Here is a 115343-nt window from a genome sequence, read left to right on the forward strand (position 1 = left end):
GACTACAGAGCAGCTATCGGCAGGCATGGAGGAGACGGCGGCATCAACGGAGGAAATGACAGCGGCAATTCATGAAATCGAGAACAATGTTCGCGTGATCTCCAGCCGGGTCAAGGAGGGAGCGGGTGTGTCCGGGCAGATCATAGAACGGGCACTGGTGCTGCAGCATGATGCTACCCAGTCTACGGACAACGCTAAGCGAATCTACGAATCGGTACGTGTGGAAATGGAGCAGGCTATCGAGCAGTCAGGCGCGATCAATGAAATTAACACCTTGGCCGACACGATTCTCTCCATCACCAGCCAGACCAATCTGCTCGCACTTAATGCGGCGATTGAGGCGGCGCGGGCAGGAGAAACGGGTCGAGGTTTTGCGGTAGTGGCTGGTGAAATCCGCAAGCTGGCGGAGAGATCCTCCGAGACGGCGGCAGGTATTCAGGACGTCGTCAAGAATGTCTACTCTTCCGTTGAGCAAATGAAGGAACAGTCCGAGGCGCTGCTTGGCTTTATTGATCACAATGTTCTGAGTGACTTCGAACGTCTGACGGAGGTCAGCCAGCAGTATAACAGCGACGCTTCGACAATCAACGAGCTGATGAACCAGTTTGAAGAGGCGGCGGACCATCTGAACGAGACGATATCCGGTATTGCCACTGCAGTGAATGAGGTAGCGGCCACGATCAACGAAGGAGCCGTCGGTGTGCAAGATATAGCTGTGAAAACGGCGGATATTGTGGAGAAGACCTTCCATGAAGCCACGATGGCCGACGAAAATACCCAAAGCGCCAAAGAGCTGCAAACCTTGGTAGAAAAATTCAAAATCTAAGCCGCTTAATGCAATCTTTAGGCTGCGTTCATCTGGTTTTAAGCTTGGGGGTATATATTAATCCCATAACCCCCCTTTAATATATTCTTTGGCCCCGCCGGTTGTTGGCGGGGTTCTTTTTTTACCTATTTACAATTAGGTGAGTGAATCGTTATATATCTAATAGGAATAAAATACGCCCCGCTCCATATATGGCAAGCGGGGCGTAAGTGTTCTATTCTGTAGTGTACTGACTTACTTCAAAGGTAAGAATCTTATCAAATATCACGTATTCAGTACGCTTACTGAATGGCCCTTTGTTGTTCTCATGTTTGTTAATCGCAAATTTTGAAGGACCTGTTCCTGAATCTTTAGCATCATACCAGTTCAAAAATTCATTTATTTCATTCATACTAAGATCATACTCTTTTTGTGTACCATTTGTCAGGGTGATTGTAAGTATAGCGTTACCGTCATTTGATTCACCTTGAGATGTTAGAGCAATCTCGTTTGAGTTTCTAATTGATCCATTAACATCGGTGGCAGTCACTATATAGTAATAATTTTGATTTGGTTTAATACTTTTGTCTGAAAAATAAGTACTTTTAGTAACATTTATGGTCTCGTAAGGCCCACCTGATTTCAAGGAACGTTTCAATTCATAGCTCATTCCATTATCGAGATTCGACCAATTTAATATATTTTTTGAATCTTGAGCCACTCCACTTAGTAAAAACTCTTTATGTTGAGTATCAAATTTTAATACTTGATTAAGTCCTGTTGCTCCATTGAGATTCCCACCGCCGATTAAGTATATATCTCCGTTATACAATATTGATTTTGCAGAATTTCTGGGCTCTAACAATTTGGGGCCTAATTCCCAAGTTTCTAATGTCGGATCATAAACTTGGACTTCTGAAATTGTTTGTGGAGTAGTGTTCGGATCAGATCCTCCAAAAATAAAAATTTTATTATTAAATGTACTTATACCAAATGCTGATCTACGAAAAGGCATATCTTGCTTGCTGCTCCAAGAATCTGAAATAGGATTATATTTCAAAATGGAGGTATTCCAACCGTTATACGTTCCGCCCATAATATAAATTTCCCCATTCATAACTACACCTCCACCACTTTGTCGAGGCGATGGTATACTAGCTTTTGTTTTCCAAGTATTTGATATAGGGTCATATTCTTCAACTATTGTACTATGTATACCCGACCCTGATATGCCACCTATTAAATAGATTTTATTGTTTACCTCAAAAGCTTGCATATCTAATCTTGGATTTGGCATCCATGTCTTTATAGTCCACTTATCTGTAATGGGGTCGTAAACTTCGATTTGATCCACATAAGTAGTAGAGTTAGTAGTCGATGCTCCTCCAAACACATAGAGCTTACCATCAAATACTACAACACTTGGCTTATACCTTGCGTAGTTCATGCTTGAGACACTTTTCCAAGAATTTGTTAACGGCGAGTATTGTTCTACAGTTTTTAAAATGACATTGCTGTTATATCCATGACCGCCGATAACATATATTTTATCATCAAGAGAAGCAACTGCATGGGCTGCACGAGGAGTTGGTATGGGAGATTTATCAACCCATGTTCCTGATGTGGATGCGAAGATTTCACTTGGATGAGCAGTAATAAGTAATATGAGGAGACAAAATAAAGTAAATATTTTTTTCTTCAAAAAGTAACACTCCCTAGTTTTATTTTAGAATCTTAACTTACAAAACTTAACAAGGAATGTCTAAACATATATCCCTATATCTGCAATTAAGTGAGCGAATACAATTATTTTCTTTTTATAGAAATTGCGTGTGAGTTGAGATCAAATCCAGCTGGAGTAACCTGTCGTGGAGGTTTGAGGGGTTATTTTAGTTTTTTTGCCCATACTGATAGCAAAGACTTCAGTTGCTGGAGGTATGGACATCAATGTTTGAAATTATGCAGGTGGCTGACAAGAAGGGCAGCCGTAACAGTATTACAGCCACAATCTATCGGGAGACTGCGGGCCTGCGGATTGTCCCGGAGGCGCCAAGCGGAAAGAGTGGCCATTTGCGGCAGATGCAGGAGAGCTTTCTGCAGCAAATGATCAAGGATGAATGCTATAGCCTGGCGGCTATGAAGAAGCGGCTGCAGCAGCTACAGTTGGCTCCGCTGACGGAGGATGATCTACGGCTGCAATTTGCGGCTGTGGAGATGAAGCTGCCGGCAGGAAGAATAGCGAACCGGCAGAAGCGCCGGGAATTGCTCCAGCTCGTTTTTCAAATGCTGTGCCGGGAGACGGCCGGCCACTGGAAAGGGATCTATCCATTCGGCGATGCTACCAATCCTGCGATGATGGTTTTCCTCGTCATTAAGAAGCAGGGGCCGAAGCATGCCCGGAAATCGCAGTTGTTCGTAGAGGAGCTGCAGCGGAACATCGCAAGCTGCCTGAAGCTTGAGTGTGTAACGGGGACCGGCGGGGAAGTGAAGGGACTTAAGCGGCGGAAGAACGGTTTTGCCTCCTGCATGCTGTCCTGGAGCCGGAATGCCGTCTCCAAGGACAGGGATATGCCGGAGCTAAATCAGGCCTTCACCCCGGAGATGGAGCGGAACCTTACGCAGGCGATTGAAAATCTCGATGCGGTCGCCTTGAGCCAGCAGCTCGATGCCATGTTCAGCAGCCATGAAGAGGCGCCGCTATCACATTTTACCTTGCTGGGGTTGCGGCTGCTGCTCCTGCTCCACTCCATTGCCAGAAAGTTCGAGCCCCGCGGCTCCGCCTTGCAGAAATATTTGTGGAACTGCCAGAAGACCATCGCCGGTGAACAGTCCTGTGAAGGGATACGGAGGCAGATTGAAGAGCTTGCGCAGCTTGTTATGGAGGAAGTGAAGAAGGTCCGCTGCTCCAGCGGTCCGCAGATGGCCGAGGCAGTCAGAAAATATGTGGAGGAGAACTTTTACTATGAGTTGACGATTTCTTCCCTGGCGGAAAAATTTCATCTGCAGGAGAGCGAACTGCCGGGCCTCTTCAAGCAGCATGTAGGTGTTGCCTTCAGCAATTATGTCACCAAACTGCGGATGGCCAATGCCGAGCAATTGCTGCAAGAGAACGAACTGAGACTTGCCGATATCTCCATGCTTGCCGGTTATTCCAGCACCAGCTATTTCAGCGCCTCCTTCAAGAAATACAGCGGTACATGCCCCAAGGACTACCGGAAGCGGTATTGGGAGCGGCATGCTCAGGAGTAGGAAGCGGCACCGTTATTGGCCCTCTCTTGGACAAGAGATTTTGTTCTCCTACCCATTGATGCTACAATAGAAGAAACTTATTCCATGTAAAGGTTAGATAAGGAAAGGAGGGTTTGCGATGATAAGATTAAAGATCTGCTCTATGCAAAGTCTATGGATGATGAACAACGGCGGTTGTTTGTATAGAGCTGGAAGCATGGTACCGCTCTAATCACTCGTTGGAGAATCGCTGTTTAGCCTGTAGACTTTGCTACCTTAAAAAGTTCATTTATTTTAAGGAGCGGAGCTATGAAGAAATATATCAATGCAGATATTGTCCTGCCGGAAGAATTGCTTAAGGAAGTACAGAAATATATTCATGGCGGAATGCTCTATGTTCCCAAGCCGGAAGGCTTGCGGACCAAGTGGGGCGAGAACTCGGGCGGCAGAAAATATCTGACTGTCCGGAATAATGAAATTCGCCAGCAATATTCCATAGGTATCCCGATTCAGCAGTTGGCAGAGCAATTTTGCCTGTCCTGCGACAGCATCAAAAAAATCGTGTATGGTAAAAAATAGACGAAAAGCCACAGCGGAGCCTGCTCCAACGTGGCTTTTGCTGATTGATTTCACCCAAAAAAGAAAGCGCATACTTTTTTCTTGTCAAACGGCTGACTTCATGTTATTCTGACTTTGGGATTGTTACTGAAAAGGCAAAACCCAGGACATGTACTTGACATGTTTTGGGTTTTGCCTTTTTTTAATCCCAACTCTGGTGTCCTGTCCCGCGATAGATATTACGAAACGGAGTGGTTGATGAGTAAAACCGGCCCATATTGGAAACGCTTAATTCATGTGCGAAGCAATGACGAAAATTCTATCAGCAATGTTGTGATCCGTCTGAAATTTTTTCGTCCAGCGTCTTAATCCTAGTTATAACTTATTACGGGATGAAGGAGGGCAGTTGGATGATCATCAAGAAAATCTTTAACAATAACGCGATTGTCGCCAAAGATTCGCAGAAGCAAGAGCTTGTTATTATGGGCTGCGGCATTGGATTCAAAAAAAGCATTGGCGATGAGGTCGAGGAGGGCTTGATTGAGAAGGTTTTTATTCTCAAACAAAAAGAGGCTTCGGAAAAATTCAAGCTGTTATTGGAAGATGTTCCCTCAGAGTACGTGTCGTTATGCTATGACATCATCGAGTACGGGAAAAACATGCTGGACACTCCTTTGAGTGAGTATATATATGTTACCCTAACGGACCACATCAACAACACACTGAAAATGTACGATGAGGGGATTCGCAATCCCAATCCGTTAATTTGGGAGATCAAGAAGCTGTATCCCAAAGAATTCAAAATTGGACTTAAGGCATTGGAATTTATTAATGACAGCGTAAATAAACAACTGACAGAAGATGAAGCAGGCAATATAGCCCTTCATTTGATCAATGCCCAGGTTAGCAGCCCGTATCATAAAATATCAGATATCGCAGGGCAGACCGAGAAAATTCAGGACATCCTGAACATTATTAAATACACCTATAATATAACGCTTGACGAACAATCCGTCAGCTTTGAACGATTTATTACCCATTTGAGATTTTTCTTCCAAAGGATTCATCAGAAGAAGAAGATGGAGCTGGATGATGATTTTTTACTAAAGCAAGTCAAAGCAAAATACAAAAAAGCCTATAACTGCATGCTGAAGATAGAGAAGTATTTAAACACCGAATTATCGGACGAGGAAAAGCTGTATTTAACCATTCATGTCCATCGGGTAACGGAAAAACAAATTGAATAAAAATTTTGGATTGTTACTGGTAAAGCAGGCGAGACCAAAATAGATAAGTACTCTTTTTGTAGTGCTATCTATTGGGTCCCGCCTTTTTTATAAGCAAAATTAAATAAAGGAGCGATCAGCATGAAATACGAAAAGCTCGCACAAGACATTATCAGCAATGTCGGTGGCAAGGAAAATGTAAACAGTCTGACGCATTGCATTACCCGCCTGCGTTTTAAATTAAACGATGAGAGCAAAGCCAACACGGAAATTCTGAAGAATATGGATGGGGTTGTGACGGTCGTACAGAGCGGCGGACAATATCAAGTCGTAATAGGCAACCATGTCCCTGAGGTATATGCGGAAGTCGCGGCTGTAGGCGGATTCCAGACGGCATCTGCAGAACCATCCGATGAAAAAGTGGGTCTTTTCAATAAATTCATTGATATCATTTCCGGTGTGTTCACCCCGACGCTTGGCGTATTGAGTGCAACAGGGATGATCAAAGGGTTCACCGCACTGTTCATCTCTCTGGGTGTACTGACCAATACTTCGGGCACTTATCAAATTCTAAATGCGATCGGGGACTGCTTGTTTTACTTCTTCCCGATATTCCTTGGATACACGTCAGCCAAAAAGTTCAATGCCAACATCTTTATAGGTATGGCTATCGGGGCAACGCTGGTCTATCCTACGTTCTCTGGATTAACAGCTGCAGGGAAGCCGTTATACACCTTATTTAGCGGGACTGTTATCGAATCGCCGGTATATTTAACCTTCCTTGGTATCCCGGTAATCCTGATGACTTATTCGTCAAGCGTTATTCCGATTATTCTGTCCACCTATGTAGGCAGCAAGATCGAAGGTTTCTTTAAAAAGATTATTCCAAGCGTAGTCAGAACCTTCCTGGTTCCCTTCTGCACCCTGCTGGTGATCGTCCCGCTTGCTCTGATCTTTATCGGACCTGTTGCAACATGGGCAGGACAGCTTCTTGGCGCAGGCACTTTGTCTATCTATAATTTGAGCCCTGTTATTGCCGGGGTGCTGCTCGGCGCGTTCTGGCAGGTATTCGTTATCTTCGGCTTGCACTGGGGTTTTGTGCCGATTGCCATCAACAACCTGACCGTGCTTAAATTCGATCCGATTCTGGCCGGCGTATTCGGTGCTTCTTTTGCCCAGACAGGTGTCGTATTGGCGATTATGCTGCGGACCAAAAACATTAAATTGAAATCGCTTTCTATTCCGGCCGTGATTTCGGGTATCTTCGGAGTTACAGAGCCTGCCATCTACGGGATTACTCTGCCGCGTAAAAAACCGTTCATCCTGAGCTGTATAGCAGCCGCAGTCGGTGGCGGGATTATTGGAATCATGGGCACCAAAGGTTATATCCTGGGCGGTCTGGGTATCTTCGGAATCCCGAGCTATATCAGCCCAGAGGGAATGGACAGAGGCTTTTATGGTGCGATTATCGGGATTACGGTCAGCTTCGTGCTTGGCTTCCTGCTCATGTTCTTCGGCGGATTCAAGGATGATGAAGTCAAGGAAGACAACACAAAAGGCCAAGGGCAAAGCGGCGAAACCATGGTGAAGCAGGAAACCGTAAGCAGTCCGTTAAAAGGTGAAGTAATCGCGTTGTCTGACGTCAAGGATGAAGCATTCTCAACCGGCGCACTTGGCAAAGGGATTGCGATTGAACCTGCAGAAGGCAAGGTGTTTGCTCCGGTAGACGGGGTGTTAACCTCATTGTTCTCGTCCGGCCATGCCATAGGCATTACAAGCGACCACGGTGTGGACATCCTTATTCATGTGGGCAAGGACACGGTTAAATTGAAAGGCAAATATTTTACCCCTAAAGTCAAACAAGGCGATGCGGTGAAAAAAGGCGATTTGTTAATGGAATTTGATATGGAAGCTATTAAAGCGGCGGGCTACATTTTAACCACTCCAGTAATCGTTTCCAATTCGAATAATTACCTGGATGTAATTGAAACCGGGAAGAAAAACATCGGGTATAAGGAAGATTTATTAACGGTAATGATCTAGTTCACATATACGAGGAGGAATATTAATGAATGACGTAACCAAATTTCCAGAAGGATTTTTATGGGGAGGTGCAACGGCTGCTAATCAATTTGAGGGCGGCTATAATGAAGGCGGCAAAGGCCTCAGCACTGCGGATGTGATTACAGCTGGAACGCATACAACCCGCAGAAGAATTACACCGGTGCTGGAAGAGGGGGCAAACTACCCGAGCCACGAGGCCATCGACTTTTATCACCACTATAAAGAGGATATCGCGCTGTTCGCAGAAATGGGCTTCAAGGTCTTCCGGATGTCCCTGGCCTGGTCCAGAATCTTCCCGAACGGGGACGATGCACAGCCGAATGAGGAAGGCCTGAAGTTCTATGACAACGTGTTTGCCGAGCTGAAAAAGCATAATATCGAGCCCTTAGTGACCATTTCCCATTACGAGGCCCCTTTCAATCTGGCGAAAAAATATAATGGCTGGTCGAACCGCAAGGTAGTGGATTTCTACGTTAACTATTGCGGGGTTATTTTCAACCGGTATAAGGATGTGGTCAAATATTGGCTGACCTTTAACGAAATTAACATTCTCACCATGCCGTTTGGATCATTTATGGCGGGAGCGATCATGCCGGAGGGCAACGCGGAGTTTGGCAATGCGGCAGGGGATGATGAACAGTTGAGATATCAGGCCCTGCACCACCAGTTCCTGGCAAGTGCAAAAGCAGTTAAGCTGGGTCATGAGATTAATCCGGATTTTAAAATAGGCTGCATGATCGCTTATATGTGTTCCTACCCGCTGACCTGCAATCCTGAAGACATTCTGCTCGCGCAGCAAAAAGACAACTTATCGAATTACCTCTGCTCCGATGTTCAGGTGAGAGGTGCATATCCCGGATTCGCCAAACGGTATTTTAAAGAAAAGGGTATTGAACTGGTCATGGAAGACGGTGATGAAGAGACTCTGCGGGAGGGCTGTGTAGATTTCTACACCTTCAGCTACTATTCATCCACTTGCGTAAGTGCTGACCCGAATCAGGAGCAAATTGGCGGGAATTTATCCATGGGCTTGAAGAATCCCTATCTGAAAGCAAGCGCCTGGGAATGGCAGATTGATCCGAAGGGCCTGAGATGGTCCTTGAACAACATTTACAACCGGTATCAGATTCCATTAATGGTTGTGGAAAATGGCCTTGGCGCCGTGGATACCGTAGAGGAAGACGGCTCCATTAACGACGATTACCGGATCGATTACCTCAGACAGCATATTGAAGAAATGAAGGAAGCCATCGCAGATGGAGTAGACCTGGTGGGTTATACCCCGTGGGGATGTATCGACCTCGTAAGCGCCGGAACCGGCGAAATGAAGAAACGTTACGGTTTCATCTACGTGGACAAAGACAACGAAGGCAAAGGAACCCTGGCCAGATCGCGCAAGAAGAGCTTTTCGTGGTATCAGGGGGTTATTGGAAGTAACGGTGAGGTGTTGGAGTAGTACGGAGTTTATCTTGATGGGATAAATCTACAATGGATACGAGAAGAAAGCCCTTGGATTAGATTCCAGGGGCTTCTTTCTGTGTATAGCAGGTATAGCGATGCGGTAAAAGGAATTAAATTACATGAGAGAACTGCTTAGAATTAAATATATGAGGAGGAATCATGGAGAAGATATCCGTACTTGATCTGGAAGATGTATCAGTTACTTGCAAACCGACGATGTTAAATTTCGAATCAGGAAAAGATAGTTTGAAGCATTTCTCCTATCACTTTAAACTGGGTAAAACCTATGCTCTAGTAAACAATGCTGGAGAGGGAGGCTGGGCCTTATCATACCTGCTGTCAGGCAAAGCAAATAGGTATCAGGGGATAATCTCGATTGATGGCAACAAAATAGAAAATGGGCAGTTGGGCTCATACGGATGGTATGTTGGAGAAGGTATTCAAGCTAAAGCTCCATTCTTTAAAAAGAGTTTGACGGTTCGACAACAATTAGAAATGGGGACTTCAGAAAAACATACCATTGATACTCTTGTAGAGTATCTTGACCTTGCCCCCTCGCGCCTAGATAGAGACATAAGCCATATTAGTAATGAACGCTGGAATGCATCGGTAGCTATTGGACTTGCCCATGACAAACAGGTGTTTTGCTTCCCGTGGCTTAATGAGATGTGGAAGAATGCAATCATAGCAAGATTGGAGCATTGTTCAACTGTAGTGAAGCAGAACAATTGTATTTTGCTTATTCCAGTACAGAACATAACTAACATCGAGAATTTCATTGATGATATTGTGTATTTGAATGAAAAGTAACTAATTTACAGTTCCTGGTATAGGCAACCATCCACACTCTTCTGGAATGGTTGCCTTTTTTAAAACAGTTCAAATGAACAGCAGATTTACCCGGCAATCCGCCGGGCCGCCTCTTCCACCGTAACCAGCTCTTCACTTTGCTGCGTCATATCCTTAAGCCGAAGCTTGCCATCAGCGGCTTCGCTCTTTCCGATCAGAAGAACATAACGGATGCCCTTCGCAGAAGCTGAAGCCAGCGTTTTCTTGAGCTTGCGCTTCCCGGTGTCTACGGCGGTGCGGATGCCTGCGGCACGAAGTGCGGCGGCTGCAGTTAGGGCCTGCGGCAGATATTCCCCAATGGGAATGACCAGCACGCCCGAAGCCTCCTCCCGGACAGAGCGCTCACCGAGCAAAGCCATGATCGACTCCATGCCGAAGGAAATGCCCACCGTAGGATATTCAATATCATCTCGCCCTACCAGCTTTCCGATAATGGCGTCATATCTTCCACCGCCGCCCAGACTGGAGGTATATACTCCTGAAGCGTCAAAGATTTCATAGACCGTTCCCGTGTAGAACGACAGGCCGCGTGACAAATAAGGATCGAAGACGCAGGTTCCGGCGAGCCTAATCTCTGTGATCAACTTCTGCAAAGCTAGAACTTCCAGAGCGCCGGGCTGTCCGGTCAGTCCATATTTGTCTGCCAGCTCTTCAAACGACGGAGTATCCATATCCAGCAGTTCCTTAAGCGTACCTATGGCAGCCGAGGTCAGTCCTTTCTCGTTAAGCTCGGCCAGCACCCCGGTGCTGCCGATTTTGGCGAGCTTGTCGAGGCTTAGCATCACGGACAGGTGCTCCTCCGGCGGCACGCCTGCCGCTTCCAGAATTTCGCCTAAGAAGCGCCGGTTGTTCCATTTCAGAACAATAGGAATCTCTAATCTGCGGAAGGCCTCTGCCGCGAGCATCATCAGCTCCGCTTCTCCTTGCGGGCCGGAAATGCCGACCATATCGGCGTCGCATTGCAGGAATTCGCGCAGCCGGCCTTTTTTGACCGGACCATCCCGGAACACCTTGCCTATCTCGTAGCGCTTATAGGGGAATTCAATGCCTGGATTGAGAGCAATCACCTTGGCAAAAGGAATCGTGAGATCGTAGCGCAGCCCAAGCTGGCGTCCGCGTTGATCAGTCAACTGGTACATTTCACGGAGAATCTCGTCACCGCCGGCGTATTTGGAGGTCAGCAGCTCCAGTGCATTCAGCAGGGTCGTATCCATAGATTCAAAATCGTATACCTCGAACAGCTCTGTCAGCGTAGAGCGGACTTTCTGGCGGATGGCCTGCTCCCGGCCGAAATAATCATAGGTTCCTTTAACGTTTTGCATGTTCAGCAGCTCCTTTGAATTTGTGTCCAGCAAAATAAAAAACGCGCCGGACCTCTTGGTCCCGCGCGCTTCAGTATGCCGCAGGGAGGTCAAACGCGAAATGCGTTAGCCCTCCCTGAGAAATGTTCAGGAGTGCTAACGCTGCTTGTGATGATGAAGCTGATTCAGTATGATGGTAATGCTGTTCATGCGAATCATATCCCTTCAAGGCTGGATTACAGCACATTATAGACGATTGGGAGAAGTCATGCAAGCTATGGAGTAATATCACACAATAAGGAGAGTGTTTTCCATGAAATCTACCCCAATCATTGCCGAAGCCGAAAGCTTCGCCAAAGAGCAATTAGGCCAGGACAAAACCGGCCATGACTGGTTCCACACGGACCGTGTGCGCAATATGGCGGCGTTGATCGCGGAGATGGAGCAGGCGGATGTTTTTATCTGCACAATAGCTGCTCTGCTGCATGATGTTGCCGACGAGAAGCTGAATTCTTCCAAAGAAGCGGGACTGCTCAAAGTACATAACTGGCTGGCGGAGCATTTGAGTGACGAGGGACAAATCAAGCATATTATGCAGATTATCGAAACGATGTCCTTCAGCGGCGGCGGAGGAGCACCGATGTCAACGCTGGAAGGACAGGTGGTGCAGGATGCCGACCGGCTGGATGCGCTGGGGGCGATAGGCATAACGAGAACGATGGTTTTTTCGGGAGCAAAGGGCCGTCCGGTGTATGACCCGGAGATTGCGCCGCGTGATGAAACCCTGCAGAAGGAGTACCGCGATTATTCCAAAGGAACGGCGGTCAATCATTTTTATGAGAAGCTGCTGAAGCTGAAGGACTTAATGAATACGCCTTACGGACGCAAGCTCGCGGAGGAACGGCATGATTTCATGCTGAATTTCCTGGAGCAATTTTATAAGGAATGGAATCAGGGCAGCCACTAGCTGCTATAATAAGGAAATGCATAAAATGGAAGGAACAACTACATGAGCGAATTGCAATTCAGGGATTACGGGCTAAATGAAGAGATTATCCGGGCGCTGGACCTATTGAAGTATCTGGAGCCAACAGAGGTGCAGAGCAAAGTCATCCCGGTAGCGCTCAAAGGGCAGGATCTGATCGTCAAATCGCAGACCGGCAGCGGCAAAACCGCATCGTTCGGCATCCCGCTCTGCGAGCTGGTGGATTGGGCGGAGAACAAGCCGCAGGCTTTGGTGCTGACGCCGACACGCGAGCTGGCTGCACAGGTCAAAGAGGATATTACCAACATCGGACGGTTCAAGAGGATCAAGGCGGTCGCTGTGTTCGGCAAGCAGCCGTTCGCCCCGCAAAAAATTGAGCTCGCGCAAAAAACGCATGTCGTCGTAGGCACGCCGGGACGTGTGTTTGACCATATTGAGCGCGGCACGTTGCCGCTGAACCGGATCAAATACCTGGTGATTGATGAAGCGGATGAAATGCTGAGCATGGGGTTTATCGAGCAGATTGAGCAAATTATCCAGAAGCTGCCCCGGGAGCGGGTAACCATGCTGTTCTCTGCCACGCTGCCGGATGCCGTGAAGAATTTGTGCCGCAAATATATGACGGAACCGGCGGACATTGAGATCGAAGCCAGCGGTTTGACGACGGCGACGATTGAGCATGCCTTGATCGAAGTCAGACAAGCTGCCAAGTTTGGTGTGCTTCTCGACCTGCTGACGGTAGAGAATCCGGACAGCTGCATTATTTTTTGCCGGACGCAGGATCAGGTAGATGCACTTTTCCGGGGGATGGCCGATCTGGAGTATCCGGTGGACAAAATTCACGGCGGTATGATGCAGGACGAACGCTTTGAGGTCATGAATGCTTTTAAAAGAGGCCAGTTCCGCTATCTGATTGCTACCGACGTAGCCGCGCGCGGCATTGATATTGAGAAAATTACCCATGTGATCAACTACGATATTCCGATGGAAAAAGAGAGCTACGTGCACCGCACCGGACGTACCGCACGCGCAGGTAATAGCGGCAAAGCGATCACGTTCGCTACACCGCATGAACACAAATGGGTCCGGGACATTGAGAGCTACATCGGGTTCAGCCTTCCGGTGCTGCAGGCTCCTTCGGAGGAAGCTGTGGCTTACGCCAAGCCTGCTTTTGAGGAGAAGCTGGGCATGCGGCAGGTCCGCAAGAAGGGCAAAACCGAGGTCATGAATCAGGACATCATGAAGCTGTATTTTAACGGCGGGAAGAAAAAGAAACTTCGGGCTGTCGATTTCGTTGGCACGATTGCGAAGCTGGAAGGGATCACTGCCGAGGACATCGGGATTATCACGATTCAGGACAATGTGACTTACGTGGATATCCTGAACGGCAAGGGGGCGCTGGTGCTGCAGGCGATGAAGAGCACCACTGTGAAGGGCAAGCTGCTGAAGGTACACATCGCGAAGAAATAAAGCGGCAGGAATTGCAAAGGAAACTTCGGACTACCGGGAGGTGTGCAAAATGAAGGATGTGAGCAGCCGGGAATTTGCCGTTCCCTTTTTGCAGCGTTTGATTGAGGTGGATACCTGTAATCCGCCGGGCAATGAGCAACGTTTGTCAGTGCTTTTGCAGGATTTTTTGCGGGAGCTTGGCGTGGAGAGCAGCGTTACCGGAATTGAGCAGGGACGGAGCAATCTGGAGGCCGTATTTCAAGGGAACGGGAGCAGGAAGCTGATGTTCTGCGGCCATCTGGACACCGTTAGCCCCTGGACTGCCGCCGCTGGAAGCTATCCTCCGCATGGAGCAGTGATCGACAACGGCCGGATGTATGGGCGGGGAACCTCCGATATGAAAAGCGGCCTCGCCGCCATGCTGCTCGCCGCAGCTTCGCTGCACCAGGAAGGCATCCGGCTGGGCGGTGATCTGGTATTCCTGGCGACTGCGGGGGAAGAGGTCGATAGCTGCGGAGCACGGATGTATGCAGACCGGAGTGGTCGTCTTGATCTGGACGGAATTGTGATTGGGGAGCCGACAGGCAGCCGGGTGGCGGTGGGCCACAAAGGGGCTTTGTGGCTGCGGATAACGTTATTCGGGCGCAGCGCCCACGGCTCGATGCCGCAGCTTGGCCTGAATGCGGTGGAGGGGATGATGGAGGTAATTGCCCTGCTGCGCAGCCATGCTCTGGAATGGCAGACCCATGATGCCGTGCTTGGCACAAGCAGCCTGTCGGTGAACAAGATAGAAGGCGGAGTGCAGACCAATGTCATTCCGGACCGCTGCACCATTGATGTGGATATCCGTACAGTTCCGCCGCTGCAGCATGCCTCGCTCCTTGAGGAGATTGAAGCTAGGCTGCAGCAAATTCAGCAGTTGCACCCCGGCTACAGGTATGAGGTGGAGCAATTGCTGGACCGCAGTGTGGTCTACACAGACCCCAGCCGGGAGCTGATTGCCACAGCGCTGGAGGTTGCCGCTTCGCTGGGAGGAACGGAACAATCTGAAGAAGAGGGCCGGGCGGTGCAGGGCGTTCCTTATTACACGGACGGCTCTGTGCTGCATGACAATGGCAGATTGCCCGTTCTGATCTATGGACCCGGCGACCCCGCCTTGGCCCACCAGCCGGATGAATGGGTAGACATTGAAGCCTATCTGGCATCCATCAGCTTCTATCGGGAGCTGGCAATCCGATTTCTGGGGGCAGAGTGACTGGACACAGCAAAAAACCTTCCGCGATCCGCCTATGTTCATCAGGCGATCCAGCGGAAGGTTTTTTTTGCAACTTTACCTATGCATTGTATTGTGCTTGGTACAGGCGGCTGTAGGCGCCGCCGGTGTTCAGAAGCTCCTCGTGACGGCCCTCCTCGGAGATGCCTTCCTCGTTCACGACAATGATCCGGTCGGCATTCTTGATCGTCGTGAGGCGGTGGGCGATCACAAGGGTCGTCCGGCCTACGGACAGCTCCGCTAGTGACTGCTGAATGGCCGCTTCTGTCTCCGTGTCCAGCGCCGAAGTGGCTTCATCCAGAATCAGGATCGGCGGATTCTTGAGGAACATACGGGCGATGGCAAGCCGCTGCTTTTGCCCGCCGGACAGCTTCACGCCGCGTTCCCCGATCACGGTGTCCATCCCGGCCGGCAGGCTGTTGATCAGCTCCTCCAGATGCGCGCGTCTCGCCGCTTCCCAGATTTCAGGAAGCTCCGCATCCAGCTTGCCGTAGGCGATATTCTCGCGGATAGTCCCCGAGAAGAGGAACACATCCTGCTGCACAATCCCGATTTGTCTCCGCAGCGCATTCAGCTTCAGGTCGCGGATGTCGTTTCCATCAATGGAAATGGCGCCGCCGGTGACATCATAGAAGCGGGGCAGCAGGCTGCAGATCGTAGTTTTGCCTGCCCCAGAGGGTCCAACGAAGGCGATTGTTTCTCCGGCGTTCACCTTCAGGCTGATGTCCTGCAGCACCGGCCGGCCCGCCTCATAGCCGAAGCTGACATTGTCAAAGACAATATCGCCGCGAAGGGTGGTGACATCCAGTGCGCCGGGCTTGTCGGCAATATCGGGCTCGGCATCAATGACCTCCAGATAACGCTTGAAGCCGGCAATCCCCTTCGGATAACTCTCAATTACGGCGCTGATCTTGTCAATCGGCCGGAAAAAGACGTTGGACAGCAGAATGAATGCAACGAATTCTCCAATCGCAAGCTCTCCCTGAATGAAGAACCAGGCGCCGCAGATCATCACGACGATGGTAATCAGGCGGGTCATCATATAGCTGACCGACAAGCTTTTGGCCATCAGCTTATAAGCCATCAGCTTGGTTTGGCGGAACATTTGGTTATCGGCGGCAAACAGCTTTTTCTCATGCTCCTCATTGGCAAAAGATTGCACAACCCGGATTCCCCCGACATTATCCTCAATCCGGGCATTGAAGCTGCCTACGTTGCCGAACAGCCGGCCATAGGTGGCGGTCATGCTGCGTCCGAAATAGATAATGATCCAGGCCATAACCGGAACAATAATAAAGGTAATAATGGCAAGCTTCAGATTGATATCGGCCATCAGAACAAACGCCCCTGCCAAAGTCATGACGGCGATAAACACATCCTCCGGCCCGTGATGCGCCACTTCCCCGATATCATTCAGGTCATTGGTGATGCGTCCGATCAGATGACCGGTTTTGTTGTTGTCGAAGTAACGGAAGGACAGCTTCTGGATATGATCGAACATTTTTTTGCGCATATCGGTTTCAATATTGATCCCCAGCATATGTCCCCAATAGGTCACAATATATTGCATTGCTGTATTCAAAGCGTAAATCGCCATCAGCGCAATACAGGCAATCAGAATCAGCGGCCAGTCTTGTCCCGGCAGCAGATCATCAATGAACTTGTTGACGGCCACCGGAAAAGCCAGCTCGAGCAGCCCCGCACCCACAGCACAGGTGAAGTCGAGAATAAACAATTTTTTATATGGACGATAGTAGGAAAAAAAACGGCGCAGCATCTCTTGTTCACTCATTTCTGTAGAATTATGTATATCTAATTGAGATTAATTCTCAATAAACCCCATGTTAAAGACGGGGAAGGTATTTGTCAACGGAAAGAAGTTTTAAATTGTACATTCTTCGGGCAGATTTTTGCTGCTTTACCCAATCCCAATTACTCCGTCCAACATATCTTAACTGTATGCAAGTACAAAGGAGGAGTTAATCATGGGCGAAAATGTTGGAGCATACGGCGGCGCTTTTACTTCTACTGGCGCTATTCTGGTTCTGTTCATCCTGCTCGTTATCATTACTAAGTCTTTCTGGGTATAATTGCGGCTTTCATTTTTTGCAGCAGTACCGCCAGTCCTAGGGCTGGCGGTTTGTTGCTTGGATTCGAAATACTGTGCAATGCCGGGAGTAAGGAGATATAATTATTCAATGTGAATACATAGGTCACCAGGAGGAACATCATGAAAGTAAAGCAACAAGAAGCACTTATTCAAAAGCTGGACAAGTCCCGGCGGGACTCCGGGGCAAGCCGTATTCTGCTTGGTGTAGGCATTATTTGTATTGCTGCGGCGCTGCGGGCTCCATTCACTTCCGTTGGCCCTCTGCTGGGAATGATCCGCGATGATCTGGGATTATCGGGCACACTCTCGGGAGCAATAACGACGCTGCCGCTTCTGGCGTTTGCGCTGCTGTCGCCTTTTGCGCCACGGTTGGCCCGCCGATTTGGTACCGCGAACGTGCTTATGCTGGCTATGCTGGCATTGTCCCTGGGCATTCTGCTCCGTTCATCCTCGGGAGCGGCAATGCTGTTCCTGGGCACAGCAATGATTGGGCTGTCCATCGCTGTCTGCAATGTGCTGCTGCCGGGGCTGATCAAAGGCAGATTCCCCGAGCGCATCGGACTCATGACCGGGGTCTATACCGTCTCGATGAATTTATGTGCAGCCGCCGCCTCGGGGATCAGCGTTCCATTGGCGCAGCAGAGCGGATTCGGCTGGCGGGGCACACTTGCCATATGGTTTATCGTGGCTGCGCTGGCCACGCTGTTCTGGATTCCGCAGCTGCGGAATCTGGCCCAAGACAGCGCTGCGAGCAAAGGCCATTCATCAGGTAAAATATGGCGCTCCCGGCTGGCCTGGCAGGTGACGCTGTTCATGGGTCTGCAATCATTGCTCTACTATGTGCTGATTGCCTGGTTTTCGGTAATTCTGGTCGAGAGGGGCATGTCCTCCAGCCAGGCCGGCTGGATTCTTTCGCTTATGCAACTGGCCCAGTTGCCGTTTACCTTTTTTGTGCCGCTGTGGGCAGGCAAAATGAAGGACCAGCGCCGTCTGGTGCTGGTTACCTCCATACTCTTCATTATTGGGATTCTCGGAGTCTGGCTTGGCACAAGCTCCTGGATGGCGGTTTGGGCCATCTGCATCGGTATTGCCGGGGGCTTCGCTTTTGGCCTTGTGATGATGTTCTTCAGCCTGCGCACCCGAAATGCCCAGGAAGCGAGCGAGCTGTCGGGGATGGCCCAATCTATCGGGTACTTGCTGGCGGCGATGGGTCCCGCATTTTTCGGGCTTTTACATGATGTGACTCACAGTTGGAATATTCCGCTGGCTTTATTGGCGGTGGCGAGCATTTTGCTTTTCGTAGTTGGACTTGGCGCGGGTAACGACCGTTTTGTAGGTGATAAATGATAAGCTTCGGTGCAGTTGTGAAGGGGATTGTGCTTCGAATTCCGCTTACTCTCCAAGCCCGGTTAGTGCGGTAAAGATGCCGTACAGGCTGAACAGGATCAGGATGACCGATGAACAGAGGTTCAACGAGCGGATGAAGGAAGCAGGGAGTCTGCCTCTGATCCAGAAAATTATGGTGCTAAGCAGTAGCCACCAGCAGCCGGAGCCAAAGGCGATGCCCGCAGGCAGAAACCAGGAGCTGCCGATGGCAGTCCCCAGTGAAGCTGCGAGCGCAATGAAGCTCAGGATGGTAGACGGATTCGCCAAAGTCAGCAGGAAAGAAGAGGCCAGAGAATAGGAAACGCCGCCGCGCATAGTTTCTGCGTTCGAGCTGGAACTGGCGGGCAGCAGGGCTCTTATGCCCAGATAGCCGAGGAACAGGCTGCCAAGCAACCGGAGCGGCAGAGCATACATGGCGGTGAAATTATTCACGACCTTGAAGCTGGACACTGTCATCAAGGCATAAAACATGTCGGCAAGTGCAATCCCGAGGCCGGTGGCCAATCCGGCACGGAAGCCTTGCCGCAGGGTCCGGTTCATACAGAGCAGTGACATGGGGCCGACGGGAGCGGCTATGACGAAGCCGAAGCCAAAGCCGCTTAGCAGGGCTGACCAGACGATCATGGAGCATGCTCCACAGGCGGCAGCGGCACATTCGGAGTTTCCTTAACCGTCCCTAAAATAATGGTCGTGCGTGTCCGCACAATGCCGGGGAGACTCTTGAGCTGCTCGCTGATGATCCGGTCTAAATCGCGTGTTCCCCGGCAGCGCACCTTCAGCACGTAATCGTCATCCCCGGCGGTATGATGGCATTCCTGGATCTCCGGCAGCTTCTGCACCAGCTCCAGAAAAGCTTCCCGGTGCGCAGGCCGCTCCAGCGAGACGGCGATGAGTGCTCCCAGCCCGCTGCCTGCGGACTCAGCGTCGATCAGAGCTGTATAGCCTTTGATCAGGCCCTGCTCTTCGAGCTTGCGCACGCGGTCCGCCGTTGCCGGTGAGGAGAGACCCAGATGACCCGCCAGCTCGGCCCAGGTGATTCTCCCGTTCTCCATTAGTGCATTGAGAATCTTGTAATCAATGGCGTCCATTCTACCTCACCTTTCTTTATTAAGTGTTACTTATAAAATACTTCATTTATTTAATTGAATCAAGTATTTTTGTTTCATTAGTAAGGTTTAGTGGAACAGACGCCTTGTTAATTCCAGAGATTTCATACGGACAATACATTTTGAAAAAATCATTTGCAATTTGTAGCTAAAGAGAGTATAGTCTTATTTATAGTGATCAAATCGCTATGATACATAATATGCGGTCGTGGCGGAATTGGCAGACGTGCACGGTTCAGGTCCGTGTGGTAGCAATACCGTGGAGGTTCGAGTCCTCTCGACCGCATCATATCGTAAGCGAAGGGTTCTGGATCTGCTTTCACTGGCAGAGAAGGGCCCTTTTTTTATTCTGTTGTTAAACATTTCTTGGATACGTTGTTACGATTCGCTTGATTGGCTTATTTAATTATTTTTCGGTCTAATAGGTCTGTAGAATGCGCGAATGTCATTGGCCAGCAGCTCGGGTTCTTCCATGGCTGTAAAATGCCCGCCGGAAGGCATAGCGGTCCAACGAGTTACATTGAGATTGCGCACAGTCCAGGATTTAGGGGGCAGCACGATATCCGCGGGAAATATGGCCATGCCTGTCGGAACTTCTATTCGACCTAGTGGTGGCAAGGAATGCGAATTTTCGTAATATATACGTGTTGATGATCCTATGGTGTTGGTTACCCAGTAGATCATAATATGAGTCAACAGCTCATCCTCGCTGAATTTTTGCTGGAGGTCCCCCTTGCAATCACTCCATGCGCGAAATTTTTCAATGATCCAAGCGGCCAAACCTGCCGGCGAGTCGGAAAGTCCATAAGCCAGACTTTGAGGTTTGGTCGATTGAATGGACATATAGCCTCCCTCATGGGAAATCCACCCGGAAGCATTTTTCTTATATTGTCGTTCTTCTTCAGAAAATTCCAACTCATCATGTGAAGTCATGAGACTCCTTATTATGCCGACATCAGTTAGATGGATTCCAACTAAAAGTTCAGGATAGTTTGCCGCCAGGTATCTTGTAACGCCGGAGCCGACATCACCACCTGCAGCAGCAAATTTTTTGTAGCCCAATTCTTTTGTCATTAGCTTAGCCCACATCTGAGAGATACGAAAATTGTTGATGCCAGGCTGGAGAGGACTACTGGAAAATCCAAATCCGGGTAATGAAGGAACAATGACATCGAAAGAGTCCTCAGGATTACCTCCGTGACTGGCCGGGTCCGTAAGGAGTGGAATGATTTTTTGATAACGAAGGTAACTGTCGGGCCATCCATGAGTAAGAATAATGGGTAGAGGATCAGATCCTTTGCCGCGCTCGTGTACGAAGTGCACATCTATTCCATCAATATTACAGCGAAACTGGGAAAAGCGGTTCAGCTTGGACTCTTGTGCGCGCCAATCGTAATGATCTCTCCAATATGAAACGAGTGACTTTAAATAACTTAAATCTGTACCTCGCTCCCAATTCGAGCCTTCTAATTGATCGGGCCAACGGATGTGATGCAGTCTGTACTGTAGATCGTCAAGAATTTCATCGGAGACATGGATGTGAAAACGTTCAACAGTCATCATGATTTCCTCCTTTTTGTAGATTCACAACGTAATTATATCCTTTGAGCTTGTATGTTACACTGTCATATGTGAAGCAACCAACTACACTATTTGACAGGTGACCAATATGCCGCAAATTGACCGATACAAAAAACGTGACGTGTATATAGAGTTTAATGCGTTGGAGAATTTTACGGACTTTCCTTATCATGAACGGTATACGCTAATTTTGATTACGTCTGGAAGTATAAAAGGGATATTGAACGAACGTCCGGTAGCAATAAGCTCTCCTGGTGTTCTTTGCTTGGCTGAAGGCGATAAGGTGCAGATCCTTGAGAAGCTTAACGTGGCTGCACAATCCTTTTGTTTTCATCCCGAATTTCTTAACACGATAACGCTTGCCGAAACGGAGGAGCACCTTCCTATAGTTCCTAGAATACAAACGGGCCTTTCCCTTTTTCAAAGAGATTTGCATACGGGTGTGCCTCGTGTAACCGGGAAAGCATATCCGCTGTTGTTTGAATGGTTTTTTGTGCTCGGCACAGAAGTTCAGGCGCAAAGTGATGCACTCTGGGTGTGCAGAATAAAAAAATACCTCATTCAAATTATGGGGTTGCTTGAGGAACTGAGCCGAAACAGTGAACATTCACCTGTCGATGCGGTGTTAGATTATTTGCATACGAATTATTCGCGGAAGATTTTATTGGAGGATTTGACAAATTATGTTCATCTAAACCGTGTGACTTTGAATAAGATGTTTCAGGAAAGATGCGGGAATACTGCGATTGGTTACCTGCTTTCCTATCGCTTAAAGGTTGCGGGTGATCTTTTGACACATACAGATATGAACCTTAATGAAATAGCGCGCGCCACTGGATTTGAGTATGACACCTACTTCATCAAACAGTTTACAGTTAGAAAAGGGATATCACCGACGAGGTACCGAACTATCTCCCGTAAGTTGGCTACTGTCCAATAACAAAAAGCCTCCCATGCGAGGTAAAGTTAACAGAAAATTCAATTTTACTGAGGTGAAGCTCGATGATAAAAGGTTTGTTCGAAACCCACATCCATGTATCCGATTTAGAGAAATCGTCGGAATTTTACGGGAAGATATTGGGCATGCCGGTGGCCTATGAGGACGCAAGGCGCTGCCGGTTCTTTTGGATCGGTGAGCCGAGAAAAGCGATGCTTGGCCTGTGGGAGAAAGACCCGGATCAAATCGTCAGCCAGCATTTTGCATTTGAGACTACCGCAGCGGACATGGCCGGCATTGTTCCTTGGCTGAAAGAACGCGGCATCGCTGTACGCAACTTTTTAGATGATGGGTCAGAGGACCCTTTTGTATTCGGATGGATTCCCGCTGTTTCCATTTATTTTCGTGATCCTGATGGTCACTCGTTGGAGTTCATTTCCTTGTTACCCGATGAGCCGCAGCCGGAGCTTGGGGTAGTGGCTTGGGACGAATGGGAGCGAAGTCACGGAAGAAGCCTTTCTTTGAAAAAGTAACGTCCGCTTCCGCGTAAGTCACAAATTGACTGTATTTTTGGAAAAAGGCTCGCAGTTGCTTCGGCAATTGCGGGCCTTTTTTGCGTGAGTTGCAGACTCATAGAAGGCGGTGTCCACTGTGTCACATTTAAGCCCGCTACCTCGTTCTATGTACAAACCAACAGAAGGAGTGGCTAGTATGAAAACTTTGACATGTGCCGTCATCGGTGCCGGGTATGCGGGAATTCACGCTGTAAAAGAAATCCACAAGCTGTTCAAGGATCAGGCGGACAAGCATCCGTTGCGGCTTATTCTGATTGACAAAAATCCTTACCATCTGCGCAAGGTACTGATGTTCAGGCCAGCAGCCACGGACGAGGAAATCCGAATCCCGCTGACCCGGCTATTCCCGGACGGAGTGGAACTGATACAGGCGACTGTTACCAAAATCGAAGATGCAAAGAAGCAGCTGGTTTATCTGGATACTGCAGGAACGGAGCAGATGATGCCCTACGATATGCTCGTTGTAGCGGCGGGCAGCGTCATTCGGCAACCCGATCCGGAACAGGGCGGAATTGCGCTCGCATCGCTGGACAATGCGTTAAAGATTCGGAGTGCCTGGCTTGCCAATCTGAAGCAGGCTGCCACGGAAGACAACCCCAAAGAACGTGAACGGTTAATGAGCATCGCAATTGCAGGAGCAGGGATTAGCGGCATGGAAACCGCAGCAGAGCTGGCATATTATGCCCGCAAGGATGCGGAACTGCTGGGACTTGATCCACAAGCGGTGAAAATCGCTTTATACAATACACAACAGCGCCTTTTTCCAGATGGGCCTTCCAAGGTGGGAGTCAAATTGGAGCGTATCCTTCTCGGTGACGGAATTCAGGTTGTACATGAAAAACGTGTCATCAAGGAAAAGGATGGAGAAGTCTGGTTGTCGAACGGAGAGAAGCGGCCCGCTGGTCTGTGTATCTGGTCGCTCGGTCTGCAGCCCAATCCGATGTTACGCACACTCGGCCTGCCGGTCACACCGGAGGGCCACACGATTGTCGATGCAAGTTATCGGGTGAGGGATATGCACGGCGTGTACAGCATCGGGGATTGTGCAAGGATTGTCGATCCGAACAGCGGACGTGCCGATGGCATGACCTGTAAGGAAGCGATTCCTCAAGCGGCAAATCTTGCTAAAATTCTGCTGGCGGACCTTGAAGGACGTCCGGCGCAGGTGCATGAGAGCTTCATGACTCTGTTCTGTATCGGACTTGGGCCGGACAAAGGATTGACCTGGGTGAATAAATGGGGACTAGATATTGTCATTACAGGCAAGCTGGGCAGTAAAATAAAAAAGTATACCACGGATACAGCCAGTCTGCTGATAAAATAAACGACAGGTGAAGCCAGAAACGGAGGTGGTGAGGGTGGATAAATTATACAACCAGTATAAGGGGCTGCTGCTCACACTGGCCTATCAAATGACCGGTATATGGTCCGATGCGGAAGATGTTGTGCATGATGTCTTCCTGAAGGTCTATGATGTGAGCCCGGCTGGTCTAGCGGAGGAGCCGAAGGCGTATCTATGCAAAATGGTCGTCAATCGCTGCCGCGATCTCTACAAATCGGCGCGCAAACGACGGGAGCAGTATTTCGGGGAATGGCTTCCCGAACCAGTCCCCACTTCAGAAGATGGGCCGCTTGATTTTGTTGTGAGAGAGGAGCTGTTGTCTTATGCAACGCTGGTCTTGTTGGAGAAGCTGTCACCTGCCGAACGAGCTGTGTTTGTGCTGCGGGAGGCGCTTAGCTTTGAATATGCCGGCATAGCCGAAATCATCAGAAGGAGCGAGGTCAATTGCCGAAAACTGTATAGCCGCGCGAAGGGGAAGATGAATATCAGCGATGAGAGGTCCGTTCATGTAGAAGCTGCAAGAGAGGAGTGGGTCCGCCAATTCGTTGCGGCACTCGAAAAGGATGAGCTGGAACAGGTCGTATCCATGCTGGCGAGCGATGTCGTGCTCATTTCGGACGGAGGCGGCAAGGTGTTCGCAGCCGTTCGCCCGATCGAATCCCGCGATGCTGTCTCCGGATTTTTGCGGGGTCTTACCCGTAAGGTGCTGTATTTCAAGGGCGACATCCAGTTGGAGCTAAGCGAGATCAACGGTCAGATTGGGCTTATCATCCGCTCGGGGGAACAAATAGACTCTGTCATCCTGCTAAACATCTCGAGCCGTTCGGTTCGCAATATCTATATGATCAGGAATCCCGATAAGCTAAGCCATTTTCAACTTGATTAGATATGATCTTGTATTAGGTCATTTTACATGGCAACAGCTCTTGAAAAGCCGTAATCATAAAGGACCGCCGGAGTACAATTGTGCTCCGGCGGTCCTTTATGCCATATGGCGGGGGCGGAACTGGTTGGGAGAGAGGCCTGTGCCTCTCCGGAACTGTCTTGAGAAATGGCTGACGGAGTGGAACCCAAGCTCATCAGCGATATCCTCTACGGTCCGGTTCGTGCTTACCAGCAGCTGTTTGGCCAGGCTGAGCTTTAGCTCGGTCAGATATTTGCGGGGCGAGATGCCATAGACTTCTTTGAATATTTTGCTGCATTGGCTCCGGCTCATGTTCAGCTCTTCGGCAATTTGCGAAATGGAGCCATCCGCCGAAGTCAGAAGCCTCAGGCGCTCCTCAATACGGTGGGCGAGTTCTGCTTTGTGGAGCGTTGTGTTTATTGCCTCGGCAGGAATAGAAGGTCCGCTCTCTTGCTGCAACAGAATCATCTCTTGAATAATCAGCAGGATGTAGGCTTGCAGCCCCACCTTCTCGCCTGGGGTTAGGGTCAGTCTTCTTTCGAATTCCGCTGCCGTTAAAGGAGCGTCCAGCAGATGCAGGCGCATCTGCTGCTCTATGCCGGACACATAGACCGGCAATTTGGTAGACGCAGTGGCGGATGCCGCAAGATGGCTGTAATCGTATTTGCTTAGTATACGGCGCAGATCGTGGTCGTCGATATCAAAATGAATATTAAAGAAAGAGAAATTCCCTTCATCCAACGTGCGATTCTGCAGCTCATGGCGTGCCCCGGCCCGGATGAATAGCCAGTCGCCCGGATACAAGAGCAGCTCTGCACTGTTTATTAGCAGACGTGCTGTGCCTTCTTGGCAGTAGAGCACTTCGTATAGAGGGTGATAGTGCTTCGGATAGTCCCAGCCAGGGGGCTTGGTGCCGAAGTGGCAGCCGGTAATTTGCAGGGTGCTCGTAATATTGGGAAAGATGACATCTATATTAATGGGATCACTTCCTTATCTGGCCGTTTGTAGGAAATTATATCATAACCATTTGGCACAAAAGGTCAAAAACTCGGACGATTTGTGAGTGGCGGGGTTGGTCCGGAGCTTTTATATTGAAGGGTAAAGGAGGAGGATTGTGATTCATCAACCAACACTGGAGGTTATCGCGGCAGATGTGGCCGACGCGCGGGCGGCGGAAGCGGGCGGCGCGGACCGGATCGAGCTGGTAACTGCCATGTCCGAGGGCGGTCTGACGCCCAGCGCAGGTGTTATTGACCAAGTTGTGGTCAGTGTGTCGATTCCGGTATATGTCATGATCCGGCCGCATAGCCGTTCATTCTGTTACAGTGCGGACGATATTGCGGCGATGACGGCGGACATTCGGATGGCGAAGAAACTGGGAGCCTCCGGGATTGTTCTGGGTGCGCTGACGGCCGGCGGGGAAGCTGATATGCTCTCGCTGCAACCATGTATAAGGGAGGCGCAGGGCCTGGGCATCACGTTCCACCGCGCCATTGACGAGAGCGCCAGCTTGACTCGGACGCTGGAGGCCGTCAGCAAGATAGCCGGAATTGAACGTGTCCTCACCTCGGGCGGCAAAAGAACCGCGCCGGAGGCGGCCGGGGAGCTGAAGCGGCTGCATGCGCTGGGCAGGCAACTGCAGGTCGGTGTGATGGCTGGGGCCGGCATGACGGTGGACAAGATCCATCCGTTCGTGCTGCATACGGGGATTACAGAGCTGCATATGGGCTCGGGTGTCCGCCAGGAAGGCAGCTTCCGCTTCCCTGTCGATCCCATGCTGGTAGCCAAGGCGAAGCGGCGATTGGCAGAGGCAGTGCAAGAGGTATAGCGTGAAGGGACTTTTAAACAGAGCTGCCGGGCAAGAAGACACCTGTTCGCAGGCGAATACCGCCGTATTTGAACTGCAGAGAGCCGGCACGGCAGCAAGGGGAGTGGAGCGTAGTGAGTACAGCAGATTGGGTACAGGCTGCAGCGAAGGTGACACCCTCGCAGCGCCAAGCAGCCTGGCAGGCTATGGAGTTCTATGCCTTTATTCATTTTACGGTAAACACGTTCACGGACCGGGAGTGGGGGATGGGTGATGAAGACCCCTCAATATTTAATCCATCGGAGCTCAGCGCGGAGCAATGGGTTCAGGTCTGCAAATCCGCCGGGATGACGGCGCTGATCCTCACCTGCAAGCATCATGACGGCTTCTGCTTGTGGCCAAGCCGATACACGGATCACACAGTAGCGGCCAGTCCATGGAGGAACGGCGCGGGCGACCTGGTACGGGAAGTGGCCGATGCCTGCCGCGAAGGCGGGTTGCGGTTCGGGATTTACCTGTCGCCGTGGGACCGTCACGAAGCTTCTTATGGGGATTCGGGGCGGTATAACGAGTTTTTTAAGAATCAGCTTAGGGAACTATTGATGAACTACGGGGATATCTTCTGTGTATGGTTCGACGGAGCTTGCGGGGAGGGGGCAAATGGCAAAAGACAGGTCTATGATTGGGACGGCTACTATGCTCTGATTCGTGAATTGCAGCCGGAGGCCGTAATTTCGGTCTGCGGGCCGGATGTGCGCTGGTGCGGCAACGAGGCGGGCCACACTCGGGTCTCGGAATGGAGTGTGGTACCAGCTCATTTGCAGGATAACGAGAAGATCCAGGAGCAGTCGCAGCAGGCCGATGACGGCGAGTTCGCCCGCCGGATCAATACGCAGGACGGTGATCTGGGCAGCCGGGAGGTTATTGAGCCGTTTCGGGAACTGATATGGTACCCTGCGGAGGTCAATACGTCGATCCGTCCGGGTTGGTTCTACCATGCCTTTGAGGACGGGCAGGTGAAATCGCTGGAAGAGCTGCTCGGCATCTACGAAGGCGCGGTTGGCGGAAATGCCAATTTCCTGCTGAATCTCCCGCCGGACACACGCGGTCTTATTCATGAGCGGGATGCAGCGCGGCTGCAGGAGCTTGGGGATGTACTGCGCAGCACTTACCTTAGCAACCTGGCTGGGGGAGCCAAGATATGGGCTTCGGAAACGATAGATGAACACCATCAGGCGTCCCGGCTGCTCGATGGGCAGCGCGATACGTTCTGGCGTCCCTGTGCCGGGACGGAGTGGGCCGTCATAGAAGCCGACCTGCTGCAGGAGCAGACGTTCGACCGAATCATGCTGATGGAGCATCTAGCCTCCGGACAGCGGATCGAGCGGTTCAGGCTGGAGTACCAAGCCGGGGAAGGCTGGGTAGAAATCTGCTGCGGAACAGTTGTAGGGCATAAACGGATTTGCGGCTTCCATCCGGTAACCGCAAGGCGTATCCGGCTTACCATTGAGGAGTCCAGGTGGTATCCGACGTTATCCGGTCTGGGCGTTTATTTGAAGAGTAGAGGGGGGCTGCAAGGTGGCGGTATTTGAATACAGTGGGTCACAGTTTTTCTATAACGGGAAGCCGGTGCAGCTTCTGTCGGGAGCTTTGCATTACTTCAGAATCGTTCCCGAGTATTGGAAGGACCGGCTGCTGAAATTAAAGGCTTGCGGCTTCAATACAGTGGAGACTTATGTTCCCTGGAATGTTCATGAGCCGAAGCCCGGGCAATTCCGCTTTACAGGCATGGCGGACCTTGAACGGTTCATTCAGACGGCCGCAGCGCTCGGCTTGTTCGTCATCGTCCGCCCGAGTCCCTATATTTGTGCGGAATGGGAGTTCGGCGGGCTGCCGGCCTGGCTGCTCGCGGATGCGGATATCCGGCTCCGCTGTGCTGACGAGAGGTTTCTTGCCCGGGTAGACGCGTATTATGATGTGCTGCTGCCCAAGCTGAAGCCGCTGCTCTGCACGAACGGGGGGCCGATTATAGCTCTGCAAATCGAGAATGAGTATGGCAGCTACGGCAATGATGCCAGGTATTTGGACTATCTGCATAAGGGGATGGTCAGCCGCGGGATGGATGTTCTGCTGTTCACTTCAGATGGCCCCACTGATCCTCTGCTCCAAGGGGGTTCGGTACCTGGCGTACTTGCTACTGCGAATTTCGGCTCCGGCGCGAAGGAGGCTTTGGCCAAGCTGCGGGAATATCAGACAGGGGAAGAACCTCTGATGTGCATGGAGTATTGGAACGGCTGGTTCGATCATTGGGGTGAGACCCATCATACAAGAGACGCCACCGACGTGGCCCGTGTGTTCGAGGAGATGCTGAAAGAGAAAGCCTCGGTTAATTTTTACATGTTCCATGGCGGCACGAATTTCGGGTTCTATAACGGGGCCAACTGCCAGCAGAAGGACCAGTATGAGCCGACGATTACCAGCTACGATTATGATTCGCTCTTGAGCGAGTCGGGTCAGCCGACCGATAAATTCTACGCTGTCCGTGACACCCTTGCCCGTTATGTGGAGCTTGGGGAACTGAAGCTGCCTGCAGAGATCGGCCGGAAAGGGTATGGGCGGGTGGAGCTGACGGAGCAGGCCGATCTGCTCTCGCAGGCCGGATTGTTGTCCGCTCCTGTCCATATGGTGAATCCCGAGCCAATGGAGAAGCTCGGCCAGGATTTCGGCTTCATTCTGTACCGTACGACTATATCCGGGCCAAGGGAGAAGCAGGAGCTTGTGGTTCAGGACGTCCGGGACCGGGCGCTGGTGTTTGTGGATGGGGAGTTTCAGGGGGTGCTGGAACGCGGCAACCCGGAGCTGTCCATATCGTTCGGGGTACCAGCGGCAGGGGTGGAGCTGGCGATTCTGGTGGAAAATATGGGGCGGGTCAATTATGGCCCGTATCTGAGAGACCCTAAGGGGATCACAGAGGGGGTCCGCCATGGCTTTCAATTCCTGTTCGGCTGGACGATTCACTGTCTCCCGCTGGAGGACTTGTCCCCCTTGGAATTCGTGGATGGCGCACTGCAGGAGAATCCGGCATTCTATCGGGGAACTCTTCATGTGGATGAAGCGAAGGATACATTCCTGCGGCTGGATGGCTGGACGAAGGGGGTAGCCTTCATCAATGGGTTCAATCTGGGGCGTTACTGGAACAAGGGGCCTCAGCATACCCTGTATGTCCCCGCCCCGCTCCTGCGCCAGGGCGCGAACGAGGTTGTGGTATTCGAACTGCATGGAACCCGTGATCGGGTTGTATCATTTGTGGATACTGCGGATTTAGGCGTGCAGAGTGGAAAATAGCACACCGCACGATTATTGAGCATTGTACATTTCCTTGGAAAAGGGTATACGTTGGTGTGTGGAAGCAGTGGATACAAACATGCAGATGAGAGGATGAAGAACCAATGAAGGTAGGACTCAGCACATACAGTCTGCAGCAGGCGCTGGATAAAAAGGAACTGACTGTACCGGATGCCATTCGTTTCATCGCTGATCAGGGTGGAGAGCATGTCGAGATTGTCCCGATGGGATACAGCCTGGTGGATGATCCTGATCTAACCGGACAGATTCTGAAGACCGCCCGGGAAGTCGGAATCGATATTTCCAATTATGCGGTTGGGGCTAATTTGATTGCCCACAGCAGTACAGAGGCGCTGGAGGCTGAAATTACGGCACTGATGAAGCATGTGGATGTGGCGGCAGCACTTGGCGTCACAAGAATGCGGCATGATGTGGCCTTCCGGCCCGCACAGGAGGGTACGGTAGCCCAATTCGAGGCTGACCTGCCGGTTCTGGTGGAGGCCTGCCGGAGGATTGCTGATTATGCGGCAGGCTTCGGGATTACGACAAGTGTGGAGAACCACGGCTATTATGTGCAGTCCAGCGAGCGGATTCAGCGGCTGATACATGAGACGGCGCGGGCCAACTTCAAGACCACGCTCGATATTGGCAATTTCCTCTGCGTGGATGAAGATCCTGTCAGCGCACTGAAGAATAATATCGCCTATGCTTCTATGGTACATGCGAAGGATTTCTACCTGAGACCGGCCACCCGTAATCCGGGCGAAGGCTGGTTCCAGACCTCGCACGGCAACTATTTGCGCGGGGCGATTGTCGGCCATGGCGATATCAATATGCCCGAAATCTTCCGTGTAATCAAGCAATCCGGGTATGACGGATATATTTCCATTGAATTCGAGGGCATGGAGGATTGCAGGACCGCGTCCAGAATTGCCATGGACAATGTGCGCCGCTTCTGGCAGGAAGCATAGACTTGCTATTGAATAAGCGGTATTCATTTTACTACACATAATGGAGGAGAAGTGGAAATGTCCAAGCTGAAAGTTGCCGTTATTGGCGCTGGTTCTATATCCGATTGTCATTTGCAGGCCTATGCCAGTAATCCTGAGGTGGAAATTTACGCCATCTGTGATCTGAATGAAGCCAGAGCACTGGAAATGGCGGGCAAATATAACGCTCCGAAGGTCTTCACCGATTATAAAGAGCTGCTGGCATTGCCCGAGATTGATTCCATCAGCATCTGTACCTGGAATAACTCCCATGCCGAGATCAGCATTGCCGCCCTGGATGCCGGGAAGAACGTGCTGTGCGAGAAGCCGCTCTGCCAGAGTGTGGAGGATGCCCTCGAAGTCGAGAAGGCTGTGCGCCGCAGCGGCAAGCTGCTGCAGGTGGGTTTTGTCCGCCGCTACAGCGACAATGCCCAGATCCTGCGGAAATTCATCGAAGCGGGCGAGCTCGGCGAGATTTATTATGCCAGAGCCTCCTGCCTGCGGCGGCTCGGGAACCCGGGCGGCTGGTTCTCGGATATCGAGCGTTCCGGGGGCGGACCGCTGATTGATATCGGCGTGCATATCATCGACATCTGCTGGTACCTGATGGGCAAGCCGAAGGTTAAATCGGTGTCGGCCAACACCTCGAACCGCTTGGGCAACCGCTCCAATGTCCGCAACCTGTCGTTCTATAAGGCGGCTGATTACAATGCGGAGAAGAACACCAACACCGTGGAAGATATGGCAAATGCGATGATCCGCTTCGAGAACGGAGCGAGCCTTGTGGTGGATGTAAGCTTCACACTGCATGCCAAGCAGGATGAAATGTCCATCAAGCTGTACGGCGACAAGGGCGGCGCCGAATTGGAGCCGGAAATTGCCATCATCGGCGAGAAATACGATACGATTCTCAATATGACCCCGCAGGTCGATTTCAAATCATTCGATTTCATGGGTTCTTTCAAGAATGAAATCAATCATTTTATTGACAGCACCCTGGGCCGCAAGGAAACACTCAGTCCGGTGGAGGATGGCGTGGAGGTGATGAAGATTCTCTGCGCCATCTATGAGTCGGCACGGGAAGGACGCGAAATTACACTCTGAGGAGATGGATGCGATGAGCGAAATCAAGGAGGCCTTGCCGGAGCAGGATGATGAGATCGTAGAATCCGGTGTACACAATTTCAGCAAAGAGGAGTCGTGGGTGAAACCGCAGGAGCCGCTGCTGCTTGAACGGCTGGAATGGTTCAAGGATCAGAAGCTCGGCCTGATGATGCACTGGGGGCCGTATTCGCAGCTGGGACTCGTGGAGTCATGGGCGCTGAGCGACGATGACGGAGATTGGTCGCGCGACGACATTGATTGGACCGACGACATGGAACATTTCAAGCGCGAATACTTCGATCTGAACAAGACCTTCAACCCGATCCGTTTTCAGCCGGAGAAATGGGCCGAGCTTGCGGCGGACAACGGGTTCAAGTATTTCCTGTTCACCACGAAGCACCATGACGGCTTCTGCATGTGGGATACACATACGACTGATTACCGGATCACGGGACCGGAGACCCCGTTCCATAAGCATAAATACGCCGATATTTGCCGCGAGCTGTTCGATGCGTTCCGCGCCAAGGGCCTCGGCATCTCGGCTTACTTCTCCAAAGCGGATTGGCACACGCCGTATTACTGGGCGCCCGGCATGGCGCGCGGGCGGCAAATGTGGCGCGGCCCCTCTTACGACCCTGAGCAATATCCGTGGCTGTGGGAGAGGTTCGTGGAATTCACGCATGAGCAGATTATGGAGCTGCTGACTGGGTATGGCCGGATCGAATGCCTGTGGCTGGATGCGGGCTGGGTGCGCGAAGGCCGGCACGGCCAGGATATCCGGCTGGGCGAAGTGGTGGAGCGGGCCCGGAAGACACAGCCGTGGCTGCTGGCCGCAGACCGCACGGTAGGGGGGCCTTACGAGAATATTGTGACGCCGGAGCAGACGATCCCGCAGGAGCCGATGAATATTCCGTGGGAGAGCTGCATCACAGTCGGCAACTCCTTTGCCTTTGGCTTTGACGACAAGTACAAGACAGGGCGGCAGCTGGCCCACATTCTCCTGGAAGTGGTGGCCAAGGGCGGGAACCTAGCTCTGAACGTGGGCCCGCAGCCGGACGGGCGCCTTCCGGGCGGTGCGGTCAAGAGCATCAAGGCGCTGGGCGCCTGGCTCAAGGTCTATGGCGAGGGCGTCTACGGCACCCGGATCTGCGGTCCGTATTTCACGGGCGAGTGGGCATTCACCTGCAAGGAGAATATCACTTACGCCTTCCGCCTGTACAAGAGCGAGCATGAGCAAGTCAGCGCTCAATCGCTCATTCCGTACACAGGCGGTGTGGAGAAGATCGAGCTGATCGGCACGGATGAAGAGCTGCAATTCCGTCAGACGGCGGATGGACTGGCTGCCGTCCTGCCGCAAGCTTCCGTCACGGAAGAAGCGCCAATCACTCATGCGTTTAGGCTGTATACAACGGCATAAGCGTTAGTTCATATCCCGGTGGGAGCGAAAGCGTCCCGCCGGGATTTTTTGCATCCATAAGGAAAGCGTCGCGTGATAAGAGTGGAAAAGCCTTGCGGGGCAAGGGTTTTGGAATATTGAGAGGTATGAGAAAATTACAAATTGATAAAAGAACGCCACTCAAGGTACTATCAATTCAAGAAAGCGGTACCTGACATGTTACTTTACACGAGTGGCCACGAAAAAGGAATGTCAGAAATTTCATAAGCAAATTAAAGACATAAATGTAAGTTATCCTTACACAAAAGGTGTAAAGGGAGTGACGCAAATGAGTCAAATGACGGACAGCATCTCCACACAAATGAAGCCTGGGCAAAGCACGAATCCGCAGGCAAAGAACAAGAAGCAGCATCCCTTCATCCGAAGTCTCAAGAAGCACTGGGAGCTCTACTTATTGGTGCTGCCTCCGGTATTGTATCTTTTGATCTTCAAGTATATTCCTATGGTCGGCGTACAGATCGCCTTCAAGAATTACAGCGTGGTCCAGGGAATCTGGGGCAGCCCGTGGGTGGGATTCAGACATTTTGAAACCTTCTTCAATTCCCCTAATTTCTGGCTGCTCATTAAGAATACCATCGGAATCAGCTTCTATTCCCTGCTTGCCGGATTTCCGATTCCGATTCTGCTGGCGCTGGCCTTGAATGAGGTCCGAACGGGTTATTTTAAAAAGTCGGTTCAGATGGTCACCTACGCCCCGCATTTTATCTCGACGGTGGTTATGGTATCGATCATTATCCTGATGCTGTCCCCGCACGTTGGGGTTGTGGACCGGCTGTTCACCTTCCTGGGGCTGCCCATGACGAACTTTATGGGGATTCCGGAATACTTCAAATCTATTTATGTATGGTCGGGGGTCTGGCAGGGGATGGGGTACTCCTCGATTATCTACATTGCGGCTCTGGCCGGGGTGGACCCCTCGCTCTATGAAGCTGCCCGGATGGACGGCGCGTCCCGGATCAAAAAAATCTGGCACATTGATATTCCGAGCCTCGTTCCGGTGACCGTCATTATGCTGATTCTAAGCCTTGGCAGCATTATGGGTGTGGGCTTCGAGAAAATATTTCTGATGCAGAATCCGCTGAATACGAGCGCTTCGGAGGTCATTGCGACTTATGTGTACAAGGTGGGTCTGATCGGGGCGAACTTCAGCTTCTCCTCGGCGGTGGGATTATTCAATTCCATCATCAATCTGATTCTCCTCGTCTTCGTCAATGCGATTTCCCGAAAAGTATCGAAGAACAGCTTGTGGTAAAGGAGGAGGCTATCCATGTTTAAACGAAATCGGATCAAGGACCCGCTGGGCGACCGCATCTTCATGGGCTTCAACTACGCATTTCTGATACTTGTGCTGTTGATTGTCTTCTATCCGCTGCTGTATATCGTCAGTTCCTCCTTCAGTTCCTCGCGGGCGGTTACGTCCGGTCAGGTGTGGCTGTTTCCGGTGGATTTTAACCTGAAGGCTTATGTCTCGATCTTCAAAAGCTCGCAGCTGATGCTGGGCTTCTACAACACCATCCTCTATACCGTGGTCGGAACGCTGATTAATGTAACGCTGACCGTCATGCTGGCTTATCCGCTGTCCCGCAAAAGCTTCTACGGCCGCAGCGCCATCCTGATCTTCATGATGATTACCATGTTCTTCGACGGCGGACTTATTCCGACCTACCTGCTGATGAAGGATCTTCATCTGCTGGATACACGCTGGGCGATGTGGCTGCCGGGGGCGCTGGCGGTGTTCCAGGTTATCGTGGCACGGACGTTCTTCCAGTCCTCAATACCCGAGGAGCTGGGGGAAGCAGCGGAAGTGGATGGCTGCCGGGATATAAGGTTCCTGCTGAGCGTCGTCCTTCCGCTTTCGAAGCCGATTCTGGCGGTTATGACGCTGATGTATGCGGTGGGGCACTGGAATGCCTACTTTGATGCGCTGATCTATTTGCGGTCGGAGAATCTGTTCCCGCTGCAATACGTGCTCCGCAACCTCTTGATTCTGAATGCCGCCGATCCGGCAATGCTGGCCAACACGAGCCAACAGCTGCGTGATCAGGGGTTTGAACAGGTGCTTAAATACGCGCTGATTGTGGTGGCGAGTATTCCGATTCTTGTGATGTATCCGTTCGTTCAGAGACATTTTGTCAAAGGGGTTATGATTGGTTCGTTGAAAGGCTAAGCATCCGGACGGCTTGAAAGGAGGTGTGAGGACTGCCGCGGGCGCCTGGAATCGGGCTTGATTGAGTAAGATAAGAGAATTTATGCCGCGTTTATAAAAGGAGGAGTCAGGTTTGAAAAAATCTTGGGTTTCGGTGTTGTCACTGGTCTTAGTATTCGTATTCGTTACAGTGCTGTCCGCATGCAGCTCTTCGCAAGACAACAGTGCACAGGGCAGCGGCGGTGATGAGCAGAGTTCCGGGCCTGTCACGATGACTTTCTTTGCTCCGCAGGGGAAGGCCCCAATGGAAGACAATGAATTCACCAAATTTATCGAAAACAAGTTTGACGTTAAGCTGAAATGGGACCTGGCTCCAGCGGACGCACTGCAGGACCGCAGACAATTGCTGCTGGCGAGCGGCGATTATCCGGAAGTATTTCTCCACGGCAAATTCACTACCTCGGACCTTCAGACTTACGGGAATCAAGGGGTCTTCCTGCCGCTGAACGATTTGATCGCTGAATATGGGCCTACTCTTACCAAGATTATGGAAGAGAAGCCGTATTTCAAAGAAGCGATTACCGCACCGGACGGGAATATCTATGCACTGCCTATTTTTAATGAATGTTATCACTGTACGTATGCACAGAAATATTGGATCAATACCGAATGGCTGGACAAGGTCGGTCTGAGCATGCCGACAACGACGGATGAGCTGTACACGGTGCTAAAAGCATTTAAGGAAAAGGACCCGAACGGCAACGGCAAGGCCGATGAAATTCCGCTCACGGGCGCACCGAACAAATACGTCTGGAACGGGAATATCGACGCGTATTTGATGAACAGCTTCATCTACAATGACAATGATAAATATCTGATTGTCAAGGACGGCAAAGTCAGCTTTGCGGCCAACCAGGAGGGCTGGAAGCAAGGTCTGGAATACATGCACAAGCTGTATGCCGAGGGTCTGATAGATCCGGCTTCCTTCACGCAGAACGATCAGGCGGTTGGACAGCTGGGTAACAAGGAGGGCGATGAAGTCGTCGGCTCCATTACTACGGCGCTCGTCAGCTATCTGGTCAACACGTATGACAAGAATATCACCCGCCATCAGCACTGGGATATCGTTCCTCCGCTGAAAGGGCCAAACGGCGTGCAGACGACAGGGGCGACCCAAAGCGTGGGCGAATTTGAATTCGCCATTACCAATAAAGCTTCCAAAGAGCAGCAGATCGCAGCGATCAAGATTGTGGATTACATGTTCACCGAAGAAGGCGCACTGTACGCAGAGTACGGACCAACGGAAGGCAAGGGCTGGAAGAAAGCGGATGCTGATGAGAAGAACATCAATGGCGAGCCGGCAAAATACAGCTACTACAATCTGCCCGAGCGTGACCCGAATGTGATTGTGAACGAGAGCTGGTCGCAAATCGGAGCGCATGACCTGTCCAATACGTTCCGCAATCTGTTCGCGGAAGGCCAGGACCCGCTGGCTGCGGAGGGTTATGGCACACGTCTGGCGCAGGCCACCAATGTCTATAAGCCATATTCGCCGAAAGAAGTATACCCTGCGAATGTATTCATTCGTCCGGAGGATACCGAATCGGCAGCTCAGCTGACTACCGCAGTCAAGGATTATGTACAGTCGAACATGGCCCAGTTCATCATCGGCAGCAAGAGCATTGATAAGGATTGGGACTCGTATGTGAAGGGCTTCGATGGCCTTGGCCTGAGCAATTATCTTGATATTTACCAACGTGCCATCGAGAAGAAGGCAGAGTAGCGCGAGCGTTTAATCTTAGGGCTGCTCCAGTCGTTCAGTCATGAACAGGGGCAGCTTTCTCCTTTTGACAACCCTACTTCATCCTATATAATGAATGAATATTTTACGGGGCTTCGGCGTCCTTATTGGGGTGGTTGTTGTCATGCGTATAAACAGTGGTAGGGGGAACCTCGGAGATGAACAACAATTGGTTTAGACGTTTGCTGCTATCGTATCTGCCTGTTTTTTTTATTGTAATGACCATTCTATTCATTATCTTCTTCCAGGTGTTCAATGAGCAGAACCGCAAAGAGGCTCTCAAGGCCAATGAGTTTCTGGCCTCGCAGGTGATGCAGTACCTGGACAATTCGCTGCGTTCAATTGATTTCAAGGTGCTGCGCGAAATTTTGACCAATCCCGATCTGAAGAACTACTATGACAGCTCCGGCCGTGATGATGTTATCGCAGGCATGCAGGCGGTTCAGGTTATTGACGAATTAAAAATCGACTTTCCGCTGATAGATTCCATCTATCTGGTGAGATATAGCGACAATACGGTATTCAGCAACGGCAAGGCGGTTGCCGCCGGGGACTTTCCCGATGCGCCGTTCATCGAAGAGAGCCGTACCACGAATGCCCAGAAGTGGCTGGGGGCAAGACTGTTCAAAGCATTTCCGACACAGCAGGCCCAGAAGGTGGTTACGCTGGTCCGCAGTGTAGGAAGCGGCTCAGGGCTGCTGGTTGTCAATGTGGACTTGCAGACTCTGCAGAAATCGATCCGGCAGATGTATGATCCTGAATTTACATTCGTCAATGTACTGAGCCGTTCGGGCGATAATTTATGGGGCGGGAACCTGCCGGGCGAAGCCGGCGGCAAGCCGGCATCCGGCGAAGTGTTCTCGGAGTTTACTTCGGGCTACAGCGGCTGGAAGGTGCAGACGGGTCTTAATAATGGGAAGATTGTGAAATTTACGCTGGAATTCTATAACATCTGGTTCGCATTCGCAATTGCCGTTGTGCTGATTGGCGTGGTCTGGGTGATTTACGTGACCCGGAGAAACTACAGGCCGATCCAGCAGATTGTGACGCTGATTCAGACCGTTGCTTCCCAGAAGCAGCCGGGAGCGGGATTGAAGAAAGAGAACGAATTCCGGTTCATCCAGAAGACGCTGGAGCGGATGATCGATCAGACCAAGCAGTATCAGGAAGAATATGAAGAGAATTTGATTATGCAGAAAAAATACTTTTTCCAGGAGCTGCTGGAAGGTACGCGGGAGTTCTCCGGTCCCGAGCTGAGTGCGGAAATGAAGAAGTATAATCTTCCGGAGTCCGCTGACCGGTGGATCGTGATGGTCGTGGAGATTGACCGCTACTCTGAGTTCGTGGTGGAGTATCACCAGCAGGACCAATCGCTGCTGAAGTTCGTGCTGGCCAGCATTCTGCAGGAATGCGCCCGGCAAGAGGGAACCGATGTATGGGCAGAATGGACTTCGGAGCGGCGGCTGTATGCCATCCTCTGGCTGCCTGAGGCAGCGGAGCATGAAGCAGAAGCAGCTGAGCACAAGGTGACCACTGAATACATGGAACGGGTGGGGCAATATCTGAACTTCACTGTTACGATTGGTGTCGGCAAAGCCGCTGCCGATCTGCGCGGCCTGCGGTGCTCCCTGAAGGAAGCCGTCCATGTCCTTGATTATAAGGCGGTGCTTGGCATGAACCGGATCATCCCGTCTGGGGATATGCCGGAATCGAGAAATGATGTCTATGAGTTCCTCAAGACCATTTCGCTGCTGGTGCAGGCGATGCGCTTGTCGGATGACGGCTGGGAGAAGCATTTTGACCGGCTGTTTGAGCAAATCATTGAATCGGTGCTGTCCAGACAAGAGATGCTGAACACGGTGCAGCTGTTGTTCCAGCATTATAACCGGGAGTTTGCTGAACTGCCCCGGGAGTATCAGGAGCTGTGGACTGTGCAATTCGGCCGCCTGCTCAGCCAGCTGGAGGATTGGGAAACAGTGGATGATCTACGGCTGCTGTGCTGGGAGACGTTCCGCGAGCTTGCCGGGCAGATGCAGACGCTGCGGTTCGCCAAGAAGCACCGGACACACATTCTGCAAATCCGCAAATATGTGGAGGAGAACTACAACAATCCCGAGCTTTCGCTGAACTATCTGAGCGATGTGTTTGATATTAATCCGAAATATTTAAGCAAGCTGTTCAAGGACGAAATCGGCGAGAAATTCGTGGATTTGCTCATCAGCCACCGCATTGGGAAGGCCAAACAGCTCATGGCGGAGACAGATAAGCCAATTCAGGAGATCAGCGAGGAAGTAGGCTACACGAATTACAATTCCTTCAACCGGGCGTTCAAGAACGTGGTCGGCATAGCTCCAAGTGATTACAGAAGGGCCATTTGACGCACATATCCAAGGAACACACCAATGGCGATAGTCCCTGCATATTCAGGATGAACTATCGCCGTTTGTCTGAAATAGAAGATTAAGCGGCGAAAATAACAATATTTGTTAGGCGGTGCTTCTATGAAAATCCTGCTGTTCTACGACGAATCATTTCCTTATGACGGCTCCCGTCCATCGCCTGAAGCTTTGCGGGAAATCTCCGGCTGGGCAGAAATAGCGGGCGCGGACACGCTGCAGGCACGGCTGGCCGAGGGAGGCTGGAACACGCTGGTACATTTGCATGGTCCCTATTTTCCCAAAGCGGCTTGGGAACAAGTGGAGGTCCATCTGAAGCAGGGCGGGGGTCTGCTGTACGCGGGCGGCATTCCTTTCAGAAGGCCGGTAGTGAAGGGCGGCGATGGCTTCAGAGTGGAAAGGGAGCAGACGGCGTACCATCAGCTGCTGGGCATCCACGATGCGCTGCCGGTAGAGGTTCACAAGGTTGAGCGGCTGAGCGCTGCCGTGGAATTCCCCTTGCTGGATGGCCGCGAGCCGCTCTTCGGTATCGAACCGACCTGGGGGCTGACCCTTCATGCGACGAAGTCCAGCGATATTCCGGCGGAGATGGGCTCCGGCGGCCCGATGAACGCGCATCTGTATCCGCTGCTGCTCGGGGTGGATAGGGACGGAAGGGAAAGAGCTGCTCCGGCGGTGCTGCTGGAGAACACCAAGGGTGATTATGCCGGAGGGCGCTGGGTGCTGATTCAGCAAAGGCTCAGGGAAGCCTTCTGGGAGGGGGCGGCCGGTCCGGCGCTGCTTGAGGAACTGGCCGGATATGTGGGCCGCGGGGTTACCGAGCTGTGGCTGAAGACCAACTACGCGGTGTACGAACCGGGCGAGCAGCCGGGTCTGACCTTGCAGCTGCAATCGTTGTCCCGCGTTCCTCTGGCCGCACAAATCTGGTCATTTCAGCTGCATGTGGAGCGGGAAGGCCAAGCCGTCTGGAGCGGTGCGGCTCAGGCCGAGGCAGGGCCGCAGCGGCGCGGGTTGCAGCTGCTGCGCATTCCGGTGCCGGTTCCGGCGGAAGTGGGGCTGTACCGGGTCAGCTGTGAGGCGCGTTCGGACGCCGGCGATGTCCGGTTCATGACCCAGGCCTATTGGGGCATGGACCGCGACCTGCTGCGGAGCGGCGAGCTGCTGGAATGCGGCCGCGACTATTTCCGGCGCGGCGGCCGGCCGGTGCCCATCGTCGGCATGACCTACATGGCCTCCGATGTGGCGCGCAAGTTCCTGCATCTGCCGAATGTGGACCGCTGGGAGCGGGATATGGCGGAGATGGCACGGGCCGGAGTCAATCTGATCCGTACCGGAATCTGGACGGGATACCGGAACATCATGTTCGCCGATGGACATGCGGCGGAGGATGCAATTCGGGCCATTGATGCTTTTCTGCTTACAGCGAAGCGGCATGGGCTTGAGGTTACCTTCACCTTCTTCTCCTTTGCACCGGAGGCCTGGGAAGGGATCAACCCTTATCTGGACCCAAGGGCCGTGGAGGCGCAGAAGCGGTTCATCGCATCCATCGTCAGCCGCCACATTGACACCTCCCATGTGCATTGGGACCTAATCAACGAGCCTTCCCTGTTCAATCCGGTGCGGATATTCGAGGGGCCGCGAACACTTGCGGACCGCTTTGAACGACGGGCGTTCTCCGAATGGCTCCGGGAACGGCATAACGGCGATCTTACGCGGCTGCAGGAGCTGTGGAATATGACGCCCGGGCAACTGCCGTCGTTCGGGGCGGCGCAGCCGCCGGACCCGGGTGATATCCACTTTGACAGCGTGATTCAGCCGAAGAAATGGGGATCCTGGCTGGACTACTCGTTGTTCTCAATGGATATGCATAACCGCTGGGCCGGGGAGCTGACGGCCGCCATCCGTGAGTCCGCCCCGCGCCAGCTGGTAACAGTTGGTCAGGACGAGGCATTGGGCGGGCAACGGCCTTCGCCGTTTTTCTACGGCCCGGTGGTCGATTACACCACTGTACACAGCTGGTGGCTGATGGACCAACTGGTATGGGACGGTATATTCACCAAGACGCTGGATCGGCCCAACCTGACGCAAGAAACCGGGGTGATGCATATCCAGCGTCCCGACGGCATAGCCAAACGCTCCGAAATGGAGCTGCACCGCATCCTGGAGCGCAAATACGCCTATGCATTCGCTACGGGCGGCGCCGGGGCGGTGCAGTGGATCTGGAATATCAACCCCTTCATGGACAATGCAAATGAGTCGAACATCGGCGCGCTGCGGGCCGATGGCACACAGAAGCCCGAGACAGATGTGACTTACGACTTCGGCCGGTTCATGCGGGAGATCGGCAGCTTGCTTGAGGGGCGGGAGCTGGAGGATACGGCGGTGGTATATCCCTATTCGAATGATTTCTCCAGCCGCAAGCATGCGTTTGAGGCCACTTCCCGGGCGGTGCGAGTGCTCGCCTACGGGATGAATATCCATCCGCGGGGCGCCGGTGAGTATCAACTGGAAGAGCTTGAGCGGCAGCCCGCGAAACTGATTATTGTGCCGAGCGCGCATAATTTCAGCGATGAAGCGTTTGAGCGGCTATTGCTACTTGCGGAGGTCGGCAGCACGGTGCTGTGGACCGGGCCGCTGCGCCTGGACGCCTATTGGGGCGCTGCCGACGGGCGGCTGCGGGCCGAGATCGGCGAGACCCTCCCCGGAAATGTGCTGCGGGAAGAAGCGCTGCTGCTGGATGGCAAGCTGTACGGCGTTTCATTCGGGGAGCGCAAGATCGGCACGCTGGCGATTGACCGCCCGGCTCAAGGCGGAAGTGGTGCGCAGCGTCCGGTCATAGCCGAAATCGGCAGCGGCCGCTTTATCTGGTGCCCCTTGCCGCTGGAGCTGAATGACCGGTGGGAGCCGCTGCAAGCCCTGTATGCGGCAGCGTTCCGGCTGTCCGGCGCGGAGCCGGAGCTGGAATGGCTCAGCGGCGGGACGCTTCCCGGCATCTATGGAAGAAGGCTCCGCTTCGCTGAAGGCAGCCTGTATATCTTCGTATCCGAATACGCTGCCGATACAGAGGTTGAGATTCGCGATCCGCAGACTGGCGTGCGCTACAGGTTTACGGTAGAGAGCGAACGGACGGTCATGTTCGCTGCGGACCACGCGGGACAGCTGTTAAGCGTGTACCGTCCCGATGAAGTGACAGTCAGCGCTTCGGGCGGCTGATGGAGCGGCGGCGAATTGCTTTGCTTGGATTGTAGCTGGAATAGTCAAACCCACAAGGAGAATATGCGCATGAAGTATAAAGACGCTTCGCTTCCGGTTCGGGAGCGGGTTCGCGATTTGCTTGGACGGATGACGGTGGAGGAGAAGATCGGCCAGCTGATCCAGCCGATGGGGTGGAAGACCTATCTTAAGGAAGCAGACGGTACGGTGAAGGTGACGGAAGAGTTCAAGGAAGAGGTGGCCCGGGGCGGTGTGGGATCATTGTACGGGGTGCTTCGGGCCGATCCTTGGACGGAAGTGACGCTGGAGACAGGGCTTACGCCAAGGCAAGGGGCTGCAGCCACGAATGAGATCCAGCGCTATGTCATTGAGAATTCCCGGCTTGGGATTCCTGTGCTGTTCGGGGAGGAGTGCTCCCATGGGCATATGGCGATCGGGGCTACTGTGTTCCCGGTGCCGCTGCTGATCGGGAGCACATGGAATCCTGAATTGTACCGCCGGATGTGTGAGGCGGTTGCACTAGAGACGCGCAGCCAGGGGGGCGCGGCAACCTATTCCCCAGTGCTGGATGTGGTGCGTGATCCGAGATGGGGGCGGACAGAGGAATGTCTGGCCGAAGATCCGTATTTGATCGGTGAATTGGTGGTGGAGGCCATCGCAGGACTTCAGGGCGACCGGCTCGATTCCGGCCGGACCATTGTGGCCACGCTGAAGCATTTCGCCGCCTATGGCAGCTCGGAGGGCGGACGCAACGCGGCTCCGGTGCATATGGGACAGCGTGAGCTGCATGAGGTGGATCTGCTGCCGTTCAAGAAGGCGGTCGAGGCGGGCGCTTGCTCTGTGATGACGGCATACAATGAGATCGACGGTGTGCCCTGTACCACGAATACTTATCTGCTGAACGAACTTTTGCGGGGAAAATGGGGCTTCGACGGCTTCGTCATTACCGATTTCGGCGCGATTCAGATGCTGGTCAGCGGCCATAATACGGCGGAGAACGGGGAGCAGGCGGTTGCCCAGTCGCTTCAGGCGGGTGTGGATATGGAGATGTCCGGAGTCATGTACCGCAAGCATCTGCATGGGGCGCTGGAGCAGGGACTGATCACGAGCGAGGAATTGGATACCGCGGCTGGGCGGGTGCTCGACATGAAGTTCCGGCTGGGCCTGTTCGAGCGGCCTTTCGTTGATCCCGCCCTGGCCGAGAAGGTGATCGGGTGCAACGAGCACGTGGAGCTGGCGAGACGGGTGGCTCAAGAAGGCATTGTTCTGCTCAAAAATGAAGGTGCTACGCTCCCGCTCAGCGCGAGCGGCACCAAAGTGGCTGTCATCGGGCCGAATGCGGGCCATGCTTACAACCAGCTTGGTGACTATACCTCGCCGCAGCCGGGCGGACAGATTGTCACGGTGCTGGAAGGCATCCGCCGTAAGCTGGGCAATTCCCCTGACCGGGTGCTCTACGCCCCCGGCTGCCGAATCAAAGGCGATTCCAGGGAAGGGTTCGCGCCTGCCTTGGCCTGCGCGGAACAAGCGGATGCCGTGGTGATGGTCATCGGCGGCTCCAGCGCCCGGGACTTCGGGGAAGGAACGATTGATCTGCGGACCGGAGCCTCTGTGGTGACGGACAACGCCTGGAACGATATGGAATGCGGGGAAGGCATTGACCGGGCTTCGCTGAACCTGATGGGTGTGCAGCTTGAGCTGGTGCAAGAGGTGTGCAAGCTCGGAAAACCGGTCATTGTAGTCTATATTAACGGCCGGCCCATTGCCGAGCCCTGGATTGACGAGCATGTGCCGGCGATTCTGGAGGCTTGGTATCCGGGGCAGGAGGGCGGAAATGCCGTCGCGGATATTCTGTTCGGGGATGTGAATCCTTCCGGCCGGCTGACCGTATCCATCCCGAAGTATGTCGGGCAGCTGCCCGTGTATTACAACGCCAAGCGCACCCGCGGCAAACGCTATCTGGAAATGGACCTGGAGCCGCAATATCCCTTCGGCTTTGGTTTGAGCTACACCGAATTTAAGTACGCCAATATCCGGGTAGTACCGGAAGTAATCGCGCCGGACGGTGCAGCGGAGGTTCAGATTGAGTTGACGAACAGCGGCGCTGTTGCGGGAGATGAAGTGGTGCAGCTGTATATTACGGATGTGGCGGCTTCGGTGGCCCGCAGTGAGCTTTCCTTGAAAGGCTTCCGCAAAATCCGCCTGGAGCCGGGGGAGACCCGGACTGTCACTTTCCCTGTTCATAAGGAGCATCTGCAATTGATTGATGCTAATCTTCAATCCGTGGTGGAGCCGGGTGAATTCCGCCTGATGGCCGGGGGCAGCTCGAAGGATTGGATCGCATGCAGCTTACATGTACAAACTGGGGAGGAACGGGCATGATTCGAATTCAGCGCTTTATTCAGGATTTGGCCGGGCGGCAGTGGCTCGAAACCGTGGAGCTTCCGCAGTGGCAATTGCAGCGGGCGAGATATATTCGGCCCGGAGTATATGAGTACGACCAGGGGGAAGCCTCCATTCAACATGTGAGTCCTCTGCACAGCACGCATGGTACCACTTATTTTCTGAGCCGGACGCTGGAGATTCCGGCAGCTTGGAGAGAAGACCCGGCCGGCTTCATCTTCGAGGCCGGCGGGGAAGGTCTGCTGAAGGTGAACGGTTCCCCGTACCACGGGCTGGACCGGAATCACTGGTTCGTGCCGCTGCCCCGGAGCCGGGTAGGGAGCACGCCGCTGCTGGAGATCGAGCTGTACGATCCGATCCCGGAGCCGCATGATCCGCTGAACCGCCAGGCGGTCATCCAGCCGCCAATTAGCGGGATTCGCGCCGCTCTGGTCCGCGTCAATCAGCCGCTGCAGAGCCTGATGTACAGTGTTACCGTCTTGGCCGAGGCGCTGAAGGCGATGCCGGAGCAGGATTTGAAGCGCGGCAGTCTTGTCCGGGCGATCCATCAGGTTATGGATGAGCTGTACGGGGAGCCGCAGCGCTGGGACGATGCGGAATGGGTGCGGGGCCAGGAGCAGTTCCTTGCCCGGCGGGTTCAGGAAGAAGCACCGGAGGAATCCCGGAGCGGCTTCATGCATCTGGTTGGCCAGTCGCATATTGATATCGCCTGGCTGTGGCCGGTGCGTGAGACGGTGCGCAAGTCCAGCCGGACGTTCTCAACCGTGTGCACGCTGATGGATGAGTACCCGGAATTCAGGTATTCGCAGAGCCAGCCGCAGCTGTATGCTTTTGTGAAGGAGCATTATCCGGAGCTGTATGAACGGATCAAGGCCCGGATTGCCGAAGGGCGCTGGGAGCTGGTCGGCGGGATGTGGGTAGAGCCGGATCTGAATATTCCGGGTGGAGAGTCGCTGGTGCGGCAGATTCTGTACGGCCAGAGCTTTTTCCAAGAGGAGTTCGGCAAGCGGTCAAGCATCGAATGGCTGCCGGATACGTTCGGCTATTGCGCCTCGCTGCCGCAGCTGCTGAAGCTGGCTGACATTCCCTATTTCATGACCACGAAGCTGAATTGGAATGATACGAACGCATTCCCTTACGACTTGTTTGACTGGGTGGGCATAGACGGGACGTCTGTCATCGCTTATCTCAATCATGGGGTGAATGAGCATACCCGGCCCAAGGATATTGATGAACACTGGCTGTCGTATAAGCAGAAGAACCTGCATCCACAGCAGATGCTGCTGTACGGGCATGGCGACGGGGGCGGCGGCGTGACGCATGAAATGGTCGAATTCGCCGAACGCCCGCATCTGATGCCAGGTCAGCCCGTGAGCCGGTTCAGTACCGCCGCCGCTTTCTTCGGAGAGATTGAAAGGCGCAGCCCTGCCTTGCCCAAATGGCATGGCGACCTCTACCTGGAGCTGCACCGCGGCACTTACACCACACACGCAGCCAATAAGCGGAGCAACCGCAAGGCGGAAGTGCTGTACCGGGAAGCGGAGCTGTGGGCGCAATTCGGCGCTACTGCGGGGAACGGGGGCAGCGGAGGGTCTTGGAAGCAGCGGGACAGTGAACTGGATGAAGGCTGGAAGCTGATTCTGCTTAACCAGTTCCATGATATCATTCCGGGAACGTCGATTCCTGAAGCCTATGTAACCTCCAAGGAAGAGTACGGCACAATCTTTGCGCTGGGGAAATCCACTTTGCAGCGGTCCCAGCAGTCTCTCGCGAACCTTATCTCAACGGACGGTGAAGGCTTGCCTTATGTGGTCTTCAACAGTCTGGGCTGGAAGCGGGGGGAGGTTATAGCTATTGAGGGGGGAGCCGAGCTGGAAGGCCTGGCGGCATATGACGCAGCCGGGGACCGACTGGCCGCGGATCTTCAGCAGGAGGGAGAAGCGTACAGTATGTACGTGTATGTGCCGGGTATCCCGGCTTTCGGGTATAAGACGATCTGGCTGCGTCCCGTACTGGATGTGGCTGTGAATACCTTGGAAGAAGCGGTCTTCCCGGCGAGATGGGAGAGCGATTTCTATACACTTGAATTCTCCGAATACGGAGAGATTATCCGCTGGTACGACAAATCACTGCAGCGGGAATGGCTGAAGCCTGGCGATAAAGCCAATGAGCTCCAATTGTTCCATGACAAGCCGACCTATTGGGACGCCTGGGACATCGATCCCCGGTTTGAATCGCAGCGTGCGGGTAAGGTGCAGCTGATCTCCAGGAAGGTTCTGCTTCAAGGGAAGACCAAGGATGTGCTGCGTTTCCACTGGAAGCTGAACGATTCCGACATCACCCAGGACGTTATTCTGTACCGGCACCAGCGCCGCGTCGACTTCAAGACCAAGGTGCGCTGGGCAGAGAGCCACAAGCTGCTGAAGGTCGCCTTTCCGGCCGATCTGGTGGCAGCCAAAGCGACCTATGAAATTCCCTTCGGGGCTTTGGAGCGGCCGACGCATAACAATACAAGCTGGGAGCAGGCCCAGTTCGAGGTCTGCGGGCACCGCTGGGCGGATGTCTCCGAGGGAAGCAGCGGATTTAGCCTGCTAAACGACTGCAAATACGGATACGACATCAAGGAGCGCACTCTCCGCTTGTCGTTGCTCCGTGCGCCGAAATGGCCGGATCAGCATGCTGATCAAGGCGAGCATGAATTCACGTATTCCGTGCTGCCCCATGCGTCGGATTGGCGGGCGGCCCAGGTAGTCCGCCGCGCGCAGGAGCTGAACCATCCGGCTGTTGTTGTGGCGCAGGAGCCGCATCCGGGTTCGCTGCCGGCGGAGCATTCCTGGGTTGGCTTCAAGAGTGAGCAGGTCATCCTGGACACCATTAAGCTATCTGAGGACGGAACCGGAACGGTGCTGCGCTTCTACGAGTCGGCGGGTGGAAGAGAAACGGTGGAAGTCCAGTGGCCGGAGGAGAACATAAAGGCGGCGGTGGTTAATCTGCTGGAAGATGAAATCACGAAGCTTGAGTGCAGCGGCGGCATGTTCGAGCTTGAGTTCAAGCCTTATGAGATCAAGACGGTGAAGCTTGCCGCACAAAGTCAAGAGTAGAGGAGCTGGTACAGGTGGAACACTTTAAGCTGCCAACAATAACGCTGCCGCCGCTGGCGCTGCCTCAGGCGGTCCGGGATGTGCTGCGGGAGGCGGAGACCAAGCTGGCTCACCGCCCGGGGCTGCTCCGGCAATTCCGCAACTGCTTCCCCAATACGCTGGAGACAACCGCTAAGCTGCTGAATGATGGCACCACCTTTGTCATCACGGGCGATATTCCCGCAATGTGGCTGCGCGATTCGGTGGAGCAGGTCATTCATTTTGTACCGCTGGCCAAGGAGGATGCCGACCTGCAGCGTCTGATCTCCGGTCTGATCAAGCGGCAAATGATGTATATCGGCATCGACCCGTACGCGAACGCTTTTAACGAAACGGCCAATGATTGGCACTGGGAAGCGAATGACGAGACGGAGATGTCCCCGTGGGTCTGGGAGCGCAAATTCGAGCTGGATTCGCTCTGCTTCTCCGTGCGTCTCTCCTATAGGTATTGGAAGGCCACGGAACTAACCGATATTTTTGACGAACAGTTCAAGTCCGTGCTGCGTACCATTGTGCAGGTCTGGAAGACGGAGCAGCGCCATGCCGAGCATTCGCCGTACCGGTTCAAACGCCCCAATTGCCCGGCCATCGACACCTTACGGGGTGACGGCTATGGGATGCCGGTCAACTATACGGGGATGGTCTGGTCAGGCTTCCGGCCAAGCGACGATGCCTGCGAGCTTCATTATAATATTCCCGCGAATATGTTTGCCGCCGTGTCCCTTGTGCAGATGCGGGAGATCGCCCGCCGGGTCTTCCGCGATGAAAGGCTTGTGCAGGAGATGGAGCTTCTGGAGGAGGAGATCCGTCACGGCATTCAGCTCTACGGTACGGTCAACCACCCGAGGTTCGGCAAAATCTATGCTTATGAAACAGACGGGTTCGGCAATTACAGCCTGATGGATGATGCCGGAACGCCCAGCCTGCTCTCGATTCCCTATATTGGGTATACCGATGTCCATGATCCGGTCTACCAGAATACGCGCCGCTTCATCCTAAGCGTGGAGAATCCCTTCTATTATGAAGGAACTGCGGCGCGGGGGATCGGCAGTCCGCATACACCGCCGGGTTACATTTGGCCGATGGCCTTATCCATGCAGGGGCTGACTGCCGCCACGGATGAAGAGATGCTGGAGATGATCGCTATGCTTGAGGCCACGGATGCCGGAACCGGATTTATGCATGAAGGCTTTCATGCCGACGATCCGGAGCAATTCACCCGCCCCTGGTTCGCCTGGTCGAACAGCCTCTTTGCTCAACTGGTCTATACCGCGCTGGGGAAAGGGATCTTATAAGGAAAGGAATGAGGCGAAGATGAATCACCCCTTGATTGTCGGATATGCAGGCGACCGCGCACTGCCAGAGATTACGGCTGAGGCAGCGAGGCAGCTGACGCATCTGAATGTGGTATTTGGGCAGGTGCATGAAGCTGAAATCGTGACCAATCATTTGCGGCATTTGGATAGTCTGGAGAGGCTTAGAGGATATAACCCCGAGCTGAACATTCTGCTGTCCGTAGGCGGCTGGAGCGCCGGAGGGTTCTCCGAGGCGGCCGCGACAGCGGAAGGCCGGTCGCTGATGGCAAGGTCGGCGGTTCGGGCGCTGAAGCGCTATGCTTTTGACGGAATTGATCTGGATTGGGAGTATCCTTGCTACGCTCAGGCCGGAATCGCTGCAATGCCAGCCGACAAAGGCAACTTCACGCTGCTGCTGAAGGAAATGAGGGAAGCGCTGGATCAACAGGCGGCGGCTGACGGACGGCCTTATCTGCTGACGATTGCTGCGGGTGCGGACCAGTATTATATTGACGGCACCGAAATGGACCGGGTGCAGCAGTATCTGGATTACGTGCAGCTGATGACCTACGATATGCGCGGCGGATTCCAGACTGTAACGGGCCATCATACAAATCTGTATACACCCACCGGCGATTTATTCCGCATCAGCACGGATACATCTGTCCGCCTGTTCGAGCGGGCGGGTGTGCCGCGCAGCAAGCTGGTGATCGGCGCCGCATTCTATTCCCGGATGTGGACAGATGTTCCGGACCGGAACCGGGGGCTGCATCAGATGACTTCCGGCTCCGGCGGATACGGGCCTGATTATACGGCGCTCGCGGCGGAATATATTCATAAGAACGGGTATACGCGGTATTGGGATGACGAGGCGAAGGCGCCATATCTTTTTGACGGAAGCTCGTTCATTTCATATGAGGATGAAGAATCCATCCGCTGCAAATGCGGCTATGTCCGGCAAGAAGGGCTGCGGGGCATCATGTTCTGGGAATACAGCTGTGATACTACCCTAACGCTTCTGAATGCCATGAGCAGCGGACTTATGCAAGACAAACAATCCTAACAAATTCAGCGGGAGGTTCGGCATGAAATTGACGAATAAGATTGGTGTAATTGTGGACAGCTTCGGCGTGGGCGTCAGAGAGGGCTTGAAGCTGGCCAAGGATGTTGGTGCCGAGGGCGTGCAGATCTATGCGGTCAGCGGCGAAATGGACCCGGAGAACCTGTCGGCTGCGGCCCGGCGGGAGCTGCGGGACTACATTGATTCCTTGGGGCTGGAGATTTCTGCGCTGGTGGGGGATTTGGGCGGCCACGGCTTTCAGGACAAGGCAGATAATCTGTGGAAAATCGAAAAATCCAAGCGTATCGTCGATCTGGCCCTCGATCTGGGGACGAATATCGTTACGACGCATATCGGCATTGTGCCGCATGACCCTTCCTCCGAGGTTTTTGGTACGCTGCATGCCGCTTGTGAAGAGCTGGGCCAATACGCCAAGAGTGTGGGCGCTTATTTTGCCATCGAGACCGGCCCCGAGACCGCCCGCGATTTAAAAAGCTTCCTCGATACGCTGTCCACCAACGGCGTCTCCGTTAACTTTGATCCGGCGAACATGGTGATGGTGACCGGAGATGACCCGGTGCAGGGCGTGCGTCTCCTGAAGGATTATATCGTCCACACCCATGTTAAGGATGGCCTCCGCTTGCAGGAAGTGGACCCGCGCGATGTGTACGGGGCACCTGGCTATGCGCCGATGGACCATGCGAAGATTGCCGAAATGGTCTCATCCGGGGTTTACTTCCGCGAGGTGCCGCTTGGCGAAGGCGGAGTAGATTTTGACGAATATTTCAAGGCGCTCCAGGACATCGGATACACGGGGTACCTGACGATTGAGCGTGAGGTGGGGGCGCAGCCGGAGCTGGACATTCGCAAGGCGGTTGAGTTTATCAAGAACTACAGATAGAAACGTCTGGAGGAGAAAAGATGAAGCTTAGCGGAGTACCGGAGCCGAATATTGAATTTGCTCCGAAGCATTATATTTGCCGGCGCGCAGCAGGGCCGCTCGTTCTGGATGGGCGCGTGGATAAACCGTTCTGGGCAGCGGCCGATTGGACGGATGATTTTGTCGATATCGAAGGGGAACTGCGGCCGCTGCCCGCGAAGCAGACCCGGGTCAAAATGCTGTGGGATGACAATTATTTCTATTTTGCAGCTGAACTAATGGAAGATCAGATCTGGGCAACGTTGACGGAGCGGGATTCGGTCATTTTTTATGACAATGATTTTGAGATATTTATTGATCCTGATGGGGATACACACCAATATTATGAGTTTGAGATCAATGCCTTGAACACGGTATGGGACCTTCTGCTGGTGAAACCGTACCGTGACGGCGGCCCTCCGGTCAATGGCTGGGATATTAATGGGCTACAGACCTGCGTGCATATTGACGGCGAGCTGAATCGTCCGGGTGCGGCGAACCGCAAATGGAGCGTCGAAGTAGCTATGCCCTGGACCAGCTTGCGTGAGTGTGCGCCTGAAGGCCGTCCACCGGTAAAAGGCGAGTTCTGGCGCGTGAATTTCTCCCGGGTAGAGTGGCAGACAGAGGTCCGGGACGGAGAATACCGCAAGGTGCTGAATCCGGACACGGGCAAGATTTACCCCGAAGAGAATTGGGTGTGGTCACCGATGGGCATTATCAACATGCACTACCCGGAGCTGTGGGGATATGTCGTGTTCGCAGACGGTGACGGCCCTGAATCCTTTCAGCTGCCACCCGATGAACGCATTAAATGGGAGCTGCGCAAGCTGTACTACCGGGAACGTAATTTCTTCGAAAAATACGGTGAATTCACCACAGATGCGAGTATCCTGATGGGAAACGAGCCGTGGAGCATTAAGCCGGCGATTGAGGCGACCCGCAGGCTGCTGCATATTTCCGCACCGTCGGCGGACGGGAAGGCAAGCTTCTGCATCCGGGAAGACGGTAAGCTATGGAAGGAGTGATTGCCAAATGACCAATCTGACTTCTGTGTTCTCATTGGATCAGGAAACGATGCAGCAGATCGAACGGAAATTCTCCGAGAAAAGGCAGATTGCTAAAGCGAGGGAACATGAGCTGTTCGATATCTTTCAAGAGGAATTGACCAAAGAAGAGACATGGGCGCTTAAATACTTATTTGCGTATATGCCTCTGAATGATTTGGCTGATTATGAGGGCTCATTATTTCTGAGTCATGTGCGCCGAACGCTGGACATCCGCAAGCAGGTGCCCTGGGGAGAGCGGGTTCCGGATCACCTGTTTCTCCATTTCGTACTTCCATACCGTGTTAATACCGAGAATATTGAGGATTCCCGTGGTATTCTGCATGACGAGCTGGCACCTCGAACGATGCCATTAAGCATGGCGGAAGCCATACTGGAGACGAACTATTGGTGTCATGAAAAAGCGACCTATATTGGCAGCGACCTGCGGACGATCTCCCCGCTGACGATGATCCGCAATGCGCGGGGCCGCTGCGGTGAGGAATCGACTCTGGCGGTTGCAGCCCTGCGCAGCATCGGTATCCCTGCCCGCCAGGTGTACACCCCGCGCTGGGCGCATTCCGATGACAACCATGCCTGGGTGGAAGCCTGGGCCGACGGGCAGTGGTATTATATCGGCGCATGCGAGCCGGAAGCAGAGCTGAATCAGGGCTGGTTCAGTCCGCCTGCCCGGCGGGCGATGCTTATCAATACACGGATCTTCGCCGATTATTCCGGGCCTGAGGACATCACACTGACCGATGAGTGGTTCACAGAAATCAATCTGCTGGAAGGTTATGCGCAGACGCGGACGCTCACTGTCCAGGTGAAGGATGAACAGGGCCGTCAGGTCAGCGGAGCTCATGTGCATTTCCAGTTGTACAATATGGCTGAATTCTACCCGATTGCTGCCGTGCCAACAGACAGTCTGGGCGAGGCGTCCTTCAAGACAGGCTTCGGTGATCTGCTTATCCGCGCAGTAAAGGATGGCCTGTGGGGAGAAAAAAGAATCACAGTCCAAGCTGGTGAAGTCATCGAGATTGTCCTTGGACAGGTGCACCAGCCGGAAGGGACGACTGACTTTGAGATGATTCCTCCGCCGGAAAGAGAGGGTGACGTCCCGGAACCGGTCTCCCGGGAGAAGCTTCAGCGGCATCAAGATCAGCTCGAAGAAGGAACAAAGATCCGTTCAAGCTACGAGGATACGTTCATGGATGAAATGCAGGCATCGGAGCTGGCCCAAGCTGCCGGGCTTCCGCCGGAACGGGTATGGGAAGTGCTGCGCAAGGCACGCGGAAATAGCTGCGAGATTGCCGCCTTCCTGCGGGAACGCTCTGCCGAATATGGAGAATGGCCGCTGCGGCTGCTGGAGAGCCTGAACGAGAAGGACCTGATAGATACCTTGAATTCTACGCTGGATGATCATTTACTGGGTGCCCTTGCACAGCAAGGTGAGCTTCCGGATGAATTATTTATTCCGTACGTTCTTTGTCCGCGTGTGTGGTATGAAATGATTGTGCCCTATAAGCGTTTTTTCCAGGCTGCGTTCACTGAAGAAGAAACCGAAAGGTTTAGAGCCGATCCTTCTGAACTTGTCCGCAAGATAGATGAGGGGTGGAGCATCTGGGAGGACCTGCCTAATTTGAAGGGCAAGGGAACTCCGGTAGGCACCTTCCGGATAAAGAGAGGGGACAGAGCTTCCCTCGATATCCTCTTCGTGGCCATTTGCCGGAGCCTCGGCATCCCGGCGCGCCTGCATCCGAGCGAGCATACGCCGCAATATATGGCGGCAGGAGGCTGGGCAGAAGCGGTATTCGCGCCGGAATCCGTGCTGCCGGAGAAGAGGGGCACCGGCAAGCTTCGCTTCATTCGCGACAGCGAATCTGCTGCAGGAGTTCCGGCAGCCTCGTATTCGGAGAATTTTACGTTCGCGCGGCTGGAGAACGGAATATATAAGACACTGTTCTACCCGCATGGGAAATCTGATGTCTATGACGAACCCTTTGAAGTGGAGCAGGGCTCCTATCGAATGACATCAGGCATACGTCTGAAAGATGGCAGTGTGCGGGTACGTTTTAATTATTTTACGGTGCGCACCGGGGAACAAACAGACATCCCGCTGACATTCCGGGAGGTGCCGCTGGACATTCCGGTCCTCGGCAAGATGGGCCGGGACAGCAGGTTCTCGCTTCCGGACGGAACCGGCAGGACGCTGGGGGAGTTGGCAGGTACAAGAGGAGCCGTAATCACTTGGATAGAACCGGAACGGGAGCCTTCCAAGCATTTGATCCGCGAAATTTGCGAGCTTGCGGGGCCGCTTACGGAGCTTGGCGCTCCCGTTGTTCTGGTCGTTGGAGATGCCCACTGGACGCCTTCGTTCGATCCTTCCAGTTATTCGGGGCTGCCGGAAGGCACCCTTTTTGTCCAGGATTCTGCCTATGACTCATTACCGGACTTCATATCACGGCCTCCGGCGAGTGAAGCGGGCTTTCCGCATCTTTTTGTGCTGGACGGTCAGGACCATATTCGTTATACGGCTTCAGGGTACAGAATTGGATCCGCTAAAGAGGCGCTGCAGGTGCTTGCCGGGGTGTGGCAACCATTCACGGACAGGAGTGAACCGGGGCGATGAAACAGTGGAGATCGCTGTCTCGCCCATTCGGAGGTCCGAATCGTCATCCTGGTTATTCTCATAATGGCAAAAAAACCCTCGAATAACTCCAAGATTTTCAAGACACAATGTACCTAAAGTGGGTGAATGGTTATGAGGAAAAAAGGGATGCGGATCTTGTCAGCGATCTTTATATTGATCATGCTTGCCGGATGCCAGAGCTCGAAACCTAAAGCACAAGATTTGCTGCGGATAAACTCTGCCAAGGGAGAAAATACGAAGAAAGTCATTTTCCTGCTGGTGGACTCTTTGATGTACCAGGCAATCGACCAAGGAATCAGCCAGCAGGAGCTTCCCGCATTAAAGTTCCTGATTGAACACGGGCAATACTATAAAAACCTGGTCAGCTCTTTTCCCACGATGTCTGTCACGATTGACAGCTCGCTGGTTACCGGTGCGTATCCGGATCTTCACCATGTGCCGGGTCTGACTTGGTATTCTGCGGAGAACAAGAGATTGATCAATTACGGAACCGGACCGATGGAAGTGCTGAAGCACGGAGTTCATCCGGTTTTGACTGATGCTCTAATCCATTTGAACGGGAGCCATTTGAACAGGGATTTGCCTACGATCTATGAGGACTTGGCGCGGAACGGGCTGAAGTCTGGTTCGATAAACGGTCTGATTTACAGAGGGGCGTCCGCTCATAAGCTGTCGCTGCCTGATTGGATTTATGGCCCTGCTTCTTTACCGAAAGAGCTTCATGTAAAAGGCCCGGACTTACTGTCCTTGGGCGCATTGTGTAATCCGTTTCATGGGTTTAAAAGTTTGCCGGATAATCTGACGAATCGGATGGGCATTAATAATAATTTTGCTGTTGAAGCCGTAAAATACTTGATTAAGTCCAAGACATTGCCGGATTTTTTATATGTCTATTTGCCGGATTTAGACCAGAAGATGCATAGGAAAGGCCCGGTGGGACTTCAAGGGGTCAAACAGCTGGATCGTCAGCTTCAATCTGTATTGCAAACCTTCGGTTCTCCGGAAAAAGCATTGCAGGATGCCGTTATCCTCATTGCCGGCGATAGCGGGATGACCCAAATTGTTCCGGCTGATCAAAATCCGGTGATTGATCTGCCCTCTTTGCTCGGCGATGCCAGAGTGTTGCGTCCGGGTGAAGCGGTATCGAAGGAGACGGATATCATTCTCGCCGTCAATGAAACGATGGCCTATGTCTACTCTTTGAAAGCGGAGCGCTCTCTGAGAGACACAGCGAGCTTGTTAACAAAAGATCCGCGCATTGATTTTGTTGCCTGGAAGGAAAAGGATTGGATTCACGCTATTCAGGGAACAACAGCCAAACAGCTCAAATTTAAAGCAGGCGGCAGCCTAACCGATTCCTACAACCAATCATGGACGGTCAAACAGGACGCAGAGGTGCTGGATTTACACGTGAATCCGGCCGCACATTCATTGACTTACGATGAGTATCCCGATGCTCTGAGACGTTTGTCAGGTGCATTCAACTCACACCAAGGTAAGTTTCTGATCGTCACAGCAAAACCGGGATATGAACTGGCGGACAGCAGTTCACCAACGCATAAGGGCGGGGGCGCTCACGGTTCCATTCGTAAAAGGGAATCGCTTGTTCCCTTGATTATCAGCGGATCAGCTCAAAAGCCTGAATATTTGCGCATAGTCGATTTAAAGGCTTATTTGCTTAATCTTATGACAAAAAAGGCTCCGGGTAATCGAAGCCCTCTTTAATTAACGGCCGCAATGATGAATAAACTGCTTGATTAATTCGTTTAAGGGCCCGGCAGCTTTGGTAGGGATCTGGTGTTTGGTATTTTTGATAAAAACCAGTTCACTCTTGGGCAAGCGTTCCTTCAGCAGACTGGCGTAGGGATGGAACATGGTATCCTTCTCTCCGTAAACGAGCAAAACGGGCTGAAGGATATTTCCCAATTGCGCCGTACAGTTATAGTGCAGACTGTATTGATAATATTGTCCGGCGTTTTTGGCGTTTGTTTTTTTGGCGTCCTTAAACAAGGACCGGAACAAAGCCAGCTTGGGCTTCGCTTGCCCCCAGGCCGTGGAGAGCGCAATTGCACTGACCGCGCCGATTCGGGACAAGAAGCGGCCGCGCAATATTTTGTTTCTCAGCTTCTTATCGTTAACCTCCGACATCCCGCCAATGACAATGCCGCCGAGTGTCCGTTCAGGAAAGGTCAACATAAAATCGAGCACGACACCGCCGCCGGTTGAATACCCGCATAAAAATGCTTTTTCAAGCTTCAAATGATCCATTAGCTGCCTGATATCCTCGGTGATTAGCGGATAAGTAATTTCTTTCTTGGAAGGTTCACTTTGTCCGTGGCCGCGGATATCAAAAGTGATTATTCGAAAATCGGCCGACATTTGTCTCTGATATTGAAAATTCAAGCTTGTCAATACCGGAGGATGGATGAATATGATCGCTGTTCCTTTTCCGCAATCCTGATAATGCATTTGATGTCCATTTATGCAGTTGTCGGGCATTAGAATTCACCTTTCTTAATTGCAGGATGTAGGCTTTGATTATGTAATCTTTATGTTGTGTATGATCCGGTCTCCTCATTCATGGAATAATGTGTGCTTAGACATAAGCATCTTTATCAAAAAAAATGTATACTAGTGTTAGTCTTAGTCCCCACTTTTACAGAGGAGGCTCTATCATTGACCGATACTATATATAAGCAGTTGTATTTGCGATCATCTATAGGTTACGCGGTAGTCTCCACGAAAGACGACTCGATACTAATGGCAAATCCTGCACTTTGCAAGATGCTTGGCTATACTGAAGCGGAGCTGACGGAGCTCCGTTACCCGGATATTGCTTACCCGGAAAATGAGCATGCGGCGGATCATGAGCTTACTGCGGAATATTTGCTGCGGAGTCCCGGCATGGCTGTAGATAAAGAAATGCGGTTTGTGCGCAAAGATGGCGGGATCATCTGGATAGCCTTGCATATCTTTTTGACTTGCGATGAATCAACAGGCGCTCCTGCCCATATAATTGCCGAAATGACGGATATCACCGGACACAAGCAATATGAATTGAAGCTGCTGGAGAGCGAGAACCGTTACAAATCCTTGTTTGAGTATAATCCTTCGGCGATTTGCGCCATGGATCTGCAGGGGCAGGTTCAGTCGCTGAACGCCAGCCTGCAGCAGTTGACCGGCTATTCGCAGGAGAGCCTTCTGCTGTCCGGCTACAACGAGATTATTGATTCGGAAGAGCTGGAATTTGTAGAACGGCGTTTCGGGCTGGCTGCCCGCGGACAGGCCCAGACCTTCGAGAGCAGGCTGATTCACCGGGAAGGTTATCCGGTCGAGGTCAGTATGATCTATGTGCCTATCATGGTGAACAGCAAGGTTGCGGGTGTATTCGGAATCACTAGCGATATTACTGAGCGCAAGCGCCATCTGGAGCAGATTGAAAAGCTGAGCTACGAGCATGCACTTATATTGAATTCCGTCTCAGAAGGTATCTTTGGCATGAATCTTGAGGGTGAGATGATGTTTATTAATCCTGCGGCATCGACGATGCTTGGCTATGAGCCCGGCGAGCTGGCAGGGAGCATCAAGCTGCATACGATTGAACAGACCTGGCTGAATGCCGAACCTTACGGCAGCGGACGGAGAACGTTGTCGGAGTCGCTGTCAGAGCATCTTTCCTATGAAGAGGAAGAAGGAATATTCTGGAGGCAGGATGGCTCCAGCTTCCTGGTCAAATACCGGATGTCGCCGCTGTTCGACAATGGGGAACGAAAGGGAGCCGTGGTTGTATTCCGGGATATTACCGAGGAAAAGGCCGTTGTGCGCGCCAAAGAGTCTGCAGAGCAGGCAGACCGGGCCAAGTCAGAGTTCCTGGCCATTATGAGCCATGAGCTGCGCACACCGCTGAACGGCATCATCGGCATGGCCGATTTGCTCGACGGTACAGAGCTGGATGAAGAACAGCAGTATTACACACAGATCATTAACAAAAGCAGTGAGGCGCTGATGCATATTTTGAATGAGGTCCTGGATTTCAGCAAGGTTGAGGCCGGCATGATGACGCTTGAGCTGCAGCCGGTTGATCTCCGCGAAGTGCTGCAGCATGTGACGGAGCTGTTTTATCCCAAGGTCAAGGAGAAGGGTCTGGTGCTGCACACCGATATGGCCCCTGATCTGCCGCCGCTTGTAGTGACGGATGAGACCAGACTGCGGCAAATTCTGGTGAACCTTCTCGGCAATGCGGTGAAATTCACCGATGAAGGAGAGATTGGCCTCTCGGTGATGCTGCAGTCTATTGCCGATAACGGCGACCTTGTCATCAAATTTACAGTTAGAGATACAGGAATTGGCATCGCTCAGGGCAGCCAGGGAATGCTCTTTCAATCCTTTTCCCAGTTGCATCCTTCGATCAACCGCAAATATGGCGGAACCGGTCTGGGTCTGGCGATCAGCAAGAAGCTGTCCGAGCTGCTTGGTGGAGGAATCGGCGTGGAGAGCTCTGAGGGAGACGGAGCGGAATTTTATTTCACAATTCAGGTCTTCCTGCCCCATGCGGAGCCTGGAAAAATGCAGGACTCCTTACCCGTTGGAGATATGCAGATTATCAAGAATACGATAGGGGCGGAATCCCCGGAAGGTGAATACGGACCGCTGTCGATATTGATCGCTGAGGATCATCCGGTGAATTTACAATTGCTGCAGGCCTATCTCAAGCAGCACGGCTATTATGCCGATGTGGCTTTGAACGGGGAGATGGCGGTCGAGGCTGTACGCTCACGGCATTATGATATCATCTTTATGGATATTCAAATGCCGCTGATGGATGGTATTGAGGCTACCGAAAAAATCCGCGAGGAGATGGAGCTGTCTCCGGTTATCGTTGCCGTAACGGCTTTTGCCCGCAAAGAGGACATGGAGCTGTGCCGCAGAGCAGGGATGCAGGATTTCATTTCCAAGCCGGTGTCTCCGGGTGAAGTGGAGCGGGTGCTCAGAGAATGGTCGGTCGGCATCAGCAAGTAAAAATCACTCCGCTGGACATGAACTACTGACTATTCATCGCAAGCAAAGGCTATTCTGGAGTAGAGGGCTTCTACACCGGATAGCCTTTTTAGCATTGGCGGGAACGGTGGCATGAAAGGAGGAAGTGGAATGAAAGTCGCTTTGTATGTGCTGATCGCAATACTGTACATATTGAACACGCTGTTCGGACTGGGGCCGGTGCTGTTTGCCGACGGTTCTGCCAGGGAACGGCTGGTGACGTTTATCGCAGTTGTGTTGATTTATGCGGTGATTACTGTATGCCTGCGGATGCTTCTGAAGTGGCGGAAACGTTGACAAAGCCGCTGCAGCCGACTATATTTATATTAATCGTAAATTTTACGAATACAAGCTTTGCAGAATGAACTTGAAAGGTTTTTAAAATGGGCAGAAGTGGCGGAGGGGAAGTTTGGAACTGTAGGAGCGGAAGCGACCGCCTTTGTCTGCGGATTTCCACCGCGAAGAGCGGTAACAATCAAGAAATCTGCAGACAACAGCGGCCGGAAGTCCAAACATTCCCCGCAGTCACGGTCGAAGCCGATTTGATAATTTTTTTATTCTAGCCAGCGAGAAGGAGTCAACATTGGAAAAAATGAAACGCGGAGACTTTATTCTTATCCTGCTGGTATTGCTTGTGGCGGGCTCGATCTATGGGATCAAATGGTATAACAGCCATGACGAGCAATACGTGCAGGGGAATTTGAAAGCGGTCATTACGGTAAACGGCAAAGAGTATAAGACCGTAAACTTGACCAAGGAAGAGCAAATTATTCATATCAAAACAAAGTTCGGCCACAACATTCTGAAGGTGTACGACTACGGGATTCAAATGACTTATTCGGATGCGCCGCTCCCGATTGCGCTTAATATGGGATTCATCTCCAGGCCAAAACAGCAGATTATTTGTGTTCCGGCCCGGCTGATGGTAGAGGTCTTCAACCCGCTCCCATCGGGCGGTGATGACGAGCTGGATGCGGTTATTTAGCCTGGAGCTTTTCCGGATGGATTGCTGCCCAGGCGGCTATTGCGTCGGCATTGGTGTAAATGTAGGGCGTGGATGGCTGGGGAATGGGCGTGACCGACTCGGCAGTAATTTGCATGATTTCCTTGCCCTTGTATGATGCAGCATGAAGCTTGCCCCGAACCTCAATCCAGGTATCGGCGGGCAGGCTTATTTGCGTTTGCGGGTCAAGCAGAATTCCGAACGGCGCGGCATCTGCCGTGCAGCACTGCACCAGAAAACGGCCCACTGCATAAGCATTCTTCATATCTGCGCCGGGTTCCTGGTACAAAAAACCCGAGACGGCAATGCTTTTGCCCTCGAATTGTTTTTTATACAGGTCAATTGCCCCTAAGGTCTCGGAGAAAATTTCCGGGTACACGTTAATCACAGGCTGGGCGTAGAGCTTACCTGCCAGCTCTGCGAACTCTGCCTGATAGGGACTCGCGGCGGCGAACTCCGCACGGATACCTTGCTCTGGATGGTTATAAGTCAGCGCGATGCCTTTTCTGGCTGCCGCTGCGCTGCCAAGGGCGCGGTCGGGAAGCAGGAAGCCGAGAAGCAGGGGGAGCAGAAAAAGGCCGTACAGCACTGTATTGCCCAGCCCGGAACGTGGGAGACGGTGCTCACAGTCGCAGAGCAGACTGCTCTTACCGAATAGGGCCTGAATGCCGAGACTGAGCGCCATCAGCGTTAGCGGAATCGGGCAGAGTCTGATCCAGCGGGCCAGCTTGGGGGCGACATAATAATGCAAGGCGTCCTGCTCAACCAGATGCCCGATATAGAGCGCGAAGAGAAGCAGAAGGAGTGCCCTGAAGCCATAGTGCAGCCGGATGCTCCGGGAGTCATTCATGCGGGAACCTCCTGAAAGTTCATGAACGGGTTAGGGTCATAACCAGAATGAGGCCAGCACAGACCCGATAAATACAGCTGAGAAAATCAGGAAAAACAAATAAAGCGCAAATTGTGTCTTGAACAGCGAGAGCAGCATCAACGAATTTTTGAAATCGAGCATCGGTCCAAGCACCACGAAGGCCAGCAGCGACCCTGAAGGGAAGGTATGCAGGAAGGTGGAGGCGACAAAGGCATCCGAAGTGGAGCACAGCGAGAGCACAAAGGCGAGTCCCATCATGAACAGGTAGGAACCAAGCGGCTTCCCGCCGATGGCGGCCAGACTGCCTTGATCCATGAAGGTCTGAATGCCGGAAGTGAGCAGACAGCCGATGATCAGATATTTGCCCATTTCAAAAAACTCGTCCGACGTATGCACGAAGACGGCGACCAGCCTGCCGCCGCGGGTGCTGCGGGCATGAGGTTCCCCGCTTTCACGTTCAATGGACAGCCTCAGCGGCGATTTGCGGACGGTGGCCCAGATTACAAGACCGATAAGCGCCGCAACCGCGAAGGCCAGTCCCATTCGTGCATACGCGAGCTCGGGGTGGGCGCGAAATGCCGTCATCGTCGCTCCATAGACGACCGGGTTGAGGATCGGACCGGATAAAATGAAGACGACCGCCACGTGCAACGGCATTCCCTTGCGCATCAGCCGGCGGACCAGCGGAATCATCCCGCATTCACATACGGGAAAGAGAATGCCGAGCAGGCAGCCGAACAGAATCGCCGGGATGGGGCGGCGCGGAATCCAGCGGGAGATCAGCTCATCCGGCACGAACACTTGGAGCAGTGAAGAGAGCAGCGCCCCTAGAAGCACAAAGGGCATAGCCTCCAGCAAAATCCCGATGAAGGCTGTCTTGAACGTGTCGATATACGAGTTGTCCAGCAGTTGCGGATGCTCAGGAAGCCAGAGGATGCCGATGGTAATCAGAAAAGCGGCGGGGAAGAGCAGCGGCAATATTTTGATCGGACTAAAGGTTGTCAAGGCTTGGATGGGCTCCTTCCCGCAACAGCGTGTATTTTAACTGAACAGGGCCGACCAGCGGTCTGTGAGCTGCTTCTCATCCATATTCAGACCAATGAACACCACATAAGGCTGTCCCGGATACCGTGAGGCATCCCATGTACAGCGGCTTCCGGCGTATTGCACAAGCTGGACCGTCTCCTGTCCCGCTAACCGTATATGCCCTTTGGCCCTAAGCAGACTGTCTCCCCATCCGTGAAAAAAATCCTCCAGCTCTTCCCGGCCGATTCCGCCCTCCCCCTCTTGCGGGAAGGTCAGCGTAACAGCCGACACCTGCGAATAAGAGGCCTGCTGCCTTAATTCCGGTTCCTGCACCGCAGTTGCACCCTGCGCATGGCCGCCGCCCGTTCGCTTCAGCGGTGTGCCGCTCATGGCCCGGTTCCCGCGCTGCACAGCAGCGGAGCGGGGCTCGCGGGGAAGAACTCCGGCCAGCAGTGGCGCGAGATTGATTTCGCTGTAATGGGTAAATACGATCTCGGACTCCGTGTTATGTTTGCTGATCATTTTTTCGATCCGCCATAAGGTATCCTGCTCGACTAGATCGCTTTTGTTGACAATAATCAGATCGGCGCTCGTAATCTGCTTGCGCAGCGTCCGCACGAGCTGCCTGTCGGCAGAGAAGCGGCTGCTGTATTCCAGCGCGTTCTCTGCGTCCAGCAGGGTTATGGAATAATGCAGGGCCAGCCGCCCGCTGAGCGCAGGCTCCAGCAGTGATTTGGCAATCTCTTCGGGATCGGCAACACCGGTGAGCTCGATATAGATGATATCCGGCTGCCGCGCAAGCAGTGCGCTGAGACTTCGCGGCAGCTCCTCCTTGCGGCTGCAGCAGACGCAGCCGTCCAGCAGCTTTTCCACATTTGCGCCGGTATGCTCCTGAAGAATATAGCCGTCCACGTCCTTTTTTCCCAGCTCATTCATCACGACGCCGGGATTCAGCCCCCGTGCCTTGCTCTCTTTGAGCAGTGTGAGCAGCAGGGTTGTTTTTCCGCTCCCCAGAAATCCGCCAAGTATAATTACCGGAATCTTCATTTCCCTCACTCCTACTCCCATCTTGCAATTGCAAGAATCATATTTTCATAATCCATCTATACGTAATATCCTCGCCGGAAAGACCACAAATCTGAGAGAGACTAAGATTTTTTTGGAGTGTTGCTGTTGACAATGGGCAGAGATAACATGTAGAATGTGTAAATCGTAAATATTACGATTAAACAAAAGGGAGCTGATCAATAGTGAGAGTTGTCATTACACTCGCCTGCACGGAAACCGGTGACCGCAACTATACCACCACCAAAAATAAGAAAAACCAGCCAGGACGGATTGAGCTGAATAAATATTGTCCGCGACTGAAGCGGGTCACATTACACCGTGAAACCCGCTAAGTCTTTTTGCCCGGAATGCCAATCAACAAAATAAAAAACGTAAGGAGCAAACATATGAACCAAATTCCTGTTACGGTGCTCAGCGGTTATCTGGGCTCCGGCAAAACCACACTGCTTAATCACATTCTGCACAACCGCGACGGCCTGAAGGTAGCGGTGATTGTCAACGATATGAGCGAGGTCAATGTCGATGCCGGATTAGTCAAATCTGGCAATACACTTTCCCGGACAGAGGAGAAGCTTGTAGAAATGTCAAACGGCTGCATTTGCTGCACCCTGCGCGATGATTTGCTGCGTGAGGTGAACAAGCTGGCGATGGAAGGACGCTTCGATTACATCCTGATTGAATCCTCCGGCATCAGCGAGCCTGTTCCGGTGGCGCAGACATTTACTTACGCGAATCCCGAACTGGACATTGATCTCACCGCACTAGCAAGACTTGACACAATGGTAACTGTAGTCGATGCCAACCGCTTCTGGCATGATTTCGCTTCAGGCGACAGTCTGCTAGACCGCAATACGGTGGCCGGTGAAAATGATTTCCGCGATATCGTCGATCTGCTCATAGATCAGATTGAAACCTGCGACGTGCTGCTGCTGAATAAATGCGATCTGGTGGAAGAGAAGGAATTGAACAAGCTTGAGGCTGTACTGCGCAGACTTCAGCCGAGTGCGAAGATCATCCGCACGGTGAAGGGTGTGGTTGATCCGAAGGAGATCCTGAACACCGGGCTGTTCGATTTTGAGAAGACAAGCATGTCCTCCGGCTGGATTGCGGAGCTGAACAAGGAGGACCATACGCCGGAGACGGAGGAATACGGCATCGGCTCGTTTGTCTACCGCCGAAGAACGCCGTTCCATCCGCAGCGGTTGAGCTTTTTCTTCAGCAATTGGCCGGAGGAGGTTGTCCGGGCCAAAGGGCTGGTCTGGCTGGCGGCAAGGGGCGATCTGGCCGCAACGATAAGCCAGGCGGGACCTTCCATCCAGTTCGGACCCGCCGGCTACTGGCTTGCTACGCTGCCGCGGGAGCAGCAGGTTGAAGTTCTGGAGAACGAGCCTGATGTTAAGGCCAGATGGGATGAACAGTGGGGCGACCGCCTGAATGAGGTCGTATTCATCGGAATTGGCATGAGCCAGGCGGATATTGAGGCCAGACTGGACAGATGTCTGCTGACAGAGGAAGAGATGAAGCAGGATTGGAATACCTTCAACAACCCGCTGCCGTGGCCTACCGAAGAGCTATTGGCTGCTTCGCAGGAGTAAGGGGTCATGATTTTGTCATCCATGCGTGATGTGGTGTTCGGTTACGGGAATGAGCCGGTCATTGACCGCCTGTCTCTGGATATTGAAGCCGGGCAGTTCATCGGGATCACCGGTCCGAACGGGGCGGCCAAAACGACACTGCTCAAGCTTTTGCTGGGCCTGCTCAAGCCGTGGAGCGGAACAGTCTCCCTGAACCGGGAGATCACTGGCGGCGGGAAGCTGGGCATCGGCTATGTTCCGCAGCAGGTGGCCTCGTTCAATGCCGGTTTTCCCAGCAAGGTGATCGAACTGGTCCGTTCCGGCTGCTACTCGCGGCTGGGATGGTTCGGACGGTTCACGAAGGAGCAGGAAGAGCTTGTGGAGCAAAGCCTGCGGCAAGTAGAGATGTGGGAATACCGCAACCGCAGGATCGGCGAGCTGTCCGGCGGACAGAAGCAGCGCATCTGCATCGCCCGGGCGCTGGCCCAGCAGCCGCAGGTGCTGGTGCTTGATGAGCCGGCAACGGGCATGGATGCCCAGAGCCGCACCGGGTTCAACAAGCTGATGCGCCATTATGTCAGCGAGCACGGGCGGACGGTGATTATGGTTACACATAGTCTCGATGAGACAAGGCCTTATCTGGATACGGTGATTAGTCTGGAACGGGAAGAGCAGGAGGGCTGGAAATGCTTGGTTACGAATTCATGCAGCGCGCATTTTGGGCCGGAGGCCTGATCGGTATCATCGGTCCGCTGCTCGGCGTGTACCTGATGCTGCGGCGGCAGGTGCTGATGGCCGATACTCTGTCCCATGTGTCGCTCGCCGGAGTAGCACTGGGTTCGGTATTGCAGCTAAGTCCGGCATTCAGCGGTTTTGGCGTAGCAGTGGCCGGAGGGGTTGTGATCGAGCAACTGCGGCGCTCCTACCGTACATACAGCGAGCTTCCGGTAGCGATTATTATGACCTCCGGCCTGGCGCTTGCCGTCGTGCTGATGAGCCTGAAGCAGAATCTCAGCAAAAGCTTCAGCTCTTACCTCTTCGGCTCCATCGTCGCCGTCAGCGATACCCAGCTTAAGCTGATCGCTGCCGTAGCTGCTGCCGGTCTTATTTATTTCATTGTTTTTCGCCGGCCGCTCTATAGCCTTACCTTCGATGAAGAGACGGCCCGCATCGGCGGTGTGCATACAGGTCTGTTGTCCTTTTCGTTTGCTGTACTGACCGGTATGACTGTTGCCGCGGCAATGCCTGTTGTCGGCGTGCTGCTGGTATCCGCACTTATTGTGCTGCCGGCTTCAATCGCTCTGCGGATTGCCTCCGGTTTTACCGCTGCGATAGTGATCTCGGTCGGTGTTGGCCTCATAGGTGTATTTAGCGGGCTGACTGCCTCTTATTACATTAACACGCCTCCCGGGGGCACAATTGCCCTCATATTGCTGATCTTTCTGCTGATCGCCATCGCGGTGCAGAAGCTGGTTGCGTTCAATTACCGCCGCCGTATTTAATCTAATATCTTTTTGAGTAAAGGAGCAAAAAAATATAATGATACAACTCCGTATGCGTCACCTTGCCGCTCTGTCCCTGACCGCTATGCTTATAGTCGCCGGCTGCGGCAATAACAGCAATACTGCGGCTAATACGGGAGCTGCCGCCAGCGCCCCAGCCGCAACAGCAGAGCCAGCTTCCGCTCCACCCGCAGACAGATTGGACATCAAGGTAAGCTTTTATCCTATGTACGAATTCACCTCCAAAATCGTCGGGGATCTGGCTGATGTGGAGACATTGATTCCGGCCGGAATCGAGCCGCATGATTGGGAGCCGACAGCGCAGGACATGGCTGAAATCTCCGCTGCTGATGTGCTTATCTATAACGGTGCCGGAATGGAAGGCTGGGCGCAGCAAGTGCTGGACAGCGCTTCCGGCAGCAAGCTGGTTGCCGTGGAAGCCAGCAAGGGCCTGAATATTATGGAAGGCGCGGAAGAGGAAGAAGCCGACCATGAGCATGAGCATGAGCACGAGGAAGGCGGGCATGCCGAAGAGGGGCATGACCACGGCGGCCTGGACCCGCATGTCTGGCTTGACCCTGCGCTTGCGATCAAAGAGGTGCGCACAATTGAGACCGCTTTGTCCGCCGCTGATCCCGGGCATGCCGCTGCTTTTAAGGAGAACAGCGATGCATATGTAGCCGAGCTTGAGCAGCTCAACCAGGATTTCAAGGAGGGGCTGAAGGATACAAAGCGCAAGGATTTCATTACCCAGCACGCGGCTTTCGGCTATCTGGCCCGGGAGTACGGCTTGACTCAGGTGCCGATTGCCGGACTCTCTCCCGAGCAGGAGCCTTCTGCAGCCAAGATGGCAGAGATCGTGAAATTCGCCAAGGAGCATGAGGTGAAGACGATCTTTTTCGAAACCCTGGTATCTTCGAGTGTCGCCGACACGATTGCCAAGGAAATTGGCGCCAAGGCGGCGGTTCTGAATCCAATCGAAGGTCTGACAGATAAGGACCGCAGCAGCAATCTTGATTATATCGGCATTATGCGCCAGAACCTGGAAGCACTTAAAACGGCTTTGAACGAATAGCAGTTGCTTATCCTATATCGAAAGAGGTGAATACTTAACATGGCGAAAAAATCAAAGGTCATCAAGGAACTGAAGCGGCAGGAGCTGGTTGCAGCTTATGCAGATAAACGCCGTGCGTTGAAGGCAAGTGGGGACTATCTGGGTCTGCAGAAGCTTCCGCGTGATTCCTCGGCCACCCGTCTCAAAAACAGATGCTCCGTATCCGGCAGACCAAGAGGTTATTTAAGCAAATTCAAGGTTTCACGGATCGTATTCCGCGAGCTGGCGCTCAAGGGGCAAATTCCCGGCATCACCAAAGCGAGCTGGTAAACCCGGTCCCGCAAGCGGCACCAAATAAACGGCTGATTCTCTGAACTGCAGGGGATTGGCCGTTTTTGCTATGGGGTTAGTCTTTGCCTGAACCTGCGGAGTGAACTAATATAGTAGACAAGATTGTGCAAGCGCTAAAAGAGGGTCCAGATCATGAGTTACACCGATACGTTCATCCGCATCGCCGAAGATTGTCCTGTCGAGACAGGAGTGGCTCCAGTGTTCGGCCGCCCGCTTGCTATGCGCAATAAACGAAGCTGAGAAGGAGACGAAAGTTATTGTACAAGTTCATTGAAGAGCTCACACTGAATACCTGGCCTGCTGAGCAAAGTGTGCTTTTGGAGGGCTGGATTCTGCGCTTCGCCGCAGGCTACACCAAACGGGCGAATTCAGTCAGTCCGCTATACGGACCCGAGGGACAGCGTGCCGGATTGGATGTGAAAAACAAAATACTGCTCGCAGAGCAGTACTATGAAGCTGCCGGGCTGAAGCCTGTGTTCAAAATCACTCCGTTTATCCAGCCCGCTAATCTCGACGGAATACTGGCAGAGCAGGGCTACAGTATAGTGGAGCCTTCATCGGTCAGGCTTCTGGATCTGCAGGAGCTCCCGCCTGTCCCCGGACAGTATAGCGTCCAGATCGGGGAGGAGCTGACAGAGGACTGGCTGGCGGCATTTGCCGGAATGTCCGGGCTGTCCGCTGCTAATCGTGACACGCTGCGCAGAATGCTGTCCTCGTCCTGCTTGAAGATGGGGTATGCCCTTTTGCTGAAGGAGGGTTTTCCTGCGGCCTGTGGGCTTGGCGTCATCCAGCATGGGCACATTGGTCTATATGATGTGTGCACAGCTCCAGCGTTCCGGCGGCAAGGAATGGCGGAGGAAATGCTGCTGTCCCTGCTGCACTGGGGCAAAGATCAGGGCGCTTCTCATTCCTTTCTACAGGTGGTGCAGACCAACAGAGGGGCCTCCGCATTATATGATAAGCTGGGTTATAAGGAGATTTATAAGTATTGGTATAGAGTAAAAAGCGGGGGGAACTAGAAGCTGAATTGAAGAACTATATAAAAAGGCATAAGTGGCGGAGGGGAAGTTTGGAACTGGAGGAGCGAACGCGTCCGCCTTTGTTCACAGATTTCAACCGCGAGCAGCGGTCTCAAATCAGGAAATCTGTGAACAACAGCGGCCGGAAGTCCAAACATTCCCCGCAGTCACGACTAAAGCCGTTTCGAGAAAGGAATGAGTCTTATGTCCGAATATTGGAGCGACAGATTTGCCCGTGAAGGCATGATCTGGGGGGATCAGCCTAGTCCTACGGCCCTGCGGGCCCGGGAATGGTTTCTTGAACAGGGGGTGCAGTCCGTCCTGGTTCCAGGTGCGGGGTATGGCCGGAATACGAAGGTGTTCTCGTCCGATTTTGTGACTTATGGCATAGAACTAAGCGGTGCAGCCCTGGAGCTTGCAGCAGAGTGGGATTCCAGAACGCTGTTCACAGAAGGATCGGCATTAGAACGCCAATTAGACTTCCAGGTGGATGCCGTCTATTGTTATGATGTGCTGCACTTGTTTCTTGCGGAAGAGCGGCGCAGTCTGATCGCTGCAAGCCTTGAACAGCTTCGCCCCGGAGGTCTGCTCTACTTCACCAGCTTCTCTGATGAAGACCCCAATTACGGCTGTGGAAGACAACTGGAGCAGGGAACATATGAGTATAAGGAAGGAAAATACGCCCACTTTTTCAGCGATGCTGATTTGAGGGGCCATTTTGCCGGAACCGAGATTATCGGGACAGAGGTTCGGGAGGAGACTCTGCATAGTTTGCAGGGAGGAAGTCATAAATACATACTCAGAGAGATACGCGCGCGCAAGAGATAGTCATTGGGAGATAGGCCGGGAGCCGCAAGAGGCCCTCCTCAATTGCGAGAAGGGCCTTAAGTGGGGCACATGCGAATACCGTATGTACCTTGAGGATTTTGATTAACGCAGCTCACAATCGGCGAACAGAATATTCCGCGGAATGTGGAAGAAATTCTCCGCCTTCTCCTGCAAAGCGAGCGTCGGCAGATGGCATTGGTGCAGCCATTTGCGGAAGGTTCCAGGGTGGACACCTATCCAGATGCTGACATCCGTTACAGAGAAATCGTAGACCATACATAGCCCGGTTAGAATAACATTGCTATGCGGAGAATGCGCATTCGTTCTTTTCATGAAACGTGAGGGCGTCGGCTGGCATACAATCGGACTTTGCCGCAGGAGAGCCTCATTGAACAAGATGTGGGGCGGATAGCCAAGAATTCGGCATACCTTGTCCAGATTGGTTCTGGAAGGAATGCGGCCTTCGTACACCCAAGCGCTTACGCTGCGTGAAGATACGGAGAGCTCTTCCGCAAGCCGTGACAGCTTCATATCCTTGGCCATCAGGATGGCAAGCAGCACGCGGTTGCGGATCTGGCTTCTCTTCGGCTTACGGAATCTTTTGACCCGAACGCCTTGTCCAAGATATTTGCGGTTGATCAGAGACCAGGCCTGGATTTTGTGTGGCTCTTGCTGATTCTTAGGCATAATTCCTCCGATTTACAGAATTGATAATGTGGCAAATGTTCTGGTTTGGCTTTATATGACTTTAACATTTTGATAATACGTTCGTCCAGATGAAATGCATGGAGCCTCCCCGAAGCTGAAGTTTCTTTCAGAAGTGGTGCGGGTATGATATATTTTTAGTAACCAATTTACATTATTCAGGAGCAGGGAGCGATATAGATGATCAAGCATATTGTATTCTTCAAACTAAAGAACCGGTCCCCTGAGCAAGTTGCCGCCACGGTGGCGGTGCTACGGAACATGGAAGGCAAGATTCCGCAGCTCCTTTCCATCGAGGTTGGTGCCGACATCATTCATTCCGAGCGTTCTTTTGATATTGCTCTGGTGACGGTGGTAGCTTCACTGGATGATTTGCAGGCCTATCAGGTACATCCGGCGCATAAGGAAGTTATCGCCCACATCAATGAGGTCAAGGAGCTTTCGATTGCTGTGGATTATGAAATTTAGAGCCGGAAGTAGGGAAGAGCGGCAAGCGCTACCTTAACCGAAAGGTGTGAAGCATATGCGGGAGCTTGAATATCCGATGGAAGCACTAACCTACCTGGCCATATTTCTGGCAGCCTGCTTCATAATGCTGTTCTGGCTGAAACGCCGCGGCAAACGCGGTAAATAATGCTATTTTCTTGGAGGGTCAGTTGTGTACTATGTCAACCGGAAGCAAATTGAAAGTATACTGGGGCAGATTCCAGATATTAATACCGGGCTCCGCCAGGCGGCGGCCTCATGGGATGGAAGCACATTGATGGGCCTGGTGCAGGAACGCTGCCTGCATTTGGCGATAGAGGTTGTTACCGACGTAGGGAGTTGTCTGATTGACGGGTTCATTATGCGTGATGCCGGAAGCTATGAGGATATTATTTCCATTATCCATGAAGAGAAGGTTTTTGGCGGCAGCGGGCTCTATGGGCTGCTGACACAGCTTGTCGCCCTACGCAAGCCGCTCGTGCAGGAATATTATGACTGGGAGCGCAGTCTGCTGCATCCGCTCACACTTGAGCTTCCCGGGGCGCTGGAGCAGTTCGCCGCAGAGGTGCACAGCTATTTGGAGCAGGAGCTGGGTGCAGAAGCTCCGCAATAATCTATTTTTGTGACAATGAAAAAGGCGTCAGCCGTGTAAGAGAGGAGGTCCTTTATGGTGAAGAAGGGTCAGGAAAGCGGTTCAACAAGGCGCATGATAATGACGCTCCTGAAGATGCAAGGGCCGCTGACGATCGGCGCGCTCGCGGAGGAGCTGAAGATTACCGAAATGGGTGTCCGCCGCCATGTGCTGCAGCTGGAGCAGGAGTCCCTTGTCAAAACCAAGGTCGTCCGTCAGGCCATGGGACGCCCGCTGCATGTCTATTCACTGACCGAGCGTGCAGAAGACCATTTTCCGAAAAGCTATCATAATCTGGCGCTGGAACTGCTGCGAGAGCTGGATCACGGCAGCGGTCTGGAGGCTGTTAACGTGCTGTTTGAAGGCCGGCGGAAGCGGATGCTTGCCCAGTATGCCCCGATGATGGAGCACCGCAATCTGGAAGAACGGGTGGCCGAGCTGTCCTCCATTCAGAATTCCGGAGGTTATATGGCAGAATGGAGTCAAGAAGAGGACGGCTCTTATACGATGCGCGAGTATAACTGTCCCATCCGCCAGGTGGCTTCCCAGTACCGCAAGGCATGTCAATGCGAGCAGCATTTATTTGAGGAACTACTAGATGCTAAAGTGACGCGCACGGAGTGCATGGCGGAAGGCAGCCAATGCTGCCGGTATGCCATTACACCCCGCAAGAAAGACAAAACTTCAGAAATGAGCCTTTAATCAGTCACAGGTCAAGCTCCCATTGCTTATGATATAGCAGAACTAGGCGATAGCCCGGGTGGCCGGGCAGAGATTCAATGAATCCAAAGGAGAGATGAATGATGAAAAAGGATACCAAAAGCTTGCTGTGGGGCGCACTGGTTGGCAGTGTGGTCGGTTCGGTGACAGCATTGCTGTTCGCCCCGAAGCCGGGTAAAGAGCTGCGCAAGGATATTGCGGAAGGTACTTCGGTTGCCGTTGATAAAGTGCAGGAAATTGCCAGCGCAACTGGCGAGAAGACCACGGAGCTGTATGGCAAAGCCAAAGACGCTGTGGGATCAGTAGTTACCGAAGTTAAAGAATGGGGTAAGCACTACACTTCCTCCGATGAAATAGAACTGGTAACGGTTAGTGCAATTGCAGCTCCTGAAGCTGCGGAGTTGGATGAAGCCGGGGCGGAGGCCGAAGCTGATATTGTGGCTGAAGCTGAAGCGGATGCTGAAACCGGCACTGTAGCCGACGTGGAAGCCGTTTTGGAAAATGACACGCAGAATGACAAAGGCGGCAGCGGTATTCTGTAGGCTTACTGATGCTATTTTCCTAGAGCCATTTGCTCTTATAGGGTTTTCCGGCGAGAGCCGCTTTTCGCATTCTGGCGGGAGGCGGCTCTTGGCAGGAAAGAGCCCCGGAGCTTGAACTGTTGCGGCAAATGGAGTATTATCTGCAATTGGGGCTCAAATCCAGGTACATTTTGTTTTGGCCTTACATAAGCTACACAAAACAAGTAGAAGGAAGCGTGTGTTCGTGCAGCAAGCTATAGCAATACTAGACTCAGGTGTAGGGGGATTGACGGTTGTCAAGGAAGTAATGAGGCAGCTCCCTCGGGAAAAAATCATTTATTTCGGAGATACAGCAAGGGCACCGTACGGACCCCGTTCGACAGAGGAAGTGAAATTGTTCACCGAACAAATCGTGGACTATTTAATTCAATTCAATCCTAAAATGATCGTTATTGCCTGCAACACAGCAACAGCGGCCGCTCTCGATTATATTTCAGCCAAAGTTTCCATCCCTGTCATCGGTGTGATTCATCCCGGAGCACGTGCGGCCATCAGTGCCACCAAAACCGGTCAGGTGGGAGTCATAGGCACGATAGGCACGATTAATAGCGGGGCTTATACCACTGCGCTCAAGCAGCTTTCCCCGTTTGTTCAGGTTGTCAGCCAGGCTTGTCCGGCGCTTGTTCCATATGTTGAGCAAGGACTGTTCCGCACAGAAGAGAGCCACATCGCAGTAGCGGAGTCTTTGAACGGCATCAAATATGAGCCGATAGATACCTTGATCCTCGGCTGTACCCATTATCCTTTCCTGGTTGAGCCAATAGGGAAAGTGATGGGGCCTGGGGTCAAGCTGATCAGCTCAGCGGATGAAACTGCGCGGGAAATCAGCACAATTCTGTATGACAAAGGCAAGCTGGCGAGCGGAGATGAAAGTCCAATCCACCAATTTTTCTGCAGCGGAGATGCGGAGATGTTCCAGCGGATCGCCCGGGACTGGCTCGGAGAGCAGATCAAGCGTACGCCCGTAGTATGGCAGGTATCGTCATTGTAAAGCATGGCTATGGGTGAATTGAATAGGGACAAACCTCTAATTTCGGGAGATATTAGAACTGTAAAATAAGGCCGGGACAGCAATGCTCCGGTCTTTTAGTATTGTGCGGCAGCGGGCCGGCTCAATTCTTTCATGGTGGACAGAAGGGGCTGCATACAATAAGACCAGAGGGCTGTGTCCGGTTGTCTCCGCGGTAATGCCCGGCTGACGGCAGTGGATGACGGCGTACTTGAGGCCGAGAGGATGAGACATATGCAGCAATATATTGCCCGCAGGGGAGACACCGTCAGCCGGATTGCCGCAAAAGCCGGACTGACGTCGGAGCATGTTATTCAAGGAAACCCATGGGCGGGAAGGCAGCCTTACTTGTATCCGGGACAAATCCTGTTCCTGCCTTCCGCTCCGCGCAAACGCTATGCTGTGCAGGAGGGTGACAATGCGGAGCTTGTTTCCGCCCTGTTTGGCGTGGATGTATGTGAGCTTGAGAGGCTAAATCCGGGCGTAACCTCGGCACACTGGTGCGCTCCCGGCAAAGTGCTGGTCATTCCTCCAGCCACCCCCCATTCAGTGGTGCACCTGCGCGGTGAATACGGGCCTAACGATGTGGAGGAGGATATTGCAAAGTTAACCAGCCAATACCCCTTTATCCAAAAAGACAGTATTGGCACCAGTGTGCTGGGCAAGCCCCTTCATCTGCTGCGGATTGGCAATGGCCCCCGTCATCTCCACGTGAATGCTGCGCTGCATGCCAATGAATGGCTGACATCGCCTTGTCTGATGTCTTTTGTAGAGAAATATGCTGCGGCTTATGCCCAAGGCAAGGAGTGGAACGGTCACCGTCCCGAAGATTGGTATAGCGGCTGGACGTTATGGGCAGTGCCGATGGCCAACCCCGATGGGGTCGAGCTGGTACAGGAAGGCGTGCTGTCCGGGCATCCCTGTTACGATGAGCTGATGAAATGGAACCACGGCCGGCGCAGCTTCCGGCACTGGAAGGCCAACATCCGGGGTGTGGATCTAGGGGACCAGTTCCCCGCCCACTGGGAAGAGGAACGGGCCCGGCGGGGTGTGCGGGAGCCTGGGCCGCGCGATTTCAGCGGGAGGGCGCCGCTCAGCGAGCCGGAAGCGGCAGCGCTTGTACGGCTGGCAGAAGAGGTTCCCGGCGATGCCGCCGTTTCCCTGCATAGCCAGGGAGGCGAGATTTACTGGAATTACCGGGGTTATGAGCCGCCGGAGAGCAAGGCGCTTGCGATCAGGCTGGCGGCGGCAAGCGGCTACCGGCCGGTGGAGCTGACCGGCAGCGACGCCGGCTACAAGGATTGGTTCATCCAGCGCTTCCGCAAGCCCGGCTTCACCGTGGAGCTGGGCAGCGGTAAAAATCCGCTGCCGCTGGCTGATTTTGAGGATGTGGCGCTGGATACCAGCCTTATTTTGGCGGCTATTCTTTCAAATTTCAAATAAAAATGAAACAATACCTGCAAATTTGCGTAATATAACAGCAAAGGGTATGGCCGCAGTTTTCTTTTAGAAGCTCTCAGCGGCTGTACCCTTTTCAAACTTTTGGGAGGGCCGTTAATGAAACTGAGAAAACTGCTGTCACTGAAGATGTGGTCCCGGCTTTTCCGCAATTCCTGGCAGTATGTCATTTCGCCTGATGTTGCGCTAACGGACAAGCTGCTGTTCACAGTTCCGGTGCTGCTGTACTGGGTGCTGCCGGATTTTATGCCTTTTCTGCCGATTGACGATATTGGGGTAACGATGCTGCTGACGGGCTGGTTCGTATCACGGATGGACCGCAAATACCCGGCGCTGAGAGCCGGAAGATGAATATTTAGAGAATCTTTAGCGCGGCTGCAGCATCTATTTCACTAATATGGTTGCTTTTGCAGGCTCATTTCCTTAAAATGAATTATTGAGTATTTAAACTATAGATGCCTGGGAGATGGATAAGGATGAACGTCAAAATTACCCGCAATGCGGCTAAAGTGATAAAGAAAACAATGGAGCTTGAAGGCAACAGCGAGCTGAAGCTGCGCGTAGCCATTACGCATGCCCATGGCGATCATGCCCACTACGGCCTGGATTTGGACACGCCTAAAGATAATGATGTGGTTGTTACGACAGACAAAGAGATTGATGTCATTCTTGACCCGAACCAGCCGCTGCTGGATGGTGTGAAGATTGATTACCTGTATTTCCCGGAAGAAGGTTTTGTTATCACTAATCCGTCAAAAGGAAATCATGGCGATCACTAAGCGTTCGCCTGATCTTTACGGACATAAAGAAGGGTTGCTTCATGGCTAACGATATACGGATTTGCGACGAATGTAATCATATCAAGATGAAAAGTATCCTGCCCAAGCTGCGCAAGATGGCGCCCGATGCCGAGATCAAGACCGGGTGCATCTCCTATTGCGGGCCTTGCGGCAAACGGCCGTTTGTGTATATAAATGGACGGTATGTCAGTGCTCCGACCGAGGATGAAGTGCTGGCGAAAGCCGAGGCTTTTGTCAAAAAGCCAGTCATCAAGGAATAATACTAACCTAGAGAAGTATCGCCTCCGCAATCGTTTGCGGGGGCTTTTTGCACGTTATAAGCCGTTTTCACTTGAGGGATGTCCGCATCTTCCAGCAACTACATGTTATAATGGAGCTGTTGTCGAAATTAGAGACCTACATAGGAGGTAGTGGAGCTAAATGAAGCATATTACCGATGGAACGATTTTGAATAACGGGATTGTCATGCCCCGTTTTGGACTGGGCACCTATAAGGCGGAAGGCGAAGAGGTTGCCAAAGCCGTAATGACTGCGCTTGAGCTGGGATACCGGAGTATTGATACCGCAGCGGTATATGGCAACGAAGAAGAGGTTGGACGCTCGATCGCCGCCAGCGGCATTACGCGGGACAGCCTGTTCGTAACGACCAAGGTATGGAATGCGGATCAGGGCTATGATCAGACGCTTAGTGCCTTCGATACCAGCTGCAAGAAGCTGGGCCTGGACATTATTGATCTGTACTTGATCCACTGGCCGGGCGTAGACAAATATAAAGATACCTGGCGTGCGCTGGAGCGGCTGTATGCTGAAGGCCGTACCCGGGCTATCGGCGTCAGCAATTTTCAGATACATCACCTGGAAGAATTGCTTAAGGACAGTGAAATTGTACCTGCTGTGAATCAGGTAGAGCTGCATCCGCGGTTTATCCAGAAGGAACTGCATGAGTACTGCGCCAGCCGCGGAATTCAGATTGAAGCCTGGGCTCCGCTGATGAAGGGCAGACTGCAGGATAACGAGCTGCTACAGAGTATCGCTGGGAAGCACGGCAAGACGGTATCCCAGGTTGTTTTACGGTGGGGACTGCAGAATGACATCGTAATTATTCCGAAATCGGTAACTGCATCGCGGATCAAGGAAAACAGTGAAATCTTCGATTTCGAGCTGTCGGCGGAGGAGCTTGCGGCGATAAGCGGACTCGATGCCGGGGAACGCGTTGGCTCCCACCCGGACAAGGTATTGTTCTAATTCGCACTCAAATTTCATTAACAAGCGTTATTTACAAAAAATAGCCTTAAGCACTCACAGCAGCTGTGGGGCTTAAGGCTATTTGCTTATTGCGGATTGCGCGGGGGCAGCGGCCCGAGGTACTGATAATACTGGCACTCAATCCGTCCGTTGAACAGCTTGCGCCGTTTGTCCGCCTTGCGGCCGTAGAATTGCTCGAATTCCTTATAGGGGCTGATGGCGAAAAAGGACCAGGTCGGCAGGTACAGCATCATTTCTCCGAATTGGCGGGTGAGCTTCTCCACTTCCTTGTCGCTGCTGATCCGCTCCCCGTAGGGCGGATTCGTGATGATGCAGCCGTAATCGCCTTGCGGTCTGGCTTTGGCAGCAGCGATGGTCTGAAAGGTGATCTCACCGGAAAGTCCGGCGCTCTTCGCGTTGGCTTCGGCGATTTCAATCGCGGCAGGGTCGATGTCGCTGCCGGTAAGCTGCAGCGGGTAGTCGTCACGCACGGCGTCGATGGCCTCCTCGCGGGCTTCTTCCCAGAGGCGCTTCGGGATTACGGGCCAATGCTCCGACGGGAACGAGCGCCGCAGGCCCGGCGCGATATTCCAGGCGATCATCGCCGCTTCAATAAGCAGCGTGCCGGAGCCGCAGCAAGGATCGTACAGCGGACGGTGGCCGTTCCAGCGGCTGAGCTGGATCAGCGCGGCGGCCATCGTTTCCTTCAGCGGCGCTTCCGTAGCCTGACGGCGGTAACCGCGTTTGTGCAGCGCCGGGCCGGTGGTATCCAGTGTAATCAAGGCGATATCATTCAAAAGAATCACTTCCACAACATACCGGGGCCCGTTCTCCGGGAACCATTCGGTATGGTGCGAAAGCTTCAGCTTTTCAACAATGGCTTTCTTGACAATCCCTTGGCAGGCGGGTACGCTGGTAAGCTGGGATTTATGCGACCGTCCTTCCACCGGGAATTCCCCGTTCTCGGGAATCCAGTCCTGCCAGTCGATGGCCTTGACACCCTCAAACAGCTCGTCGAAGGTTGTGGCGGGGAACTGGCCCATCTTCACCAATACACGGTCAGAGGTGCGCAGCCATAAATTGCAGCGGCAGATGTCGATGTAATCCCCACTGAACAATACCCGGCCATTTTCGGTTTTGGTCTCATAACCCAGTTCATTTAATTCGCGTGCTACGACTGCCTCCAGCCCCATCGGGGCGGTGGCGATCAATTGTAATTTGCCCAAATGCTCTCAACTCCGTTTAACTTGTAGGTAAATATGAAAAGCCAGTACAATAAGTGAAGCAGTAATTCTGGTATGCCTAACTTATATGACTAACCTGAGTTCCGCTTTGACGGCGGCTTGTCTTTTCAAGTATAGGGGAATGCGGGACACAGCACAATGCCACTAATAATCAAAGGAGAATACCCATGCCTAATCAGGAAGAATACAGTGAGCAGCTTTACATAGAGGACGAGCTGCTTCTTAAGGTCAAACAAGCGATTATCGACAACCACATGCCGGAGGTTTCCATTGCACCGGGCTACGGGCGGCTGCTGACGATGCTGGTCAGAATGTCCAGCTCGGCTTCCATTCTGGAGATCGGAGCCCTTGGCGGGTACAGCGGCATTTGCCTGTGCCGCGGACTTTCGTCCGGCGGGCGGCTGACGTCGCTGGAGCTGAAGGCCGAATATGCGGAGCTTGCGCAGCGCCATCTGCAGCAGGCCGGCTTCGGCGAAGCTGTGGAATACAAGCTCGGCCCTGCGCTGGACAGCCTGAAGCTGCTGGAGGCGGAGGGCCGGAGGTTTGATTTCTTTTTTATCGACGCCGACAAGGAGAATTACCCGCATTATTTGGAATATGCAATCAGACTGGCTTCGCCGGGAGCGATTATCGCCGGGGATAACATTTTTCTGCGCGGACGGACACTCAACCTGGAGAAGAATGGGCCGGCCGTGCAAGCCATGCGGCGCTTCAATGAAATGATTGCCCATGATGAGCGGCTCATGACCACGCTGCTGCCCGCTTACGACGGTTTGGCATTGGCTATTGTAAAATAATTGCTAACGGAATAAACGCGGCGCATGCCCTTTATACAGCTTCAGCCGTACCCAGACCGTGTTGACCAGCAGGAAGCCGCCCGAAATCAGGAACAATCCTTCAATTCCGATGTATCCCGCTAAAAATCCGCCAATGACCGCTCCCAGCATGTTCCCGAGGGCCAGCATACTGCTGTTGAAGCCGAAAGCGCGGCTGTCTTTGCCTTCAGGGGTATAGGAGCGGATCAGGGCGTTGACGCTTGGCAGCAGACCTCCCATGAAGACCCCCATCAGAAAACGGACAACGATGAGCTGCCAGACACTCGTTACAAAGGCTTGGGGAATGATGAACACGGCAGCGCCGACCAGCGCGTAGGTCAAGATACGGTGAGCGCCGACCTTGTCGCTAAGCTTGCCCAGCAGCGGAGAAGCCAGCATGTTGGAGATGCCGGTAACGGCGCTGACTACTCCGGCCCAGAAGGCGATGTCTGTCGCTGAGCCGTGAAGCTTTTCTACATACAGCGGAAGCAGAGTCATGGGGCTGATCATGGCAAACTGCAGGAGGAATGTTACCCCGAACAATGCCGGAAGCTGCGGGACCTTAGCCAGCTCCTTGAAGCCTTCCATTACGGAAACCTGCGGCGCCTTGGCGGCCTGGGTACGGTCGAACTTCTCCTTGACCAGGAACAGCGCCAGCAGGGAGGCCGCGAACAAGAGCGCACCTACGATATAAAAGATTGGGCGGTACCCGATCCAGTCAGCCATCGCTCCGCCGATCAGCGGTCCAAGAATGGTTCCGGCGACAGAGCCGGACTGCATCAGCCCCATGGCAAAACCCATGCGCTCCTTTGGCGTGTTGCCGGAGACGAGCGCGATGGAAGCTGGATTGAAGCCGGAGATCGTTCCGTTAAGCAGCCGGAGCAGCAGAAGCTGCATGGGCGTCTGTGCGAAGCCCATCATCACGATGACCAGCGCCATGCCGAAGCTGGAGCGCAGCAGCATAATTTTGCGCCCGTATTTGTCGGCCAGCTTGCCCCACAGCGGCTGAAACAGAAACGAGGTCAAAAAGTTCGCGGCAAAAATAAGTCCGGCCCATATCCCGAGCGAATTTCCTTGGACTCCCAGGTCTTTGGCCAGATATAAAGACAAGAATGGGGTAATCATAGTCATTCCGGCATTGACCAGAAATTGTCCGAACCAAAGCACAATGAGGTTGATTTTCCATGTCTCCCAATTCTTCAAAGTGCTTTCACTTCCTTTCAAGAAATTAAACGATCAAGAGTTCACGAAAAAAGACATTTTATCAGTATATCATATAATTTAGCTCACTCACTGCAACACTTGTCATAGTAATGTCATTGGATTGTCATTCCCTTGGCTTTCGCGGCGGTTGTTCCGAACTTTTAAAAAGAGCATAATAAGTGATAAGCGTTTACTTAATCAACTATCAAATCTAATGGAGATCTTATCATGACCTACAATGACACTTTTATCCGCGCATGCAAGAAGCAAGACACGGAGCATATTCCCGTATGGTACATGCGGCAAGCTGGTCGTTATGATCCCGAATACCGTAAAATCAAGGAAAATTACTCGCTGCTGGAGATCTGTTCGCAGCCGGAGCTTGCAGCGGAGGTTACTCTGATGCCTGTCCGCAAGCTGGGGGTAGATGCGGCTATCCTGTACTCCGACATCATGAACCCGGTGGCTTCCCTTGGGGTGAAATTTGATATTGTCAAGAACATCGGTCCGGTTATCGAGAATCCGATCCGCACCGCAGCCGATGTGGACAGACTGAAGCCAATTGATGTTGAAGGCGACCTTGGCCACATTCTGAAGACGATTGCTATTCTCGACAAGGAACTCGACGTGCCGCTGATTACTTTTGCCGGAGCGCCTTTTACGATTGCCAGCTATCTGATTGAAGGCCGGCCTTCGAAGAGCTATCACCGCACCAAGGAACTGATGTACAGCCAGCCCCAGGTCTGGCACAAGCTGATGGATAAGCTCGGTGATATGGTCATCGCCTATCTGCGCAGCCATGTGGTCAGCGGCGGAAAGGCCTTCCAACTGTTCGACAGTTGGGTCGGTGCACTCGCTCCGCGTGATTTCGAGCAATATGTGCTGCCGACCATTTCCCGTATTTTTGCCGAGCTTTCGGATCTTGATGTGCCGAAGATTTATTTTCCCGGTGTAAGCTCTGGAGAGCTGCTGCCAAGCCTGACGAAGCTTCAAGCTGATGTGATTGGCCTGGACTGGCGTGTGAGCCTCAGTGAAGGCAGACGGCGGACAGGCGGTGCTTTTGCCATTCAGGGCAACCTTGACCCTTATCTGCTGACTGCACCGATGGAGCTGCTGAAGGAACGGGCCAAAGAGCTGATTGATGAAGGCATCCGGGAGCCGGGCTACATATTTAATTTGGGGCATGGATTATTTCCTGAGGCTTCACTGGACACGCTAAGAGAGCTGACGGAGTATATACATGATTATTCGCGCGAAGCCCTTAAGAACAGAAAGGAATGAAAACCGTGACCACAAAAATTGGTGTACTCGTGATGTCGTACGGCACGCCTGAAAGTCTGGAGGGAGTGGAAGCCTACTACACCCATATCCGCCGCGGCAATCCGCCTTCCGCAGAGCAGCTTAAGGAGCTGAAGGACCGTTATGAGGCTATCGTCGGCGGTGTTTTTCCGCTGCGGGAGAACACGGACCGTCAAGTAGCGGCATTGCAGGCTGCGCTGAACAGCGGCCATAACGCAGAGAATGTGGAATATGTCTGCTACCAGGGACTGAAGCACGCCCGCCCTTTTATTGAAGATGGTGTAGAGGCCATGCTGCAGGACGGCATTACCAAGGCTGTCGGCGTTGTGTTAGCCCCGCACTATTCCGTAATGAGTGTTGGCACCTATATCAAGCGTGCTCAGGACAAAGCTGCAGCCAGCGGAATTGAAATGGCATTCGTGGAGAGCTACCACCTGCATCCAGAGCTGATTGAGGTGCTCAGCCGCAGAGTGGCAGCGAAGCTGGACCTCTTTGAGGAAGCGGGGGCGAAGCGTGAAGAGGTTCGGGTGCTGTTCAGTGCGCACAGCCTGCCAGAGCGGATTCTGTCCATGGGTGATCCGTACCGTGATCAACTGCTGGCCACCTCTGAAGCCATTGCCAAGCAGGCGGGAGTAACCTCCTGGCAGTTCACCTGGCAGAGCGCCGGCCGCACAGCCGAGCCGTGGCTCGGTCCGGACATTCTTGAGACGCTCCGTGAGCTTAGTGAGGCACAGGTGAAATATGTCCTGGCAGCTCCAATCGGCTTCGTGTCAGACCATTTGGAGGTGCTGTACGACCTCGACATAGAAGCCCAGGCACTGGCCTCCGAGCTGGATCTGCGGCTGCTGCGGATTGATTCACTCAACAGCGATCCGGCATATATGTCGGTGCTCAGCGATGTGGTGCAAACTGCGGCAAAAGAGCTGAAGGTGAGCCAGTCATGACCGGTGCAGCCCGTAAGGTAGTGATCATCGGCGGAGGCCTCAGCGGCCTCAGCGCCGCTTTTTATGTCCGCAAATATTACCGGGAAGCCGGAATTCAGCCGGATATTGTTCTGGTTGAGAAGGACAAGTCACTTGGGGGCAAGATTGAGACGCTGCACCGTGAGGGCTTTGTGATCGAGAAGGGGCCGGACTCTTTTCTAGCCCGCAAAACAGCAATGAGCGACCTGGCCAAAGAGCTGGGGATTGACCATGAGCTAGTGACTACTAATCCGAATGCCAAGAAGACGTACATACTGCAGCGGGGCAAGCTGCATCCGATGCCGGCCGGTCTGGTGCTTGGCATTCCCACGGAGCTGAAGCCGTTTCTGAAGAGCGGCCTGGTTACATTCGGCGGCAAGCTTCGGGCAATGATGGATTTCGTGATTCCGCCGCGCCGCAGCTCCGAAGATGAATCGCTGGGTGAGCTGATCGAACGCCGCCTCGGTACCGAAGTGCTGGAGAATATGACGGAGCCGCTGCTGGCAGGCATTTATGCCGGCGACATGCGCAAGATCAGCCTTCAGGCCACTTTCCCGCAGTTCGGAGAGGTGGAGCGTAAATATGGAAGCCTGATCCGCGGGATGACTACAGGGCGCAAGCCGACAGAAACACACACCGGTACCAAAAAAAGTGCCTTTCTGACCTTCCGCAAAGGCTTGCAGAGTCTCGTGCAGGCTCTGATCCACGAGTTACATGATGTGGAGCAGCGGACCGGAACGGGTGTGAAGTCGTTACATCTGCTGAGCGGTGCCGGAGCTGGCACAGCGGCTTCGGCGGGTGGTACCTCCCCGCGCTATGAAGTGGAGCTGGATGACGGGGAACGGCTGCAGGCGGATGATGTGTACGTCACCGTACAGAATTTTGCCGCTGCCGGGCTGCTTCGTCCCCATGTGGATGTGTCGGCGCTGGACGCTGTGAACTATGTATCGGTGGCCAATGTGGTTATGGCCTTTGCCAAGAAGGACATTGTTACGGAATATGATGGTTCAGGTTTCCTGGTCCCGCGAAAAGAAGCTCGAAATATTACGGCATGTACCTGGACGTCTACCAAGTGGCTGCATACAAGCCCCGACGACAGGGTGCTGCTGCGCTGTTACGTCGGGCGTTCGGGGGATGAACAGAATGTCGGGCTCCCTGATGAGGCACTGGCGGGTCTGGTGCGCAAGGACTTGAAGGAGATTATGGGCATCAACGCTGACCCGTTGTTTACGGAGATTACCCGGCTGAAGCATTCCATGCCGCAATATCCGGTAGGCCATCCGGCTGGTATCGCCGGACTGCGCAGCGAACTTGCCCGCAAGCTGCCGGGGGTATACGCCTTCGGGGCCGGCTACGACGGAATCGGCATGCCGGACTGCATCAAGCACGCCAAGCAGACGGCGGAGAGCGCAGCAGGCAGCCTCGGGCAACAGTAGCCAGCAGCAGTGCTGAAATAGAATTAACGGTGAAGCGGAGCAGGGTGCGCTTCACCGTTTTTTATTTAAATCTAAGGATTTATATGTTTCACGCAATAAATCATCCTTCTATTTCCCGCTGAAACGGATACCGTCTTTTAAGGACGGCTTAGCCGTTTCCACTTGGCAACAACGGTAGAAATGCCGTTATTTAAGCTCGACTGGTTGATTGGTTCAGCAACAACGGCAGAAATGTCGTTATTGGAGCTCGACTGGTAAATTTGTTCAGCAACAACGGTAGAAATGCCGTTATTTAAGCTCGACTGGTTGATTGGTTCAGCAACAACGGCAGAAATGTCGTTATTGGAGCTCGACTGGTTGATTGGTTCAGCAACAACGGTAGAAATGCTGTTATTGGAGCCCGCCCAGTAGATTTGGGTAGCAACAACGGTAAAAGTGCTGTTATTGAAGCCCGACCGGTAGATACGTTCAGCAACAACGGCAAAAATGCCGTTATTGAAGCCCGACCGGTAAATTTGTTCAGCAACAACGGCAAAAATGCCGTTATTGGAGCCCGAACCGGTAAATTTGTCCTTTCAAGCTCACCTCCAGTGAAAGTGTTCTGACTGATGTGCCGTTGATAACTGTCTATTTGGAGGAGGGAGTCCGACTTATGCTATAATAGAAACAATTTACGGGTAAAGGAGATTTGCGTGTACCATGTATCCGCCGCGATCACGTACCAGACAAAAGCAGAAGCGCAGAAGCAGACAAAGGCGCAGAACGGCTTGGATATGGTTGAATGTAAGTCTGCTATTATTGATTTCTGCTATGCTAGCCTATTATTTTATCGGCGATAACGGTCGAAGCGGCGAACTGCAGCCGCCAGCCGCCGAAGCGGTGAGCTCGCCTTCACCGGATAACGGGGCGGCTGGGCCAGAGGCCGCCACCGCTCAGCCTGGAGCTTCGGCAACCCCAACGCCGGAGTCTTCGCCAGAGCAAACTTCAGAGCCTTCTCCGGAGCAAACACCGGAGCTTTCGCCATCCCCATCCCCGGGGCCGGATAGCGCTTCAGAGACGCCGGAGGCCAGCAGCGTCCCTACGGATGATGCAGCCGCGAGCGGGGGGACAGATGCTAGCGGTATTGTTTCCGGACTGCCGAAGGACGCCGCCGGGAAGACGGTTAAGCTTAATTTTGCCGGAGATGTTATCTTTTCAGGTAAGGTCGGAGAACTGCTGGAGAAGAAAGGCTACGATTATTCCTACGCCGCTCTGAATGGGCTGTTCAAGCAGGATGATCTGACCATTCTCAATTTGGAGACGCCGATTACCACCGGTGGTGTTGGCGCCGCAGACAAGCAGTTTGTGTTCAAGGGAGCGCCGAAGGCGCTGGATTCATTGAAGGCAGCCGGCGTGGATGCAGTCAATCTGGCTAACAATCATACCCTTGACCAAGGGGAAGAGGGGCTGCTGGATACTCTTAGCCATCTGAGGAGCCGGGGCATTCCCTATGTAGGGGGCGGGGCGAATACCACAGAAGCATACACTGCCAAGTATTTTGAACGCCAGGGTATCCGAATCGCCTTGCTCGGCTTCACGCGTGTGATGCCCCGCAGTGACTGGATGGCCGGAACGAACAAACCGGGGGTTGCCTCGGTTTATGACAGTGCAGAGGCATTAAAGGCCATCGCCGCAGCCAAAAAACAAGCCGACCTGGTGGTAGTGGTGGTGCATTGGGGCAAAGAGCGCATGGAGCAGTATGATAAGACCCAACAGGCGCTGGGCCACAGCTTTATTGATGCGGGAGCGGATCTGGTTATGGGCGGCCATCCGCATGTGCTGCAGGGAATTGAGCCTTACAAGGGCAAGTGGATCGCTTACAGCACAGGGAATTTTATTTTTACGCGTTCCTCTGTTAAATCTACCTGGGAAACTGCTATATTTCAGGCAGAATGCAATATTACAGGCCAGTGCTCGCTGAAGCTGAATCCGATGGATGCCGAGCTGGGCCAGCCGGTGCCGATGAACGAGGTGGACGGACAGCTTTTGCTGCATAAGGTTGAAGCTCTGTCCTCGGGTCTGGTGAAGATCGGCAATGATGGCAGTGTTGTTCAAGCCGGTAAATAGAGGTGCTCTTATGATGAAAAATATGTGCGTTGCCCATCGCGGATTTTCCGGCAAAGCCCCGGAGAATACGCTCGCTGCGGTCCGTATGGCGATGGCTCTGCCGTTTGTCCGCTGGATAGAGATTGATGTGCAGCTTTCGAAGGACGGCGTGCCCGTTGTGATCCATGATTTTACGCTGGACCGGACGACCAACGGGCACGGCAAGGTGAAGGATATGGATAACGAGCATATCCGGCGCCTCGATGCGGGAAGCTGGAAAGGGCGTGCTTTTCGCGGAGAACGTGTTCCTTCGCTGGAAGAGGTGCTTGCGCTGGCCTCCGGCAGGCTGCACCTGAACATTGAACTGAAGACCAGCGGAGAGATGTATCCCGGCCTGGAGAAGGCGGTCATTGATCTTGTCAATTCGCTGGGCATGCGCGATAAGGTGGTGCTGACCTCATTCGATGCCGGAGCGCTGCAGCGGAGCAAAGAACTGGACTCCCGTTTTCAGACCGGACTGATCTACGACTCAAGAGGCGGTGATCCGGCGGGGAAGCTGCAGGAACTGGGCTGCTCTATGTTGTCTATCAGCTTCGACCGGCTGGATTCGGCTCTGGCGAACCTGCTTGTCGAGCGGGAGGTAAAAATTATGGCCTGGACGGTGAACAAAGCCAAGGAAATGCGCCGTTTGGCCGAGATGTCTTCGGAAATAATGATTTGTACGAACCGTCCGGATATATGGGGCGATACGTTTCTGGAAGTCTAAATGAACTCTAAATCGCCGAGAAAGAGAGCTGAAGAACAATGTGTGCTGATGTTAACAATATCTACTGCGTTGGACGCAACTATAGACAACATGCGGAGGAGCTGGGCAACAAGGTGCCGGTGGAGCCGCTGATCTTTCTGAAGCCATCCCATGCGGCAGTTCCCCTCGATAAGGCGGTCATTCAGCTCCCCAAGGATGCCGGGCTTATTCATTATGAAGGTGAGATTGTTCTGCGGATTGCGCGGGACTACGTGCCTGGAATGAGCGTGCAGGAGCTTGTAGATGTGATGGCACTCGGCCTCGATTTCACCCTTCGTGATGTGCATAATGATCTGCAGAAGAAAGGCCTGCCTTGGACGCCTGCAAAAGGGTTCAAGAACGCTGCCCCGCTGACTCCATACATTGCATTTCCCGAAACGGAAGAGCTGGAAGCCACGGACTTCACTGTGCGTAAGAACGGCGTGGAGGTGCAGCGCGGGAATGTGAAGAACATGATTTTTTCGCTGCAAAAAATTGTGGATTTCATTGCCTCCCGCTATGGACTCGGCAAAGATGATATCATTTATACCGGTACTCCTGCCGGAGTAGGCCCTGTTGTGTCTGGCGATTCGTTTGAGCTATACTGGGGCGATACCCTGCTGGGTACCTGCCTGATCGGTTAGCGATGCCGGCGGTAATTGAAGTGCTGCGATGGGGGATCGGCTTCTGTGGTGCTCTCCTGGTAGCTGGGGCTGCTTACTATAAGCAGTCGCTCAGCTTCTCCGGCATGCTGGCGGCGATTGCGATGGGAACGATCTATTTTGGAGCAGGGAATGCCTTTTGGTTCGGCATTCTGCTGCTGTTCTTCATCTCCTCCAGCCTGCTCTCGAAGCTTCACCATGAGAACAAGGCGGAGCTGGAAGCCACCTATGACAAAACAGGACGCCGGGACGCAGGCCAGGTCTTCGCCAACGGCGGCCTGGGTATGCTGCTGGTGCTGCTGAACGCCATATATCCTCTGGAAATATGGGGGTATTTGTTCATCGGCGTTATGGCTACTGTAACCTCAGATACGTGGGCAACGGAAATTGGCACGCTCGCCAAGAAGCCGCCCCGTTCTGTGCTAACGGGGCGGCTATTGCCGCCCGGCACCTCCGGCGGCGTCTCGCTGCCGGGAACCCTGGCCGCAGCAGCAGGCGGCGCCCTGATCGGCGCTGCCTCCTGGCTGCTGCGGGCAGCCTCGGGCATGCCGGACCATTCCTTCCTGCTGCTCACGCTGGCAGGACTCCTGGGCGGTCTCGCCGGCGCGTTCGCCGACTCGATTCTGGGCGCAACCGTGCAGCGGATGAACCGCTGCACCGTGTGCGGCCGCGAGGTGGAGGCCTCGCGGCATTGCGGGCAGCCTACCGTGTACGCCCGGGGCTGGCGCTGGATGGACAATGACGCGGTTAATGCGGCCAGTTCAATCCTCGGCGGCGTTGTAGCCCTGCTGATCGGCAGTATTTGACGGCATCAGCCGCCAGGTTGTTAATGCATGCAGTTGTAAGATTAGACACGCAATCTTTGAGGAGGTGAACCGGTGAGCGGTGCATCCATTCACAAGCATACAGCGATACTGGATGCCGCATATGAGCTCTTCGGTTCAGGAGGCTTCTACGAAACGAAGATGTCACAAGTGGCGGAACGTGCGGGTATTGCCAAGGGCACGGTATATTTATATTTCAAAAATAAAGAAGATTTGTTCCTGGCTGTTACACGCCGCGACTGTGAAGGTTTCCTCCAGCAGCTTGAGGGCAAGCTGCTCGCTTCCGGCAGCCTGACAGAGAAGCTGTCGGTGATTGCGGAGCATCATCTTTTCTATTATTATGAGCGCAAGCAGCATACGAAGCTTTTTTTTCGGGCGCCTAACAACAACCCGGAGCTGGTGGCCTACATGGCGCTGTTTATGGAAGAGTACATGCAGGCCGTGGTGAAAGTGCTGCTGGAAGGCGGGGCATCCGAGCCGGAGCTAATGGCGCAGTCGTACATTGGCATGCTGGACCGGCTCAAGATGGATATTTTGTTCGACCTCTCCTTTACGGAGGAGGATGCGCACAAAAGGGTGAAATTTGCAGCCGGCCTTTTTATCCGGGGGGCAATCGGCAGCCTGAACATGGTACTGGGAGATCAACCGGAGGAATCGTAAGCTGTAGTGAACTCCGGTTTCAAAATATAAGGCAAGCGAGGACAGAGCATGAATATTATGACCGTGGAACATCTTTCCAAAAGCTATGGGGAGAAAATATTGTTCCGTGATGCGTCGTTTGGCATGGATGACCGGGACAAGATTGGTGTCATCGGCGTGAACGGCACGGGTAAATCAACCTTTCTGAAGATTATCGCCGGGCTGGATTCTCCGGATGACGGGCAAATCGCCATCGGAAATGCGGTGCGGGTGCAGTATCTGGCGCAGAATCCGCCGTATGAGCCGGATAATACCGTGCTGCAGCAGGTCTTCGCCGGAGACGAGCCAGAGCTTGCGACAATGCGGGAATACATGGAAACGATGTCTCTTCTGGAAAAAAGCCCAGGCAGCCCCGAGCTGGAGAGCAGGCTGGTGCGGATAGGGCAAGCCATCGACGCGGCAGGCACGTGGCAACTGGAGAGTGAAGCCAAAACGGTGCTGACGAAGCTCGGGATCACCCGGTTCGATGCACGGATGGAGACACTTTCAGGGGGCCAACGCAAGCGTGTGGCGTTAGCGGCGGCGCTGATCACACCGTCTGAGCTGCTTATTCTGGATGAGCCGACCAACCATATTGATACGGACTCCGTAGCCTGGCTGGAGCAATATTTGCAGAAACGGCGCGGCGCGCTGCTGATGGTAACGCATGACCGCTACTTCCTGGAACGGGTAGCCAGTGTCATGCTGGAGCTAGATGGAGGACAGTTGTACCGCTATGAAGCGAACTACTCGCGGTTTCTGGAGCTGAAGGCCGAACGCGAGGAACGTGAGGCTTCGGCGGAGCAGAAACGCAAAAATCTGCTGCGCACCGAGCTGGCCTGGATCCGGCGCGGGGCCAAAGCCCGCTCCACGAAGCAGAAGGCGAGAATCGACCGCTTTGAGAAGCTGAAGGAGAGCCAGGGACCTGCTTCAGCCAGCCAACTGGATATTTCCGTGGCCTCAACACGTCTTGGCCGGAAAATCATCGAGCTTAAGGATCTGACCAAGGTGCTTGGCGGCCGGACGCTGATTAAGGATCTGACCTATATCGCCGTTCCGCAGGACCGGGTAGGGATTGTCGGTCCGAACGGGAGCGGCAAATCTACACTGCTGAATCTGATTGCCGGCAAGCTTCAGCCGGATAGCGGTGAGGTTCAGCTTGGAGCTACCGTTAAGCTGGGGTACTTCACACAGGAGCACCAGGAGATGGATGATACCCAGCGGGTTATTGAGTACATCAAGGAGGAAGCAGAGATTATCCGCACGGCCGATGGAAGCGTCATTACAGCGGGCCAGATGCTGGAGCGGTTCCTGTTTCCGCCGGCGATGCAATGGACTCCAATCGCCAAGCTCTCGGGTGGTGAGAAAAGACGCTTGTATCTGCTGCGGGTGCTGATGGGTGCGCCTAATGTGCTGCTGCTGGATGAGCCGACCAACGATCTGGACATCAGCACGCTTGCCGTGCTGGAAGATTATCTTGAGGAGTTTCCCGGTGTTGTCTTCACCGTATCCCATGACCGGTTTTTCCTGGACCGGACCGTGGATAAGCTGATTGCTTTTGAGAATGGAAGCATCCGGCTCCATGTCGGAGACTACAGTGAATATGAGGAATGGCTGGCCAAGAATGTTCCGGCCCGTGGCGGCGAAGCCGCCAAGGATGAGGGAACCGGCAAACGCGGCTCAACGCCAGAGCAGGGACAAAGTGCTGCGTCGGCACCTTCGTCCAGAGAGAAGCTGAAGTTCACCTTCAAGGAACAGCGGGAATTTGAGGGCATTGACGAGCAAATCGAACTGGCTGAGCAGCATCTTGCGGACATCAGCACACAGATGGAGGCGGCCTTTGCTGACTCCGTTAAGCTGCAGGAGCTGGTAGAGCAGCAGCGGCAGGGAGAAGCGGAGCTGGAGCGCCTGATGGAGCGCTGGACGTATCTTAATGAGCTTGCAGAGAAGATTGCGGGGAAGGCTTAGATGGCACATTCAATCGAAACTGCCGTCGCCCTGCGCAGTGCCGGTCAAGCCGAGGAAGCGAGAAGCCTGCTGCTTCGGCTTCTGGCAGAGGATGAGGGCAATGCTGAGCTGCATTATCAGCTTGCCTGGACCCATGATGTGCTGGGCCTGGAACGGGAGGCTGTTCCCTATTATGAGCGTTCCCTGTCGCTTGGCCTGCCCCCGGAAGAGCGGATGGGTGCGCTGCTCGGACTTGGCAGTACCTACAGAACGCTCGGGGAATACGCTCAGTCAAGGAAGGTGCTGGAGCAGGGCATCGGCGAATTTCCGCAGAATAAGGAATTTGCTGTATTCCTTGCTATGACACTGCACAACCTGGGCGAACACAGCGAAGCGATGAAGCTGCTGCTGACGCTGCTCGCAGAGACCTCCTCCAACGAAGGCATCGCCAGCTACCGGAAAGCCATTCTGTTCTACTCGGATAAGCTGGATCAGGTGTGGAAATAAATCGCTCTCTTATTTGGTCATAACGGCTGTGCCATCTCTTAAAGGACGGCACAGCCGTTTTATGTTCTTGGGTCCCCTTCTACTGCTCTCTTTGCAACCCTACAATGAGTGTCTCCTCGTGGACTAGTACACAAGCGCATTACCAAGCTTGTAATACTATATTGCGAGGAGGAGATATTAATGGTGAGAGCAACCCAAACGGACAGTGAACTGAAAGCCTTCATAACCGCTGCGGAGAGGGTTTGGTTCGATGTGTATGATTCTGCTGATGAGAACAGGGTTATCACAGTGGACGGGGTAGAGTATAAGCGGCTGCCGCTGAAATTCAGCACAAGGGCCAAGGTGATCGCTTACTTCCGGAAATACTGGGGAATCGCGATGAGTGGCAGAATGTTCTGCAATCTGCAGACCGTTTCGAGGAACAGTAGGCTTTACGTTATTGTAGGTGATACTGGCGTTATTCCCTTTGTTCCCTTGCGCATCAGAGTAACAGAGCGAAATGCTACGCGAATTAGGTTGACAGCCGTTCTGTCGGTGGATGGAATAGAGGAAGAAGACTCGGAGAGTGTCCGCTATCTTATTGCCAAGTCAGGAACGACACTGCGGATTCTGAACAGGGATAAAAAAAATACCGATCCCCGGTATCAGACATGCGGCTAAGCGCATCTGTTGACCCCTCTGATATTAGAAAAAGGGTACGGATTTCGGCGCAAGATCACTGAATCCGTACCGCATATAACCTACATCCTACGGCTGCTCCGCTCCTGCTACGGCAATCATCTGCACGACCGGTCGTGAATCGCCGGTCAGCACAGCCTCGTCGGCGTTCATCTGTGAGGAGCCGTCGCCGTCGAGGAAGATGCCTTCCCGTCCCTCGCCGGGGACAGTCTCCAGAACGGCTGTACGGAATTCCTCTGCCGTACAGCGCGCCTGCGTGACGATCAGCCACAGCTTCCCGTCCCGGGCGTAGACCAGCCCTGAGCGCATCCGCTGCTCGTCCGCAAAGGGAAGATGCTCTGCGGCCGCAGCTGTCTGCCACAGCTCCTCGTGCTGCAGATTCATGCTGATGCCGCCCTGCGCCCAATAATGCCCGCGGTCACTAACCTCCAGCTCGTCTCCAGAGGAGACAACCTGTACCGATAATGTGCCGCTGGCTCCATCCCAAACGAGCGTTCCACGCGGATATTTGGCGTTGAACCAGCCAGAGCCATAAGCCCTTGGCGCTCCGTTCACCGGGCGGTCATTCATAATTGCCACCGACAGGAGATCGCTGCCATAGAAGAAGCCTCCGTTAATTCCGTATGCGGCAATAGGGCGCAGTGGCGTGCCGGCTTTGCGCAGCACGATGTCTTCCGGCGCGACCAGCATCATATGTAGCTTTGCCTTGCCTGAACTGTCCGCTTGCAAGTAGCTGTATTTGTGAGGCAGGCCGTCAAAGGCCTCTTTCTTATGCGAATGAGCCAGCATCACCACAGCTATGGTGATGGCTATCCCCAGCAGAACGGCTGCGGCAACCAGGTATGGCTTGCGCAGCCATCCCCGCCACTTCTTGCTGAAGACGGCTTCAGTTCCCGCCCACATATGCGGCGAGCAGCTTCGCCGTGTTTAGCACGGCTTGCTTGTGGGTGCGCTCCATGGAGTGGGAGGCATGCACGCCCGGGCCGATCAGTGCGGCGCGGATGTTGTTCCCGCCCCGCAGCGCTGCGGAGGCATCGGAGCCGTATTGCGGATAAATATCCACCGCAAAAGGAATCGCCAGCTTGTTCGCCAGCTCAATCAGCTGTCCCGTCATGGCGTAATCATATGGGCCGGAGGAATCCTTGGCGCAGATGGAGACATCGGTCTCCTTGCAGCTCAGATCATCGCCCATAGCACCCATATCGACGGCGATCATCTCACTGATCCCGCCGGGAATCCAGGCTGCGCCGTGACCTACTTCTTCATAATTCGAGATCAACAGGGAGAGATTGTGCAGCGGCTTCCAGCCTTCGCGCTTCATGCTTTCCAGCAGGCCGAGCAATGCGGCAACACTGGCCTTATCGTCGAGATGGCGCGACTTGATGTAGCCGCTTGAGGTAATCACTGCCCGCGCATCGAAGGAGATGAAATCGCCGACTGAGATGCCGAGCTTCAGCACATCATCCTTGGTTGAGACCAGTTCGTCAATGCGCACCTCCATATTTTCCTCCGCCCGCTTGAAATCCCTCGCATCTGCATACACATGGACCGAAGGGTGGCTGGTCAGAATGGTGCCAGTGTAGGTTAAGCCGGAGCGGGTATGGATGACACAGTATTCATTTTCGATGCTGTTCATCGTAAAGCCGCCGACCGAGGTTAGGCGCAGTGTGCCGTTTGACTTAATCGAACGCACCATAGCTCCGAGCGTATCGACATGGGCGCTGATGCCGATGGTGCGTGAAGGGTCAAGCCCGGGAACGCTGAGAATAACTCCGCCTTTTTCGTTCCAGCTGAGTGGCACGTTCAGTGCCGCCGCCTCCTCAGCGACCAGACTCATGACTTGTGCTGTAAAGCCGCTGGGGCTGGGGGTATCGAGCAGTTTTTTTAGTATGGATAAAATGTACTCTTCATTAGGTTGAATGGTAAGCAAGGTATAGTCCTCCTGTTCTTTGTATAATCTTAGAGCTCAGGCAAGTTGTTTGAGGTAAGATTGTCCTTAAGGTTCGGCAAGGCATCCAAGGAACTGCCCGCGTCACGGAGCTTGTTCAGCTCTGCCGTAAGCACTTTGATTTGCTTCTGCAGCTTGTATTGGCGGAAAATTCCGTAGGACCCGACAATAACCCCGCCGATTAGCGCACAGCCGAGTATAACCAGAATCAGCGGAAGGCTGACTTGATCAAAATAAAAGTTAACCTGAACCGGATCTACATTGATAACTGCAAAAACGGCTGTCAGCAGGGCGAAGATCAGACCTAATATTAGTGACCATTGCAATTTCAAATAACTTCCTCCTCTGAACGTGGTGGCACTAGAAATCCCCTGCCCGCACCGGGCAGGGGACTACGGTAATACTATGCTTTATGCCTTATTTGGTCAACTGTTCCATCTGCTCAATCACGCTCTCAAACACACTCATAGCTTCACGGATCGGCTCAGGAGAGGACATGTCGACTCCCGCCTTGGATAGAATATTGATCGAATAGTCGCTGCCGCCGCTTTTCAGGAAGCCGAGGTAACGGTCCACCGCCGGTTTGCCTTCCTCCAGAATCTGCTTGGCGAAGCTGGTTGCCGCCGAGAAGCCGGTAGCATATTTATAGACATAGAAGCTGTTGTAGAAATGCGGAATCCGCGCCCACTCCATCTCGATATCCTTATCCACAACCATATTCTTGCCATAGTACTTGACGTTAAGGTCATAGTAGATGGACGAGAGATCCTGCGGAGTCAGCGATTCGCCGTCTTCGGCACGCTGGTGGATGATCTTCTCGAATTCGGCGAACATCGTTTGCCGGAACACGGTGGTACGGAATTGGTCGGCGTAATACGTGAGCAGATACATTTTTTCCTTCGGATCGGTCGACTTGTTCAGCAGATAATCCATCAGCAGCGCTTCGTTGGTCGTGGAAGCCACCTCTGCGAGGAAAATCGTATACTGCGCATCCCGGTATTTCAGCGCATTGTCCGAATAGTAGGAATGCAGGGCATGGCCCATTTCATGTGCCAGGGTGAACATGCTGTTCAGATTGTCGTTGTGGTTGAGCAGCACATAAGGGTGAGTGCCGTAGGCTCCCCAGCTATAGGCGCCCGTGCGTTTGTTCTCATTTTCATAAATATCAATCCAGCCGTTGTCATAGCCCTCTTGAAGCACACCCAGATAATCTTCGCCGAGCGGCTTCAGACCTTCTTTGGTAATCTTCTTGGCTTCTTCAAAGGTAATGTCCAGCTTATATTCATCCACCAGCGGTGCGAACAGGTCATACATATGTAGCTCGTCGACGCCCAGCAGCTTCTGGCGCAGCTTCATGTAACGGTGCATCAGCGGCAGGCTCTCATGAATGGTGTCGATCAGGTTCGTGTACACTTCCTTAGGAATGTTGTCGCCATAGAGTGACATTTCCAGAACGGAAGGATATTTGCGCACACGCGAGTAAAATACATTCTTATTCACATTGGCGCTCAGTGTGGCGGCAATTGTGTTTTTTTGCTTGGCGTAAGTTTCATAGACCGCCTTAAAAGCATTCTTGCGAACCTCACGGTCCGGGCTCTCCAGGAACTGAATGTAGCTGCCGTGCGTCAGCTCCACTTCCTTGCCTTCCTCGTTCTTGATCTTAGGGAACTTCAGATCCGCATTGTTCAGCATGCCAAAGATCGTCTGCGGCGCTTGAGAGATATTGCCGACCTGTGCGAGCAGCGCTTCTTCCACTTTGGAGAGGACATGCGCTTTCTCACGCTTCATTTCCGTTAAGGTGAAGGTATAGTCCTTCAGGCCGGGATCAGCAATGAACTGGTCGAGCTTCTCATTGGGCAGAGCCAGAATTTCCGGTGTGACAAAAGAAAGGGCTTCCCCGGCTTCAACGCCAAGCTTTTTCGCTTTAGAGGAGAGGGCTTGGTAGACCGGCGCAGCCGTATCCTCATCCTGGCGCATATGCGCGTATACATAGAGGCGTTCGGTCAGCAGGGACAGCTTATCATCCAGCTCAAAGCACTTCTTAAGCGCTTCAGGGGAGTCCAGCTTGCCCTGGAAGTCTGCGGCGCTCTTGATGAGCTCCTTTGCTTCCTTATATTCTGCATCCCATTGATCTTGTGAGGCAAACATGTCTTCAAGCTTCCAGCGGTTTTCGGCGGGCACTTCACTTCTTTTCAATAACTGTTCCATAGAAATCCTCCTCGGATGATGGGATGTAGTAGGCATAGTCTTATGCGGTGCTGCTGACATTGCGGGATCGCCCGGCAGCAGGCTTAAGGCAAGCAGAAGCGGGAGGGACTTGGCGAAAAAGGACATTGACGGCAGCCTCCTGACAATTTAGGTCGGCTTAGTATGCCCTGCCAAATCCTGATTATTTAAAATATATGAAAGTATAAGTTTCACGCTATACTTTATCCTTATATTTCTCGCTGAAACGGATGCCGTCCTTTTAAGGACGGTGTAGCCGTTTCTACTTGTCCTATGCCGCGGAAGTTATGCCAACAAGCTATAAATAATGAAGATAAAAGCCAAGGCGATCAATATGACCGCAGTCAGGGCCATCCCCCGCTTCAGGCGGGGAGGCACCTTGTCCTTGCCCATAATCAGAACTGCTCCGAGACAGAGAACGACAACTACAAATATGGCCAGACTCTCGTTACCCATAGTTATACCTGCTTGAAGGCAGCCATGATGTTCTTGTACTCTTCCTCATTATCCTTATATGATTCTTTGTTGAAGCGGTTATTAACCCATTCCATCATGGCCGGACGGCTCATAAAGGTATGCGTTTCTTCTCCCCATTGATCGGAAATCTCGCGCAGGACAATATAACGGCCCTGAACCTCCACCGTCATCATATTCCATTTGTCCGTTTTGTATATTTCATGTTTTTTGATCATTATCATTACCACCCTGGCGATTTTTGGCTTTTGGGTCAATGATAACGCAGAGGGGAAGTGAAAAGCAAATATTATCACGCGGGAAGGGAAATGATGGATTGCTTTGCAGGCAGAGTTGGGGTATAATGTAAGCATACGTCATATATGGCGGTATTTTTAGGAGGTTGTTCATTTGAAAGGTACAGTAAAATGGTTTAACGCAGAAAAAGGTTATGGTTTTCTTCAAGTAGAAGGCGGCGAAGATGTATTCGTTCACTTCTCAGCAATTCAAGGTGACGGATTCAAGACTTTGGATGAAGGTCAAGCAGTAGAATTCGACATCACTGATGGTAACCGCGGTCCTCAAGCAGCTAACGTAGTTAAATTATAAGAAACGGCTGGACAGTTGTTCTGTCAGTCCCAATATATATTTGATATGGCAAGCACTTGAAATGAGTGGTAACCAGTAATTCAAAGCACACAGTTCTTTCGGGAACTGTGTTTTTTTGTTTTGAAGCTGTACAAGCCGATGCGGCCGCTTACTTGCAACAGTAGAGCAAGTAAGCGGCCGCATTATTTATGCTGAGCCCGGGAACAATCCCGGGCTAATTGTTCTTTTTGCGGAAATAGCGCCTGGCCCCGATTCTGTTATCATCCAGCAAATGCTTGGACAGGAAACCGACGAAGGCCAGCAGCGAAAAGCACATAGCCACGATATAGAAAATTGTGCGTCCGGCATTCTCGTAGATCACCCCGCCGAATGTGCCGCTAAGCAGACCGGATGCGCTGGACCAGACGACGGTAAAGATCGCCATACCTGTTGCCCGGAGATGATCAGGGATGATCCGCGTGATGTACCGGACAGCCGTCACATAATAAGTGCCGAACGAAATGCTGTGCATGGCCTGTATGGCAATAACGGCAACGGGGTCATTAGCCAGGGACATGAACAGAAAGCGCAGAGCAAACATCAGGCTGGCAAAGGCGAGCAGCGGCAGCTCTTTGAACTTATCGCCGTATTTGCTAAGTGCAAAAAAGACCGGAATTTCACTCAGTGCCGAAGCAAGCAGCGCCCAGCCGACTATCTCATCACCGGCGTGCATCTCTTTAAGGCTGATAGTAAGAAAAGCTTCGTTCATTCTATAGCCGACCGCAAGCACGAAAACGCTGCCGAAAAACCACAGCACTTCCTTTTGCAGCAAAATTTGCTTCAGTCCTTCGCCCTTGGGCGGCTTGCCTGCGGACTTGAGAGAGCTTGGGATGTCATCTTCAGTCCGTTTGACATCCTTCAGTCCTAAAGTAAGCAGCAGTGCGATTGCAACGATTACGATACAGACCGCAATGCTTGAGGATGTTCCTGCTGCTCTAAGCACATATCCAATGGTAAGCGCGAAAAAGGAGTAACCCAGCGAGCCGAATACACGGATGGTAATGAAATTACGCCCGTGGCGCTGGGCGATTTTGATTGCCATCGTATCTGCAAGAGGAAATATTGGATAATAGAAGAAATATAAAAGGGATAAAATAAGCACAACACTTGAAAAATCCTCAGCCCTTGCCAGCATAAAAGCGGTTACCAATTGTCCGGCCAGCAAAATGGCCATAATCTTCCTGATCGTGCCCAGCCTGTCGCTGATCATGCTCCAGAACAGATTGGACAGAATGGAAATCAGCGGTCCGATGGAATACAGGACGCCTACCTGCTGGTTGCTGAAGCCCAGATGAGTGTAAAATAGCGGAAAATATGAAACTACCAGCACGCTTGTGCCATAAACCGTGAACATAAAGGATCGCAGCCAGTTCTGATCGCTGTACTGGCCGCCGGTCCGTCCTGAATACATGAACCTGCACTCCTCTGAATATGAAATACGCCTAGTATATCACATAGAATAGAAGCTATGTTTGAGGAAAATGGCGTATTTCAGAATCTTTCACTGGTTTTGCGAAAGTGATTTTGTTGTTTGTACAAATGTGGGGATCATATTATAATAATGGTGATTTGGATAAGGAGACAACAATGTGGAGGCACTGTCATTGAATGAATTTGAGCAAGGCCGTTACCTTAGCCCTCGCGGCCCGATTGGGCTGATGAACAGGGTCTACAAGTACGTGCTGCCGGAAGTGCGGGAATGTCTACATTTCTGGCGTGAAGATGCGGAGGGGATTCCCGATCCCGAGCTACGGAAGCAAGCGCTTGCCAGCATTGAAACCAAACAGTTTCACTGCGAAGGCGGCGGGATCTATGCCGCCGGCAATTTGTCGATGAGACATATACTGATTCCGCTAATTGTTGCCTATCAAACGATCAGTGATTATCTGGACAACCTGTGTGACCGCAGTACTTCGCTTGACCCTGCCGACTTCAGGCTGCTGCATCAATCCATGCTGGACGCGATTAATCCCGAGGCTGAGCTTGTCAATTATTATGCGCTGCGCAGCGAGCAGAACGACGGCGGATACTTGCACAGACTTGTCCGCAAATGTCAGGAGATGACCTCGCTTTTGCCGGGGTACGCTGCGGCTGCTGCAGAAATACATGATTTAGCTGTTCTGTATACGGATTTGCAGGTTTATAAGCACATCCGCCCAGAGCTCCGGGAAGCTGCCTTGAAGGAATGGTGGGAGAAAGAAGGGAAACGTGCTCCGCACCTGCAGTGGAATGAGTTTGCGGCCGCAACGGGTTCTACCCTGGGCGTATTTATGCTTTTTCTGGCTTCATGCGACCCCAAGCTGAGCACATCGGCATCGGCTTCGATTCGTGCTGCGTATTTTCCGCATCTTTGTGGACTGCACATTATGCTGGATTATCTGATTGACCAGGACGAAGACCGGGCTGGCGGAGACCTCAATTTCTGCAATTATTATGACAATACTGATACCATGCTGAATCGGATCGCTTCCATTGTGGAGTGGGCCCGCAGGGACGTCCAGAATCTTCCGGAGACCTCCATGCACCGCATGGTCATCGAGGGGCTGCTGGCACTTTATTTATCCGATCCAAAAGTCAGCGAACAGCGGGAGGTTCGCTCTGTATCCAAACGTCTGATGAGAAGAAGTCCGCTGACAAGACTGTTCTTCTTCGTGAACAGCCGCTGGATACGCAAGCATATGTATTAGATGCACAATTTTAAGGAGGAACAAACAGGATGGCAAACGTAAAAAAAATCGCAGTATTAACCAGTGGAGGAGATTCGCAGGGCATGAATGCCGCAGTTCGCGCTGTTGTTCGCAGTGCAATCTACTTTGGCATTGAAGTGTTTGGAATCCAGCGCGGATATCAAGGCCTGCTGAACCGGGACATCTTCCCGATGGATCTGCGCAGTGTCGGTGATATTATCCAGCGCGGGGGCACCATTCTTCAGTCTGCCCGCTGCCTGGAGTTCCTGACACCTGAAGGACAGCAAAAGGGTGCGAATATCCTGAATGAAATGGGTATCGACGGTTTGGTAGTTATCGGTGGAGACGGTTCTTACAAAGGTGCCAACAAACTCAGCAAGCTGGGCATCAACACCATGGCTCTGCCGGGTACCATTGATAACGATATTTCCTTCACGGACTACACCATTGGTTTTGATACTGCGGTAGGAGTCGTTGTTGATGCGATCAACAAGCTCCGTGATACAATGTCCTCCCATGAACGTTCATCCATTGTAGAGGTAATGGGACGTCACTGCGGAGACATCGCCCTCCATGCAGGCCTTGCTTCCGGAGCGGAAACGATTCTGGTGCCGGAAATGCCGTATGACTTGAACGAGGTAGCTGACCGGATGCGCGATAACTTTGCCAAAGGCAAACGCCACAGTATTGTTATTGTTGCTGAAGGCGTGGGCAAGGGTGAAGATGTGGCTCAGGCGCTGAAGGACCGCCACGCTTCTCTGGACGCGCGCGTTACCGTTCTGGGACATATTCAACGCGGGGGCACCCCAACTCCAGGAGACCGCAATCTGGCCAGCCGCTTGGGCGACTTCGCTGTACGTTCGCTGATTGAAGGTAAGTCTGACAAAGCTTGCGGAATCATCAAGGGTGAATTGGTGCTCACGGATATCGACTTGGTTGTAAACACCAAAAAAGACTTTGACAAAGAGCTTTATGAATTGGCATCCCGTCTTTCTCAATAAAATCATTGCAGCCGTGTAGCTGCTTGTGAAGATCAACAAAAAAAGGAACAGTCGCGGAATGATCCGCGCTGTTCCTTTTTTTGTTACTTTTAAACACTCTTTGACTTGAGGAGTGCGTAACGCCGCTGTACCTTGACGAGCCGGGACAGAAGCAGAATGGCCCCTATGGCTAAACCTGTGATCAGTCCGATCCAGTAGCCGTAAGCTCCCAGATCCGTATAGGTAGCCAGCAAATAGCCTGTAGGAAGACCGATAACCCAATAGGCTGCAAAACAGATGATGAAGGCCGGATTTACATCCTTGTATCCCCGTAGTACCCCTTGCGTGGGGGTAGCGATGGCATCGGATATCTGGAAGAATATCGCATAGATCAGAAAATGCTGGATTAGTGCGATTACCTCAGGCTCATCCGAATACAGACCGGCAACATGGTTCCCTGCGAACAGCAGGACCAGTGCTGTAGCCAGAGAGAGCACAGCAGCCGAGCCAATTCCCAAAATTCCGTATTGGCGGGCATCCTTTAATCTGCCGGACCCGCTCTCAAAGCCGACGAGTATAGTTAGGCTCATGCTGATGCTGAGCGGAATCATATACAGCGTTGAGGCGAAATTAATCGCTGCCTGGTGGGCGGCGATAGTCACCGTATCAAAGCGGCTCATGAGGAGCGTTACCGCCGAGAAAACCGCCGACTCGAAAAAAATAGAGAAGCCGATAGGCACGCCGATTTTCAGCAGTTCTTTGAAACTCTGCATAGACATAGCGTAGAATCTGCGGAACAATTGCAGGCTTTTGAAGGGTTCATAGCGGTAAACAATGAGCAGTGATATGGCAAAGATCACCCAATAGGTTATAGCTGACGCCACTCCGGCCCCTACACCGCCAAGGCGGGGAAAGCCGAATTTTCCGAAGATAAGCAGATAGTTCAGCCCGACATTCACCGGCAGCGCAATCAGTGTAATGAGCATGGAGACACGTGTCTGTCCCAGCGCATCAATGCAACTGCGCACTACGGTATAGCCGAATAAGGGAATCACCCCAACCGAGATAGCACACAGGAAACGGAAGGCGATATCGCGTACGTGCGGCTCTAAATTCATGAAGTTAAGCACAGGAGTTAGAGCGAAGCCTCCGATTACCAGTACAAGCACTGACACCAGCAGTGAGAGCCATATGCCCTGAGTCACCTGATATGCCACATCCTTGTTCTTCCTGCTGCCGATAAGGTGGGAGACGATTGGCGTCATGCCCATAAGAATGCCGCTGAGGCCTGTCTGAATCGGAAACCACAGGCTGGTGCCAATGGCTACTCCTGCCAGATCGCTCGTACCATATTTGCCGGACATATTCGTATCGAAGAAGGTTATCGCTGACAATGCAATTTGTGTAATAAGAATGGGAATCAAAATATGCAGGAACTGCCCAGCTTTTTGCTTGATTGAATAAGTTTGTATCATTAGCGTATGCCTCGTTATCCATATTTTCTTTACTGGGGATAATCCCCAATAAAAAACCCAGCAAGACGCCGGGTCCTTATCAAGTATATGATGATTATGTTAATGAGAGATAATTGCTGTAACCTATTTTTCGTAATCTACGCCTGCTGTGTAGCGGTTGTTGGCGTTCCAGAGCAGATATTCATCGACATTCTGCTCTTTCATGGCGCGGATCTGGTCTTCAACCTGCTGTTTGCCATATTTGACATAATGTCCGCTCCCAAGCCAGCTTGCGGTGAAGTCCTGAATCCAAGGCCGGATGATCGGCTTACGGCTGCCTAGAGGGTTGAGCTTTTTGTGGGTATCGACCATAGAGCCTTTGATCGTTGCGTATGGATTTTTGTCAGGATCCTTTACATTAAACCACCCGGTTGAATAATGGCTCGGGTAGACCATCGGGCTGATGACATCGACATTCTTCGATATCTTCACGAAATCCTGGCCGATTCCTTCTGCAGCAGGGACGGAAGCGGCATAACCGAAGATGTCAACCGATACGCGGACACCGAGCGGGCCAAGCTCCGATCTGGCATATTTGACAAAATCGGAGATAATCTCGACGCGTGGACGGTCGCTTTTCGTATATTTCAGCGTATCTGCACGTTTTTCGAAGCCTTCCGGGAAGCGGACATAATCGAATTGAATTTCCTTAAAGCCCAGCTTAACGGCTTCCTTGGCAATGTCTACATTGTATTTCCATACATTTTGATTATAAGGGTTAACGAAGCTGTCGCCGCCTTTATTGGTCCAGACAGAGCCGTTCGGATTTACAAAGGATAATTGCGGATTTTTCTTGGCCAGCACGGAGTCCTTAAAGACAACAATTCGCGCGATTGGATATACATTATGCGCCTTCAGACGTGCCATCAGCTTGTTGATATCTCCGATAAAGGGCTGTGGGTTGCCCATTTGCTTAAGCTCTGGGTTATCCGTTTTGTAGGTTATGTACCCAGCATCGTCCTTGATGTCAATGACCATGGAATTCAGCTCAGTTTTGTCGAGCAGGGCGAGCAGGGATTCCATCCGGGATCCTCCGGCACTGTACGCTGTTACGTATATGCCTTTAACTTTCGGAGCATCGGGCTGTGGATCAGTATAAGCGGTATCCGTTCCCGGCGAGGCCTCAGTGCCCGGTGTGGTGCCCGGAGATGGTGCTGGTGCTGCTGTGCCAGAATTCTCGGTGTGTTGTGCGACAATGGGGGGATTCGAGGCAGATTGCAGTGCGGCTGCCACATCGGCATCTTGCGCATTATGCTGAACGCCAACGCCCCCCAGAGCCATCATCAGTAAAGCCCAGGTGATGTTCATTCGTTATTCTCTCCCTTTATATACATTCCCGTTAAGTATAAAGGAACGGCAGCTTCCAAAAAGAACAGACTTGTAACAATCCCTGTAATTTTGACTGTAAAATACTGCTCTTGTTGTTTACGTACGGGATGTACAGATTTTTTAAAACTCTGCCTGAAAAAGTAAATGCCGCCTGGAGCCGGCGCGTGGCCGAATCCAAAGCGGCAACTATCCAAATCTGACATCTGGCGCTTGCTAATGAAGATACGCAGAATTCTGATGCTCGCAAATGCTGTAATGGATGATATCCATGGCATCGGCAGGCTCCAGAATACTCAGACCGTCACGCAGAACGATTACGGAATTCAATTCGTCCTGTTTTAGAAAAGGCATCATATCCGGATACCATCTCATGACGATTGCTGACAGTTTTACCGTTTCCATTTCCACAAAAATCACCCTTTCCTTTTTCGAATCGAACTGAATTGAAATTCAAGGTCCACCCGGAAAACGAAGTGCTTGGAAAAAAGAGGGTAAATCACAATCTTCATGAAATTGTTAAGGGTCCTGCGTGGTTCTAATATATCATATATTCAATATATGCGCATTTCTTTTGAGGATTTACCTTTTGCGGAATGAGCCCATGACTCCGACCGTTTCCACAATATTGACAAAAGCCTGAGGATCGCTGGTTCTGATGATCCGCTTCAGCTCTGCAAGCTCATAACGGGTTGTTACTGTCATTAGCATGTCCCTTTCCACATGAGAATAAGCGCCCTCTGTCTTGATCTTTGTGACTCCGCGCTGTAGCCCGAGCAACTGCTGCAGCAGCTCGTCCGTCCTTGTAGTTACAATGTATACGGTAACTTTAATGTGACTGACGTGGATCAGATCAACAACCTTGCCGCTGACATAGATGGATATCATAGAAGCGAGCGCGAGGTTCCAGTTGTTGTCAAAATAAGCTGCGGCGAGAATCACAAGCCCGTTCAACCCCACCAGCACATTGCCGATGGGGAAGTCGCGGTAACGCGTGATAATCGAGCCAAGAATATCGAACCCGCCGGAAGAACCGCCGACCCGGAAGGATATTCCGGCGCCGACGCCCACAAGCACTCCCCCGAAGACGGAGGCCAGCAGCATATCCGATGCCACTGTAGCTGTGGGAATTAGTGCCATCAGCCAGGTAGTGGCGCCTACAGATAGGATGCTGAGGGTGATGAATCTCCGGCCGAGCTGGAACCAGCCTGCCACCAGCAGGGGCACATTGAACAGCAGGTATAGCAGGCTGATATTAAACGGTGTAAAATAGCCCACCAGCATGGCGAGACCGGATACCCCGCCACTGAGCAGTCTGTGGGGGATGAGAAACAGGTTAAAGCCGCAGGCTATCATCGCCGAACCGAAGATGACAGCCAGGTAATTTCCGATTAGTCTTAAGCTTGACAAGCAGGTTCACCTCTGTCTTTAAATGTAAATAATGAAAGAAAGGAATGTACTGGTATTCCTAAAGGGGTTTGTGATATAATGTATAGGATATTCTTGAGTAGGACGTTACAATGGTATTTTTGCATTGCTTAGAATGCGAAATTACAATTGTTCAGGCGGATATAAATGGCCTGATCTAAGGACAGCTTTTGGTCCCAAACGCGCACGCTAAACCATGCAGAGAATCCGGCATGATTGGACAGCCTATAAGTGTGTTTACCGCTACTTAAGAATACAGACAAGCATGTGGAATGTCCACTATATAGAAGGAGCATGAATAATTTGAAAACATTCGCAGAATTCGGCTTGGAGCCAAAAGTGCTACAAGCAATCTTGGAGCTTGGATTTGAAGAAGCAACACCTATACAGGAGCAAGCCATTCCGATTGCTCTGACCGGATCGGACATGATCGGACAGGCGCAGACCGGTACAGGTAAAACCGCCGCTTTCGGGATTCCCCTTATTTCCAAGATCGCCCGTGATGAAGAAAAAATCCTTGCGCTGGTAATGACACCTACACGCGAGCTGGCTATTCAGGTAGCTGAAGAAATTGGCAAGCTTACCCGCTTCAAGGGACTTCGTTCACTGGCTATCTACGGCGGGCAGGATATCGGCCGCCAAATCCGCGGACTGAAGAAGAAACCACAAATCATTATCGGTACACCTGGACGCCTTCTGGACCACATTAACCGCAAAACCATCCGTCTTGATGACGTGCAGACCATTGTACTCGACGAAGCGGATGAAATGCTGGATATGGGCTTCATGGAAGACATCCAGACAATCCTCAAGCTTGTACCGGAAGAACGCCAAACCATGCTGTTCTCAGCTACAATGCCTCCTAACATTCAACGTCTTGCCCAGCAGTTCCTGAAGAATCCGCAGCATGTTTCCGTTATCCCGAAACAAATCAGCGCACCTCTGATTGATCAGGCCTACATCGAAGTTCCTGAGCGCCAGAAGTTTGAAGCCCTGAGCCGTCTGATTGATATGGAATCTCCTGATTTGGCAATCGTATTCGGCCGTACCAAACGCCGGGTTGATGAGCTGGCTGAAGGCTTGCAAAAACGCGGCTATTCCGCAGACGGGCTGCATGGCGACTTGTCCCAGAACCAGCGTGATGCGGTAATGCGCAAATTCCGCGACGGCAGCATTGATGTCCTGGTTGCTACTGACGTAGCGGCACGCGGACTCGACGTTTCCGGTGTAACTCACGTTATCAACTTTGACCTTCCGCAAGATCCGGAAAGCTATGTACACCGTATCGGCCGTACCGGCCGCGCGGGCAAGGAAGGTACCGCCTGGTCTTTCGTAACTCCACGCGAGATGGATCACCTGCATTTGATTGAGCGTGTTACCCGTCACCGCATTACACGCAAGCCGCTTCCGACAATGGCTGAGGCTATTGAAGGCAAGCAGCGCGTAACAGCCGAACGTTTGCTGGCAGTGGTTGAAGGCGGCGGTGAGCTGAACGAATACAAAGGCATCGCTATCCAGTTGCTCGAGCAATACGATTCGGTACAGCTTCTGTCCGCAGCAATGAAGCTGCTTACTGGTGAAACCAAAGATGCCCAGGTTGAATTGACACCGGAAGATCCGATCCGTGTTAAACGCCGGGGCGGCAAAAATGATATCCGCAGCGGCCGCAAGCCTAACGGCGGATATGGCGGCAACCGCACAGGTTCCGGAGGCGGCGGATACCGTGGCAACCGTGACAACGCAAGCGGCGGCAGCCGTGGCGGTTATAGCAGCGGCTACGGCAGCGGAGGATACGGCGGCGGCTATAAAGGCAACCGTGATTCCGGAGCTGGCCGTGACGCCGGTGCCGGACGCAGCGGAGACCGCAAACCGTCTACACGTCCAAGCAGCACAAGCACGCGTCCTGCTAAGCGTGAAGATTACGACATTTAAGCAGCAGATTTGCTCATAAGGAGAAGACGAGTAACCGGATGGCGGTTCTCGTCTTCTTTTTTTAATTCCGTATTAGATAAATGTTTTGGTGATGATTACGAGCAGAATGAACAATACAAGGATAGTGCCGGTAGATGTAAACGGGTTGCAACAAGGATTGGACATTTGGTTAACCTCCTTTAGGTGAGTGGTTAGCGTGGTTACGATTCTAATATATGGACTCTCCGCTAAGTCTGCGTAGACAATAACCTAGTATTCGTCAACTTGGGCGCTGGAAAAGTCCGGGGCAAATAAGGTATAGTAAAGGTACGCAGTATGCGCGAGACAGACAGGAGGAAGGGAATTGGAGTTTAAAGGAGCAATGGGCGGTTTATACCGCATCACAGAGTGGATATCACGCATCGCCTTCAGCAATATTTTGTGGGCGTTATGTTCAGTCCCGTTTCTGTTCATGGCAGTGATGAAGATGATTATGCTGGGTTCAAACGCAGGTGGGCCAAATGAGCAGATTACGCTCAACTGGGCGCTTGGCATTTTGGCGCCATTCACTGTGTTTCCGGCAACGGCGGCGCTGTTTACAGTGGTCCGCAAATGGGTTATGGGCAATACGGATGTCAGCACGTTCCGCACTTTTTTTCAGGGGTACAAAGAGAACTATTTCAAAAGCATGCTCGGGGGGATTATCTACACCTTACTGTTTGTCGTGATGTACGTTGATGTGACCGTATACATGACTCAGATGGCCAATTTTAAAATCGTCGGCATACTAATGCTGGTGTTGATGATTATTTTGTTCGTCTCCATGTTCAACTTTTTTTCGATTGTGGTCCATTACCAGATGACCTTCAAAGAAGTGGCGACCAATTCTATTCTGTTGACTATCGCCCGTCCGATCCGTGTGTTCTCCACTCTAATCGGCTCGGCGGTTCTTGCTTATATTGGTCTGCGGTATTCGGTGCTGTATGTGATCTGTATTCCGACATTGATCGCTATGCTGGCCTTTTTTAACTTCTTTGCCACTTATAACAAGCTGCAGATGCAGGTTGAGAAGAAGAAGCAGGAAGAGGAGCTTGCCGCTCTGGAAGCCGCTGAGAAAGAGGCAAGTGAGCAGCAGGACGAAGAGGATGACGCGGATCAGGATCATAAGAAGATTTAACATAGGGGTAACACTAGCCGTCCAAATGGGCGAAAATTGTAATCCGTTACTAATTAAAGCGCATACAGGTTTACTTTTTTGTCAAAAAGAAATATAATAGCTATAAATCCTGCGATGTGCGTTTACGGTTGCTCGTTGTTTTGAACCAATGATAATGTCTTGGGAGATCTATATGAAGCGCAGCTGAACAGCCCTGTCTATATGACTTGGGGAATTCAAAAACGACTTCTGCGGCCACCCACCTGCTATAGCAGGTTCAGAAGACACTGTAGCCGGACGGCATAGGCGGGTTTCAACTGTTTTTGACAAGGTGCCCTGTTTTCCCGCGTTGCTGCGGGTGCAGGGTACCTTTTTATGTATGGAGATCATTTGATAAAGTGAGCAATGCCCTTTTGTTCCGGGGATAAGAATGTTACACTTAAGGTAATGAACTTGGGATTTGTAGAGGGGGAAGTATTTTGTCGTTGAAAAGAACCTTGGTCGGTTTATTTCGCAGTCATGACGGAACAAGCGACCGTGCAAAAGATCCGGCATTAAAGACGCGTTATTACACTCTTTCAAGAGACAAGGCGTGGGAGGAAATATCCTCAACGCTGAAGAAGATTCCTGGATTCAAGGTGCTTCATGAGGTGCAGTCTGTCGGAGAAATTATTCTTGAGAAAAGAACCGGATTCGGCCGCACGCTGGATATCACCGTTTCTGTGCTGAATACTACGCCGGTGCGTTGCGCGATTGATATTTATTCCGCATCGAGAGGATCGCTTGGCGATCTAGGCGCTAACTACCGCGTCATTCAGCGTTTGTACCAGTCACTGGACAAGAAGCTGGGCAAATATAAGATCGACTAATATAAATTCATCCATAAGCAAAAAGCGGGAGAAGGAGGTCCTTCTGCCGCTTTTTTTCAAATATATTAGGCTCATTCCCGATAATTACAGTAGTTCCTTCACAGCGGCTATAGCAGCTTCATAGTTAGGATGCTCGGTCATTTCGGCTAAGTACTCGACATATGCCAGTATGTTGTTCTTGTCTACTACAAAGATAGAGCGCATATCCAGGCGGAATTCTTTGATCAGCACGCCATAGGCTTGTCCGAAAGATGCTGTTTTGTGGTCGGAAAGTGTAATGACACGATCAATGCCTGCGGCGCCGCACCAGCGGGCTTGGGCGAATGGCAGGTCCATACTGATGGTGAGGACGACCACTTCATCTCCGAGCTCTGCAGCTTCAGTGTTGAAGCGGCGGGTCTGTGCATCGCATACACCGGTATCCAGAGAAGGTACAACGCTGATCAGCTTGATTTTACCGGCATAATCGCTAAGCGACGCGTCTTCCAGCAGATTCTTGCTCACCACGAAATCTGGCGCGGAATCACCGGCTTTCAGCTCTGGTCCTACGAGAGTGATGGGGCTACTTTTAAATGTGGCTGCGCCTGTTCTTTCTTGCGTCATTTCCTTGTTCCTCCTTGAATTGCATTATTGGATTCTTACTGCCAGAATAAATTATAATCTTTTTAGAAGCTTCGTGTCCAACCGGACAAGAACAAGATACATAAAGGGATGGTGCTATGATATTCATAAGGTATGAGAAATGGAAAGGGTACATTCGCTATTACCCGGTAACCTGTATTTTAATTCTGTTAAATGTAATCATGTTTATTGTGTTGACTGCGAACGGCGGCTCTACCAATCTGCAGACACTTCTGGATTACGGGGCTACTCTGAATGCGGGTCCCGAAAAAGATGAGCTGTGGCGTTATGTTACGGCGACTTTTTTGCATAACGGGTTTGCCCATTTATTCTTTAACTGCTTTGCATTATTGGTGTTTGCCCCGCCGCTTGAGCGGTTGATGGGCTGGTGGCGCTATGCGCTGCTCTATTTGGCCGGAGGGTTCATCGCCAATTATTTGGCGGTTGCAATCAGCAGCCGTTCGGTTGTTGACGTGGCTACAGTCTCCGTAGGCGCTTCAGGCGCAATCTACGCCATCTATGGTGCCTTTCTCTATATTGCCTTACTGCAGCGCGGAATGATGGATGAGGGCTCCCGCAAGACGTTGTACGGCCTTCTGGTGATGGGGGTTATTATGTCCTTTGCCACGCCAAATGTGAATTGGATGGCCCATCTCAGCGGATTGGGAGCCGGTTTTTTCCTCTATGGATTGATTATCCGTATATTCAAAAAAAGCCGACGATAAAGAGGGTGAAGACGTGGAGCTTAGACAGCTTCAGTATTTTTTGAAGGTTGCCCAAAAAGAGCATGTTACAAGAGCTGCAGAAGAGCTGCATGTAGCGCAGTCTGCGGTCAGCCGCCAGATTCATCAGCTCGAGCAGGAGCTTGGCGTAGATTTGTTCATGCAAAAAGGCCGCAACCTGCAGCTGACGCCGGTAGGACAGCTCTTTTGCAAAAGGGTCGAGTCCGTGCTGAAGGAGCTCGAGCGCTCCGTGGCGGAGGTGCATGAATTTCTGGACCCGGAGCGCGGCGAGATCCGTATCGGTTTTCCGCACAGCCTGGGGACCCATCTAATCCCTTCGATTGTTGCGGAATTCCGGCGCCATTACCCGCATGTCAAGTTTCGCTTTAAGCAGGGAGCATATCCCTCCTTGATTAAGGATGTGCTCTCAGGCGAAGTTGACCTCGCCTTCATCTCGCCTTTCCCGGAGAGTGCCGAGCATATTGCCGGAGATATTGTTATGACAGAGGAGCTATTCGCCATCCTTCCGCAGAATCATCCGCTGGCTGGAGAGAAGCTCATTCGCCTCGAGCAACTGCGCGACGAGAAATTTGTCTTGTTCAGCCAGGGATATTCCTTGAGGCCGATTGTATGGCAGGCCTGTGTGCAGGCTGGCTTTAAGCCGCAGATTGCCTTTGAAGGCGGGGAAACGGATACTATACGCGGCTTGGTTGCTGCAGGGATGGGAGTGAGCCTCCTTCCGGAAATGGCCTTGTATCAGACTAATCCGATGCAGCCGGCACAGGTGCGCGTTGTAGAACCCGCTGTAACAAGAACGGTGGGGCTTATTCACCGCAGTGACGGTAAGCTGCCGCTGGTGGCCCGTTCTTTTCGCACTTTCCTGTTAACTTATTTTAAAGACAGAAATAACAATACCCCGGTTGGCTCATAGCCTTCCGGGGTATTGTTTATGCCTGCGGGTTGCAAGCTTAGTCGCGGTTTCCAAGGAACATGGCAATCAAACGGATCAGCTCAAGCAGGGAGACCAAGGCTGCAGCCACATAAGTCAAAGCTGCTGCATTCAGAACTTTGGCTACGCCGCGTTCTTCCTCGTTGCGAATGTAGCCTTGCTCCACCATCACCTGGCGCGCCCGGTTGCTTGCGTTGAATTCAACGGGGAGAGTCACAAGCTGGAAAGCCACGGCAGCCGAGAAGAAAATGATGCCTAGACCGATAAGGTTAAGGGAGCTGAAGATGAAGCCGGCCAGCAGCATGAATGGCGCAACCCCGGAGGCGAAATTGACGACCGGGAACATCCGGTGGCGCAGAGTAAGCATTGGATAGTGTACCTTATGCTGAATGGCGTGGCCGACCTCGTGGCAAGCCACAGAAATGGCAGCTATGGAGCTTTCATAATATACCGGCTCTGACAAGCGCACAACCCGGTGAACGGGGTCGTAGTGGTCGGAGAGCGAGCCGCGTACTGGTTCGATTGGAACGTCACTAAGCCCGTTCGCATCAAGCATACGCCGGGCGGCATCGTAGCCGGTCATACCGCTCATGTTGGCTACCTTAGCCCATTTATTGAAGTTGCCCTTAACTCTGAATTGAGCCCATAAAGAGAATAGAAACGCAACAATTACTAACAGATACATCAAAGAATTCATATGTCATTCCTCCACTATAATTTACATGCAGTTTACATTGGCGGCCCCTGCATCAGCAGAAGCCGGATCGCTTCCATACAGGCAACTCCTTGTGGAAGCAGTGTAGCCAGCGCCCGTCTGGCTTGAACGGGCTTCAACCCGTTGATGATCGGTTCCAGCGCCTTCACCTCACGCTCAAGCCGCTGCATATGGATCTCAAGCTCGACCAGTTTGTCCGAAACATCAGTTTCAGGGGTAGCTGCATTCCACTTGCTCATCATGGATTTGATCTCTTCCAAAGTATATTTCTCTTGCTTTAATTGATTAATACGCTCCAAAGCAATCAGGGTTTCATGGCTGTACAGCCGATAATTCTTCATGCTTCTGGATTCTGGCGAAATCAGTCCCAGCTTGGTGTAGTAATCAATTGTCCGCTCACTGATGTGAGCAGCTTTGGCCAGCTCACCGATCCGGTACAAGTTCATATCCCCAAGTTATCTCACCTCGCTAACCGAAGCCGGTTCTTTTTCTGTACACCGTCTTCTTACTATATAAAATATGGAATATCTTTATGATACCAAATGACAAACCATACAGTCAAACGTCACACTTACTTTTAGTATATGCTATACGGCGAGCAAAGATGCTTCTAATCCTTTGTTCTTACAATAAGGATACACCCTTTAATTGAGAGACATCAAATACCTGAAAATACATGACACAACATGTGATGTTATATTAGGAGAAGGTATTTTTGATGCTGTTTTTCGATGAGTATTAATAAAAATGCATATAAATGAATTCAAAATATAGAAGTATATTGAATGCGTTCTCATATCTGAGAGCACTAAAAGCCTGTAAATCTGCGGGTTATCGGCAATTTTAGGGTGGCCAAGTTAAACTGTGAAGAAATCGTGAGCTTCCATAAATAAATTGAAGTATCCAAAAAAATAGTCTTGTCAATTTACCTGACTTCTGATTATAATGACATTAAGAGTTTCACGCTTTGTTAGAAAATATGACATTGGGGAGTGGGGTAAAGAATGAAGAAAAAGATGATAATGATGTTCCTGGCCATGATCACACTGATGGTCTACCCGGTTAGCGCCTTTGCTGCTGATGGTCCTGCGGCACCGGATTTGCAAATCGGATTGGATACGGCGTTCACCTTCCTGGCATTTATCTTAGTATTCTTTATGCAATCAGGGTTTGCAATGCTTGAAGCCG

The 115343-nt window shown here is 52.4% G+C and carries 108 protein-coding genes, 1 tRNA gene and 1 other RNA gene (2 of these 110 cut by a window edge); 80 read left to right on the forward strand and 30 right to left on the reverse strand.

Features of this window, described 5'->3' with window-relative positions; translation table 11 throughout:
- On the forward strand, positions 1 to 826 hold the 3' portion of the coding sequence (locus AC0LWN_RS06020; RefSeq protein WP_474663688.1) for a methyl-accepting chemotaxis protein. 1208 nt of this gene lie to the left of the window's left edge; 826 of the gene's 2034 nt are visible here — the last part of the coding sequence; the start codon falls outside the window, past its left edge; its stop codon occupies positions 824 to 826.
- Between the two features lie 214 nt (positions 827 to 1040).
- On the opposite strand, the gene AC0LWN_RS06025 is transcribed toward AC0LWN_RS06020, so the two are convergent.
- Positions 1041 to 2507, reverse strand: coding sequence for a Kelch repeat-containing protein (locus AC0LWN_RS06025; RefSeq protein ID WP_474663689.1), 1467 nt, complete (start codon positions 2505 to 2507; stop codon positions 1041 to 1043).
- A 245-nt stretch (positions 2508 to 2752) separates the two neighbouring features.
- Here AC0LWN_RS06025 and AC0LWN_RS06030 point away from each other — a divergent pair, with 245 nt between their 5' ends.
- The 6 genes from AC0LWN_RS06030 (at position 2753) to AC0LWN_RS06055 (ending at position 10152) form a co-directional block, all read left to right on the forward strand.
- A complete protein-coding gene (locus AC0LWN_RS06030) occupies positions 2753 to 4054 on the forward strand; it encodes a helix-turn-helix transcriptional regulator (protein WP_474663690.1) in 1302 nt (433 codons plus the stop codon).
- Positions 4055 to 4342: 288 nt separating this feature from the next.
- Positions 4343 to 4612 (forward strand): CD3324 family protein, encoded by a 270-nt coding sequence (locus AC0LWN_RS06035; RefSeq protein WP_474663691.1) that lies wholly within the window; start codon positions 4343 to 4345, stop codon positions 4610 to 4612.
- 389 nt (positions 4613 to 5001) lie between these two features.
- Positions 5002 to 5838 (forward strand): BglG family transcription antiterminator LicT, encoded by an 837-nt coding sequence (gene licT, locus AC0LWN_RS06040; RefSeq protein WP_474663692.1) that lies wholly within the window; start codon positions 5002 to 5004, stop codon positions 5836 to 5838.
- Positions 5839 to 5958: 120 nt separating this feature from the next.
- Positions 5959 to 7860, forward strand: coding sequence for a beta-glucoside-specific PTS transporter subunit IIABC (locus AC0LWN_RS06045; protein WP_474663693.1), 1902 nt, complete (start codon positions 5959 to 5961; stop codon positions 7858 to 7860).
- 25 nt (positions 7861 to 7885) lie between these two features.
- Entirely contained in the window at positions 7886 to 9337 is a 1452-nt protein-coding gene (locus AC0LWN_RS06050) for a glycoside hydrolase family 1 protein (protein WP_474663694.1), read from the forward strand.
- A 164-nt stretch (positions 9338 to 9501) separates the two neighbouring features.
- A complete protein-coding gene (locus AC0LWN_RS06055; protein ID WP_474663695.1) occupies positions 9502 to 10152 on the forward strand; it encodes a hypothetical protein in 651 nt (216 codons plus the stop codon).
- 86 nt (positions 10153 to 10238) lie between these two features.
- Here AC0LWN_RS06055 and AC0LWN_RS06060 read toward each other — a convergent pair whose 3' ends face one another.
- Entirely contained in the window at positions 10239 to 11513 is a 1275-nt protein-coding gene (locus tag AC0LWN_RS06060) for a histidine--tRNA ligase (RefSeq protein WP_474663696.1), read from the reverse strand.
- A 292-nt stretch (positions 11514 to 11805) separates the two neighbouring features.
- On the opposite strand from AC0LWN_RS06060, the gene AC0LWN_RS06065 reads away from it, so the two are divergent.
- From AC0LWN_RS06065 to AC0LWN_RS06075, 3 genes are read left to right on the forward strand one after another with little or no spacing between them, the layout of a single operon-like run.
- Positions 11806 to 12459, forward strand: a complete 654-nt coding sequence (locus AC0LWN_RS06065) for an HD domain-containing protein (RefSeq protein WP_474663697.1) — start codon at positions 11806 to 11808, stop codon at positions 12457 to 12459.
- Between the two features lie 42 nt (positions 12460 to 12501).
- Positions 12502 to 13947 (forward strand): DEAD/DEAH box helicase, encoded by a 1446-nt coding sequence (locus AC0LWN_RS06070; protein ID WP_474663698.1) that lies wholly within the window; start codon positions 12502 to 12504, stop codon positions 13945 to 13947.
- A 49-nt stretch (positions 13948 to 13996) separates the two neighbouring features.
- Positions 13997 to 15181, forward strand: a complete 1185-nt coding sequence (locus AC0LWN_RS06075) for a M20 family metallopeptidase (protein WP_474663699.1) — start codon at positions 13997 to 13999, stop codon at positions 15179 to 15181.
- A 79-nt stretch (positions 15182 to 15260) separates the two neighbouring features.
- Here the strand turns inward: AC0LWN_RS06075 and AC0LWN_RS06080 are convergent, their stop codons facing one another.
- The gene (locus AC0LWN_RS06080; RefSeq protein WP_474663700.1) at positions 15261 to 16976 is read right to left on the reverse strand and encodes an ABC transporter ATP-binding protein; all 1716 of its coding nucleotides are present in this window, start codon (positions 16974 to 16976) and stop codon (positions 15261 to 15263) included.
- 208 nt (positions 16977 to 17184) lie between these two features.
- Here AC0LWN_RS06080 and AC0LWN_RS06085 point away from each other — a divergent pair, with 208 nt between their 5' ends.
- Together AC0LWN_RS06085 and AC0LWN_RS06090 are read left to right on the forward strand one after the other, a co-directional pair.
- A complete protein-coding gene (locus AC0LWN_RS06085; protein WP_474663701.1) occupies positions 17185 to 17289 on the forward strand; it encodes a YjcZ family sporulation protein in 105 nt (34 codons plus the stop codon).
- 140 nt (positions 17290 to 17429) lie between these two features.
- On the forward strand, positions 17430 to 18656 hold the full coding sequence (locus AC0LWN_RS06090; RefSeq protein ID WP_474663702.1) for a CynX/NimT family MFS transporter: 1227 nt from the start codon (positions 17430 to 17432) through the stop codon (positions 18654 to 18656).
- Between the two features lie 45 nt (positions 18657 to 18701).
- Here AC0LWN_RS06090 and AC0LWN_RS06095 read toward each other — a convergent pair whose 3' ends face one another.
- Positions 18702 to 19319 (reverse strand): LysE family translocator, encoded by a 618-nt coding sequence (locus tag AC0LWN_RS06095; RefSeq protein WP_474663703.1) that lies wholly within the window; start codon positions 19317 to 19319, stop codon positions 18702 to 18704.
- Positions 19316 to 19783: an Lrp/AsnC family transcriptional regulator gene (locus AC0LWN_RS06100; RefSeq protein ID WP_474663704.1), complete on the reverse strand. Its 468-nt coding sequence runs from the start codon at positions 19781 to 19783 to the stop codon at positions 19316 to 19318. The genes AC0LWN_RS06095 and AC0LWN_RS06100 overlap by 4 nt, the downstream gene beginning before the upstream one ends.
- A 220-nt stretch (positions 19784 to 20003) precedes the next feature.
- On the opposite strand from AC0LWN_RS06100, the gene AC0LWN_RS06105 reads away from it, so the two are divergent.
- Positions 20004 to 20087: transfer RNA gene (locus AC0LWN_RS06105), tRNA-Leu, on the forward strand.
- A 116-nt stretch (positions 20088 to 20203) separates the two neighbouring features.
- Here the strand turns inward: AC0LWN_RS06105 and AC0LWN_RS06110 are convergent.
- Positions 20204 to 21361: an epoxide hydrolase family protein gene (locus AC0LWN_RS06110; RefSeq protein ID WP_474664136.1), complete on the reverse strand. Its 1158-nt coding sequence runs from the start codon at positions 21359 to 21361 to the stop codon at positions 20204 to 20206.
- A gap of 109 nt (positions 21362 to 21470) precedes the next feature.
- Between AC0LWN_RS06110 and AC0LWN_RS06115 the strand changes: the two genes are divergently transcribed.
- The 4 genes from AC0LWN_RS06115 (at position 21471) to sigJ (ending at position 25122) form a co-directional block, all read left to right on the forward strand.
- Positions 21471 to 22322 carry a helix-turn-helix domain-containing protein gene (locus AC0LWN_RS06115; protein WP_474663705.1) on the forward strand — a complete coding sequence of 284 codons (852 nt, stop codon included), beginning with the start codon at positions 21471 to 21473 and terminating at the stop codon, positions 22320 to 22322.
- A 62-nt stretch (positions 22323 to 22384) separates the two neighbouring features.
- Positions 22385 to 22852: a VOC family protein gene (locus AC0LWN_RS06120; protein WP_474663706.1), complete on the forward strand. Its 468-nt coding sequence runs from the start codon at positions 22385 to 22387 to the stop codon at positions 22850 to 22852.
- A 178-nt stretch (positions 22853 to 23030) separates the two neighbouring features.
- A complete protein-coding gene (locus AC0LWN_RS06125; RefSeq protein ID WP_474663707.1) occupies positions 23031 to 24218 on the forward strand; it encodes an NAD(P)/FAD-dependent oxidoreductase in 1188 nt (395 codons plus the stop codon).
- 34 nt (positions 24219 to 24252) lie between these two features.
- Positions 24253 to 25122 (forward strand): RNA polymerase sigma factor SigJ, encoded by an 870-nt coding sequence (gene sigJ / locus AC0LWN_RS06130; RefSeq protein ID WP_474663708.1) that lies wholly within the window; start codon positions 24253 to 24255, stop codon positions 25120 to 25122.
- A gap of 96 nt (positions 25123 to 25218) precedes the next feature.
- Here the strand turns inward: sigJ and AC0LWN_RS06135 are convergent, their stop codons facing one another.
- Entirely contained in the window at positions 25219 to 26118 is a 900-nt protein-coding gene (locus AC0LWN_RS06135; protein WP_474664138.1) for a helix-turn-helix domain-containing protein, read from the reverse strand.
- Positions 26119 to 26254: 136 nt separating this feature from the next.
- On the opposite strand from AC0LWN_RS06135, the gene AC0LWN_RS06140 reads away from it, so the two are divergent.
- The 19 genes from AC0LWN_RS06140 (at position 26255) to AC0LWN_RS06230 (ending at position 57635) form a co-directional block, all read left to right on the forward strand.
- Entirely contained in the window at positions 26255 to 26968 is a 714-nt protein-coding gene (locus AC0LWN_RS06140; protein WP_474663709.1) for a copper homeostasis protein CutC, read from the forward strand.
- A gap of 113 nt (positions 26969 to 27081) precedes the next feature.
- Complete coding sequence (locus tag AC0LWN_RS06145) at positions 27082 to 28539, forward strand: alpha-L-fucosidase (RefSeq protein WP_474663710.1); 1458 nt, start codon at positions 27082 to 27084, stop codon at positions 28537 to 28539.
- A complete protein-coding gene (locus tag AC0LWN_RS06150) occupies positions 28526 to 30292 on the forward strand; it encodes a glycoside hydrolase family 35 protein (RefSeq protein WP_474663711.1) in 1767 nt (588 codons plus the stop codon). The genes AC0LWN_RS06145 and AC0LWN_RS06150 overlap by 14 nt, the downstream gene beginning before the upstream one ends.
- A 104-nt stretch (positions 30293 to 30396) precedes the next feature.
- Entirely contained in the window at positions 30397 to 31263 is an 867-nt protein-coding gene (locus AC0LWN_RS06155; protein ID WP_474663712.1) for a sugar phosphate isomerase/epimerase family protein, read from the forward strand.
- 57 nt (positions 31264 to 31320) lie between these two features.
- The gene (locus AC0LWN_RS06160) at positions 31321 to 32385 is read left to right on the forward strand and encodes a Gfo/Idh/MocA family protein (RefSeq protein ID WP_474663713.1); all 1065 of its coding nucleotides are present in this window, start codon (positions 31321 to 31323) and stop codon (positions 32383 to 32385) included.
- Between the two features lie 13 nt (positions 32386 to 32398).
- On the forward strand, positions 32399 to 33802 hold the full coding sequence (locus AC0LWN_RS06165; RefSeq protein ID WP_474663714.1) for an alpha-L-fucosidase: 1404 nt from the start codon (positions 32399 to 32401) through the stop codon (positions 33800 to 33802).
- 340 nt (positions 33803 to 34142) lie between these two features.
- Positions 34143 to 35093 (forward strand): ABC transporter permease, encoded by a 951-nt coding sequence (locus tag AC0LWN_RS06170; RefSeq protein ID WP_474664140.1) that lies wholly within the window; start codon positions 34143 to 34145, stop codon positions 35091 to 35093.
- A gap of 15 nt (positions 35094 to 35108) precedes the next feature.
- Entirely contained in the window at positions 35109 to 36008 is a 900-nt protein-coding gene (locus AC0LWN_RS06175; RefSeq protein ID WP_474663715.1) for a carbohydrate ABC transporter permease, read from the forward strand.
- Between the two features lie 112 nt (positions 36009 to 36120).
- Positions 36121 to 37770, forward strand: coding sequence for a type 2 periplasmic-binding domain-containing protein (locus AC0LWN_RS06180; protein WP_474663716.1), 1650 nt, complete (start codon positions 36121 to 36123; stop codon positions 37768 to 37770).
- A 176-nt stretch (positions 37771 to 37946) separates the two neighbouring features.
- Positions 37947 to 40166, forward strand: a complete 2220-nt coding sequence (locus tag AC0LWN_RS06185; RefSeq protein WP_474663717.1) for a helix-turn-helix domain-containing protein — start codon at positions 37947 to 37949, stop codon at positions 40164 to 40166.
- 123 nt (positions 40167 to 40289) lie between these two features.
- Positions 40290 to 43397 (forward strand): glycoside hydrolase 5 family protein, encoded by a 3108-nt coding sequence (locus tag AC0LWN_RS06190; RefSeq protein WP_474663718.1) that lies wholly within the window; start codon positions 40290 to 40292, stop codon positions 43395 to 43397.
- 69 nt (positions 43398 to 43466) lie between these two features.
- Positions 43467 to 45779 carry a glycoside hydrolase family 3 N-terminal domain-containing protein gene (locus tag AC0LWN_RS06195; RefSeq protein ID WP_474663719.1) on the forward strand — a complete coding sequence of 771 codons (2313 nt, stop codon included), beginning with the start codon at positions 43467 to 43469 and terminating at the stop codon, positions 45777 to 45779.
- Positions 45776 to 48901, forward strand: a complete 3126-nt coding sequence (locus tag AC0LWN_RS06200; RefSeq protein ID WP_474663720.1) for an alpha-mannosidase — start codon at positions 45776 to 45778, stop codon at positions 48899 to 48901. The genes AC0LWN_RS06195 and AC0LWN_RS06200 overlap by 4 nt, the downstream gene beginning before the upstream one ends.
- A gap of 14 nt (positions 48902 to 48915) precedes the next feature.
- Entirely contained in the window at positions 48916 to 50235 is a 1320-nt protein-coding gene (locus AC0LWN_RS06205; protein ID WP_474663721.1) for a glycoside hydrolase family 125 protein, read from the forward strand.
- 19 nt (positions 50236 to 50254) lie between these two features.
- On the forward strand, positions 50255 to 51298 hold the full coding sequence (locus AC0LWN_RS06210; RefSeq protein WP_474663722.1) for a glycoside hydrolase family 18 protein: 1044 nt from the start codon (positions 50255 to 50257) through the stop codon (positions 51296 to 51298).
- A 22-nt stretch (positions 51299 to 51320) separates the two neighbouring features.
- Positions 51321 to 52196 carry a sugar phosphate isomerase/epimerase family protein gene (locus tag AC0LWN_RS06215; protein WP_474663723.1) on the forward strand — a complete coding sequence of 292 codons (876 nt, stop codon included), beginning with the start codon at positions 51321 to 51323 and terminating at the stop codon, positions 52194 to 52196.
- 20 nt (positions 52197 to 52216) lie between these two features.
- Positions 52217 to 53239 (forward strand): carbohydrate-binding family 9-like protein, encoded by a 1023-nt coding sequence (locus tag AC0LWN_RS06220; RefSeq protein ID WP_474663724.1) that lies wholly within the window; start codon positions 52217 to 52219, stop codon positions 53237 to 53239.
- A gap of 7 nt (positions 53240 to 53246) precedes the next feature.
- Positions 53247 to 55889: a transglutaminase-like domain-containing protein gene (locus tag AC0LWN_RS06225; RefSeq protein ID WP_474663725.1), complete on the forward strand. Its 2643-nt coding sequence runs from the start codon at positions 53247 to 53249 to the stop codon at positions 55887 to 55889.
- Positions 55890 to 56036: 147 nt separating this feature from the next.
- Complete coding sequence (locus AC0LWN_RS06230) at positions 56037 to 57635, forward strand: alkaline phosphatase family protein (RefSeq protein WP_474663726.1); 1599 nt, start codon at positions 56037 to 56039, stop codon at positions 57633 to 57635.
- Here the strand turns inward: AC0LWN_RS06230 and AC0LWN_RS06235 are convergent, their stop codons facing one another.
- Positions 57636 to 58409 carry an alpha/beta fold hydrolase gene (locus AC0LWN_RS06235; protein ID WP_474663727.1) on the reverse strand — a complete coding sequence of 258 codons (774 nt, stop codon included), beginning with the start codon at positions 58407 to 58409 and terminating at the stop codon, positions 57636 to 57638.
- 177 nt (positions 58410 to 58586) lie between these two features.
- On the opposite strand from AC0LWN_RS06235, the gene AC0LWN_RS06240 reads away from it, so the two are divergent.
- From AC0LWN_RS06240 to AC0LWN_RS06250, 3 genes are all read left to right on the forward strand, one after another.
- Positions 58587 to 60929 carry a PAS domain S-box protein gene (locus AC0LWN_RS06240; RefSeq protein WP_474663728.1) on the forward strand — a complete coding sequence of 781 codons (2343 nt, stop codon included), beginning with the start codon at positions 58587 to 58589 and terminating at the stop codon, positions 60927 to 60929.
- Positions 60930 to 61058: 129 nt separating this feature from the next.
- Positions 61059 to 61244, forward strand: a complete 186-nt coding sequence (locus AC0LWN_RS06245; protein WP_474663729.1) for a DUF6954 family protein — start codon at positions 61059 to 61061, stop codon at positions 61242 to 61244.
- Positions 61245 to 61539: 295 nt separating this feature from the next.
- Positions 61540 to 61932 carry a NusG domain II-containing protein gene (locus AC0LWN_RS06250; protein WP_474664142.1) on the forward strand — a complete coding sequence of 131 codons (393 nt, stop codon included), beginning with the start codon at positions 61540 to 61542 and terminating at the stop codon, positions 61930 to 61932.
- Here AC0LWN_RS06250 and AC0LWN_RS06255 read toward each other — a convergent pair.
- From AC0LWN_RS06255 to AC0LWN_RS06265, 3 genes are read right to left on the reverse strand one after another with little or no spacing between them, the layout of a single operon-like run.
- Positions 61925 to 62800: a TIGR03943 family putative permease subunit gene (locus AC0LWN_RS06255; protein WP_474663730.1), complete on the reverse strand. Its 876-nt coding sequence runs from the start codon at positions 62798 to 62800 to the stop codon at positions 61925 to 61927. The genes AC0LWN_RS06250 and AC0LWN_RS06255 overlap by 8 nt on opposite strands.
- A gap of 36 nt (positions 62801 to 62836) precedes the next feature.
- A complete protein-coding gene (locus AC0LWN_RS06260) occupies positions 62837 to 63826 on the reverse strand; it encodes a permease (RefSeq protein WP_474663731.1) in 990 nt (329 codons plus the stop codon).
- A 36-nt stretch (positions 63827 to 63862) separates the two neighbouring features.
- Positions 63863 to 64894, reverse strand: coding sequence for a CobW family GTP-binding protein (locus AC0LWN_RS06265; RefSeq protein WP_474663732.1), 1032 nt, complete (start codon positions 64892 to 64894; stop codon positions 63863 to 63865).
- A gap of 203 nt (positions 64895 to 65097) precedes the next feature.
- Here AC0LWN_RS06265 and rpmG point away from each other — a divergent pair, with 203 nt between their 5' ends.
- The 8 genes from rpmG (at position 65098) to AC0LWN_RS06305 (ending at position 71243) form a co-directional block, all read left to right on the forward strand.
- Positions 65098 to 65247 carry a 50S ribosomal protein L33 gene (gene rpmG / locus AC0LWN_RS06270; RefSeq protein ID WP_019911883.1) on the forward strand — a complete coding sequence of 50 codons (150 nt, stop codon included), beginning with the start codon at positions 65098 to 65100 and terminating at the stop codon, positions 65245 to 65247.
- A gap of 54 nt (positions 65248 to 65301) precedes the next feature.
- The gene (locus tag AC0LWN_RS06275; protein ID WP_474663733.1) at positions 65302 to 66510 is read left to right on the forward strand and encodes a GTP-binding protein; all 1209 of its coding nucleotides are present in this window, start codon (positions 65302 to 65304) and stop codon (positions 66508 to 66510) included.
- 6 nt (positions 66511 to 66516) lie between these two features.
- Positions 66517 to 67224: a metal ABC transporter ATP-binding protein gene (locus AC0LWN_RS06280; protein WP_474663734.1), complete on the forward strand. Its 708-nt coding sequence runs from the start codon at positions 66517 to 66519 to the stop codon at positions 67222 to 67224.
- Entirely contained in the window at positions 67170 to 67991 is an 822-nt protein-coding gene (locus AC0LWN_RS06285; RefSeq protein WP_474664144.1) for a metal ABC transporter permease, read from the forward strand. The genes AC0LWN_RS06280 and AC0LWN_RS06285 overlap by 55 nt, the downstream gene beginning before the upstream one ends.
- A 37-nt stretch (positions 67992 to 68028) precedes the next feature.
- Positions 68029 to 69066: a metal ABC transporter substrate-binding protein gene (locus AC0LWN_RS06290; RefSeq protein WP_474663735.1), complete on the forward strand. Its 1038-nt coding sequence runs from the start codon at positions 68029 to 68031 to the stop codon at positions 69064 to 69066.
- Between the two features lie 39 nt (positions 69067 to 69105).
- Positions 69106 to 69375, forward strand: a complete 270-nt coding sequence (rpsN, locus tag AC0LWN_RS06295) for a 30S ribosomal protein S14 (protein WP_474663736.1) — start codon at positions 69106 to 69108, stop codon at positions 69373 to 69375.
- A gap of 278 nt (positions 69376 to 69653) precedes the next feature.
- Complete coding sequence (locus AC0LWN_RS06300; protein WP_474663737.1) at positions 69654 to 70415, forward strand: GNAT family N-acetyltransferase; 762 nt, start codon at positions 69654 to 69656, stop codon at positions 70413 to 70415.
- Between the two features lie 204 nt (positions 70416 to 70619).
- Positions 70620 to 71243: a class I SAM-dependent methyltransferase gene (locus AC0LWN_RS06305; protein WP_474663738.1), complete on the forward strand. Its 624-nt coding sequence runs from the start codon at positions 70620 to 70622 to the stop codon at positions 71241 to 71243.
- 102 nt (positions 71244 to 71345) lie between these two features.
- Here AC0LWN_RS06305 and AC0LWN_RS06310 read toward each other — a convergent pair whose 3' ends face one another.
- A complete protein-coding gene (locus AC0LWN_RS06310; protein ID WP_474663739.1) occupies positions 71346 to 71930 on the reverse strand; it encodes a helix-turn-helix domain-containing protein in 585 nt (194 codons plus the stop codon).
- 198 nt (positions 71931 to 72128) lie between these two features.
- Here AC0LWN_RS06310 and AC0LWN_RS06315 point away from each other — a divergent pair, with 198 nt between their 5' ends.
- The 10 genes from AC0LWN_RS06315 to AC0LWN_RS06360 all read left to right on the forward strand — a co-directional run bounded on the left by AC0LWN_RS06315 (position 72129) and on the right by AC0LWN_RS06360 (position 78878).
- Positions 72129 to 72416: a Dabb family protein gene (locus AC0LWN_RS06315; RefSeq protein WP_474663740.1), complete on the forward strand. Its 288-nt coding sequence runs from the start codon at positions 72129 to 72131 to the stop codon at positions 72414 to 72416.
- A 190-nt stretch (positions 72417 to 72606) separates the two neighbouring features.
- On the forward strand, positions 72607 to 73047 hold the full coding sequence (locus AC0LWN_RS06320) for a DUF86 domain-containing protein (protein WP_474663741.1): 441 nt from the start codon (positions 72607 to 72609) through the stop codon (positions 73045 to 73047).
- A 54-nt stretch (positions 73048 to 73101) separates the two neighbouring features.
- Positions 73102 to 73767, forward strand: coding sequence for a helix-turn-helix transcriptional regulator (locus tag AC0LWN_RS06325; RefSeq protein WP_474663742.1), 666 nt, complete (start codon positions 73102 to 73104; stop codon positions 73765 to 73767).
- A gap of 98 nt (positions 73768 to 73865) precedes the next feature.
- Positions 73866 to 74327: a YtxH domain-containing protein gene (locus AC0LWN_RS06330; protein WP_474663743.1), complete on the forward strand. Its 462-nt coding sequence runs from the start codon at positions 73866 to 73868 to the stop codon at positions 74325 to 74327.
- 223 nt (positions 74328 to 74550) lie between these two features.
- Positions 74551 to 75357 (forward strand): glutamate racemase, encoded by an 807-nt coding sequence (gene racE, locus AC0LWN_RS06335; RefSeq protein WP_458963149.1) that lies wholly within the window; start codon positions 74551 to 74553, stop codon positions 75355 to 75357.
- A gap of 252 nt (positions 75358 to 75609) precedes the next feature.
- Complete coding sequence (locus AC0LWN_RS06340; RefSeq protein WP_474663744.1) at positions 75610 to 76818, forward strand: M14 family zinc carboxypeptidase; 1209 nt, start codon at positions 75610 to 75612, stop codon at positions 76816 to 76818.
- Positions 76819 to 76932: 114 nt separating this feature from the next.
- On the forward strand, positions 76933 to 77184 hold the full coding sequence (locus AC0LWN_RS06345; RefSeq protein ID WP_458963151.1) for a hypothetical protein: 252 nt from the start codon (positions 76933 to 76935) through the stop codon (positions 77182 to 77184).
- A 125-nt stretch (positions 77185 to 77309) separates the two neighbouring features.
- Entirely contained in the window at positions 77310 to 77612 is a 303-nt protein-coding gene (locus tag AC0LWN_RS06350) for a HesB/IscA family protein (RefSeq protein ID WP_474663745.1), read from the forward strand.
- A 41-nt stretch (positions 77613 to 77653) separates the two neighbouring features.
- The gene (locus AC0LWN_RS06355; RefSeq protein ID WP_019911861.1) at positions 77654 to 77893 is read left to right on the forward strand and encodes a YuzB family protein; all 240 of its coding nucleotides are present in this window, start codon (positions 77654 to 77656) and stop codon (positions 77891 to 77893) included.
- Between the two features lie 160 nt (positions 77894 to 78053).
- Positions 78054 to 78878: an aldo/keto reductase gene (locus tag AC0LWN_RS06360; RefSeq protein WP_474663746.1), complete on the forward strand. Its 825-nt coding sequence runs from the start codon at positions 78054 to 78056 to the stop codon at positions 78876 to 78878.
- An 86-nt stretch (positions 78879 to 78964) separates the two neighbouring features.
- Here AC0LWN_RS06360 and AC0LWN_RS06365 read toward each other — a convergent pair whose 3' ends face one another.
- On the reverse strand, positions 78965 to 80104 hold the full coding sequence (locus AC0LWN_RS06365; RefSeq protein ID WP_474663747.1) for a THUMP domain-containing class I SAM-dependent RNA methyltransferase: 1140 nt from the start codon (positions 80102 to 80104) through the stop codon (positions 78965 to 78967).
- 185 nt (positions 80105 to 80289) lie between these two features.
- On the opposite strand from AC0LWN_RS06365, the gene AC0LWN_RS06370 reads away from it, so the two are divergent.
- Positions 80290 to 80919 carry an O-methyltransferase gene (locus AC0LWN_RS06370; protein WP_474663748.1) on the forward strand — a complete coding sequence of 210 codons (630 nt, stop codon included), beginning with the start codon at positions 80290 to 80292 and terminating at the stop codon, positions 80917 to 80919.
- Positions 80920 to 80922: 3 nt separating this feature from the next.
- Here AC0LWN_RS06370 and AC0LWN_RS06375 read toward each other — a convergent pair whose 3' ends face one another.
- Positions 80923 to 82140, reverse strand: coding sequence for an MFS transporter (locus tag AC0LWN_RS06375; protein WP_458963155.1), 1218 nt, complete (start codon positions 82138 to 82140; stop codon positions 80923 to 80925).
- A 228-nt stretch (positions 82141 to 82368) separates the two neighbouring features.
- Here AC0LWN_RS06375 and hemE point away from each other — a divergent pair, with 228 nt between their 5' ends.
- From hemE to AC0LWN_RS06435, 12 genes are all read left to right on the forward strand, one after another.
- On the forward strand, positions 82369 to 83421 hold the full coding sequence (hemE, locus tag AC0LWN_RS06380; RefSeq protein WP_474663749.1) for a uroporphyrinogen decarboxylase: 1053 nt from the start codon (positions 82369 to 82371) through the stop codon (positions 83419 to 83421).
- A gap of 5 nt (positions 83422 to 83426) precedes the next feature.
- Positions 83427 to 84383, forward strand: coding sequence for a ferrochelatase (gene hemH, locus AC0LWN_RS06385; protein WP_474663750.1), 957 nt, complete (start codon positions 83427 to 83429; stop codon positions 84381 to 84383).
- Positions 84380 to 85837, forward strand: a complete 1458-nt coding sequence (hemG, locus tag AC0LWN_RS06390) for a protoporphyrinogen oxidase (protein WP_474663751.1) — start codon at positions 84380 to 84382, stop codon at positions 85835 to 85837. Before hemH ends, hemG begins: the two co-directional genes overlap by 4 nt.
- A gap of 413 nt (positions 85838 to 86250) precedes the next feature.
- Positions 86251 to 86442 carry a hypothetical protein gene (locus AC0LWN_RS06395; protein ID WP_474663752.1) on the forward strand — a complete coding sequence of 64 codons (192 nt, stop codon included), beginning with the start codon at positions 86251 to 86253 and terminating at the stop codon, positions 86440 to 86442.
- 94 nt (positions 86443 to 86536) lie between these two features.
- Entirely contained in the window at positions 86537 to 87943 is a 1407-nt protein-coding gene (locus tag AC0LWN_RS06400) for a CapA family protein (RefSeq protein ID WP_474663753.1), read from the forward strand.
- A 13-nt stretch (positions 87944 to 87956) separates the two neighbouring features.
- Positions 87957 to 88688 carry a glycerophosphodiester phosphodiesterase gene (locus AC0LWN_RS06405; RefSeq protein ID WP_474664146.1) on the forward strand — a complete coding sequence of 244 codons (732 nt, stop codon included), beginning with the start codon at positions 87957 to 87959 and terminating at the stop codon, positions 88686 to 88688.
- Between the two features lie 38 nt (positions 88689 to 88726).
- Positions 88727 to 89350 (forward strand): fumarylacetoacetate hydrolase family protein, encoded by a 624-nt coding sequence (locus tag AC0LWN_RS06410; protein ID WP_458963160.1) that lies wholly within the window; start codon positions 88727 to 88729, stop codon positions 89348 to 89350.
- 23 nt (positions 89351 to 89373) lie between these two features.
- On the forward strand, positions 89374 to 90174 hold the full coding sequence (locus AC0LWN_RS06415; protein ID WP_474664148.1) for a DUF92 domain-containing protein: 801 nt from the start codon (positions 89374 to 89376) through the stop codon (positions 90172 to 90174).
- Positions 90175 to 90246: 72 nt separating this feature from the next.
- Positions 90247 to 90852 carry a TetR/AcrR family transcriptional regulator gene (locus AC0LWN_RS06420; RefSeq protein WP_474663754.1) on the forward strand — a complete coding sequence of 202 codons (606 nt, stop codon included), beginning with the start codon at positions 90247 to 90249 and terminating at the stop codon, positions 90850 to 90852.
- A gap of 48 nt (positions 90853 to 90900) precedes the next feature.
- Entirely contained in the window at positions 90901 to 92838 is a 1938-nt protein-coding gene (locus AC0LWN_RS06425) for an ABC-F family ATP-binding cassette domain-containing protein (protein ID WP_474663755.1), read from the forward strand.
- Positions 92839 to 93324: a tetratricopeptide repeat protein gene (locus AC0LWN_RS06430; protein ID WP_474663756.1), complete on the forward strand. Its 486-nt coding sequence runs from the start codon at positions 92839 to 92841 to the stop codon at positions 93322 to 93324. It abuts the gene before it with no gap.
- 180 nt (positions 93325 to 93504) lie between these two features.
- Positions 93505 to 93984, forward strand: coding sequence for a DL-endopeptidase inhibitor IseA family protein (locus AC0LWN_RS06435; protein WP_474663757.1), 480 nt, complete (start codon positions 93505 to 93507; stop codon positions 93982 to 93984).
- 87 nt (positions 93985 to 94071) lie between these two features.
- On the opposite strand, the gene AC0LWN_RS06440 is transcribed toward AC0LWN_RS06435, so the two are convergent.
- The 6 genes from AC0LWN_RS06440 to AC0LWN_RS06465 form a co-directional block, all read right to left on the reverse strand.
- Entirely contained in the window at positions 94072 to 94905 is an 834-nt protein-coding gene (locus AC0LWN_RS06440) for a hypothetical protein (protein WP_474663758.1), read from the reverse strand.
- Positions 94889 to 95932, reverse strand: a complete 1044-nt coding sequence (locus AC0LWN_RS06445) for a M42 family metallopeptidase (protein ID WP_474663759.1) — start codon at positions 95930 to 95932, stop codon at positions 94889 to 94891. Before AC0LWN_RS06445 ends, AC0LWN_RS06440 begins: the two co-directional genes overlap by 17 nt.
- A 29-nt stretch (positions 95933 to 95961) precedes the next feature.
- Entirely contained in the window at positions 95962 to 96282 is a 321-nt protein-coding gene (locus AC0LWN_RS06450) for a LapA family protein (RefSeq protein WP_474663760.1), read from the reverse strand.
- Positions 96283 to 96367: 85 nt separating this feature from the next.
- Positions 96368 to 98158, reverse strand: coding sequence for an oligoendopeptidase F (gene pepF, locus AC0LWN_RS06455; RefSeq protein ID WP_458963429.1), 1791 nt, complete (start codon positions 98156 to 98158; stop codon positions 96368 to 96370).
- 303 nt (positions 98159 to 98461) lie between these two features.
- Positions 98462 to 98632 (reverse strand): hypothetical protein, encoded by a 171-nt coding sequence (locus tag AC0LWN_RS06460; RefSeq protein WP_458963168.1) that lies wholly within the window; start codon positions 98630 to 98632, stop codon positions 98462 to 98464.
- Positions 98633 to 98634: 2 nt separating this feature from the next.
- A complete protein-coding gene (locus tag AC0LWN_RS06465; protein WP_458963169.1) occupies positions 98635 to 98868 on the reverse strand; it encodes a hypothetical protein in 234 nt (77 codons plus the stop codon).
- Between the two features lie 172 nt (positions 98869 to 99040).
- Here AC0LWN_RS06465 and AC0LWN_RS06470 point away from each other — a divergent pair, with 172 nt between their 5' ends.
- Entirely contained in the window at positions 99041 to 99238 is a 198-nt protein-coding gene (locus AC0LWN_RS06470) for a cold shock domain-containing protein (protein ID WP_019911834.1), read from the forward strand.
- Between the two features lie 214 nt (positions 99239 to 99452).
- Here AC0LWN_RS06470 and AC0LWN_RS06475 read toward each other — a convergent pair whose 3' ends face one another.
- A complete protein-coding gene (locus AC0LWN_RS06475; protein WP_474663761.1) occupies positions 99453 to 100688 on the reverse strand; it encodes an MFS transporter in 1236 nt (411 codons plus the stop codon).
- Positions 100689 to 100881: 193 nt separating this feature from the next.
- Between AC0LWN_RS06475 and AC0LWN_RS06480 the strand changes: the two genes are divergently transcribed.
- On the forward strand, positions 100882 to 101964 hold the full coding sequence (locus tag AC0LWN_RS06480; protein ID WP_474664150.1) for a tetraprenyl-beta-curcumene synthase family protein: 1083 nt from the start codon (positions 100882 to 100884) through the stop codon (positions 101962 to 101964).
- A 29-nt stretch (positions 101965 to 101993) separates the two neighbouring features.
- Entirely contained in the window at positions 101994 to 102965 is a 972-nt protein-coding gene (pfkA, locus tag AC0LWN_RS06485) for a 6-phosphofructokinase (protein ID WP_474663762.1), read from the forward strand.
- 89 nt (positions 102966 to 103054) lie between these two features.
- On the opposite strand, the gene AC0LWN_RS06490 is transcribed toward pfkA, so the two are convergent.
- The 5 genes from AC0LWN_RS06490 to AC0LWN_RS06510 all read right to left on the reverse strand — a co-directional run bounded on the left by AC0LWN_RS06490 (position 103055) and on the right by AC0LWN_RS06510 (position 107194).
- Entirely contained in the window at positions 103055 to 104419 is a 1365-nt protein-coding gene (locus AC0LWN_RS06490) for an MATE family efflux transporter (RefSeq protein ID WP_474663763.1), read from the reverse strand.
- Positions 104420 to 104542: 123 nt separating this feature from the next.
- Positions 104543 to 105766: a putative glycoside hydrolase gene (locus AC0LWN_RS06495; RefSeq protein ID WP_474663764.1), complete on the reverse strand. Its 1224-nt coding sequence runs from the start codon at positions 105764 to 105766 to the stop codon at positions 104543 to 104545.
- The gene (locus AC0LWN_RS06500; RefSeq protein ID WP_458963174.1) at positions 105763 to 105990 is read right to left on the reverse strand and encodes a hypothetical protein; all 228 of its coding nucleotides are present in this window, start codon (positions 105988 to 105990) and stop codon (positions 105763 to 105765) included. Before AC0LWN_RS06500 ends, AC0LWN_RS06495 begins: the two co-directional genes overlap by 4 nt.
- A 10-nt stretch (positions 105991 to 106000) precedes the next feature.
- Positions 106001 to 106189, reverse strand: coding sequence for a hypothetical protein (locus tag AC0LWN_RS06505; RefSeq protein ID WP_175374354.1), 189 nt, complete (start codon positions 106187 to 106189; stop codon positions 106001 to 106003).
- A 177-nt stretch (positions 106190 to 106366) separates the two neighbouring features.
- Positions 106367 to 107194, reverse strand: coding sequence for a YitT family protein (locus AC0LWN_RS06510; protein WP_458963175.1), 828 nt, complete (start codon positions 107192 to 107194; stop codon positions 106367 to 106369).
- Positions 107195 to 107515: 321 nt separating this feature from the next.
- On the opposite strand from AC0LWN_RS06510, the gene cshA reads away from it, so the two are divergent.
- Positions 107516 to 109144: a degradosome RNA helicase CshA gene (gene cshA, locus AC0LWN_RS06515; RefSeq protein WP_474663765.1), complete on the forward strand. Its 1629-nt coding sequence runs from the start codon at positions 107516 to 107518 to the stop codon at positions 109142 to 109144.
- Between the two features lie 72 nt (positions 109145 to 109216).
- Here cshA and AC0LWN_RS06520 read toward each other — a convergent pair whose 3' ends face one another.
- Positions 109217 to 109309, reverse strand: coding sequence for a YjcZ family sporulation protein (locus AC0LWN_RS06520; RefSeq protein ID WP_474663766.1), 93 nt, complete (start codon positions 109307 to 109309; stop codon positions 109217 to 109219).
- A 178-nt stretch (positions 109310 to 109487) separates the two neighbouring features.
- Here AC0LWN_RS06520 and AC0LWN_RS06525 point away from each other — a divergent pair, with 178 nt between their 5' ends.
- The 3 genes from AC0LWN_RS06525 to AC0LWN_RS06535 all read left to right on the forward strand — a co-directional run bounded on the left by AC0LWN_RS06525 (position 109488) and on the right by AC0LWN_RS06535 (position 111148).
- Positions 109488 to 110300 (forward strand): YesL family protein, encoded by an 813-nt coding sequence (locus tag AC0LWN_RS06525; protein WP_474663767.1) that lies wholly within the window; start codon positions 109488 to 109490, stop codon positions 110298 to 110300.
- A gap of 103 nt (positions 110301 to 110403) precedes the next feature.
- Positions 110404 to 110596, forward strand: a non-coding RNA gene (gene ssrS, locus AC0LWN_RS06530) — 6S RNA.
- A gap of 162 nt (positions 110597 to 110758) precedes the next feature.
- Positions 110759 to 111148, forward strand: a complete 390-nt coding sequence (locus AC0LWN_RS06535) for a DUF1499 domain-containing protein (protein WP_019911819.1) — start codon at positions 110759 to 110761, stop codon at positions 111146 to 111148.
- A gap of 84 nt (positions 111149 to 111232) precedes the next feature.
- Here AC0LWN_RS06535 and tpx read toward each other — a convergent pair whose 3' ends face one another.
- Positions 111233 to 111751 carry a thiol peroxidase gene (tpx, locus tag AC0LWN_RS06540; protein ID WP_474663768.1) on the reverse strand — a complete coding sequence of 173 codons (519 nt, stop codon included), beginning with the start codon at positions 111749 to 111751 and terminating at the stop codon, positions 111233 to 111235.
- A gap of 116 nt (positions 111752 to 111867) precedes the next feature.
- Here tpx and AC0LWN_RS06545 point away from each other — a divergent pair, with 116 nt between their 5' ends.
- Positions 111868 to 112494, forward strand: coding sequence for a rhomboid family intramembrane serine protease (locus AC0LWN_RS06545; protein WP_474663769.1), 627 nt, complete (start codon positions 111868 to 111870; stop codon positions 112492 to 112494).
- Between the two features lie 13 nt (positions 112495 to 112507).
- Complete coding sequence (gene gltC / locus AC0LWN_RS06550) at positions 112508 to 113422, forward strand: glutamate biosynthesis transcriptional regulator GltC (RefSeq protein ID WP_458963180.1); 915 nt, start codon at positions 112508 to 112510, stop codon at positions 113420 to 113422.
- 37 nt (positions 113423 to 113459) lie between these two features.
- Here gltC and AC0LWN_RS06555 read toward each other — a convergent pair whose 3' ends face one another.
- Positions 113460 to 114137: a zinc metallopeptidase gene (locus AC0LWN_RS06555; protein WP_019911815.1), complete on the reverse strand. Its 678-nt coding sequence runs from the start codon at positions 114135 to 114137 to the stop codon at positions 113460 to 113462.
- A gap of 32 nt (positions 114138 to 114169) precedes the next feature.
- Complete coding sequence (locus AC0LWN_RS06560) at positions 114170 to 114601, reverse strand: MerR family transcriptional regulator (RefSeq protein WP_458963181.1); 432 nt, start codon at positions 114599 to 114601, stop codon at positions 114170 to 114172.
- 558 nt (positions 114602 to 115159) lie between these two features.
- Here AC0LWN_RS06560 and AC0LWN_RS06565 point away from each other — a divergent pair.
- On the forward strand, positions 115160 to 115343 hold the beginning of the coding sequence (locus AC0LWN_RS06565; RefSeq protein ID WP_474663770.1) for an ammonium transporter. The gene runs 1214 nt beyond the window's last position; only the first 184 of its 1398 coding nucleotides appear in the window; the start codon lies at positions 115160 to 115162; the stop codon falls past the right edge of the window.

The sequence above is a fragment of the Paenibacillus sp. sgz302115 genome (assembly GCF_056120445.1).

Bases quoted from the DNA above. Each gene is read 5' to 3' on its own strand.
- AC0LWN_RS06290 (WP_474663735.1), top strand. From the start codon at position 68,029: ATGATACAACTCCGTATGCGTCACCTTGCCGCTCTGTCCCTGACCGCT.
- AC0LWN_RS06190 (WP_474663718.1), top strand. From the start codon at position 40,290: ATGAAAATCCTGCTGTTCTACGACGAATCATTTCCTTATGACGGCTCC.
- AC0LWN_RS06345 (WP_458963151.1), top strand. From the start codon at position 76,933: ATGAAACTGAGAAAACTGCTGTCACTGAAGATGTGGTCCCGGCTTTTC.
- AC0LWN_RS06210 (WP_474663722.1), top strand. From the start codon at position 50,255: ATGAATCACCCCTTGATTGTCGGATATGCAGGCGACCGCGCACTGCCA.
- AC0LWN_RS06065 (WP_474663697.1), top strand. From the start codon at position 11,806: ATGAAATCTACCCCAATCATTGCCGAAGCCGAAAGCTTCGCCAAAGAG.
- pfkA (WP_474663762.1), top strand. From the start codon at position 101,994: ATGGCAAACGTAAAAAAAATCGCAGTATTAACCAGTGGAGGAGATTCG.
- AC0LWN_RS06265 (WP_474663732.1), bottom strand. From the start codon at position 64,894: ATGAAGATTCCGGTAATTATACTTGGCGGATTTCTGGGGAGCGGAAAA.
- AC0LWN_RS06115 (WP_474663705.1), top strand. From the start codon at position 21,471: ATGCCGCAAATTGACCGATACAAAAAACGTGACGTGTATATAGAGTTT.
- AC0LWN_RS06435 (WP_474663757.1), top strand. From the start codon at position 93,505: ATGGTGAGAGCAACCCAAACGGACAGTGAACTGAAAGCCTTCATAACC.
- licT (WP_474663692.1), top strand. From the start codon at position 5,002: ATGATCATCAAGAAAATCTTTAACAATAACGCGATTGTCGCCAAAGAT.
- AC0LWN_RS06245 (WP_474663729.1), top strand. From the start codon at position 61,059: ATGAAAGTCGCTTTGTATGTGCTGATCGCAATACTGTACATATTGAAC.
- AC0LWN_RS06155 (WP_474663712.1), top strand. From the start codon at position 30,397: ATGAAGGTAGGACTCAGCACATACAGTCTGCAGCAGGCGCTGGATAAA.
- AC0LWN_RS06305 (WP_474663738.1), top strand. From the start codon at position 70,620: ATGTCCGAATATTGGAGCGACAGATTTGCCCGTGAAGGCATGATCTGG.
- AC0LWN_RS06280 (WP_474663734.1), top strand. From the start codon at position 66,517: ATGATTTTGTCATCCATGCGTGATGTGGTGTTCGGTTACGGGAATGAG.
- AC0LWN_RS06410 (WP_458963160.1), top strand. From the start codon at position 88,727: ATGTGTGCTGATGTTAACAATATCTACTGCGTTGGACGCAACTATAGA.
- AC0LWN_RS06330 (WP_474663743.1), top strand. From the start codon at position 73,866: ATGATGAAAAAGGATACCAAAAGCTTGCTGTGGGGCGCACTGGTTGGC.
- AC0LWN_RS06110 (WP_474664136.1), bottom strand. From the start codon at position 21,361: ATGACTGTTGAACGTTTTCACATCCATGTCTCCGATGAAATTCTTGAC.
- AC0LWN_RS06520 (WP_474663766.1), bottom strand. From the start codon at position 109,309: ATGTCCAATCCTTGTTGCAACCCGTTTACATCTACCGGCACTATCCTT.
- AC0LWN_RS06035 (WP_474663691.1), top strand. From the start codon at position 4,343: ATGAAGAAATATATCAATGCAGATATTGTCCTGCCGGAAGAATTGCTT.
- AC0LWN_RS06425 (WP_474663755.1), top strand. From the start codon at position 90,901: ATGAATATTATGACCGTGGAACATCTTTCCAAAAGCTATGGGGAGAAA.
- tpx (WP_474663768.1), bottom strand. From the start codon at position 111,751: ATGACGCAAGAAAGAACAGGCGCAGCCACATTTAAAAGTAGCCCCATC.
- AC0LWN_RS06030 (WP_474663690.1), top strand. From the start codon at position 2,753: ATGTTTGAAATTATGCAGGTGGCTGACAAGAAGGGCAGCCGTAACAGT.
- AC0LWN_RS06045 (WP_474663693.1), top strand. From the start codon at position 5,959: ATGAAATACGAAAAGCTCGCACAAGACATTATCAGCAATGTCGGTGGC.
- AC0LWN_RS06095 (WP_474663703.1), bottom strand. From the start codon at position 19,319: ATGATCGTCTGGTCAGCCCTGCTAAGCGGCTTTGGCTTCGGCTTCGTC.
- AC0LWN_RS06235 (WP_474663727.1), bottom strand. From the start codon at position 58,409: ATGCCCGACAACTGCATAAATGGACATCAAATGCATTATCAGGATTGC.
- AC0LWN_RS06225 (WP_474663725.1), top strand. From the start codon at position 53,247: ATGACCAATCTGACTTCTGTGTTCTCATTGGATCAGGAAACGATGCAG.
- AC0LWN_RS06160 (WP_474663713.1), top strand. From the start codon at position 31,321: ATGTCCAAGCTGAAAGTTGCCGTTATTGGCGCTGGTTCTATATCCGAT.
- AC0LWN_RS06215 (WP_474663723.1), top strand. From the start codon at position 51,321: ATGAAATTGACGAATAAGATTGGTGTAATTGTGGACAGCTTCGGCGTG.
- AC0LWN_RS06370 (WP_474663748.1), top strand. From the start codon at position 80,290: ATGCCTAATCAGGAAGAATACAGTGAGCAGCTTTACATAGAGGACGAG.
- AC0LWN_RS06475 (WP_474663761.1), bottom strand. From the start codon at position 100,688: ATGTATTCAGGACGGACCGGCGGCCAGTACAGCGATCAGAACTGGCTG.
- hemE (WP_474663749.1), top strand. From the start codon at position 82,369: ATGACCTACAATGACACTTTTATCCGCGCATGCAAGAAGCAAGACACG.
- hemG (WP_474663751.1), top strand. From the start codon at position 84,380: ATGACCGGTGCAGCCCGTAAGGTAGTGATCATCGGCGGAGGCCTCAGC.
- AC0LWN_RS06505 (WP_175374354.1), bottom strand. From the start codon at position 106,189: ATGGAAACGGTAAAACTGTCAGCAATCGTCATGAGATGGTATCCGGAT.
- AC0LWN_RS06125 (WP_474663707.1), top strand. From the start codon at position 23,031: ATGAAAACTTTGACATGTGCCGTCATCGGTGCCGGGTATGCGGGAATT.
- AC0LWN_RS06315 (WP_474663740.1), top strand. From the start codon at position 72,129: ATGATCAAGCATATTGTATTCTTCAAACTAAAGAACCGGTCCCCTGAG.
- AC0LWN_RS06090 (WP_474663702.1), top strand. From the start codon at position 17,430: ATGAAAGTAAAGCAACAAGAAGCACTTATTCAAAAGCTGGACAAGTCC.
- AC0LWN_RS06080 (WP_474663700.1), bottom strand. From the start codon at position 16,976: ATGCTGCGCCGTTTTTTTTCCTACTATCGTCCATATAAAAAATTGTTT.
- AC0LWN_RS06325 (WP_474663742.1), top strand. From the start codon at position 73,102: ATGGTGAAGAAGGGTCAGGAAAGCGGTTCAACAAGGCGCATGATAATG.
- AC0LWN_RS06440 (WP_474663758.1), bottom strand. From the start codon at position 94,905: ATGTGGGCGGGAACTGAAGCCGTCTTCAGCAAGAAGTGGCGGGGATGG.
- AC0LWN_RS06220 (WP_474663724.1), top strand. From the start codon at position 52,217: ATGAAGCTTAGCGGAGTACCGGAGCCGAATATTGAATTTGCTCCGAAG.
- AC0LWN_RS06555 (WP_019911815.1), bottom strand. From the start codon at position 114,137: ATGAATTCTTTGATGTATCTGTTAGTAATTGTTGCGTTTCTATTCTCT.
- AC0LWN_RS06460 (WP_458963168.1), bottom strand. From the start codon at position 98,632: ATGGGTAACGAGAGTCTGGCCATATTTGTAGTTGTCGTTCTCTGTCTC.
- AC0LWN_RS06430 (WP_474663756.1), top strand. From the start codon at position 92,839: ATGGCACATTCAATCGAAACTGCCGTCGCCCTGCGCAGTGCCGGTCAA.
- AC0LWN_RS06350 (WP_474663745.1), top strand. From the start codon at position 77,310: ATGAACGTCAAAATTACCCGCAATGCGGCTAAAGTGATAAAGAAAACA.
- AC0LWN_RS06195 (WP_474663719.1), top strand. From the start codon at position 43,467: ATGAAGTATAAAGACGCTTCGCTTCCGGTTCGGGAGCGGGTTCGCGAT.
- AC0LWN_RS06500 (WP_458963174.1), bottom strand. From the start codon at position 105,990: ATGTCAGATTTGGATAGTTGCCGCTTTGGATTCGGCCACGCGCCGGCT.
- AC0LWN_RS06175 (WP_474663715.1), top strand. From the start codon at position 35,109: ATGTTTAAACGAAATCGGATCAAGGACCCGCTGGGCGACCGCATCTTC.
- AC0LWN_RS06120 (WP_474663706.1), top strand. From the start codon at position 22,385: ATGATAAAAGGTTTGTTCGAAACCCACATCCATGTATCCGATTTAGAG.
- AC0LWN_RS06055 (WP_474663695.1), top strand. From the start codon at position 9,502: ATGGAGAAGATATCCGTACTTGATCTGGAAGATGTATCAGTTACTTGC.
- AC0LWN_RS06165 (WP_474663714.1), top strand. From the start codon at position 32,399: ATGAGCGAAATCAAGGAGGCCTTGCCGGAGCAGGATGATGAGATCGTA.
- AC0LWN_RS06085 (WP_474663701.1), top strand. From the start codon at position 17,185: ATGGGCGAAAATGTTGGAGCATACGGCGGCGCTTTTACTTCTACTGGC.
- AC0LWN_RS06075 (WP_474663699.1), top strand. From the start codon at position 13,997: ATGAAGGATGTGAGCAGCCGGGAATTTGCCGTTCCCTTTTTGCAGCGT.
- AC0LWN_RS06185 (WP_474663717.1), top strand. From the start codon at position 37,947: ATGAACAACAATTGGTTTAGACGTTTGCTGCTATCGTATCTGCCTGTT.
- rpsN (WP_474663736.1), top strand. From the start codon at position 69,106: ATGGCGAAAAAATCAAAGGTCATCAAGGAACTGAAGCGGCAGGAGCTG.
- AC0LWN_RS06070 (WP_474663698.1), top strand. From the start codon at position 12,502: ATGAGCGAATTGCAATTCAGGGATTACGGGCTAAATGAAGAGATTATC.
- AC0LWN_RS06400 (WP_474663753.1), top strand. From the start codon at position 86,537: ATGTATCCGCCGCGATCACGTACCAGACAAAAGCAGAAGCGCAGAAGC.
- AC0LWN_RS06060 (WP_474663696.1), bottom strand. From the start codon at position 11,513: ATGCAAAACGTTAAAGGAACCTATGATTATTTCGGCCGGGAGCAGGCC.
- AC0LWN_RS06465 (WP_458963169.1), bottom strand. From the start codon at position 98,868: ATGATCAAAAAACATGAAATATACAAAACGGACAAATGGAATATGATG.
- AC0LWN_RS06255 (WP_474663730.1), bottom strand. From the start codon at position 62,800: ATGAATGACTCCCGGAGCATCCGGCTGCACTATGGCTTCAGGGCACTC.
- AC0LWN_RS06495 (WP_474663764.1), bottom strand. From the start codon at position 105,766: ATGAACATCACCTGGGCTTTACTGATGATGGCTCTGGGGGGCGTTGGC.
- AC0LWN_RS06200 (WP_474663720.1), top strand. From the start codon at position 45,776: ATGATTCGAATTCAGCGCTTTATTCAGGATTTGGCCGGGCGGCAGTGG.
- AC0LWN_RS06050 (WP_474663694.1), top strand. From the start codon at position 7,886: ATGAATGACGTAACCAAATTTCCAGAAGGATTTTTATGGGGAGGTGCA.
- AC0LWN_RS06250 (WP_474664142.1), top strand. From the start codon at position 61,540: ATGAAACGCGGAGACTTTATTCTTATCCTGCTGGTATTGCTTGTGGCG.
- AC0LWN_RS06310 (WP_474663739.1), bottom strand. From the start codon at position 71,930: ATGCCTAAGAATCAGCAAGAGCCACACAAAATCCAGGCCTGGTCTCTG.
- AC0LWN_RS06560 (WP_458963181.1), bottom strand. From the start codon at position 114,601: ATGAACTTGTACCGGATCGGTGAGCTGGCCAAAGCTGCTCACATCAGT.
- pepF (WP_458963429.1), bottom strand. From the start codon at position 98,158: ATGGAACAGTTATTGAAAAGAAGTGAAGTGCCCGCCGAAAACCGCTGG.
- AC0LWN_RS06340 (WP_474663744.1), top strand. From the start codon at position 75,610: ATGCAGCAATATATTGCCCGCAGGGGAGACACCGTCAGCCGGATTGCC.
- AC0LWN_RS06100 (WP_474663704.1), bottom strand. From the start codon at position 19,783: ATGGACGCCATTGATTACAAGATTCTCAATGCACTAATGGAGAACGGG.
- AC0LWN_RS06275 (WP_474663733.1), top strand. From the start codon at position 65,302: ATGAACCAAATTCCTGTTACGGTGCTCAGCGGTTATCTGGGCTCCGGC.
- AC0LWN_RS06170 (WP_474664140.1), top strand. From the start codon at position 34,143: ATGAAGCCTGGGCAAAGCACGAATCCGCAGGCAAAGAACAAGAAGCAG.
- AC0LWN_RS06230 (WP_474663726.1), top strand. From the start codon at position 56,037: ATGCGGATCTTGTCAGCGATCTTTATATTGATCATGCTTGCCGGATGC.
- AC0LWN_RS06490 (WP_474663763.1), bottom strand. From the start codon at position 104,419: ATGATACAAACTTATTCAATCAAGCAAAAAGCTGGGCAGTTCCTGCAT.
- AC0LWN_RS06360 (WP_474663746.1), top strand. From the start codon at position 78,054: ATGAAGCATATTACCGATGGAACGATTTTGAATAACGGGATTGTCATG.
- AC0LWN_RS06405 (WP_474664146.1), top strand. From the start codon at position 87,957: ATGAAAAATATGTGCGTTGCCCATCGCGGATTTTCCGGCAAAGCCCCG.
- AC0LWN_RS06545 (WP_474663769.1), top strand. From the start codon at position 111,868: ATGATATTCATAAGGTATGAGAAATGGAAAGGGTACATTCGCTATTAC.
- AC0LWN_RS06355 (WP_019911861.1), top strand. From the start codon at position 77,654: ATGGCTAACGATATACGGATTTGCGACGAATGTAATCATATCAAGATG.